The following is a 115,343-nucleotide window of genomic DNA, read 5'->3' as shown; positions in this document are numbered from 1 at the left end:
TACTCCATCCAAATTCTTTATAATTTCATCATTTGCCTTACTTTCATCCTTTAGTACAAATCTTAAACGTGTCATACAATGCGTTAAATTCTTAACATTACCACTACCGCCGATGTTTTTTAGTATTTCATCAGCCAGTCTTAGATCATTTGCCATTTCTATCACTCCCGCCTTATTTAGAACAAAAAAAACGAGACCTAAACCACAAATAGATACACTTATCCCAAGATAAATTCATCTATTAATGGTTTAGGTCTCGCCTGCCGAACAGTCACAATCCTAAACAATTAATTGTTTATTTTGTTTTATTAACACTAAATATAGCACATAATTATTAATTGTCAACGCTTTCATTTCTAGAAATTAATCTTTGTATATGGATAGTTAAGTACAAGACTTCGTCTTTTGTCATTTCATATTGATATTTTTTCATTAAAAATACTTCGATTTTCTTCACACACTTAAACGCATCTTTATACTTCTCTTTTACAATATCGTAAAGCTCAATTTCACTCGTATTAAGTGGATTCTTCGACAGAATACGTTGTGCAAGAAACTTTAAATGTGTTACAAATCTGAAGTAAGTTAAGCTTTCTTCATCAAAATCTAATCTAAAGTGATACTTCACTAAACTTAAAATGTTCTGTACCATTTCAGTTACTTGGTTATAATCTGCTAAGTTATTATGCTCTGCATTTAACAAATGAATTGCGATAAAACCCGCTTCATCAGCTGGTAATTTAACACCTGCAATTTCTTCAATCCATTCCAAGCCTCGCATCCCAACTTCATACTCAGTTGGATAGAACTTTTTTATTTCCCATAATAAGCCTTTTTTTATTGCCATACCTTCTTGTTGACGCTCAATCGCAAAGTTAATATGATCAGTGAGTGCAACATAAATCGTATCACTTAACTCTTTATGATATTCAATTTTTGCAACTTCAATAATCTTCTCAACTGCTTGCACAACCTCAATTGGCACTTCAATTAATAACGTTTTAAAACGGTCTGATATTTCTTGGTTATTTAAATCAAAAATTTTATCAATCTTTGATTCTTCGACAATGTCCCCTTCTTCCTTCTGAAACCCAATCCCTTTACCCATCACAACACGTTCCTGGTTGTTTTGAGTGACACTGATAACATTATTATTTATGATTTTATTTATTTTCATATGACACCCCTTATTGTAGTATATTGTGCCATATCGGTAGAATGAATATCAACTCTGTAAACGCTATGAGCACTGCGTCGTTATCATGTTGCTAAATTAATATATTTATTAAACGGCCGAATTAGATGTTCAGTCATAATTTCCTGGGAAGTCATATTCATTGACCTAAAGTATACTTTAAGGTTTATTATGAACAATGAAGAATATCAATAGAAATATTCTGATGTACGAATATTGGAGGAATTAATATTATGTTAAATGTTAAAGCTAGAGCTGTGAACAGTCCAGATTCTGATTTTTATGCTACAGAAATTAAAAGACGTGATCTTGATACACACGATATTTTAATAGAAATTAAATATGCAGGCATATGCCATTCTGATATTCATACTGCACATGGAGAATGGGGACCCGTTAATTACCCATTAGTGCCAGGTCATGAAATCGCAGGAATTGTTAAAGAAGTCGGTTCTGAAGTTAGTAAATATCAAATAGATGACCGTGTCGGCGTGGGTTGCATGGTAGACTCTTGTGGAGAATGTGTACATTGTCAAAATGGCGAAGAACAATATTGTTTAAAAGGAAACGTCGGTACATATGCAGGTACAGACAGATATGGTGAACCAACTCAAGGTGGATACTCAACACATATCGTAGTACATGAAGATTTTGTATTACGTATTCCTGATAATATTGGTTTAGATGCTGCTGCACCTTTACTTTGTGCTGGCATTACGACTTATTCACCTTTACATCATTGGAATGCAAATGAAGATAAAAAAGTAGCGATTATAGGTATGGGTGGACTTGGACATATGGCTATTCAAATTGCACATGCTATGGGTGCTGAAGTAACTGTATTATCAAGAACATTAAATAAAGAAGAAGATGGTTTGAAATTAGGTGCTTCACATTATTATGCAACAAGTGATGAAGCAACGTTTGAAACACTTGCAAGCTCATTTGATTTAATTATTAATACAGTGAGTGCGAATCTGAAATTAGATGATTACCTTAACTTATTAACACTTGATGGTACAATCGTTAATGTTGGGGCACCCGCAGAGCCTATATCATTACATGTAGCAAATTTAATTGGTCATCGTAGATCATTTGCTGGTTCAGCTATTGGTGGTATAAAAGAGACCCAAGAAATGTTAGATTTCTGTTCACAACACAACATTGAACCTCAAATCGAAATAATTTCAGCGGATCAAATTGATGATGCATATAAGAGAGTCTTAGCTTCAGATATTAAATATCGTTTTGTAATTGATACAAGTACTATGTAATATTTTTGAAAGAATAATATTCATTTGTAATTACTAAGGAGGCTATTAGATGGTTAGTGAATCTGATATTACTTATTTAGAGAGATGTGTCGAATTAGCAGAACAGGCACTGAATAAAGGAGACGAACCGTTTGGATCTATATTAGTGAGCTCTAATGGCAACGTTTTATTTGAAGATCACAACCATGTTAGTGATGGTGATCACACTAGACACCCTGAGTTTGAAATAGCGAAATGGGCTGCTAATCATTTAACACCAGAAGAGCGCAAGACAGCAACGGTTTACACTTCTGGAGAACACTGCCCAATGTGTGCCGCCGCGCATGCTTGGGTAGGTCTTGGAAGAATCGTTTATGCCAGTTCTACTGAACAATTAAATACGTGGCTAAATGAGATAGGCGCACCACCATCACCAGTAAAAAGTTTACCTATCCATCAAGTTATTGAAAATGCTGATGTCGATGGTCCAGTTCAAGCATTGGCAGAAAAAGTACACGCTTTACATTTAAAGTTACACACAAAATAGTTGGATTTCTCGCTGAAAATTTTTACAGCGCCTAAAATTGGATGAAAATAGTTCTCCTCAATATTTGATGAATATTGAGGAGTTTTATCTCTAAATTAGTTGCTGTTGATATTACCTGATTCAGAAAGATGAAACTTTACTTAACTACTTTTGATGCTAATCCATTAGATTTTACTTTTTTAATAATTCAAATCACCTAGGATAACTTTCTGCTTATCGATTTATGATGCGGTTTTTGGTTAATAAATAGCCGGTTTCAATATGAAACCAGCTAAACAAATTTTATGATTTTTATATATTGGGATAGTAACTACAATAATCTTTTAGCAATATGAACAGTAATTTTAGTATGAATGAATTAACTGATAGCAATCTACATGTATAATACAAATATGTAGAGGTTGGTTTCTTATAATAAATGACTCAATGTTCTTACTAATATGATTACGATTAATAAACGTTAAATTTTCATTTTTCAAACATCTAAGTTACAGCGGATACTTTAATTTAGTGAAATTAACTTACTCTAGTAGTACTTTTTTAAAAATGCCTTTTCAAAATTCATGAGCTGATACATAAATTTTTCAAAATCTTCTCTAACAAAACAACTTAACAAAAGTAACTTTATTTCTTTTGTTAAGTTTATTTTCATTTCTTTTAATAAGCGTTCTCCATTATGCGTCAAACTCACTAATTTAGTACGTTTATCATTCGAATAAACTCGTTGCACATAACCTTTGCTTTCTAACTTCTTAACACGTTTTGATGCAGCTGTCTTATAAGTACGTTGCTTATTTGCTAAGTCGTTAATCGATACTTTTTCATTATGCTGAATAAAATACATTGTTTCTATTTGTTCATAAGATAAGTAACGACCTGGTTCCAATTCTTTAACCATGTTAGTAATTGCTTTATTAATATTCGCTGTAGCATCATAGAATTGGTTAATTATTATTTCTAAGTTTCCCTCTTTATGCTCCATATTAACCTTCCTTACTAAACTATCGTTTTTCAACCATCATTGATTTTTTAAAAATTAAATATTACTTATTATAAGCATAATAACTTTATTCCATTACATCACTTTCTTCAGCTTTTTCAGTTGCTTTTCTCATCAGTGGATCAGTAATTGGTTTAAAGATAACACCAATTAATAAAAATCCTATACCAAATAATGAAAGTATCACTAATTTTTTAGTTAAAATTTCAGGTACAGGTCCTCCAACTGCTTCTCTTAAAGCATCTATTGAATAAGAGAAAGGTAAATAAGGGTGAATGACTTGGAAGAACTCTGGTGTAACTTGGATAGGGAAGGTTCCTCCACCACCTGCTATTTGTAGTACAAGGAAGATGATTGCAATTGCTTTCCCTGGATTTCCTAACAATGACACTAAAGTATATACAATTGAAATAAATACAAGTGATGAGAATACTGATATAGCAATAAACCATACAACAGATTCAACTTGCGCTTTCAGTATCACTATATCTCCAATTGATACGATGAGTGCTTGGATAATACCCAACGTGTAGAACAACCCACTCTTTCCTAGATAAATTTCTCTTGTCGTTAGATGTGGCTCTAATGATTTATGTTTATTATCTGTCGTTAATAAACTTACCAGTAATAAAGCTCCTACCCATATTGCTAATGCTGTGTAAAATGGTGTGCTTGCTGAACCGTAGTCTTTCACAGGAAATATGTCTTTTTGATCTATATTAATTGGATTTGCGATTACATTAGCTTGTTTTTTCAAATCATTTTTCAATAGGTCTACCATTTTATCCACTGCATCGTCGTCTTCAATCTCATCAAATAGTTTGTTCGCTTTAGCCAGATCTTTTTCAACATCTGGTAATTGATTACGTGCAAAACCTGCCAAATTGTGCAAGCTTTCTTTTGCACGTGGTTGATTTGTATCTAAAATATCTACCAAATTATCATACCGATTAAACAGTGTAGGTATTGTATTGTTCACAGTTGCTGTTGTATCAGATAACTGTTGTTCTAAACCTGGCAAGTCATTTTCAATAAATGATGCTGCGTTAGAAACACTTTGTTTAAATTGTGGATAATAATTTTGAGCAATAGACATTGCATCCATATATCTTTGCTCAATGACTGGTAGTGCACTTTGAATCGTCTCAATTCTATCCTTACCAGTAGTTAAAATACTTTCTCCTGAATTTATAACTTGATCAATTGTGTTTAATTTCGATTGAACAGTTGATAGTTTTATATCGCCGTCATCTAATAATGACATCACATCATTAGATACATCTAATAATTTTTGGTTTAGTTCTGACTTAATATAGTTTCTTAAATCATCTAAGCTACTATTCACGCCTGGAATTTCTTTAAGTAATTCTACTGCTTCTTCTTTACCAGAACTTCCATTCGAAAGTGCTTCACTAAGTTGATTTTGTGTCTTAATTAAATTATTAATTCTATTATTTGCTGATTCTAACTCCTTAATCTCATCAGAAAGATCTACCTTTTCTCTATCTTCAAGCTCTGATAATATATCTATAAATTTTTGATTGGACTTACTTGTTACTTCAAGTCTAGATTTAATATTATCTAAAGTTTCTTTGAAATCTTTTGGCTTATCTGTAGATATAATACCGTAAGTGACATTTTTTAGCGCATTAATATCTTCTTGACTACTTTCCGCTTGTTTGTCGGTATAATTGGATAAAGATAATAATGATTTTGATAGTGAAGATTCCATTGCGCTTACATCTTCACTACTTATTGCTGTTCCATTTTGATTATTCCCAGCATTGTCGCTATTACCATTACTTATTTGCGAAGTTTTAATATTTGAATAACTGTCTGACCCTTTAGAACTTTGCTGCTCAGTTTCAACATTTTCTTGTAATCGATTATTAGCATTTTGATTTGCTTCTTGTGCATTATCAACGACTTCTTGATAGCCTTCGACACGCTGTTGCACTGCAGGTAAATATCCTTGCGCTTCATTCAGGTCTTGTAACCCTGCGTCAACCCCTGCGCTTGCAAGGTCGACACCACGATTAATTTTTGGAAAAGCTTCTGGTACATCATTAGATGCAACATTCAAGGCATTTTCAATATTTGGCATGTAGTCATTTAATGCCAATATCAATTTAGCTCGCTCATTTAATGTCGGAATGGCCGCATTAACTTGGTTTAATTTATCTGCAGCATCTATAACCTCATCTTTATGATTTCCTAACGCTCTAAATTCATCAGCATAATTGTCAATTTCATCCTGATTTTCATCTAAATATATTATTTTATCAGCGAAATCATTAATTTTGGGTATAGAATCATTAGCTTTAGATACTGCATCTTCAATTTTATTTATGGTTGGAATTTCTTCCTCAAGTTTCACGCCAAGTCGATTTGCTTCATCTAATAATGCTTTTGTTACTGTCTCATTAAATTGTTCATTTGCTTTTTGAACAATGGCACTCGTCCCTGCATTTGTCATTTTAGGCGCAATCGCATTAAGTTTTTGATTCACTTTGTATTCTACGTCTGCTTGCTGTGGGTTTTTTCGAAGTGTGCCGGTAATTTGGTGTGTAAACTTCTCTGGTATGTAAATGGCCGCGTAATAATCGCCCATCTTCAAATCATGATCGGCTTTTTTTCGACTTACAAATTGCCAATCAAAGTTATCATCTTTCTTTAGTTTATTGGTAATTTTATTGCCCACGTTCACATTTTTATCTTTAACTGTATCTCCCTTATCCTCATTTACAACAGCCACTTTAATATTTTTAGTATTACCGTATGGATCCCATGTCGCTTCTAAGTTAAACCAAGCATAAAAAGAAGGAAGAAGTGCTAAACCTCCTAAAATCACTAAAACAGCAGGCGTCTTAGCAATCTTTTTCAAATCCATTATAAATAATTTTATTGCGTTCTTCATTTATACACCTCTAAAACTGTATCTATTGATTTTTCTTACATAAATTTAAAATTACTATTTGTTAATTTCATATAAGTTGATATACTGAATGCATTAACAAAGTCTATTCGTTTTATAGTTGATACATATCAACTAAACCTAAGTCTGTTTACAGTGTACCAAGACAAACCATAGTTTGTACATAGCAAAATTATATATTTTAGAAAAGAGGTATTTTCATGAAGCAACAAAAATTATTAGTCTGTTTGCTTTCAACTTCTTTACTTATTCCATCATTTTCTATCAACGATGTTAGTGCCGAATCTTTAGAAAAAAGTGCCACAACTTCTGAATCAAATGACGTGTATAAGGAAAAAGATGAGGAGCACGCTAAGCAATCACATTCATCAAAAGATGGAAATGATGAAAAGAATAAAGCTAGTGATGAAAAGGAAATTAGTGAACGCAAGAGTAAGTTAAATAGTACAAAAGATGAAAGGTCTACAGAAGATATTAATAATAAAAGACATAAAACTTCTGATAATGAATCATCCAACGAAAAAATACCAAGTTCATTTGAAAATTCATTTAATGATTCATCGTCTTATGATAGTTTGAATGTTTTCAAGCCAGAACCTTTTAAGAGTGACAAGCATGGGCTATCTGAATTATTAAATCAACTGTTCTCTAATAATAAAATGAAACAAACTTCTACTATTGAGAATAACGATGTACAAAACGAGAAGAACGACAGTCACAATGATGATACATCTATAGATCAAATAAATCCAAATACGACATATTCGGATGATAGTGACGAATCAAATACTAACAATTTAGAAAAAAATAGTGATAAGGGGTCACTACAAGATGACATTGATGATGTACAGTCGTCTGAGAAGTCAGAGAACGATGATATAGATAATAAGTCTGAATCAAACAAACTTCCAGTTGATAAAAATCAAAAAAAAGATGATGGTGAGTCAAAACAATCCTCCCAACAAGATCAATCTTATGAAGAAGCAAATAATGATGCTGATGATCTAGACAACAAAGATAATGACACACCTGCTACTGAAAACGATAATGCCAACAGTGATAACGAAAATGCTGATAAATCAGATACAAAATCTAACGATAAAGTATTAGATGCAATTTTAGACGATTATAGTGAAGATGCTAAAAATAATAAAAAACAATATGATGCTCAAAAAGATGATTTATCAAATGGAAATAGTAAAAGTAAGGAAAATAATTCTGAGAAACAGGCATCGAATACAAATGCTAACCCTCAATTACCTTCTGAATCACAATTAGCTAAAAAGGAAAAGCCAGCTCAATCATTTGAAAACGACATAAACCAATCAAACATCAGATCTACTGCAACTTTCCAACAATTGCCAAATTTATCGGATGATAATAACAATTCTAACGATATAACAATTACTGAAAGTAAAAATACACGAGATTTTATTAAAACAGTTGCACAAGACGCTCACGACATAGGTCAAGATGAAGATATTTATGCATCTGTTATGATTGCCCAAGCCATATTAGAATCTGACTCAGGCACTAGCGATCTTGCTAGTTCACCACATTTCAATTTATTTGGAATAAAAGGAGCTTATGAAGGTCAGTCGGCTACATTTAATACACTCGAAGATAATGGCAAACTTACGTTCCAAATTTCAGCAAACTTCCGTAGCTATCCAAGCAAAAAAGAATCATTGGAAGATTATGCCAATTTAATCAAACACGGCATCGATGGTAATCAGGACATTTATAAACCAACATGGAAAAGTGAAGCTTATAGTTACCGTTCAGCAACAATGCATTTGGCTACCACATACGCGACTGATTCACAATACGCGGACAAATTAAATAGTATTATCAACCACTATGACTTAACACAGTTTGATAATAAAAAAATGCCTGATTTAGATAACTACAAAGCGAACAACGATGATTATGATGCAGCTTTCAAACCATTTTCAGAAACAACAAATGACTCTCCTTATCCTCATGGGCAATGTACATGGTATGTTTATAATCGCATGGCACAGTTCGACAAATATGTGAGTGGTGATTTAGGCGACGCACGAAACTGGAATAATCGAGCAGAAAGAAAAGATTATGCTGTTTCTTCAACACCAAAATCTCACACTGCCGTTGTATTTGAGGCAGGTCAACAAGGAGCAGACCAGATCTACGGTCATGTAGCTTTTGTAGAAAAAGTTAACGATGATGGTTCTATCGTTATATCAGAATCAAACATTAAAGGACTTGGTATCGTTTCTTATAGAACAATTGATGCAGATGCTGCAACTGAATTGAGTTACATTACAGGTAATAACTAGTAAATTTAAATATTCCCTTTATTTTATTTATTAAGGTGTTTAATTTAACTTTTAATCATTCAAAATACAAATGCTCCATTCAAAGTTCCACTTACTAGTGTTCACTTTGAATGGAGCATTTTAAATATACTATATGAATTAACTCGTACTAAATACGTTATAATTTAATATTTACAATTTTTCGATTTATTTCGTTTGGTGAACCATATTAATCCACCACCTATAATGAAAAGTAGAATTCCTAATGGAATCGTTGATTTTTTTACTACTGTTCCTGTATCAGGTAAAGAAAAATCACCATTATTGTCAAATAAACCACTTAAAAAGCTACCCGAGGAATCACCTAGAGATAAAGCACGACCAGGCGAAGGATTAGATATATCCTTAATTCCATCTAATATACTATTTCTATTGAATAAATCGTCAAATAGACTTGGTGTACCAAGTAATTTTGAATTTCCACTTAATTTTCGCATCTGTTCATCTCTGTCTAACAAAATCCCATCAAATTTATTTGATAAACTTGGCGTATATTTTAATGGTTCAAACAAACCATGCATATCATCTTTAAATTTACTTATATCTTTATCAGCCTTTAATAAATCATTCAACTCATTATTAATTCCCGATTTCATTAGATTTAATAAGTTATGCTTAGAATCTTCTTTTTTGGCAATAACGTCAGCAAGCGCTTTAGCTTTAGCATCATTTAATTTCGTAGCTAGCATTGTTTCTAAAGCTTTACGTTTATCATGAGATTGGTCCAATATATTTTCTAAAATATCATCGCTTGTAACATTGTCCCCAAAATGATGTTTGATTAAAGCTACAATTTGTTCGTTACTCGGATTTTTACGCATTATTTCACCAACGATTTTTGATGTATCTATATGATCAAATTTAGTTAATAGTATCGTTTTAATAAGTTCTTGCTTATTAGATGTTTTATCAAACATAGATTTTAAAATATCATCACTCGTAGTAGTAGATAAGTTATCTAACTCACTAACAACTTGACTCGCGATTTGTTGATCTGTTTTACCTTTTGTATCTATACGTTCTAAAATAGATTGTGCATTCTTTTCATCAAAAGTACCACTAACAATATCTTTTACAGCTTGTTCTTTATTATTTACAGATTGTAAATGATTTAATACAACGTCATTTTGTTTCTTTAGACTTTGTTGCGTTTTTTCTATTTCTTTTTTCAATTTTTCTTTGTTTTTAGCAGATATTGAGTCTCGTTCAGAAAGCTTTGAATCCAATATCTTTAAATTATTTTCTTTATTTTCGACATAATAATCTAAATTATCTTTTACTTTTGAATGGTTTGTCGTAACTTTATCGATGCCTTTTTTAATTTCGTCTGATTGTTGCATTTGATTACTCTCAGTATTAGATGTATCTTTAAATGCTAAACCGTCTTGGTTGTTTTCTTTAACAGCGCTTTTGTCATTTTCTGAAGTCGTATTTTTATTTTCTTCACTATCATTCATATCTGCTATATCTTTAATTTCTTCATTGAGTTTACCCCTATCAACTAAACTGGGAAAATTAACACTATCATCAAACAAATGAGCTGTATCTTGCTTTGTATCTCTTTGATTTAAATTAGCATCAAACGTATTATCTTGCAGACCTTCTTGATCGAACAATTCATTACTATCTTGTTCTTCAATATGGTTAGACTTTTCTTTAACAGAAGAAGCTATATTTTTTTGACCATCTAACTCACTTTTTACATTTTCCTTATCTTCAGATACTTCCTTTTTGTCGTTTTCAATTAAATGACTCTGTACTTTATTCTGTTCAATGATTTTATTATCAACCTTTTTTGCTTTCTTCCATATTGCTTCAACTTCTTCTGTACTTTTAGCTTTTATAATTTCTTTAATAGAAGCATCTTTCTGACTATCTTTAATGTTTTTTAGTTTATCAATTTTCTCTTTACCTTCTTGAATGCGTTTTTCTAGCGTATTTTCACTATTCGAATGTGTCTCAATATTTAAATCAGCCTTATCTTTTGCTTCTACTGATGGTGTTGAAGTCACACTATATCCCATTAAAGAAGTGCTAATAATGAGGGCCACACCAGAAAATTTAAATTGATGATTTAATCTGATTTTATTATTTAAATTATTATACCTTAACTTTTTCATTAAATTCACCTTTCTTCTAATTATTCATCCTCATTATATAGGTTATATAAATTTATTCAAATAGCAATATTGAAATACTATCTCATTTAAAATAATAAATATTGTACAACTCAACTTTTAGCTTTATTTATTATATGGTTCTGCTTATCAGTTGGTGATGCGGTTTATAAAAAAGAGGAAATACTGTTAGAAAAGACTAACAATATTTCCTCTTTTATATATGATTATTAATTGATTTATGCATCAATCCTAATATATTTTATATTTCATAACACGCTATTCAAAAATTTTCTCAGAAGACATTATGCGATTATACTCTAATACAATATCTTCATCTAAAATACGTTCAACAGTTTTTCTGTGTTCTAACTCCAGACGCACATTTTGATAACTCCTAAACCCTAAATCTATTAATCCAGGTTTATTTACTGTCATTATAAAAGTTGCTATTCCTTGAGGTTGAACTCCACCTTTTTTACCAGATTTTATCAACCCATGCGTCACATCGATTGAAGAAAAAGTTGATCCTCCTATTAACAATAATCTTGCTAACTCCCTATTGTTAGCAATTGGAAAACTATCTTTTAAACTTTTTCCGTAATATAGATGTTGCTTATAAATCCAATAAAGCCTTATAAGTGTTTCATAAATTAAAACTGGTATTAATTCTGCCGTAAAAGCTCTGACATCATATCCATTCTTAAACATCCATTCAGATACTTCTGCAAATGTGTAAGTATCTTTTTTATTAGTTTTTAATTTAATATTTCCAAACTGTAATTTTTGTAAAGAAGACCAACCTGGAACTGGTAATCCACTTCCTCTTCCTTTAGATCCACTACTTCCAGATATATCACTCATAATATGACCAAACCAATTATCAGTTGCTTGTATGATTTGTTCAAATATATTTCCTGTTAATTCTTTATTTTTATTCTGTGAGGCTATATTTATAATTTTACCCTCTTTAGTCATAAAAGTTGAAGTACCTGTAAGTTGATCCCTTATTCCAACAATTAAACCTAATAAGCTAGGTTCATGAGCTATTGATAGTAAATGATGGTTATCAGGTGACATCTTACCAACCATACCAACAATATTTATCGAGTCTGCTGTATCATAGCCTACACTATGATTCTTTTCTAAATATCTAATACTAGATTTTATGTCAATATTTGCTTTGTTTTCTTTTAAATTTTTTATTTTACTATTGATTTTATTTATTGCATCTTGTGAATTAGCTTTCTTCTTTTGTTTATTTAACTTTGCTATTTTTTCATGTAACGCATATTTTTTCACTAATTCTTCTGTACCCTTATCCACCATTTTTTGTAAACCTTTGGCATCTTTACCTTTTCCTATAGTACCTACAAAAATAGTATCTACAAATCCAGCTATTAAACCTGCTGAAGTTGCAAACAAGTAATCATCACTGTCTAGCTTAAGTAAATCAAATTTTTGAATCATTTGTTCCGCAACTTTTACTTGTTCATTCTTACTATATAGATTTAAAAATGGACTATCTAAATTAATATTTTCTTTTTCAGCAAATTCTTTATTATATTCAACCGAATCAAAATCATCTCTATCAATATCGATTGTATTAATATTATTGATTTCTATTAAATCCATATTTTTAGACGTATATGATTGTGCATTTTTTAATTTATCTCTTAAGTCTTTATTAATATAATCGCTTTTTATACTTGAAGATTTATTATTACTAGTTCTTTTTTCCTTCAAATTATTTAGTAAGTCTTTTTTCATTTTGATTTGTTGATCAACGTTTTCTTCCATTTTTTGTATATTATAACTTGCTTTATCTAAATTATCCTTAGATCTATTTCGAAGTTCATAATCAACCAATAAATTTTCCGCTGCATTTTTTAATTCACGTTTTTCCTGGTTTTGTTTTCTAGTCATTCTTATCACCATTTAGTAATGATTTTTTCAGACCTGACAAACCTTTTTTAGCCATCGATTTACCCTGAGCGATACTAGAAGATTTTGTATCAAAATAACCTATTTGTTCCAATACTTGATAAGCTTGTTTTAATTCATCTAATGACATATCTTCTCTCAAAGTAGGTTCAGCTTCCTCAACTTTATTATCAAGATCGCCCTCAATTATATAAACCTCTTTAATAACTTCATCAAAATATACTTTATTTATATTCTTAGATAATAGCTCATTATATTTTCCAACATTTAATGATTCAGGAATATGGGTAATATACAACTCATATTCAGAATAATTTTCTTCATCTTCAATTAAACTACCTGCATCTGCTAGAGACTGATTTTGTGAAATTATATGATCTAGCTCTTTGTATAATTCTTCACTTAGTTCGTTTGACTCTTTTAATTTTTTGGCAAATGTTACAGATTTATTACTTAACCAATTGATGTCTTCAATTATATAAGAGTTTGCAATTCTTAGTTGGTTAATTCTTTCATTTAAAGTTTGGATTCTTATACCATATTTTTCTAATTGACCTGTTCCTGAAAAATACTTAATTCCTCTGTATACACCAAATCCTGCAGAAGCAAGTAGTAACACTCCTCCTAAACCAACTGAGCCAATAACAGCAAATGTTCCGATAGAAATGCCGGCACCACTTCCTAAAGCCATTAATTCTTTTGCGACATCCTTAATTTGACTATCTGTCATCTTATTCTCAATTATTTCTTTTTCTACCATGTATGAAGTGATAGATAAAGAAAGTGACAATTAATAATACAGCCATTACTATATACATATTGCCTAACCCGATCTGATTAGTAAACAAACCTAGTATATAGGGCCCAAATCCTAAGCCTAAATCTAAACCGATAAAGAATGTTGAGGTTGCTCGCGCAATTTTTTCTTTTGGTACGACTTTGACAGATACCGATTGAGACGTAGACGTGATATTACCATAACCTAATCCTAATAAAGCACCACCAATTAATAACATCCATGCTGAATGTGAAAATGCAATAACTAAGAAATAGATAGCTTGAAATATAATACTAGTGTATATAACTATATTTTCATTTTTTGCATCCATTAATCTACCACAAACTGGTTTTGAAAAAATTGAGACGATTGCATAGATAACGAAAAAATAACTTGAAGCTGTAATTAAGTCTCTCTCTTGCGCAAAAACTTTAATATAATTAAGAATAGAAGAATAAGAAAGACCAGCTATAAACACGATAATGGCAATTGGAATGGCTTCTTTCGCGATAAAATCTGAAACCTTAAACCCTTTATCCTCTGCTGTTCTAGCAATTGTTTCAAAAGGTACTTTCATAAATATTGCCAAAATCAATGAAATAAAACTCAATACAAGATTAAGTCCAAAGATGACTTCTATTGAATATTGTTGCATTAACAATAACCTAAAAATGGGCCAATGGCTGCACCAAGCACCATACTCAAACTAAAAAAGCTGATACCTTCACCTTTTTTAGTTTCCGGTGTTATATACCCTGCTATTGATCCAGTTGAAGTTGTACAAATCCCAAATGAAAATCCATTAATGATTCTAACAATAATTAAAAATAATAATGAAGATTCTACAAAATAAAAAACACTCGTAATTGTAAATAATACAATTCCAATTAAGAGTACCTTTCTAGGTCCTAAACTATTGATATATTTCCCCATAACAAATCTACCCATCAGTGATCCGACTATAAATAAACCTGCTACCAGCCCAGCCGAACTATCTGAGGCATTAAATTGAGACTGCGCATAGCCTGCAATTAAAACAATCAGTAAATACATATTCAAATTAACCAAAAAGTTAACTACAAAATTCATCGTGAAATTTTTTGTCCAAATTCATTCCATATCCATTGTACTATTTTCCATAAAAAATTGACTTCCTTTCTAGTTACAGTGCCTTCCCCTTAAGAATTAAACGCAACATATATATTGTCTGTTCATATTGACTAAATGTAAAATAGTTTTTAGTATATATAACATATAAGTAATTACTTATGTCATTAAGTAGGGAGCCTTATTAACCGTAACTATAAATATATTGAAACGATCATCAATGAAGGAACAATAACCAAGGCAGCCAATAAACTCTATGTTTCCCAGCCCTATCTCAGTAGTTTTATCAAAAATATTGAAACTGAGTGGAACATCATTATTTTTAATCGTAAAAAACATCCCATTACCTTTACGCCCGAAGGTCAACTTTATTATAAATATCTACAAGAACAAGAGCGACTTTATCATGATGTAACGCGAAAAATCACTAATATTTCAAACTTGAATTCCGGTTTTTTAAACATAGGTGTTACACCTACATTAGCGTTCCATATACTACATAAAATTCTGCCTAAATTTATGAATCTTTTTCCTAATATTAAAATTAACTTAATCGAAGGTAATTCCCAAGACATTGAAAAACAAGTACTAGAGGGTAAAGTCGATTTATGTCTAAATACACTACCATTATGGAATAAAAATATTCAATACACTCAAATCTATACGGAACCGATATATTTAGTTGTGCCACCTCAGCACCATTTATATAAAAGAATCCAACAAAATGAATTAAATTCCAATGAAATCATGTCACTCATATCTCACGATCACTTTATCATTCTAAAAGATAGATACGGACTTAAACAGATCATCAATAAAGTTCTAGAAACATACAACATTTACCCTAATATTATTTTAGAAACTTCAAACGTAGACAATGCCGATCGCCTTGCAATTTCTACAGGCGTCCTCACATTTATACCAAGTAGTTCTACTGAACATAATAGTGACGCCATTTACGTTTAATTAAATCAATCATTTACAAACACAGTAGTGATTGGTTATAACAAATTAGAAAATTTAACAAAAGCAAGTGATCAATTCATTGACTTAACACTTAAACAATTTAACTAAACCACTGCTAGCCACACCTATATTTAATTTTAAAAAGCGATAACTAACACAATTTTTATAGTTAGAGTTGGTGTATCGCAGTTAGCATTTTTGTCCAAATAAAATTGAAAATGTGTATAGAATTGATTGGGGTACCTTTAGCATAAATAATACTTTATATACAGCAAAACTTTGAGGAACACAAAAAACACTAAAGTCGTATGACAAAACGCCATCGACTTTAGTGTTTTTTAATTGGTTTTATAATAAATATTTTCCAGGAAATAATCTATGCGGTATTTCCACTAACTTTTTAACTTATCATACATGCTCATATAGCTAAGTAGCGAGCATGATATGCTTTAATTTCAGTCTTTTCAAATTCATTTTATGAAATAAATAAACTACAAATAAATGTCCAAATACAAACGAGAATTAACAATCCGATACTGAAACGCATTGCCATTTTCATCAGTTCTGATTCTTTACCTACTTTATTAACTGCTGCTGTAGCGATAGCTATAGATTGTGGTGATACAATCTTAGCAGTTACACCACCAGCGACATTAGCTGCAACAAGTAATGAACCTTTTGTACCAATTTGTTCAGCAACAGAGGCTTGAATTGGCGCAAACAATGAATTATTGTTTACGACGGATCCCGTCATAAATACACCAATCCAACCAAGTAGTGGTGACAATAATGGGAAGGCAGTGCCTGTTTTAGATATACCTTGTCCCATAGCATTACTTAATCCACCATATGTTGTAATTTTAGATACTGCTAAAATGAAACAAATGGTTAACACTGAAATCCATAATTCTTTAACTGTGAGACCCAGTAAATGACCAGCCGTTTTAAAGCTCATATTTTTCGCAATAATAATTGTAATGATCGCTGTAATTAAAATCGCTGTACCTGTTTGAGCAAAGAAATTGAATGTCAGTTCATTCGGTTTATTAGTCACAGCATTCATCGTACCCGGCACATTAAAGTTCACAACAAGTGCACTTAGGGCGCCACCTTTTTCAAATAAACCTTTAAATGCTGGTAAGCTCCAGATCATCACAACAATCGTTAAAATGATAAACGGGCTCCATGCATAAGTGATGTGTCCAATAGAATGTTTAGGCACGGCATCTGCTTTTTCATCTTTATTAATTCTGAAAATATTTTTAGGTTGCCATTTTCTTGAGAACAATGCTAATGCAATCATTGCTACAAGGCCAGGGATAATATCAGCCAACTCTGGTCCAGCAAAAGCTGCAATAAGCACTTGTAAAACTGTGAAAGTAACTGCCACAACTAAAGTGGCTGGGAAAGTTTCTTTCACACCTTTAAAACCATCCATAATATACATTAATAAAAATGGCACAACGAAACTAATAAAACCTAACGTTAAATTACCAATTAACGCTACTTGAGATGTTGTTACACCACCTGGCAAATTCAAAGTATCCACAATAGCAATCGGTATACCTACCGCACCATAAGCACCTGCTGCTGCATTACCTACTAAACAATACATCGCAGCTTGCAAAGGTTTAAAACCTAATTGTGTTAATAGTACCGCACAAATGGCAATAGGTACGCCAAAGCCTGCAGCACCTTCTAAAAATCCATTAAATACAAAGCCAATCAATAATAATTGAACACGTTGGTCTCGTGAGACACTCGCGATACTATCTTGAACAATAGCAAATTGGCCGCTTTTTGTAGCAATTTTATATAACCAAACTGCCATGATTACAATAAAGCCTATTGGGATAATCCCTTGATAAAAGCCCTCTAAAGTAGCGCCGCCTGCAATACTTCCTGGTAATTTAAAGAAAGCCATAGCAACAATAATTGTAACGATTAACGTTGTAATTGCTGCATAAACACCTTTCATTTTAAATACAGTCAAACATAATAAAAATAATATAATTGGTATTGCGGCTACAATACTTGAAAGTAGCAAATTATTAAAAGGGTTAAAACTTTCAACTAACATATTTGCTCGCTACTCCTTTATTCTGCTTGTCTTATTTCTTTTGCAATATCTTTGTAGTCAATATCCGTATTTGTAAATGCTTCATCATCGACTGCAAAATGTTGTTCAAATGTTTCAAAGTTTTGAATTTCTACCGTAACATCTGAAACTTCAAAATCCAATACGTGTCCGCCAAAATTACGGTCATCATTAGCGAAATGAACATGGAAACCTGCTGAACCAATACCATGGAATAATTCTGGTGTAAAGAAGCCTACAATAGAACCTTTGATATTTTCTTCAATTTGTTCAGGTTGTCTATTCGCTGAGTTAATCAATCTTGTATATGGTGGTTCTTGTCCTGGCATCATACGTACATGCATTTTTTTAAATGTTCCTGAAATTTTAACAGCAGAGAATAAATTTTCACTTAACATTTTTTCTTTAACTTCATCATAAACTTCTGCTGAAGATTTATTGCTCGTGCTATACGTTTTATCAGGTGTAAATCTTGATACGGTTGCATATGGTGATAATTCGTCACCTTTCAATTCTACAAATTCTTTATGTTCATTGGCATGATAAGCTTTACCATCAACGATAATCACTTCACCATCTGAACCTGTTAAAGTCGCAATACCAATGTCTCCATGTTTTAATAAATCATTGATTGAAGCAGTACCTTGTAAAAGGCCTGCCATCAATGTACCTAGTGTGCCGTGTTGATATAGTACGTTAGTCATAACTTTATTCACTCCTATTTTGATAAATAATTAATCATTTTCGCCGTTTGATTCGATATTAGTTAAAAGCGTCAGGTAACATATTTGTTGAAAGTTTGACATTATCTTTGTAATTCACTGGGATATCAATTAATACTGGTCCTTCAGTTTCGTATCCCTCTTTAATTGCCGCTTCTAATTCTTCTTGATTTGTTACACGTAAGCCTTTAGCACCAAATGATTCAGCATATTTAACGAAGTCTACTGAACCAAAGTCTACACCTGAACTACGTTCATATTTCATTTCTTCTTGGAATTCAACCATGTTATATTTACCGTCATTCCAAATTAATTGAATGATATTAAGATTTTTACGTACAGCAGTTTCTAAGTCTTGTGCTGAGAATAAGAAACCACCATCACCAGCAACGGATACAACTTGTGTATTAGGACGTACTAAAGCAGCTGAAATAGCCCATGGTAACGCAACACCTAACGTTTGCATACCATTACTGAATAGCAAGTGTCTTGGATTGTAACTTCTAAATTTACGTGCCATCCAAATATAGTGACTACCTACGTCTACAGTTACTGTTGTATCATCTGATAATACTTTTTGCATTGACTTAATGACTTCAACTGGGTGTAACACGCCATCTTCATGTGTTGGTTTGATACCAGTTGATTCAAGTATATGCGCTCTTAAAGTTTCTAATTCGTCTAAATGTTTTTGACTGATAAAAGGTTCATCGACTTTGTCAGAAATAAGTTCGATTGTGCCAGCAATATTACCAACCAATTCTTTTGCTGGTTGCATATGATTTGTAATTTCCGCTTGAATTTCATCTATATTAATAATTTTAGTATCTAATTCTTTATTCCAATTGCTCGCTTCATATTCAATTGGATCATAACCAATCGTAACAACGAGGTCACTTTTTCTTAATAATTCGTCACCGACTTGGTTACGGAATAAACCAACACGACCAAAGAAATGGGATTCTAGTTCACGACTAATCACACCCGCACCTTGGAATGTTTCTACAACTGGTAAATTTGTTTTTTCAACTAATTTACGGATTGCATTCGTTTCGTCTGAACTTGAACTTCTCATACCTGCTAATAATACAGGGAATTTCGCGTTTTTAATCGCTTCAATTACTTCATTAACATTTTGTTCACTTGGCACACCTAAGCTAGGTTTTTGGCAAAGTGCAATCGCTTGTGATTCAACCGGTGCAGAAATAACATCTTGCGGTATGCTTATGAAACTTGCGCCATTTTTACCTGAAGTTGCAGTTCTCATCGCATTTGTCATAACTTCTGATAATGACTCTGGATCTTGAACTTCTTCACTATATTTTGTTGAAGATTTTAATAATGCTGCATTATCAATACTTTGGTGTGTTAGACGTAATAAATCGTTACGTTTAACTTGGCCACCTAATGCTAATACAGGGTCTCCTTCTGATGTCGCTGTTAAAAGTCCAGTCGTTAAATTACTTACCCCTGGGCCACTTGTTACTAAGGTAACACCTGGTTTACCTGTTAAGCGTCCAATACCTTGTGCCATCATTGCCGCGTTTTGCTCATGACGCGTTACAATAAGTTCTGGGCCATCATCTTCAAGTGCATTGAATAAATAATCGATTTTAGCACCTGGGATACCGAATACATATTCCACACCATTATTTTTCAAAGTATTTATTACCATATTTGCTGCTGTATAATTTTTGTCAGCCATTTTACATTCATTTCCTTTCAACATTTAATGCAAAAAATCATTAATCATTGCAAGCAATTTAAATTATTCACTTAACAATGTATTAAAAATTTAATCTCATTACATTATTATGAAAAATTCATATTTAATACTCTAAATTAGCGCCGTTCACATTTAGTCCTATACCATGGCATGTCATAACGAATGATTTGCGCTGTAAATTGATTACATACTTATTATAAAACGCTGCAACATATATATCAAATACATATTATCTATCTAACCCATAGAAAAAAGTAAGGGTTAGAACATGTGAAAGTTGGATAATTTGCGTGTATATGGATAACTATTATATAGGAAGTTTTTAAAATAGCTGTTATCTTTCCAGTTGCTCAATGTTGATATTAGAAAATTAAACTTTCCTACTTTAATATGTACGCACGTGTACATACGCACGTGCGTGAATAAATAAATGTACAAATATTTTGATAGTCGTGTTTGTTGAAGATTGATCGGGGTAAAATTACATAGAACTATAATTTTTCTATATTTAATTAGCAATGCTATATTATGGAATGTTTGTAAATTTTCTGTTTAAATGAAGTTATACATCAATCGAATAACAAAAAAGATATTTAAAAAATTTATTTCTCTCTATGTTTTAATAGTAGAAATAAAAAAGATTCCATATTAGAATGGCACCTATAAAAAATATGTATTTTAATGATAGGTGATTTAGTATTATACTATAGTTGCAAGTTGAGATAAGGAAAGGTGATTAGATAATGGCTACTAACAAAGAGTCAAAAAGCGTTGTAATAATTGGCGCTGGGGTATTAAGTACTACATTCGGTACAATGATTAAAGAATTAGCACCAGAATGGGATATTAAATTATACGAGCGTTTAGATCGTCCAGGTGATGAAAGTTCTCACGAGCGTCATAACGCTGGTACAGGACACGCTGCTTTATGTGAATTGAATTATACAGTTAGACAACCAGATGGTTCAATTAACATTGAGCAAGCGAAAGAGATTAATGAACAATTTGAATTATCAAAACAATTTTGGAGTCATTTAGTTCAAAACAAAACAATCAGTAACCCTGAAGAATTTATTCGTCCGCTACCACACATTAGCTTTGTAAGAGGTAAAAATAACGTTCAATTTTTAAAAGATCGTTATGAAGCTATGAAAGAATTCCCAATGTTCGACAATATTGAATATACAGAAGATATTGAACAAATGAGAAAATGGATTCCATTAATGATGCAAGGTCATAGTGCAGGTGACATTATGGCAGCTAGTAAAATTGATGAAGGTTCTGACGTAAACTTTGGTGAACTTACTCGTAAAATGGCCAAAAACTTAGAAAAACAACCTAATGTAGATGTTCAATACAACCACGAAGTAATGGACTTTAACCAACGTAAAGACGGTAAATGGGAAGTTAAAGTACGTCAACGTAACAGTGGTAGTGTAGAAACACAACTAGCTGATTATGTATTTATTGGTGCAGGTGGTGGCGCAATTCCACTATTACAAAAAACAGGTATTCCTGAAAGTAAACACTTAGGTGGATTCCCAATCACTGGTCAATTCTTAATCTGTACAAATCCAGATGTTATACAAGCACATGATGCTAAAGTATACGGTAAAGAACCTCAAGGTACACCACCAATGACTGTACCTCACTTAGATACACGTTATATTGATGGTGAACGTACATTACTATTTGGACCATTCGCTAGTATTGGACCTAAATTCCTTAAACAAGGTTCTAATTTAGATTTATTTAAATCTGTTAAACCATATAACATCACAACTTTATTAGCATCAGCAGTTAAAAACTTACCATTAATTAAATATTCAATTGATCAAATCTTGATGACTAAAGAAGGTACTATGAACCATCTTCGTACATTCTACCCAGAAGCACGTGACGAAGACTGGCAATTATACAATGCTGGTAAACGTGTTCAAGTAATCAAAGATACACCTGAAAACGGTAAAGGCTTTATCCAATTCGGTACAGAAGTGGTTAATTCTGAAGATCATACTGTAATTGCATTATTAGGTGAATCTCCAGGGGCTTCTACTTCAGTATCAGTTGCATTAGAAGTATTAGAGAAAAACTTCCCTGAATATAAATCAGAATGGACACCAAAAATCAAAAAAATGATTCCATCTTATGGTCAATCATTAATTGAAGATCCTGATTTAATGAGACGTACACGTCAACAAACTTCTAAAAGCTTAAACCTAAACTATTATAGTAAATAGTAGTTTAATGCATAATAATTTTAAAGGATTGTGAAAAAAATGAAAAAACTATTAGTAGTTTCAGTAATCGTCGCTATCGGTTTTTGCGCTTTAAAACGTTATCAAAAACACGTGAATAAAGCACCGAATATCGAATATTAAAAACAACTAACAATTGTAGGGCTTCAATTGAGAGTTTAGAACGACCCCCACTCTTAATTGTAAAAAGACTAATTCGCTTGAGCGAATTAGTCTTTTTTTATATTTCCAATCTTCTTAATCATGCTTCGAATTTCATTACACTTCTCTCAAACCAATTCAAAATACTCAAATTAATAAAATTCATATTTCCCAAAATTCATTCCAACTATATTCCAAATATAATTTTATATAGTATTATTTTTATATATTAATCATTTCATAAAAATTAGGAAGCTCATATGACAGAATATCTATTGTTATTAGGTGCAGATCAGTTTTTAAGAGAACATGCTTACGCTGGTGGCAAAGCAATCGGTGATTTTCAAATATGGACAGCAATTCAAAATGCAAAATATAAGTACAATGCGTATTTTGATTTTTGCATTGATGCCAATCCTTTAAGCTATGAAGAGATAAAGAAAGAGATAGCATATTATCAAATTCAGGGGTACGAACCAAAAAGCATCGTCCCCTTAAATGATTGGACATTAGAAGTAGCTAATCAATTAAATCGAGACTACGGTTTGCCTTACCTTGAACCAAAGGTTATTAAAGCTTGCAGAAACAAGCACATCATGAAATCCTTATTTGAAAAAGCAAACATTCCTACAGCAAAGTCGATACAATTTAATGATGCAACAGAATTGAAAGAATGTATCAAAGAATTTACTTTCCCAGTAATTATAAAACCAATGGATTTTGGAGGCAGTGATGGGGTTTACTTAGCAAATAACGAAAAAGAATGCATGGATGCCTATAGAAAATCGAAACAAATTATGGAGACTTATGCTGATACCTTTCATGTATCTAAAAATAAATTTCTGATTGAAACATTTATTGATAGTGATGACGAAGTTTCAGTTGAAGTGTTGTGTGGTCATCATTTTTATGAGGTCATTACAGTTACCGAAAAATATTTATCTCCCAGACCATGGTTTACTGAAATGGGTCATTTAGTCCCAAGTCACAGATATAAAAATGAAGATATTAAAAACCTTGCAATCCGCACGTGTCAGACTTTAGGTATTACGCGAGGCGTTGCTCATGTGGAAATAAAAATCAAAGGCGACCAACTCTATGTCATAGAAGCTGCTGCTAGACCTGGTGGTGACGCTATAATGGACTTAGTTGAAAATGCTTATGATATGAACCCTTATCAACTCCATATTTCTATGTACATTAATAATAAAGTTAAATCAGCAGATATATTCACACCAAAACGTACGTCTGCTATCGCTTTTATGAAAGCTAAAAAAGGTAAGATACAAAATATTAACTATCCTGATATAGCCAATGATTCTGAAATAAAAAAAAGTAAATTTATTAAAGGGTATTGGAGACAATGTAACCGATCCTGAAAATTGGAGCAGTCGTGAAGGACTTGTGTAGTTTAGCTGGCCTGAATTATCGACTACAAAAACTTTCAAACATATTCATAAAGCCAATGAACTGGCATCTAAAATTTTTGATTGTAGTGATGCGCATCATGACTAATTATTTAATAATCACTGCATTATACCGTTTTATCTGTTTAGCCTACCTAATTCTTTGCTTAGCAATTAGAAGTAGAAATAAGATGATGCATCTTACCTCTATAAACGAATCATCTCCACCCAAGTCATCTGTAAAATTAATACATTATTTTATGAGCATGCTATTGATTTTATTTTGAGTGCAGCAGTAAATCAATGCAATCTTTACATGGCAAAATCAGAGGATAATGAAAAGGCATTACGTGAAATATTATATGTCATTGATGATCAGTACACTATTTTAAAGACTTTGTTTAAAAGGTCGGATCTTAATATAGTTAAACAAACATTATCAAAGAAAATGCGCGACAACATGAATCAAGAAAATAATGAAATTACAATCCAATTTTTATCATCAGCTGTAGTAGGCATTATTGTATGGTGGATTGAAGCATCAAAACCATGTGATATTGATACTTTAACAACAGAGCTGTCCGTTTTATTGGAACCCCATTCAAAGCACTTATAATGCTAAAATTGATTGGAGCATAAAGTTTATATTAAATCGTGTTATAAATTGGGAGTCTGGGACATAAATAAATGTCTCAGTCTCTTTATGTACAATAAAAAAGAATATCTAAATCATTAACTAGTCATTTTTCAATGTCTATCCCTATGTCACTCAACAAAAATTAAAAGTTATAGAATTTATACATAAAATCGATTTAAATCCAAAATAATTTCAACTCTAGTTTAAACTGCGCCTGTTTTATAATTATAAACACTATCTTCATCATCCCCATTAAAAACATTAGAAATTTGTTTGAGAATGTCCTCAGTTATCATAATTAGATCCCCTTTCACTAATTATAGCCTCACAAATAAAGAAATTGATCTTTACTATTTCTATCTCAGTCGTTAAAATCGTTCCCTTTTATGTTCAAACTTTTTCTACATTAAACTGATTTTAAAAATTAATTATTTTAATTATAACAATTTAAGAACTTCTGTTCCCTATAAATATTTATATGTCTTTAGAGTATAATTAAAACAAAATGAAGAAATGAGTGATTTGATGAACAGCGATTGGGGACATGAGTTGCAATCAATAATTGGGAAGATAGATCCAAAAGATGTAAAGAAAGTACTTAATGATTCAAACAAATCATATGAAGAAATAAACAATGCTAGTAAAACTCGTAATAAAAATGAATATTCAATGAATCTTAACGAGATTATTAAATTAGAGGTAGAATTCATTTATTACAATAATGTTAAAAGCTCTACAGATATTAGTGAGGCACTTGAAAACAAACCAGATAAATGGGAAGATGATGATTTATTTATACCAACCAAAACGAACTTTTCAGCAAACTTCAAAAAGTTTTGTCATTACCTTGGTATCAATCCAGATAACTTTAAAAATGGAAAATCCTTTGCATTTAAACCTAAAAGTAAATATGTAATACATGATATTTTATCAAACAACTCTGATTACCTTCATTTTTTAAAGTATGGTGCTAATGAAAAAGACTTAAATCATATGAATAAAATCAATGAAAACCTTTTTTATTTTATTAAAAATGAAATAACAGATTCCACTGATTATGAGACAGCTCTGACAAATTATTACTTATATTTTTTAGTGAATTCAAATGTCGAAGTAGGTATTAAATCTAAAATCGTAGATATTATAACCGTACCTGACCTTAATAATAATCAAAAATTAAATGTTCTAGAATACTACTTAAGCGAACTAGCAGAGTTGAATGACGAGATAAACTCAAAATTAGCTGAATATCAATCGTATGATTATAACAAGTATTTAAAACATGAAACGCGTGTTCCAATAGATATTAATTTAGCTAAATATATTACTAATAAAGAAACACAATCTTCTGCACCTAAAGATTTAATACTCAAACTGTTAACTAATAGTGAATTAGTCGGCCAACCGAAATTTACTAAGGAACATAGAAATAAACTCATTTCTGAATTAAAAAAAGCATTAAATTATCATTTAAATAAAAGTGATAATTATTCAGAATTTTTTTATATTACAACTAAATAGTTATATACCAATGAAGTATCGACTAATGTCGGTACTCTTTTTTTGTCAATATAATTTTCAATTATTATTGTATGGAAATTACTCCCCTATTTTCCGAACTTACACCTGTCGTTTTTCATTATATATTTATACATGTATTCGGCCGATACATAAATTAAAATAGTCGGAGGTAAATTATTATGAAGTACAAAGGTGAAGATTTTAACGAATTTAAAAGAAGAATTTTAGGTGCTGCTTTCAGTCTATCTGAAGATATTACATTTACATTTAGTGATTTAAACTTAAAATCTGGATTTACCTGTTCAACTGAAGTTCAACAAGATGTTGGTCGCTGGTTTGCATACTTTGTAAAGAACACGCCAAGTGTTCCATTTGTCATTATTGGTAAGAATAGCAACGGGAACTTAGTGTATCGTAAAACAGGACCAAATCCAATGCGTCACAAAAGTAACTGGAAAGGCGGTAACAACTAATGACTAACAACATATTCAAGCAATATCCATATTTTTTAAATTCAAATGGCTTTTATGAAGTGATTCCACCTAAAAGTAACAATGATGTAGAAAAAATCATCCAATTGTCTAGTCCCATCATTATTGAAAATAAATTTCTCGACCCGTCTACAGGGGTTGAGAAATTGGTTATTACAGACGGAAAAAATATTGAACGTATTGAAGCATCAGATATCTTAACATCTTTCAAGCTACCTGGATTGATTAAGTACGGCTTCAACATCAACGAACGGTACATTAAATCATTAAGCTATGCGTTACAATCGATGCGCCAGTCACTTCCATTATCTAAATTATATACCGGCGTAGGTGTATTACAATCTGATGATGAAGGTATGGTCATTTCATTGGATAAACCATACTTTTCAAAAGAAATAGAGCGGTCTCAAGCTAATGAAATCATTTGTGAAACACACTATGATTTACAACCAAAGGGTACTTTCAAAGGCTGGTGGGAGATGTACTTAAAACAAGTTAAAGGGAACTTACTACTAGAACTTGCAGTAGTATTTGCTGCTTCTTCATTAGTTACTGCGTTCCTAAAAACAAGACATGAGGTCGAGTTTGCGGGAACCATCTTCTCATTTATGGGAAATTCAAGCACAGGTAAATCGACTGCAGCCGCTTTAGCTGTTTCAATAGCCGGAAACCCTACTAAAGGTAGTAATACGCTGTTTAGGTCGTGGAATGGTACTAGAAACGCGCTTGAAGGATATTTAAGTAGCAATTATGGTTTGCCTATCGTATTGGACGAACTATCGGCTGCAACCTTCAAAGACACTACTGGGTTGTTGTACAGTCTGGCAGAAGGACAAGGCCGACAACGATCTAATATAGATGGTAATGTCAAAGCACTCAAAAATTGGGGGACCTCAGTGATAAGTACGGCAGAACACAGTGTTTTAAATAATAGTGCACGTAATGATGGTTTGAACGTTCGTACGATTGAAATATCTGAAGCCTTTACAACAAGCGCTGACAATGCAGATGCAATTAAAAAGGCTACATCCGTCAATTATGGCCATGTCATGCCATTAGTAGCTGAATATCTTTTAAAGCGTGAAGGTGAAGTAATTAAATGGTTTCACGCGGAACATGATTGGTTCAAAAACCAATTAAAAAATGAAACGAGTAATACTGGTATTCGTATGTTCAAACGCTATGCAGCGATTACGACATCTGCTCGTATATTCGAACGTGTTATTGCTATACCTATCGATATGGATGCAGTAAGAGAATACTTGGTTAGTTATCATTTGGAGTCAGTTTCAGAACGCTCACTAGCAGAGAAAGCTATCGAAATCATTGTTCAGTTTGTAGCTCAAAATCGTGGCAAATTCTCTGAAGATAGCAAACTCTCAACAATGATAGAAAATTATGGACTTATTGAACTTAAAAAAGACCATATTCAAGTTAAAATGCTTACCAATGTATTCAAAAATATGTTGGACGAAAATCATTTTCAAGATGTAAACACAGTTATAGATGCTTTACGCGATAAAGATTATATCCAATCTGACCGCAACCGTAAAACAACAAAACGTAGTGTCCCAGATTCTAATGGCAAAAAGAAGACTATTGTCTTTTACCATCTTAAGCTAGATATGACTTATGCTTCAATGTTTGGTTTGAGTTCTAAAACAGAGCCTAGTATACCACCACCATTCGTTGATAATACAAATAAAAATTTGCTAGAAGATTTTGTAACGAAAGCTAAACAATCCGAAGCAAATGACGATTTAGGATTATAAAATATCGCTATAACACCCTAAAGGCTGTTGTAGCTTACTTAATCAAATACTTGGAGGAAATTAAAATGAATACTAAATTCAAATTAACACAATACACATTATGCTCTTTGGTCGAATTAGAGAATCAACAATTAGTCGTAAATTATATTGATCATGACTATGATATAGAATCCTATACGTTAACTGAGACACAACGTAAACTCTTGATACTTTATAAATTGCACCCTGAATTTATGAATGAGGTAGCTCTCACTAATTTCTTTGTGAAAAGTACAAGAGACGACAGAATGACTGTTTATCATATTATCAAATCCTTAAATATTTTATAGAATCGGAGGTCTTTTCATTGGACGAATTAATCACATTACTCGCTGATTTAGTGATTGAAGAAATCAATCACTCTGATGACTAATAATAACGCCCAACACCTCACTGGTGTTGGGCTTATATATAAATTCGTTCATAAATATATATTATCAATTTGGAAGGAGGAAACAGGATGAAACAAGCAATAGGTTATCTACGTCAAAGTACACTCAAACAACAATCACTCTCAGCCCAGAAACAAACCATCAAGGCATTAGCCGAAAAGCATAATATTCAACACATTACCTTTTATAGCGATAAGCAATCAGGACGCACTGATAAGCGGAATGGTTACCAACAAATTACTGAACTGATTCAACAGGGACAATGTGACGTATTATGTTGTTATCGTCTGAATCGACTTCATCGTAATTTGAAAAATGCGCTAAAATTAATTAAATTATGCCAGCAGTACAATGTAGATATCTTGAGTGTTAACGATGGCTATTTTGACTTAAACAAATCATTTGATCGTCTAAAACTCAATATCTTCATTTCATTAGCTGAACTTGAGTCAAATAATATTGGTGAACAAGTAAGCAACGGGATAAAAGAAAAAGCACGTCAAGGTAAACTGATTACCACACATGCACCTTTTGGATATCATTATTATAAAGGCACATTTGTAATCAACCCAGTAGAAGCACAAACGGTGACTGCAGTATTCAAATACTATCTTCAAGGGTATGGTTACAAAAAGATTGCACAATATTTGGAAAAAGATAATAAGTTAATCAACCGAAAACCATATCAAGTACGTAACATTATTATGAACCCTAATTACTGTGGACGTGTGAATAACAAATACGGCACTTTTGATAATATGTTCCCATCTATTATCAGTAAAGCAATGTATAAAAATGCTCAAGCAATACGAGTAAATAAACAAGTTCAGCGCACGCCTTCTGCTAATTTACTCAAACAAAAGATCAAATGCCCTTGTTGTGACTCAACGCTGACAAATATGACGATAAGAAAAAAAGAACATACATTGCGATATTATGTTTGTCCTAAAAATATGAATGAATCTCGCTTTGTCTGTTCATTCAAAGGGATAAATGCACAAGAATTAGAAGTTCAAGTCTTAGCAACATGTCAGAACTTCTTTCAAAACCAACAGCTCTATTCAAAAATTAATAATGCGATTCATCAACGCCTCAAAAAACAAAGAGTGATAGAAGCTAAAAGTATGCTAACTCAAGAACAACTGATAGATAAACTTGCCAAAGGTATGATTGATGCAGAAACGTTCAGAGAACAAACGCAATCATTATGTCAACAATCCAAACCTATATCATCAATCCATACGCATCAAATTCGAAAGGCTTTACAAAATGTCATTCAACAACGTTTCACGTTAAACATGTTGTACCCTTACATCGATGAAATTCATATTACCGAAAGTAAAACGCTTACAGGTATCTATTTCAAAAATGAGCCCTTAAACATCGTCAATCAAACAGCACAATCATCGATTGCTTAATCAGAAAGGATGAAAAAATCATGCAACAACTCAAACAAAAACGTGTCGGTATCTATGTCCGCGTATCAACAGAAATGCAAAGTGCAGAGGGTTATAGTATCGACGGTCAAATCAATCAAATCAAAGAATATTGTAACTTCCATCATTTCGAAGTCAAAGATATATACGCTGATCGTGGTATTTCAGGAAAGTCTATGAACCGCCCTGCACTTCAACGTATGTTACATGATGCGAATAAAGGTCATATTGATTGTGTTATGGTGTATAAAACAAATCGACTCGCACGTAATACATCAGACTTACTCAAAATTGTCGAAGATTTGCATAAACAAAATGTCGAATTTTTCAGTTTGTCTGAGCGTATGGAAGTCAACACTTCTTCTGGTAAACTCATGTTACAAATACTTGCAAGTTTTTCCGAATTTGAAAGAAATACCATTTTAGAGAATATTTACACCGGACAACATCAAAGAGCCTTAGAAGGCTATTACCAAGGTAATCTTCCTTTAGGATATAATAACATACCAGATAATAAAAAAGATTTGATGATTAATCAGCATGAAGCTAATATTGTGAAATATATTTTTGAATCTTACGCCAAAGGTCATGGTTATCGTAAAATTGCCAACGCACTCAATCATAAAGGTTATGTCACTAAGAAAGGTAATCCTTTTAGTATTTCAGCTGTTACTTATATTCTCTCAAACCCATTCTATATTGGTAAAATTCAATTCGCGAAATACAAAGATTGGAATGATAAACGTCGTAAAGGCTTGAATGATAAACCAGTAATCGCCGAAGGCAAACACACCCCTATTATTAGCCAATCATTATGGGATAAAGTCCAAGCACGTAAAAAACAAGTAAGTGAAAAACCACAAGTTCATGGTAAAGGAACCAATATTTTAACTGGATTAATTTCGTGTCCCCAATGTTCTGCTTCAATGTCTGCGAGCACAACAGTTAATACACTTAAAGATGGTACTAAAAAACGCATTCGCTACTATTCGTGTAGTAACTTTCGTAATAAAGGGTCAAAAGTATGTTCTGCGAATAGTGTCAGAGCCGATGTAATTGAAAAATATGTTATGGATCAAATACTCGAAATTGTTAAAAGCGACAAGGTTATCAAGCAAGTCGTTGAGCGTATCAATCAAGAGAATCAAGTCGATGTAGCTGCACTCAATCATGATATCGCATATAAGCAACAACAATATGATGAGGTCCAAATCAAATTAGATAACTTGATAAAAACGCTTGAAGATAATCCAGACTTAACATCTGTGCTTAAAAATACGATTCATCAGTATGAAAAACAACTCAATGACATCACAACTCAAATCAATCAACTTAAGCAACAACAAAATCAAGAGAAACCATCTTATGATACGAAACAAATCGCTGCGCTATTACAACGAATATTTCAAAATATAGAATCAATGGATAAAGCACAACTCAAAGCATTATATCTTACAGTCATTGACCGTATTGATATTCGTAAAGACGGTAATCATAAAAAACAGTTCTACGTTACACTAAAACTCAATAATGAAATTATTAAACAACTTTTCAATAATACCCCTCTCGACGAAGTGCTCCTCAGCACTTCGTCTTTATTTTTGCCTCAAACGCTCTTTCTTCAAATCTAATATCTATGTACTGTCCTTTCGTCATTCAATAACACCTATCTAACAAATATCTTCAACACGCTAACAAATCATGGCTCAATGTGAAGCTTATATTGATATGACGAAAGAACATCCCAAAACAAAATATAAGTGGGATAGTAACGGGATTGGCTAACTTCATGTAGGAGAAGGATTACGCAAGCGTAATCCCAAAATCCCATTATTATTTATAAATAAATAATATAAAAAGAAAAAAGTAAATCATAACCACACCTATTAATCCAAATGATATATAAATATATAGCTATATTTCCCGACAAATGAACGGGATAACGGGATTTCCTTGTCATATCAACAATTGTGACGACTTTCGATTGGGATCTTTTCTGTATTTCAGTGGGATTTCCAGGCGAAACAAACGGTATTTCAAACTTATATTATCAAAATGATGTATCACATGCATACATCAATTAAATATATTAGGAGGTCATAACAATGACATTAGAAGAACAACTCAAGCACTATATAACTAACTTATTCAATCTGCCAATGGAAGAAAAATGGGAATGTGAATCTATCGAGGAAATCGCTGATGATATCCTTCCTGACAAATATGTAAGGCTTGGGCCACTTAGTAATAAAATACTTCAAACCTATACCTACTACTCTGACACACTTCACGAAAGCAATCTCTATCCGTTCATTCTCTATTATCAGAAACAGCTCATAGCCATCGGCTACATCGACGAAAATCATGATATGGATTTCTTATATCTACACAACACCATCATGCCCCTTTTGGATCAACGACACTTACTAATAGGAGGACAATAATATGCATAAATATATCAAAATTACACAATTAGTCATCACAATACTAAGTGAAATCATTACATGGATGAAAGAATCAGAACGAAAGGAGATCTCTTATGAATAGATATATCACTCGTGGTATTGCCAATAGCTTACCTATCATCTTACAAAAACAATTATGGCAACTCGTAGCACGACGAGAACAAACACAATCAAAAGGCAAGGAATCATTGGATTATTTTCATATATTCCAATTCAATATGCACAATAACCAACTATATATCAAACACAAACAAGAACGGCCTGAGTATGTCAAAACGCATAAGGCAAATGTCAAACAGTCTATCGATATCAATAAGGTCTACATTATCCGAGAAGATGATGTAGACCTTTCTTATTACGTCATGTTATTACCAGAAGAATACTAGAGGAGTGAATATTACATGAAAACAATAAAAAATACATTAGAAACTGAAGCCATATTCAGTGATGACCAACAACATCGCTATCTACTTAAGAAAACATGGGACAGTGAAAAACAAACGATCACAATCATTACAATGTACCCGCATTATGATGGTATTCTCAATATAGATCTAACAACTCAACTCATTATGAATAAAGTTACAGAAATGGAAGCATTTGGTTCAATCAATTTTGTGAATCTATATTCTAATATTACAACACCTTTTAATCTTAAACATTCAAAAAATGCTTATGATAATCATACAAATATTCAAATTATGAAAGCAGTGAAAGAATCGGATGAAGTGATATTAGCATGGGGTGCTTACGCTAAAAAACCGATTGTTGAAGTGCGTGTCAATGAAATATTAGAGATGTTGAAACCACATAAAAAGAAAGTGAAACAACTCATCAACCCAGAAACGAATGAAATTATGCATCCACTCAACCCTAAGGCACGTCAAAAATGGATTTTGAAATCATAGCAAATACATGGAGGTCAATATGGAAACAAAACAAATCAACATCGTTTCACTGCAAATGATTAAAATAGATACTTTGAGTTATCTTAAAAGACGAATTACAAGTCCCCACCAAATTGTAAAGTATTTAAATAGAGTTTTTTTAATAATGCATAGATGATACATTTATTTTACTTTAATTATAATTAGCTGGAAAATTATATACAAGAAAGGTTCAGTCACTAACTCATTTATAGTGTATGATGATGGAAAATTAATTAAGAATAAAACGTTGACCAATATTGACCTTTAGTTTAGAATAAGCTTAATCATATGGCGAAGGGTGATAAAATGATTGTTGGTAATTACCATTACAATGAGGTTTATGATGAATATACTAGTTTGAAAGTTTGGAGGTACATGGAAAGCGAGGATGTTGATTTAGAAACAGCATTAAATCATCTAGGACTAGATTATATAGATGCATTACCAGATGAAGAAGATATTCCTGAACTTGAGAAAGAAAAACAAAAATTAATTGAACGAGGATACTAATAAATGCGGTTAGAGAAATGTTTCTCTAACCGCATTATGATTTATTTTTTTATTGCTGACTTGCCATTAATTCGGCTTGCTCTACAACTTGTTCCACAGCCATTTTTTGAAGATCTGGTGGATAGCCATATTTCTTTAATAGGCGTCTAACTTGAACTCTCATTTTAGCTTTAGCACTGTCTCGTTTAGACCAATCAACACTCATGTTATCTTTAACTGTTTTAGTTAACTCATGTGCAATGGCTCTTAACTCTTTATCGCCCAAAGCTTCTTTAGCTGTTTCATGTGAAGCTAATGCATCATAAAAAGCAATTTCTTCTGTACTCAAGCCTAAATTTTTACCTCGTTGCTGCTCTTGATTAATTTCTTTTGCCATTTGAATCAGTTCTTCAATGACCTTGGAAGCTTCGATAGAACGGTTATTGTATTTTTGAATAGATTTACCTAGCATCTCAGAAAATTGTTTAGATACGGTTGCGTTCGTTTTCATTAATGACTTAACTTGACCTTTAAGTAATTTATTCAATAATTCAACTGCTACATTTTTCTGTTGTAATCCTTCTACATCTTTTAAGAAATCGTCAGATAAAATAGAGATATCTGGGTTTTCTAAACCGAGTGTTTGATATATATCTACAACTTCTTCAGTTACAACGGATTTTGATATCAACTGATTAATTTCAGCTTCAACTTCAGCGGAAGATTTATAAGGACCACCACCATCAGTTGAAGGAGCTAAAAGTTTAACGATGCCTGCTTTAACGGCTTTTAAGAACGCAATTTCACTATTTAATTCTTGAGCTGCTTCTTCTGTTGCACATAACGCGAATGCTTTACCAAGTTCAGTGACTGTATTCACAAATCTTTGTCTTTCTTCTTCACCTAAGCCAATTACATAATCCATCGTACTTGAGATGACATTATATCGATCAGATTTTTTATCTGATTCGAAGTCAGAATAATCATGATTATATAACATATCTTGAATAACATCGTATTTCATTAACATAATTTCTAATGCTTTATCTGTATCAACACCGGTTTGTTCTTTATCAGAATCTGTATACTCTTTTAAAGCTTCTTTAAGACTTTCAGCGATACCTACATAGTCCACAATTAAGCCACCAGGTTTGTCTTTAAACACTCTATTCACACGTGCAATTGCTTGCATTAGATTATGGCCATGCATTGGTTTATCAATATACATGGTATGCATAGAAGGTACATCAAAACCTGTTAACCACATATCTCTCACAATAACGAGTTGTAATTCATCTTCAACATCTTTCATACGACTCTCTAATAGGTTCCTTCTTTTTTTAGGACCAATGTGTCTCTGGAAGTTTTTAGGGTCGCTTGAGGAACCTGTCATCACAACTTTGATAACACCTTGGTTATCATCATCTGAATGCCATTCGGGTTTTAATCTTACAATTTCATCATATAAATCAACCGCTATACGGCGACTCATTGTGACAATCATGCCTTTACCTTTCATCGCCTTTTGTCTTGTTTCAAAGTGATTAATAATATCAGTTGCTAAAGCATGAATGCGCTGTTCTGATCCTGATAATGCTTCTATTCGAGACCATTTAGATTTTAATCGTGTTTTGACATCGTCTTCCTGTCCAGAAGTAATATCATCATAAGCTGCATCAATATCTAAATCTGTTGGTAAATTTAATGGTATGATTCGACTCTCATAATAAATCTTAACCGTACTACCATCTTCAACAGCTTGTGTCATATCATACACATCAATGTAATTTCCAAATACCATCTGTGTATTTTTATCTGTAGACGATACTGGTGTTCCTGTGAATCCAACAAATGAAGCATTAGGTAAAGCATCTCTTAAATATTTTGCATATCCATATTTAACGCCTTCACCTTTTTCATCGTAAGTTGCACTAAACCCATATTGTGTACGATGTGCTTCATCAGCCATAACAATGACATTTTTACGTTCAGTTAAAGCATCCATAGTAACTTTGCCTTCTTCTGGTTCGAATTTTTGCATCGTTGTAAATACAATCCCTCCAGATTCAACTGATAATAGTTCTTTCAACTCTTTACGAGAATCTGCTTGTTTAGGGGTCTGTCTTAATAACCCCTTACCAGAACGGCCCTTAGATTTTACAAAGGTACTATGTAGTTGATTATCTAGGTCATTACGGTCAGTTACCACAACTAAAGTAGGGTTATTTAACTTTTGAATTAATTTGCCCGAAAAGAAAACCATCGTCAAACGGCACTGAACCCTTAAAATGGGAACTTAATAAAAACACTATTTTCTAGGATGCTAATTTCCTGAACTCTATAGGAGATAAGTAGCCTAGTTTTTGTTGAATTCTAACTTTATTATAGTTTTCAATGTAATTTTCGACAATATCTATTACAATGTTATTAGAGCTCTTGAGCTCTTTGTTTAAGTAGAATGTTTCACACTTTAGCGAGGAATGGAAACATTCAATTGGGGCATTATCAGCTGGCGTTCCCTTACGGGACATGCTTCTGGTAATGCTTTTTTCTTCGCATAATTTATAATATTCATACGATGTGTAAACACTTCCTTGATCGCTATGAAGTATACAACTATCTGGAATTTCTAATTGGTTCAAAGTCTCGTTTACTAAATTTTGATTCTGATGATTATCTATAGTATAAGCAACTATTTCCCCGTTATAGACATCCATAATTGACGATAGATACAACATTGTATTACCGAAAGGTAAATAAGTAATATCTGTTACAAGTACTTCTAATGGACGATTTGCATTAAAATTCCTCTGTAACAAATTGCCTGTTTTATAAAATGGATTACCTGGTTTTTTAGATTTTTTAGGTTTAACCCTACAATTCAATTCGTTTTCTTGCATAAGCCTTTGCACTTTCTTGTGATTAATTTTTTCCTTACTAAATTTATTTAATTCAGCAGTCACTTTCCTATAACCATAGGTATATTTGTGCTTATGACAAATCGATTTAATTGCTTCTAATTCCGAATTTGTTTCATGTTTTTTACATTTCCAGCGATAATAGGTAGATTTGGGTATGTTAAATACCTCTAATATCATTTTAACTGTATATTTTGATTCTAATGCTTCAACCACTTGTATTATTATTTTGGGCGACATTCCCTTTCCAATTCCTTGTACTTTTTTAAAATTTCTAATTCTGCGTTTTTTCTTTTATTTTCTATTTTTAATTGTTCAATTTCTGAAAGTTCTTCTAATCCCTTTCCGTAGGAATATTGTTTTCCAACTTGTTGATGAAATCTATAATGTTCACCATTTTGGTACCATTTCCACCAAGTTTTCACTTGTGATCTATTTCTAATATTTAATGTATTCATAATTTCTTTTGCACTATATCCCTCAATTTTCATTTCAATAGCTTTATTTTTGGTTTCTAGTGAATAAGTAACTCTTTTCATAGAAAAACACCTCCGTATAAATTCATTTTAGTATGAATTCAACGAAAGTGTTTTTATTTTATTCCCACAATTTGGGGTCAGTTCAAAACTTTTACCTGAGCCCTGAGTATGCCAAATAACGCCACCTTTACCATTTCCTTGGTCAGAAGTGGCTTCTATTGCGCGACCAACGGCTTTATTAACTGCATAATATTGATGATAAGCAGCTAAAATTTTAACAATATTCCCTTTACCATCATCTTGAAATAAAGTGAAGTGTCGAATTAAATCTAATAATACTTCTTTATTTAACATGCCATGGATTAATACATCTAAACTTGCCATTGTAGACGAAGCCTCAGTTTTACCATCTTTTGTACGCCACGTCATGAAACGATCATAATCTGCAGTCATAGAGCCCGCTTTTGTATTAATACCATCACTTGTCACCAATACCGCATTGTGATTAAATAATTGAGGGATTTTCATTTTATAAGTTTCTAATTGATGATAACCATCTTCTACACCCACAGATTCATTAGTCGAACTCTTAAGTTCAATCACAACAACAGGTAAACCATTAATAAACAACACAACGTCTGGTCGTTTATTGTCATCACCATTCACAACAATCAATTGATTAACAGCCAGAAAGTCATTATTCTCTGGATTATTAAAATCAAATACATAAACTAAATCATTGATTGTTTCCCCATCTTCATTATAATGTTCTACTTCAATTCCATTCGTTATCATTTCATGAAATATACGATTGTTTTCAATTGAATTTGGTGATTTTTCTATGGAAATTTCATGTATTGCTTGTTGAATAGCATTATTGTGTAAATCTGGATTAATACGTCTTAAAGCACGTTCTAAACGATTATCAAGCACAACGTCCTTATCGCTTTCTCGTTCAGGCGTAATACCTGTTTCACTAATTTCACGACCTTTTTTAACTGTATAACCAAGTTCTTCAAACCATTCAAGTGCAACTTGTTCTAAATCGTCCTCACTAAATTGAAAGCTCATCTTCATTCACCTCGATATGGTCAGGTATCTCTATTTCACCTGACATTAATTTTGGTAGTAACGTGTCACGAAGTTGTGTAAGTTTTTCAATCTCTACATTCAAATCACTAATTTTTTTTCCAAAATTTTCTAAGTATTTATTTATACTTTCATATAAATATGAATCTAGTTTGGGTAATAATAAATTAAAATTTTCAAAAGTTTTTTTTGTATAAAATTCTCTGGCTGAACCAGAGGTCTGGTTATATACTAATGAATTCACATATAATATTAATTGATAAATTAATGTGTTACTGATGTTGGATTTAATAGATCTAAATCGCCACATATTTTGATTTTGTAGCGATGGGAGGTTATTTTCTGTTACTAAACCTAAATTCCCAATAGATCCGCCCACAGTAACTAATAAAGTATCGAATAATTCTAAATTATACTTTTGATACTTATCCATATATAAATATTGATAAGGTACAAATTTAATATCGTTCATTGTAACTAATAAATTACTTTTAGAAATATTTAATGTACGTAAAACAGGTAATTGAATCTGTTCAATATATTCTGTAGACTTAAAAGCATAACCTGTACGTATATTAGCTATAGAACCTAATTTTACTAGATTCCAATTTATTGGTATTTCACCTAACTCACTGTCAACCATTTCTCCACCACTTGATTTATATGGATTACCATTTTCATCAGGGAATTCAAAATCAACGAACCAACGTTTGAATAGTGTTTGTGAAAGTTCTTCAAGGTTTGCTATTATATTTTGATTGATTTCAATTTTATTATCTAAGGTTTTCAAAATATTAACTACTTGCTTTTGGTAGCTAATATTAGGAAGATATATATATAAATTCTCAAAAGTCTTTCGATTAATAGTATCAAAAACTGAACCATGAGTATTACTTTTTATATAATTTGTTTTGTACTTAAACCAATAGTAGATATATTCGTTGGTAGTATACTTACTTATTGCCTCTAACCCAAAACATGATTGGTTGAAAGTCATGCTTTTAGCAACCTGGCATAACTCGCCAACTGTACCTCTAGCTGAAATAACAACGGTACCTTTACTTACTAATGTAGCTGCACTATTATTCAAACCAGCCTCGGTTATTTGTTCTTCGGTTTCATGTACTAGTCGATTTTTATTATTGAAGTCCTTTACTGATAACCAAGGGATTTCTCCATTCCAATACTCACTATTTTTTCTTTTAGGGGTGCCCCCGCTAATTATCTTAACAACTTCTGAAACCTTATACTCCATAACCTAACCCCTCCAATGATTTACGGATTTGGTCCTCGAGTTCTTTGGATTTAGCAAATTGTTCACTTAAATCTGCTGTAATTCGATCCATTTTTTGTTCAAATGGTTCTGAATCTTCTTCAACATCTGCTAAACCAACGTAACGACCAGGTGTTAAGATATATTCGTTATCTTTGATTTCTTCAGTTTTTGCAACTTTACAAAAGCCTGCTTTATCTTCATATTGGTTATCATTTGTACCGCGCCACGAATGATAGACACTTGATATATCTTTGATTTCATCATCTGAGAATTCTTTCAAGGTTCTAGATACCATGCTTCCAACATTTCTAGCATCGATAAAGAGGACTTCTCCTTTACGTTCATTTTTCCCATTCTTTTCTTTATCTTTTGAAATAAACCATAAACAAACTGGTATTTGTGTTGAGTAGAATAATTGACCTGGTAAGGTTACAATACACTCTACTAAATCTTGTTCGATTAAGTTTTTACGAATTTCTAATTCATCTTTACCGCTTGTAGACATTGAACCATTTGCTAACACAAATCCTGCTGTACCACTTGGTGCTAGCTTAGAAATCATGTGTTCAATCCACGCATAGTTGGCATTTCCTTTGGGTGGGATACCAAATTTCCAACGATGGTCATCTAATAATTTTTCTTGTCCCCAATCACTCGCATTAAAAGGTGGATTAGCAAGGATAAAATCTGCTTTTAGCCCCTTGTGTAAATCGTTATGGAACGTGTCAGCATGATGGTCACCTAAATCACTATCTATACCTCTAATAGCCAAATTCATTTTTGCTAATTTCCAAGTTGTTGGATTTGATTCTTGACCATAAACAGCAATATTATCTAAGCGTCCTTGGTGACGTTCTACAAAACGTTCACTTTGTACAAACATACCACCAGAACCACAACATGGGTCATAGATTCTACCTTCATAAGGTTCAACCATTTCAACAAGTAATTTAACAATTGATGCAGGTGTATAGAATTCTCCCGCATTTTTACCTTCAGCACTTGCAAACTTCGCGATAAAGTATTCATAAACACGTCCTAAGACATCTTGCTTCTTACTTTCAGAATCTCCGACTTTGAAAGTAAATAGGTCGATAATATCTCCTAATTTCTCTTTATCTAATGCAGGTCTTGCGTAATCTTTAGGTAACACACCTTTTAATGATTCATTTTCTTTTTCAATTGCTATCATCGCTTTATCAATAATTTGACCAATTTCTGGTTTCTTAGAATTATCATTAATATATTGCCAACGTGCTTCTTTAGGAACCCAGAAAATATTTTCTGCTAAATACTCATCTTTATCTTCTTCGTCTGCATATTCATCATTTAACAGTTCTTCATACTTCTCTTCAAATGAATCTGACACATATTTCAAAAATATAATACCTAATGCTACATTTTTATATTCTGCCGCATCCATACTCCCACGTAATTTATCTGCAGCTTGCCATAATTTTTCTTCAAATCCTATAGTTGCCATAATCATTCTCTCCTTTTTATTAATAGTGATCTATATTTATCCAATAATCTTCAACGTTAAAACCATATTCTTTTAAATTTTTAATATCTTTATCATTTAATTGAAATGTACAATTTGCACACTTAACTTTGGATATATATTCATAACAGTCTATAGATTCTTCAATTCGACGATTAGCATTTTCATCTTCATATTCAACTTCTTCTATATCTGTAATTTCTGTATGAGTATAAGTTACAAGTGAATTTGCAGTACAACATGGACATTTTAAAATTGTATTAGTAGATAAACTGTTTTCAAATTCAGCTTGTGCTAGTTGATTAGCACTTTGATTTCTTGAATCTAAAATGCTACCAAAACCTTTACCATAATGGCTATAATAGGATGCTCTACCCAGTTCTTTTAAGACAGCAATTTTATCAATCGCCGGAGATCCATTTTTAAATTCTTCAATTATATCTTCAAAAGGATTAATTTCTAAACTGTTTTTATTAAATCTCCAAATTTTATGGCTTCTATATTTTTCCTTATATTCCGAAACTTCTAAGCATTCTTTTACTAAGGGTAAAATATATTGTCCTATTAAAAAGTCAAACGCTTCATATTTAAGCATTACTTTTCCTTGATGCCATATTTTATTTCTTAAGTAGTTTAAATAATCAAATTCTGATCTATGCTTTGCTAAGAATTTGAATTTTACTTCTGGTTTTAATTTAATTACTTCACAGGCCCTATTAAGTGATTGGCTAAAACTTAAGCTTTTTAAATTTTTAAATTCATTGTCAGATAGTGGTATTTTTTGAATGAATTCTTTGCGTTTTTTCTCAGATAATGGCATTTTTTGAATGAGTCTTGTTATTAATTCTGAATCATCTGATATAAATAAGGGCAATAATTCTTCCTCATCTCTCAATAGCTCCTTTAAGATTAATTCAAAAAAGTGATGAAAATGTAAAATAGTTTCTGAAAAATTCTCATAGTAATCCTGTTTATGACTATAACTATACGTTCGTTTGTCAAAATTTTCTCTTATACTTTTATAACTACTAAAATACGATTTTAATCCTATATTTAAAGAGTTTAAAATCACATCATTATTGTCATTATCAATTTTAAATTCATTGTTTTTGATGTTCTTAAGTTTCATTTATTTTCTCCTGATAATTATCTTTCTTCTAATATATCAAAAATACATTAGATAATGTTTTTTTAGATATTATAATTAGATTTTTAGCAAAACTATTGATAATCGGAAGCATATCAAAAACCGCATCATTTATGATATGCTTCTGCTTATCGTGTAGTGATGCGGTTTTATTTTTCACCTTTTAAAATTTCTTTTAGTTGATTTAAAAATAACTGTGTTGATATAGTTAAAGGCTTCTCTTTTTTCCAAACTACACTTAAACTTGATTTGATACTTTGCTGAAGCGGTATAAATTTTAGTGTTGTATTATAAGTATTTTCAATACCCCCAATCCAAAATAATCTACACCATAGTTAATCCTTTTGTACGAATCGCTTCATTGGCATGCTCTGGTATCCCGCATAGCCCAAAACCCCGGTGAACACTGTCATGCCATTTTCTAAATTCTCAAATGTTGTATGTATGTCTTGAATGACTTTAGATATGTTATAGCCTCACTTTTTTAAAAAATTAATACCTAGTGTTAAAAACAATTATACTTGAAATTTTTGCGAAGTCTTTTATTTCATGTTGCCGTTTTCATAAATAAATATACAAAAATCGAACTGAAATATATCAGTCCGATTCGAATCATTTTTCATTATTTTTGAGTATATTGATTAATGATATAGGGTCTTTTCCCAGATTTAAGTGTTTCTATTTTGTCTACTAAATTAATATTAATTAACGCATCTTCACCCAGAAGATTTTTATATTGCTTTTTTAATTCATTTAATTTTGATTCATCAAAACTTTTCTTTGGTAAAATCTTAAGGTCATATTCTTTTCTGCCTTTTTATATAAATTGAAATTGATAAATATTTTCAATTTTACTCATCATTATATTAAAAATTGTTTTTCTCAGATTCATTTTAATACTCAATTCATACTATATTTATTCAAAATAAATAGTTTCTAAAAATCATTTTAAATTCAAATTATCTTTATAATCTTTAACTATTTGGTCATTATTACTTGGGTAAAAATAGTATAATCCATCATCACCCAATGTATTTTCACCATTTAAGGTATGGCGATTCACATTTTTTTGTGCACTCTTATAATCAGATCGAATACCATTTAAATCAGTTAAACTCAAATCAGTTTTGACGTTATCCTCTACCGCGTTAAATATTGAATTGATTTTCGGTATTGAACTTGGATTCATGGATTTCTTAGCTACTGCTTCGATAACAAGTTGTTGTCGCGCTTGTCTTCCTTCATCTCCACCAGCACCTGCTTCTTTCCTACTCCGCATAAACGCCAATGCTTCTTTACCATCCATGTGATATTTCTTACCTTTTTCAAATGTATAGTCTCTAACATTGAAAGTTGCATTACTAACAACATCTACACCATTAACTTCATCTATAAGTGTAGAAACACCATCCATATTTATGGCTGCATAATGATCAATAGGTACATCCATAAGCTTTTCTACAGATTTCACTGCCATATCTGGACCACCATAGGCATAGGCGTGATTAATTTTTTCTTCTGTATCTTTACCAACAATTTCAGCATGTGTATCACGCGGCACACTAATCATTTCTGTTTTTTTATCTTTTGGATTAATTGACAGAAGTACGATTGAATCTGATCTTTGCCCACCGTGTTCTGAATTCCTAACTTCATCAGAGTCTATACCAAAAAGCGCTATTGAAATTGGCCCTCCTTTTTTTATTGGCCCATCTCTAAGTTCAGAATGTTTTCTATCAAGTGGATCATTAATTGAACTATTCAATGACGTAAGTTTATAGAATATAAATGCTGCAGCTATAATAATTAGCAGTGCTAAAATGATTAATACAGTGAGAAGAACCTTTTTTACCGTGGATTTTTTCTTTTTTCTTCTTTCCATGTATCCACCTTCTTTTTATTTAATTTATAATTTTTTTATTATTTGAATAATTTTTTCTTGAACCTTTGTATCCATATCCGAACCTGAAGGTAAACAAATCCCATGTTCAAACAAGTATTTAGCATTATCTACACCATCATAAATAAATTCATATTGGTCATATAATGGTTGTAAATGCATAGGTTTCCATACAGGGCGTGCTTCTATATTTTCTTTGCTAAGTGCACTAATCACATCATTTGCCGAAAATCCAGCCTTTTTCTCATCAATTGTTAATGCAGTTAGCCATCTGTTTGACTTGGAGTTAGGTAATTCCGGTTGAAATTCAATACCTTCAATATCTGACAACTCTTGATAATACTTATCAAAAATTGCTCTTCTTTTTTGAACACGTTGCTCTAATACTTCCATTTGTCCTCGGCCAATACCAGCTGAGATATTACTTAATCTGTAATTATAACCTAATTCACTATGTTGATAATGTATTGCTTTATCTCTTGCTTGTGTGGCTAAAAAAAATGCGTGTTCTTTGGCTTCTTCGTTATTTGTTACTAGCATGCCGCCGCCACTTGTTGTAATAATTTTATTACCATTGAATGAAAAGATACCAAAATCACCAAAACTACCGCTCATTTCACCTTGGAATTCAGCGCCCAATGATTCAGCTGCATCTTCTATTAAAGTTACATTATATGTATCACAAATTGATTTAATTTCATTTAATTTTGCAGATTGTCCATACAAGTTAACTGCTATAACAGCTTTTGGTTTAATTGATTTTTTTTCAAATTCTTTAAACGCTTTTTCCAACGCGACTGGCGACATATTCCAAGAATCTAATTCAGAATCAATGAATACAGGGATAGCATTTTGATATAAAATCGGATTAGAAGTCGCGCAGAAAGTTAAAGATGTACAAAATACATAATCATTTTCTGTTACACCACTCTCTATAAGTGCTAAGTGTATTGCTGCAGTACCACTACTAACAGCCAATGCTTCATCTATATTGATATAAGATTTTATACTATTTTCAAATTCTGTAACATTCTCTCCTAATGGTGCTATCCAATTTTGTTCGAATGCTTTCGATATATAAGATTGTTCATTCCCACCCATATGTGGTCTAGATAAATATACTCGTTCATTTGTCAATTGCTCTCACTCCTTGGGTTTTGCTGGTGTACCAAATACTATCATATTATTTGATATATTACTAATTACGGTTGATCCTGCACCTACTAATGTTGAATCTCCTATTATTACTTTTGGCGTTACCGTCGATCCTGCACCTATTTGAGTGTAGCTCCCTACTTGCACACCACCTGTTAACGTAGAATTAGGCGATATATGAGCAAAGTCTTTAATTAATACGTCATGCCCAATACTTGCCATTGTATTTAAAATACAGTGATTACCTACATAAGTATCAGCATTTACTACCACATTTGCCATAACTACTGTTCCATATCCTATTTCAACATCCGATCCAATAACTGCTGAAGGATGTATAAACTTGGGGAATTTACAGAGTGGAAGTTCTAACTTTTCAAAAATTTGTTTTCTTATTTTATTATTGCCAATTGTAATAATAAAATAATTGTCCTTATAGTTTCTATATGAGTTTAAATTGTCATAAATAATACCATCACTGACTGATTTTTCATGAAATTTATCATCTAAATATCCTATTACTTCAAATTCATTATTTAATTCTATAATGTCTTTAACTACTTTTGCATGTCCACCCATACCAATTAAAAATATTTTTTTCATGATTCCGTGCCTTTAAACCTTTCCATAGAAATAGAACTATTGGCATTTATATCTTTTTTCCTCAAAACATTTGTAAACGTTTTATAAAGAATAAACATATCTAGCTTAAATGACTGATTTTCTACATACCAAACATCCAATTCGAATTTTTTTTCCCATGATATAGCATTTCTACCATTTATTTGTGCCCAGCCAGTTATTCCAGGTTTCACATTCATCCTTTTTCTCTGAAAATCATTGTAAAGGGGTAAGTAATCAATTAATAGTGGTCTCGGACCTACTAAACTAATATCTCCTCTGATTACATTAATAAGTTGTGGTAATTCGTCGATACTTGTCTTTCTTAATAATGAACCAAATTTAGTTTTTCTTAATTCATTTGATAATAATTGTCCATTTTCATCTGTTTCATTTGTCATTGTGCGAAATTTATATATAGAAAATGGAATCCCATTTTTCCCTGGTCTAATTTGTTTAAATAAGACTGGTTTCCCTAATTTTTTAGAAATAACTACAGCTGTACATAACATAATTGGTGACGTAATTATTAAGCCTATTCCACTGACTGTAAAATCAAACATACGTTTTAACATTTTGAAATCACACCTTTATTTAACTAATTTACGAAAAACTTTCCATTGTTTTTTTATTACTTCTTCCTCATTGTAAATTTGCAGTGCACGGAAATACCCTGCTTCTTTAAAGTTATTAAGTATTTCAACATTTCCGACCAAATTATCTATTTTACTAGCAATATATTTACTTGATTTTAAAGGAATCAAGTAGCCTGTTTCATTTTCAACAACTTCTTCCCTCGATCCTCTAATTTTTGTAGCAATAATAGCATTTTTCATAGCCATTGCTTCAATTATTGAACGTGGCATCCCCTCTCTATATGAAGGCAAGCAATATATGTCGCTTAAAGTTAAATATTCATTTATGTTTGATATTTGACCAGTAAAAATGACATCGGTATTTTTTTTGTATTTTTCAATTATTTTTATGGTATCTTTATCTCTTTCGCTATCCGACAAGCTACCTATAATAATAAATTTAACATTTTTAGATTCTAATTTACTATAAGCTTCTAATAAGTCTAAAATACCTTTTTCCTTCACTAATCTACCTATGAAAGTAACTATAATATCTCCTTTTTTTATATTATGCTTTAATTTTATATCTTTTATTTTTTTCTCACTTATATTATTTATATTAAATTCATTATTTAAGTCGATGCCATTACTAATGTGAAAATAGTTGTTTTGTTTCTTCTTTCTTAGAAAATTATTTTTTTTAGCTGTTATATAATCTTCTCTACTTTGCGTAAAAATATAGTCAGTACAAATTTTTCCAATAATTTTTTCAATATGGAAGTATATAAAATATGTTTTTTTAGACATACCATCATGAAAATAAAATCCATGGGCTGTATAGATAATATTAGGGACTTTAGCTAATTTAGCTGCAATTCTTCCTAAAACAGATGCTACAGGTGTATGCGTGTGCACAATGTCTGGTTTTAATTTTTTGAATAATTTTAACATTCTATATATTGATTTTATATTTCCTAACAGGCTAATTTTACGGTCGATTTTAATGTCGTGAACTATAACGCCTTGCTTTTGAAGTTCTTTCTTTTTATTTCCAGTGGTACAAACACAATGAACTTCTGCCCCTTTTTTAACACTTTCTTCATTCAAAGCTTTTAAAAGTTTGATATGCGTACTTTCTATCGCAGCAATCTGTACTATTTTCATATCTATAGCCTCCAAAGTCTCTGATTTATTAATAAATCTTCACTTCTTATAAAACCTTTAACATCAAACACTACTCCATTTTCATTTAATAATTTCAAATATTCATGTTTATTAATTAAGTAGTCTTCATGTGGAACTGCAAATATTAAAGCATCTACTTTACTTAACTCTTGTTTTTTAATCAATTTCAAATCGTATAATTTTTTAGCCTCTTCGGAATTGGCTTCTATATCATTTACGTAAATTTTTAATCCGTATTCTTTAAGTTCTTCAATAATATGAATAATCTTTGTATTTCTTAAATCTGGACAATTTTCTTTAAATGTAATACCTAATACATTCACTGATGCACCTTGAACTTCTAATCCTTGCTTTAATAATTCTTTAATTACATTAGAAGCAATATGTTTAGCCATATTATCATTTATTCTTCTACCTGCTAGGATAACTTCAGGATGGTGACCAACTTCCTGTGCTTTATGTGTTAAATAATATGGGTCAACACCAATACAATGTCCACCTACTAACCCTGGTTTAAAATTCAAGAAGTTCCATTTTGTTCCTGAAGCTTTAAGTACTTCATTAGTATCTATGTTTAATTTATCAAAAATGATTGCGAGTTCATTCATTAATGCAATGTTCACATCACGTTGAGTATTTTCAATTACTTTTGCCGCTTCTGCTACTTTAATTGAAGATGCTTTATGAACTCCTGCTGTGACTACTGAGCTGTACACGTCTGCAACTATTTCTAACACTTCAGGTGTTTGACCTGATACAACTTTTGTAATCGTTTCAAAAGTATGCACTTTATCACCTGGGTTTATTCTTTCTGGTGAATAGCCAACGAAAAAGTCTTTACCACAAACTAGTCCTGACTGTTTTTCTAATACAGGTACACAGTCTTCTTCTGTTGCACCAGGATATACCGTTGACTCATAAACTACTATTGTGTCAGGCGTAATCACTTTTCCAACTGTTTCACTGGCTTTTAATAATGGTAATAAATCTGGTTTGTTATGTTTATCGATCGGTGTTGGTACAGCTACAATAATAAAATCAGCTTTTTTCAAATCCACTGCATTTGAAGTGTACTCTATATTAGTTTGCTTTAATTTATCTTCTGTAACTTCATTTGTTCTATCATAATTATTTTTTAGCTCTTGAATCCTTGACTCATTAATATCAAATCCAATCACTTTATATTTATTTCCAAAAGTGACAGCTACTGGTAAACCAACATACCCCAGTCCCACAACTGCAATATTTCTATTCATTATATTAACTCCCTTGATTAATATTATTTATTGTAAATCTTGTTTTGCCGCCTTTCGTTTTAAACAATTTATCAACAAAATGAAAATTCATTTTAGTATTTGTCCCAAACCGAACCTTTAATTCTGACTCTAATTTTTTAATAAGATTTTTTTTATTTGCAGTACTACTCACTACTAAATATATATCTACTAAATCTAATTGTTCTTGTATAAATTGAGATTCTATAACATCTGATCCTAATGTTCTGATAGCTGTTGACAAATTGATGTTGGTAATTATACCCTTTTCTTTTGATTGAAGGAAATCGTTGTTTCTTCCGATAATTTTTTTAATTTTCACATCTTTCTGTTTATAATTCTCCGGAAGAGGTTCCTCTAATTCAACTGAATCTCCTATTTTATATCTTAACAACGGAGTTGAGGTAGTATAAAATCCAGTTACAATTAATTCATATATATTACCCTGTATTTTTTTGAATTCAAATACACCAGTTTCAGCATTTATTTCGAACTTTCCTTCTTTATTTTCAGTAATAAATGGTGCTCCTTCTGAAGAAGCATACTGATTTCGCACTGGACATCGGAAAGCTTTCTCTATATCTTCTCTCATTTCATCAGTTAATGCTTCAGCAGTTGGAAAAATTGCAATTGGTGTGAATTCTAATTTAATATCATTTTCTAATATATATTTTGCTATACGATGGAGAACAGTTGTAAAGCCATCTAATGTTTCAGGCTTAAATTCATTAAACTTTTGAATATAATACTTTAAATTTTCACCATCTGCATGATAAGAAGAGATCATTAATTGGTTTAGAGGTTTATTAAATCTCCAAAATATTTTTTTCTTTTGATTATTTGGAATTATTTTTTTACCTCCAACACTTACTCTTCTCATCCCCTTATATACACCATGCTGTTCTTTAAAATAATCTAAGTATGATTTATCATACGGACTTGTATAATAAATCATACTTTTACCAGTAGACCCACCTGTACCTTTTTTCATTAATTTATTTTTAGGAGCAGTAATTATTTTATCTACATTTTTTCTAATATCTTCTTTGGTTATTAAAGGGAGTTTTTGTAAATTGTAAATTGTAATATTTTTAGGATAGTTTTTTAGTTCTTCTCTATAATAATCACTATTCTCACTTATAAAATGATAAAACTCTTTAAATCGCATTTCTTGCATTTTGAAAACGTCTTCACACTTTCTTAATTCTTCCATTTCCTGATAATAAAATCGAGTATATCGTTGTTTCATAAATATTTTACCTTGCACTGATACCATTAAATTCTGAACAAAGATAGGTGAATGGTTGTATATAAATTCAAGCATTAAATCATCCCTTTTTATGTAATACTATGATTTCTGATCGTAATATTCTAAGTACCAATCAATAAACTTATTAACGCCTTCTTGTATTGTAGTTTCTGGTTTAAAATCGATATCTCTAAACAAGTCATCTACATTTGCATAAGTTTCAGGTACATCACCTGGTTGTAAATCCATGTAATTTTTCTTAGCTTCTTTACCTAATTTATTTTCTATAGCCTCTACAAATTCCATTAATCTAACTGGGCTATTGTTTCCAATGTTGTAGACTTTATATGGTGCATAGGATGATCCAGGATCTGGATTAGCACCTGACCAATCTTTATTAGGTGATGCAGGTTTCTTAACCAGTCTACTAATTGCTTCAACAATATCATCTACATAAGTAAAGTCTCTCATCATATTTCCATGATTATAAACATCTATAACTTCATCATTTACAATTGCTTTTGTAAATTTAAATAATGCCATATCTGGTCTACCCCATGGACCATACACAGTAAAGAATCTTAGTCCTGTCGTAGGCAGGTTGTATAAATGACTGTACGTATGTGCCATTAACTCATTTGATTTTTTAGTTGACGCATATAAACTTAGCGGATGATCTATGTTATCCGAAGTGCTGAATGGTTTAGATGTGTTTGCACCATACACTGAACTAGACGAAGCATAAATTAGATTTTTAATACTAAAATGTCTACTACATTCTAATATGTTCATAAATCCAACTATATTAGAATCAATATATGCTCTTGGATTTTCAATACTGTATCTAACACCAGCTTGAGCCGCTAAATTAACAACCACTTCTGGTTTTTCATCTTTAAATATTTTCACTAAATCGTCGTGATTTTCTAATTTTAATTTATAAAAAGTAAACTTCTCTTTTCCTATGGATTCTAGTCTATCTTCTTTCAAAGCAACTGAATAATAATCATTTATACTATCTATGCCTATAACATGATGTCCTTGTTTAATTAACTTTTTCGCAAGATGCGATCCAATAAATCCTGCAGTACCTGTGATTAAAATTTTCATTTATACATAAATCTCCTTTTTATAGCTTGTAAAATTAATGGAAGTAAAAATATCAATAAAATCCAATTATAAATTGCATATCTTTCTGAAAATGCTTGAAAAGCAAACATTAAATAGTAACTTGAGCTAAATAAAGAATACTTCAACCATAAAGTTGAAATTAGTTTTAACTTATACAAAGCAAGAGATACTAGTACAATAAAAATTGTAAAAATTAAGAAATCGAGTCTGTTTGGCTGTCCACCATAGTTTTCAAACGTTTGTTGAGAGGTATAATCCGATAATATTGGCAATGATCCAAATATTCTAGAATTTAAATTGGTTACAAATAAAAATAAACAAAAAACACCAAAACTAACGAAGTATTTAACTTTGATATATTTTTGAAAATAAATAAATATAATGAAAACAATACTTGAAAAATGTATTGTTGGAAAAATTAAACTAATCCACCTTTTTTCTTTATTTAACGTTAAAACTAACATAATTATGCTAATAACAAGCATTTCCCTTAAAATATTGGTGCTCATACTAAAAAACAGAGGCGAATAGGTATAAATTAATAGTGAAAAATTGCTTAGAATTTTATCATCAAAAAACCTATATATACTGATAGATAAAATTACGTTTATTAAAATTACAAAAATTATAAAAGTTGAATTCGGAAAGAAATACATAAATAGCCATGACATAACTCTAAATAAAATTTCAAAAATATCAGTTTTCATCATATTATAAAAATCTAGATTTATGATATTATTAAACGCGGAAATATAAGTTAAAAAATCTGTGGATTCAGTTAAATTTTTATTCAAAAGTTTTATAATTAAATTTAAAAAAAACAGACTGAATACAATTATTGATATAGATTGGCTTAGTTTATAATTTGAAAAATACAATAAAATAAGAAGTATTAGTGCCAAAGTAATAATAATTATCATTTGTTTTTAACCTTTAATTTAATGATACGATAAATGAATTTAAAGGTTTGATAGACAGTCAATATATATAAACTTGCTCTGTTTATTTTTTTTTCAGAAAACAAAATTTTATATGCATCAATGTCACCTAAGTACATCTTACTCAAATTAGAAGTTAATCCACTATCACCAAAATCATCCTTAAATGAATTTGCTAATACTTCATCTATTATTATTGCTTTTTCTTTATTTAAAATTATTTGTGTCCACAATAAAAAGTCTTCTGCATATCTTTTATTATTTTCAAATCTATAATTTTCAGAATTCTTTAGCATAACTGATCTAGTAGGAAATCTATTTTTTATAAATTGATTTAACGGTTTTATTTCTCTTATTTTAAAACTTTCTTCAACTAGTTGATTATAAATTCCAGACCTATGACCGCTTATAAAAGCATCAGTTTCAATCATAATCTTATATTGTTTTTGGATTTTATTTTCAGTCCAAATATCATCACTATCTAAAAATGCTATATATTTACTGTTAGCTAAGTCCAGACCAATATTTCTAGCTGTTCCTGGACCAGCGTTTATTTTTTGTCGAACTGTTTTCACTGATTCATATTTACTTGTAATATCACTTAATACTTTTTCATCAATTTCTCTATTACTAAAATCATCAACTATGATTATTTCTTTTACTTGTTGTTTTTGATTAATAATTGATTTAATAGCTCTTTCAATCGTATCATCATCTCTATAATAAGGAACAATAGCTGTTACATCTGCTTTTTCCATAAAATCCCCACCCTATTAATAATTATTTTGATTGCAAATAAAAGTATAGCTATAATTATAATTACTTTTATAATCATATTAAATTCAACAAACATTACTAGCAAACATGGAACCAGTAACAAGTATAATAATTTGTTAATTTTTATATCAAAATCTTTGTTAACAGTTCTTTCAAATAAAATTGCAATAATTATTTCTGTAACTACCACACTAATTATTGCCCCGTTAACTTCCAAAAATGGTATTAAGCTAAAATTAACAATGATATTTAAAATTGTTACCAAAATTTCAATATTCAACCTACTTTTAATATATTTATCATTAGATAGAATCGTACCAATACTTATAGTCACTAACCGAAATGGAATAATAACCACCAACATCTCTAATATTTTTATACTTTCTTCATATTCAGTACCAAAAAATAATACAATTATCCATTCAGCTAGAAAATAAATACATAACATTGCTAAACCGGAAAGAACAATTAATAATTCTTGTATGGTTTTATAATACAATTTAAATAGATATATATCATTGTATAAAAAATATATCATTTTGTGTGCTAATATTTTTTGATATATAGCTGTCGGAAAAATAAAAATTGTATTCAAAAACAAATAACTTATCCCAAAAAAAGCAGCTTGTTCAGCACTTGCTAACAATCCTAAATAAAAAGTATTTCCTTGAGTATAAAATATAAAAAATATATTCAACAAAGCATATGGTGTTAAAGTCTTTATTGTAGTATTAATCTCACCTATAGGTTGGGGTATAATTTCTTTAATATTTTTAAAATATTTTAATATAAATAAAATCAATACTATAATAGTAAATATTAAAATGTAAACTGCGTAACTAGTAAGATGGCTACCAATAAAGATAACACCTATTATTAAACCACTCACTTTTAAAAAAGGGACAATTAAATGTAATAAAGATATACTTATAATTTTATCATTTATTTGGATTACACTAGAGATAATGGCTATAACATTTGTTAGAATCATTAAAACCATACAAGATAATATAAACAATATATAATCAGGGAATCGAATAATTCCAATTGAAAATAAAATCATTCCACAAATAAAATTTAATAATATATAAATAATCATTAAATTTTTCAATAAATGACTATCAATTTTAATGCCAGAGGATTTAATATATATATAATATTTGTTTATTCCAAACAGACCTATTACACTCATTATATTCATCAGCGATATAAGTGAAAAATATGTTCCGGTTTCTTCAATACCATAATACTTAGCTAAAACTATTTGTACAAAAAAATTAAACAATAATGATAGCATCTGACTAATGACTAATGTACCTATATTATAAATCTTAATTTTTTATAACCTTGGCAATTTTTTCTAATTTTTTTAAAGCGATATTTCTAAAATACAATGGCTTTTTTCTAAATTTACTCATTTCAATAACATCATTAATGTTCAAATTAGTATTCATAGCTAAGTTTCCAAATGTAAACTGTACTTCAATCGTTTTTAAAAAGTCAGTGCATTTAGCATGATATTCATTCAATATAAATGGTACATCGTAAGAATAAGCTATAATTGCAGAGTGTAATCTATTACCTAACAACAAATCAGAGTTTGCTATTTTGTTTATAATTACATCAGTTTCACTTGTATAGTTTATAAAGTTAACTTCTTTTATTTCATCACATAATTCATTATATATATCACGAGAGCATTGATCATCATCATTATTAAAAACAAGTATATTCAATTCTTCAATAAAATTTTTGTTTTCAATCAAAAATTTTTTATAAATATTTGTATACTCTTTGAAATTATTAGCATGCGAAACATTTAAGGAAACAGTATATTGATTATTAACCACATTTTCTTTAAATTGAATTTCCGGAAAAACCAATGGAGTTATTATAGCTAAATCAAAAGTGAATTCTACATTCGGAGAATATGCAGTTGAAGCTATATCTCTTACACCTACAAATTTCATTTTATCAATAAAACCTAAAACATCATCTTTACTTTCTTGAGTAGCAAATGGACCAATAGATACTCCCATTGTTAATACTTTTTTATTAAAAAATACTATTTTATTTAAAAAATACTTCAAATCTTTTTTTGATGAAATTTGTTCAAATGTAGAGCCCCCCCAATATATTATTTGGTTTCCTTTAATACTATAAAATAGATCGAAAATTAATTTAGAGTATTTATTTTTAACATTTTTCCCATTTATACCTTTTGGTAAATTATATCCATGTATTAAATACTTGAAATTATTTTTTTTACAGAACCAATCAATTGTGTGAACAAAAACGTCATCGCCGATATTATTAAATCCATAATATCCCTTGAAAAATATATTCATTCTTTTCTCCTTAAAGGTACCCATATTTTTTTCCATAATAGATATTTGCATTCAAGTAACCAGTGATATCACATACATCATGTCTGATCCCATGAAAATTTAATGCATCTACATTACCTTTTTTATTTAATTTTTTCAATTGCATCTGTAAGTTGAATTTCATTCCCTTGTCCTCTCTCTTGATTCTCTAAAATACTCATGATTTGAGGAACTAATATGTATCTCCCCATAATTGCATAATTTGAAGGTGGATTTTCTTTTGGTTTTTCAACAAATTTTTTTCACTTTCATTAAATTTTGATACTTATAGCCTATTTCAATTATTCCATAATCTTTTATTTTTTTCATTTATTTACCTCTTTCATTAGCAAATTTTATTAATTTTTTTATAGATACTTCTTTATGAAGTACTCTTTCAATTAAATCGCTTATTATTGAGTATTCTATAGTATTAACTTTTCCTATATATATTTTTTCATAGACTTGTTCAGGATGAACTTCATTTTCATTTAAAAGTTCTTCAAATAATTTTTCACCTGGTCTAATACCAGTAAATTCAATACCTATATCTTCTTCTTTTTTACCACTTAAATATATTAAATTCTTAGCCAAATCAACAATTTTTACTGGTTCACCCATATCTAATACAAATACTTCTCCACCTTGTGCTAAAGCACCGGCTTGCAATACTAATCTAGAAGCTTCTGGTATAGTCATAAAATACCTTGTCATTTCCGGATGAGTAACAGTTACCGGACCTCCTGCTTCAATTTGCTTATTAAATAATGGTATGACTGAGCCTCGAGAACCTAACACATTACCAAAACGCACAGCTACAAAACTTGTTTGGCACTTTTTATCGTTCATACTTTGAATCACCATTTCTGCTACACGTTTAGTCGCTCCCATAACATTCGGTGGGTTTACTGCTTTATCCGTTGAGATCATCACAAATTTATTAACTTCTGCTTCTTTTGCTGATTCAGCAGTGTTTTTTGTCCCTAAGATATTATTTCGAACTGCTTCAATTGGGTTGTATTCCATTAATGGCACATGCTTATGTGCTGCTGCATGATACACAGCATATGGTTTATATTTTTTCATAATTTCTAACATGCGTTCTTTATTTTGCACATCTGCAATTACTGGAATAAAATCAATACTTTCATCATAGTATTGATTCAACTCTTGATGAATTAAATAAATACTGTTTTCTCCATGTCCTAATAAAACAATACGTTCAGGTCTAAATTTACAAACTTGTCTACATATCTCTGAACCAATAGAGCCCCCAGCACCTGTGACTAAAACTGTTTTATGCGTTAATTCCTTAGCTATAGATGCCATATCTAGTTCTACTGGGGCCCTACCTAGTAAATCTTCAACATCAACTCTTTTAAGTTGATTGACTTCTATTTCACCTGATAATACATTTTCAATATTAGGCATTTTAAATAGTTCTACACCTTCAATATTGCAAATTTCATTAATTTCATTCAGCCTTTTTTTACTTAAAGTTGGTATTGCTATAATAATTTTTTTTATATTATATATTTTTACTAGTTCAGGAATATCTTTAATATACCCTTGAACTTTTACTCTTTCAGTTATCGTCATCTTTTGCTTTTCTTTATCATCATCTACTGCTAGTACAGGTTGCATGCGCATATCATGGCTACGTAACATTTGGCGTATCAGCATTGATCCGCCTTGCCCTGCACCTACAACCAAAGTTGATTTTTTTTCAATTGAATTTCCTATATAATACTTTCTATAAACTCTCCAAAATAGTCTAGATCCACCAATCAATAATAAATGCATCATCCACGTAATAAAATATAAACGTAGAAATGGACTATCACTTGTTATTAAAGCAACTAATATGATGGTAAGAATTATAGAACTTGTGACCGCTTTTAAAATTGACATTAATTCACTTACACTCGCGTACTCCCATGCACGATGATATAAATTAAACACATATGCAAAGATATGATGTGAAACTAACAAGATAATTGATGATAATACCAATAAATTAATTGAATAGCCTCTAAAATACGGTTCTAATATGGAATATCCTAAAAATATTGAAAATGTAACAATTAGTGAATCTATAATGATTAATATTAAAAATCGCAATTTCGCAGAAATCTTTGTCACTCTTAATCCCCTCATTCATTTTTTTCTAGAAAAGGCCAAACCATTTTTTCTGCTTATACTCTTGCGTTGGTATTTGTTTGGAAATCCTTTCATTATTTATAACTAACTTCCCGTTTTCTAAATAGTTTTGAAATTCTTCATAATAAGCTTTTAATTTTCTTTCTTTAAATAACTGTTTCATTACAAATGGTCTTGTTGTCGCACTATGTGCATCTGATGCAATAAAATGTGCCAAGTTATTATCGATTATTTTTAAAGATGTACGTTTTACATTACTTCCAAATTCCCCCAACAATGATGAAGTCGTAAGCTGGCTTAATGCACCGCCATTAATGAGTTCATATAATAAATCTAAATTTTGAACAATCGCCTTATTACGTTCTGGATGTGCGATAATTAGAATATAACCCATGGTTTGTAGTTCATAAAATAACTGTTTGCTGTAATGCGGCACTTCATTGCTAGGAAATTCTAATAGTAAGTAGTTTGAATTATTGATACCTTCAATATTCCCATTATTAATGTCATCAATAACTCTATCTGTCACTCTAATTTCTTGCCCAGCGTAAAAGTTGATATTTAACTTTCGAACATCTTCAATTGCATTTAATTCTGTTATCTTGTCTCTAACATGTTGAATATTATTATTATATTTGGGATGCAGATGATGTGGTGTTACGACAATATTATTTACCCCTTCACTTTTTGCTTGATTCAGTAAATCAATCATTGCAGTTACACTTTGTGGGCCATCATCGATACCCATCAATATATGATTGTGTATATCAATCATTTTCAGTCATCTCCATAGTAGTAATAATAACTAGAAGATTTATCAATATCAGTTTTGTTCAGTATAGCTCCTAGCAATTTTCCGCCAGCTTTATTAATTAAATCTTTCGCTTTTTTCACTTCATTTTTATTATTCTTTTCTGCATCAATTACTAGTACACAATTTTGAATAGTTTTAGCATAAATTTGTGCATCCGTAACTGTATTTACGGGTGGCGTATCAACAACAATAAAATCATATTTATTTAATAATTCATTGTATATTTCATTAAATTGAGCAGAAGCTATTAATTCAGATGGGTTCGGGGGTGTAGGCCCGGCAGTTAATATTGATAAATTCTCCACTTTGGTTTCTTTTATCGATTTTGCATACGTAGCTTTATTTACAATTAAATTTGAAAGTCCACTGTTATTAGGTAAGTCAAAGATATAATGTTGCGTTGGTTTTCTCAAATCGCCATCAATAATCAGTGTTTTATAACCTGCTTGTGCATAAGTCACTGCAATATTCGCTGAAACTGTGCTTTTACCTGACTTTGTTTTTTCTGAAGTGATTAGTAGACTTTGTATTTCTTTTTCTGCACTAGAAAACATTATATTTGAACGTACCCCTCTAAATTTTTCACTGACTGTAGACTTCGGTTTGTCATGAACGTACAAAGGTGATATAACATTTTTTTTCTTTGCCATAATTACAATAACTCCTTAGTTAAATTTTTGTATGGAACCCAATACTGGTATTTCCAATTCATTTTCAACATCTGTTTCTGACTTAATACGCTTATCAAATATTTCTTTAATAAAAATTATTATTAATGCTATTATCAATCCAATAACTATGCCCATAACTAAATTTATCATTGTTTTTGGTGCCACTTGTTTTGTAGTATCATCCGCAGTAGAGAGAATAGATGCATTATCCACATTCATGATATCAGGTACTTCATCACTAAATACTTCTGCTAATTTATTTGCAATTTTTTCTGAGTCTTTACCGCTTTTACTTACCACATCAATATTTAATAATTGTGATTTAGCTTGATTCGTAACCGTTAACATGCTCGATAATTCTGAAGCAGAATATTTCCGATTTAATTCTTTTGATACTTTATCCAATATACGAGGACTCTTAACAATTTCTGAATATGTATTGACAAGTTGAATATTGCTTTGCACTTCTTGTGCCATCATTTGTGAATCACTTTCTTTTTGATTCACTAATACTTGTGTCGATGCTTGATATTCTTCATCTAAGAAAAACAAAGTAACGATTGCACTTATTAGTAAACAAACAAGTGGTAAAATAATTAGTAGTTTTAAATTATTTTTTAATATTCTTAAAATTTTTGTTAAATCCAATGTACTTTCCATATAAGCCTCCATTTTTCATTTTAACTTATTGTATAGCACTTTTACTATGCTTTTCAATACCTTTTCAAAATTATTCTTAAAAGTATACGCTTTATTGTTAAAATTAACCTTCTTTTACAATTAATTTAATAAATTTTGATATTAATTAATTTTTTTAATATTTCTACATTAAAATGAAATATTAACAAAGCCATTTATTAAAAAGTTAATGCAAGGTGTTAAATAATGCTTGTTTTTTTTAAATGAACTGTAGATTTTAGTTTCCCTGGTCTTACTTTCTATTTCTTCATATTTATTTTGATGTCTTAGAAATATACATATATCGTACAACTTTAGTTAAAAAAGGAGAAATATAACTTCTAACTTAAAATAAAACACGCTTGTATAATTTATTTAATCACAATAAATATCAATTAACAAGACGTAGTCACCTTATATATAAACCTTAACTAATCTCACACAACTCTATAACCTACGCATGAAAATGAATACAAAGTTAAAAATACATATTAAAAGAAGTTAGGAAGCTCATTCAGTTAAAAGTGAAAACATACCTAAATAACAACGCAAACCAAACTAAATAAATATTCATATCTGTAACTGAAATATTTGGCAAGTAACAAAACCGGATGAAATCATAGAGACTTTCATCCGGTTTCTTTATATATAAAAGCAACTTGGTTAATCTTCATAATTAATAATTGTGCTTAGAGATATTATACCCTTTTAAGTCACTAACATATATTGCTCAAAATCTATTTTTTATTTTTTATTTTTTTGTTGTAAGGCTCACAACAACATAACAGCAATTCTCATAAACCTCATATGTTCTGATACGTTCAAAATCCCTTTATGAAGCGGCTGAAAAAACCGCATCACTTATGGTACGCTTCACAAAAACATAACAGCAATTCTCATAAACCTCATACGTTCCGATACGTTCAAAATCCCTTTATGAAGCGGCTGAAAAAACCGCATCATTTATGATATGCTTCTGCGTATCGGTTAATGATGCGATTTTTTATACTTATATGAATTTTAATAGTTCTCATACTTTTTCTATATGAACTTATTGTATCACCAACTAATCGCCTCATGGAAAAATAACATCATGATCATTAACTATTGCGGAGGCTGGGACATAAAGTTCCAGGATAAGTAAAAAAAAGACAATTTCTACTGAAACAATATAGAAATTGTCTTTTTTGATTATTTTTAGCTCGTTGAGCTGTTACTTTTCTTATATTAAGTGCCATTAGCACAAATCCTAGCTCTCTTTTGGCTTTGTTTATCCCTCGAACGGACATTCGAGTGAAACCCAAAATAGCCTTCATAAATTCAAAACAGGCTCCACATCAATTTTTCTTTGATTGTAGATAGTTTTTGATTCTGAAAGCTTTTTATTAATTTAGGCTTTAAAATATTCCCAATTATAATTCTTCATTACTTTTTTATTTGTTTATGAATTGAATTTCATGCATTGGTGTTTCAGAGGACATTCTGAACAATCATTGCATTCATATAATTTGAAGTCTCTCTTAAATCCATATTTATCATGACGATAGGCATATCTTTTAAAACCCAATCGCTTATTGTTTGGAGAAATGTAGTCGTCGTTAATTTCATCATAATCCCAATTTTGAGTATTAAAGATGTCACTTTTATATTTTTTAGTTTTATCTTTTATAAACATACCGTAGGTTATAAGCGGTATTCGATTAAAATCATCTATAATTGCCATATAATTGGGTTCGCTACCATAACCCGCGTCAGCTACAATATATTCAGGTAAATGACCGTAGGTCTTTTGAATTGAATTTAAAAATGGTATCATTATTCTTGTATCAGTCGGATTTTGATACACATTATAAGATAAAACAAATTGAGAATTTGTCGCTATGTGTAAATTATACCCTGGCTTGAGTTGTCCATTTTTCATATAATTATATACTTATTACATATATAATTATTACTTATACACTATAAAATGAAATGAGTTGATTAATAATGATTTATACAATTACCTCCACATTGCCTGAAGTTCATGCAGGAAGAACTAATGCCTTATTACGTAGAATTGCTTTATATAATAATGAGTTAAACATAAAGCAAACTATATTAACTACTAATTATAATCCCAATTATGATTATGTTTATTCTACATTTATTGATTAAAAAATTTTAAATAATGATACTCATATAGTAAATATATATGATTGGTTATCTAATTTTAAATTACATAATTTTAATAATGTTGAAACTGATAATTCAAATCATCAATTGATTAGGATTAAAAATTATTATGCAATTCCTGATTACAGTAAAAATTGTGTGAGATATTATGATAATGACACGGATAAATATGTTTTATATCGTCAATATTATCTAAACACTAATATTGTAAAATTCGAAGATTATTTCGCTTTAGGTGTCAAACACAAGACTGAAAGATGGGAATACAATTTAAATGGAAAACTTCATAAAATAACTAATTATAGTCCTAATGTAAACAAAAAATTAGCTGAATACTTCTACGACTTGGAAGGTACTGTTTACTGTAGAAAATTTTATGAAGATAATGAAAATAATAAATTAAAGTATATTTACATATATAAAGATGGTGTTCTTCATAATATTTATAAAAATGAAAAAGCGCTATCCAAATATTTTTTCGAATGTCTATTTAGAAAAGGAGATATTGTATTTAATGATGCACGACTTTTAGATCAACCTCTCTTAGATTGTAAAGTGGACATAAAATCTATATTAGCCTTTCATAACGCTCATAAAGTAGATGGAGAAGTGAAAAATTCGTATAAGTATGCACTTAATAATTCAGATAAAGTAGCAAAATATTATTTACTTACTAATTCTCAAAAGAGAGATATACAAGAAGAATTTAATATAGAAGAGGAAAAATTCACAATAATACCTCACTTTATTGAAAAATCTCATAAAGTTGCTGAAAAGAAAGATCAATTTGTCTATCTAGGTAGATTTAATGAACAAAAACAAGTTCCTCATATTATTAAAAGTTTTAAAAAGTTCAATGAATACGGTTTTGATACTAAGCTCGTTTTATATGGTGGAACAGATGCTAAGGAAAAAAACGAAATAAAATTGTTAGTCAAAGAATATAATTTAGAAAATTACGTAGAAATCCATGACTTTACCAATAATCCAGGATTAGCATTTAGAGAATCATTAGCGTCTTTATTAACAAGTAAATTTGAAGGTTTTGCTTTAACAGTTATGGAAAGTATTAGTGAAAATTGTCCAACCATTTCATATGATATTAACTATGGGCCAAGTGAAATTATTGTTAATGGGGAAAATGGGTACTTAATTAAAGCAAATGATATTGATGCATTTGCTAAAGCAATGATAAAAATTAAGAAACATCCTTTATATAATGTCGAAAATAAAAAAGAACTAAGTTATGAAAGTGCGGTTAATAACTTAGATAATTTATTAAAAGAAGTTAAAAAATTAATATTTAAAACAATAAATACGCTAGCTAGGAGAGAAAAAATATGCAAATAAAGAAAGCAATAATCCCAGCAGCAGGTTTAGGTACAAGATTTTTACCTGCTACAAAAGCAATGCCTAAAGAAATGTTACCGATATTAGATAAACCAACAATTCAATATATTGTGGAAGAAGCGGCACGTGCTGGCATCGAAGATATTATTATTGTGACCGGTAAACATAAACGTGCGATTGAAGACCATTTCGATAGTCAAAAAGAACTTGAGAGTACCTTATATGAAAAAGGTAAACTTGAATTACTAGATAGAGTTCAATATTCAACAGATCTAGCAAATATCTTCTATATAAGACAAAAAGAGCAAAAAGGATTAGGAGACGCAATTTATACCGCTAAGCAATTTATTGGCAATGAACCTTTTGCTGTACTTTTGGGAGATGACATTGTTGAATCTGAAAATCCTGCAATTAAGCAATTAATGGAACAATATGAAACAACAGGAAAGTCAGTTATTGGTGTTCAAACAGTTCCCGATTCAGAAACACACCGTTACGGTATTATTGCACCAAAATCACAAAGTGGTTCATTATATGAAGTTAATCGTTTTGTCGAAAAGCCTGAAAAAGGTACAGCCCCATCAAACTTAGCAATTATGGGAAGATATATATTATCTCCGAAAATTTTTGACTATCTTGAAACACAAACTGAAGGAAGTAGCGGAGAAATACAATTAACAGATGCTATTGAACGATTAAATAAGAATGATAAAGTCTATGCTTTTGATTTTGAAGGTCAAAGATATGATGTCGGTGAAAAAACAGGTTTTGTAAAAACTACTATAGAATATGCATTAAAAGATGAAGAAATGCGTAATGAAATTATACATTATTTAAAATCATTAGATATTTAGACAAAGGAGTTAATACTTTGAGAGCAAAATGGGAACAAAACATATCTGAAAGTTTAGTCGAACAGTTTTATAATAAACAAACAGAAGAAGAAATTGATGCAGGATTTAATGAAACATTATCTTTTGGAACAGCAGGAATACGAAATACATTTGGTATTGGTCCAGGAAGATTAAATAAATTCACAATTCAAAAATTTGCATTAGGATTAGCTAAGTACTTAAAAAACTTATCTATTAACCCTAGAGTAATTATTCACTTTGATACACGACACTTATCTAAAGAATTTGCAATAGAAATTGCTAAAGTACTTGGGACTCAAAACATCCCAGTAACTTTACCAAATACTTATAAATCAACTCCCGAATTATCATTTGCAGTTAGACATCTTAATATGACAGCTGGAATTATGATTACAGCTAGTCATAATCCTAAAAACTATAACGGGATTAAAGTATATGGCTCAGATGGTGGGCAACTTTTAACAAAAGCCTCTCTAAAATTAAGCAGTTATATAGATACAGTTAAATATCCATTAAATATACAAACAGAAGCTTTTGAAGTATTGAAAAGTAAAAAATTAATTTTACCTTTCAAAGAAGAAACTACTCAATCATATAAATCATCTATAAAAAATCTCGTGGGTTATTTTACAAATGCTCAATCAAAAACAATTCTTACAAGTTTGCATGGAACTAGCTTACCTTTACTGTCACAAATTCTTAAAGACTTATCTTATTCAAACTATGTTATTGAAGAATTACAATCAAAACCGGATGGTGATTTTCCAACTCTTAATGTAGCAAACCCAGAAATGGAAGATACGTTTGATTTAGGTAAACAACTCGCAGAAAAAGAAGATGCGCAACTTATAATAGCAACGGATCCTGATGCTGATAGATTAGGTATCGTTGAAAGATATGAAGATGGTTCAACAAGATATTTTAATGGTAATGAAATTGGACTATTACTTATAAAATTAAGAAATCTACAACTTTCAGATACTCAACATAAATATATTATAAAATCTGTTGTTACAGGTGCCTTGAGTGAAAAATTAGCAAAATCATTAAATATCAAAGTGATAAACGTATTGACTGGTTTTAAATATATCTCAGAACAATTAAAACATTTTAAAAATAATACATCACAACTAGTCTTGGCTTTTGAAGAAAGTCATGGGTATTTAATCGAAAATTTTTCTAGAGACAAAGATGCAATACAAACCGCTACACTACTAATTAAATATAAAGAGCAACTAACACAAGCTAATAAGACATTTAAAGATGTATTAAATGAAATCTACCAAGAATTTGGGTATTTTAAAGATAAAACCCTATCACCTACATTCGATGGAACAGAAGGTAGAAATAAAATTAAAGAAATCATGAATACTTTAAAAAATGTCGAAACAATAGAATTAAATAATCTAACGCCATTATCTATAGAAAACTATATATCTAAACAATCTCGCAACATAAAAACTGGTGATATACAAGCTATTCAACTTCCGAAAACAGATCTTATTAAATTTATATTTGAAGAAGGATTTATAGCAGTTCGACCATCTGGAACTGAACCCAAAATGAAACTCTATTTTTCATTAAATGTAGACAACTTAAACGAAGTCATTGAAGAATTTAAAATGAAATTTAATTTGAATTAAAAATTACACTTTAATATAACATTTCAATTGAATATACTGTGATTTTTATATACGCAATTGTTAATGGTAATTTTGACAAATCATTCTCTTTGTTACAAGCATTACTTGATTATGAAGTTAAAGATAGTATTATGCTATAAAAAGACAAAATAATATAAAACAAAACACCTTCTTAATATCACATATAATATGTGTTTAAGAAGGTATTTTTATTTTCGTGTTAAGCAACCAACCATCTTGCATATGAAAAACTTTGTCCCAGAATTTAGTTAATCATTCATTATGCATTACAATAATGCATATTTTACGACATTCTTTAGACTGTTCTTTTAATATCTTTATGACTGCCATTGCATTTTCAGTATCTAATGATGCGGTAGATTCATCTACTAAAATAATAAAAGGTTGTGTATAGAAGGCTTTAGCAATTGCTACACGTTGCTTTTGTCCTCCAAACACTTCAGATAATAATCGATTTTCAATCTTTCTCAATACTTAAGACATCTTTTCTTACAACTTTTTAATAAATGAAATTGTTATTAGTGGTACAAGTTTTGTGGATTGTAAAAATAAAATGAATTTCATTCAATTGTATTTTAGCTAATTACTTTTGATTCAGTTTAGCCTTTTTAATTATTTCTCCTAAAGGACATCTAGGATCACTATTATTCTTCACCAACAACTGTGAAACATTCATTAATATGCGCTTTATTTTCAACTTCATATACTATAGCAATAGCAAAATCTGCATAACTGATATAACTATTACCTTTACTATTAAATAATAATTGATCTTTTCCTAACGTATATGTGCCTGTATGTTTTCCTTCAAAGTCAAATTCCACTGATGGGCTAATAAAAGTCCAAGTAATTCCTTCAGCATTTTGTAAGTCTTGTAAGTTACGACTTGATCCTTTAGCTGTTGGTTTCACTATTTCTGGGAAATCTGGTGTATCAATAACACGTATAGTATGCGCATCATCTGTAAATAGACTACCAGCACCACCTACAATAATGGTTCTTGTATCTACATCTTTTAATATGTTAATCAATACGCGTCCCACTTCAACGTGCTGATGGTAAAAAAGATCAACGTACTCAACAAATTGCAGATATCTTAAATCAAGCCCATTTAAATGCCACTATCAGTAATGATGTATTTAAAGCGATATGGTCTAAAGCCACGCTTAACAGTGTTTTAAACCCACTGTGCAAGATATTAGATAAAACAATCGGTGAATTGGGCGCTTATGATCATTCTAGAGCAATGATACGCCCAATCATTGAAAAAATTGTCGACGTAGCAAATGCTAAAAATGTAGGCATTAATATTAACGACTTAATCTCGAAAATTGAAGCAGCTTATCCTGATCATGCGCAAGGTTTACACTATCCTTCAATGCATCAAGATGATAATCATGGTCGTTTAACTGAAATAGATTACTTAAATGATCAAATTGTGGAATATGGTAAATCATTAGGTATCGCAACTCCTAATAATGAACTGATTATTCCTATCATTCATCAATTAGAAATGAAGTTAAATATAAATGAATATTAAGTAATATGAAAATGAACTATATAACTTTGGTAAATTATTGAAAAATTGTTTTTGATACATTTTTATTATTGTATAACCCCCTAAATTTATTATAGCTTAGGGGGGTTGTTACTTAATCATATAAGTGAATTGAAAGCACATGGTAAAACTAAACCTGTACTTCCAATTGCAAATACTTTCTATTGATTACCAACTATATTATGTGAAAGTATGCTTACTGCAATCATTTATTGGCCAACAATAACTATTTTAATAGTCCCACTCATCGCCATCCCATTCTGAGGTACTACCATCACTTTTTTCTACTATGATTGCACGATGGGCTCTGTCTTCATTTTCTCTACCATAATTAACTCTATAACTGAATTCGCCTTCATCGACTGAGTGTATCCAATCACTACTATCTAACACATCATTCGCAATGGCTCTTGCTTCACTTGTACTTGATACTTCATCACTATCATCTGAAGCATTGCTTGGTAATTGATCGACATTTTCTATAGCTAATACCATGCCATCTCTAATTGTTACTAAGACACTAAAATCATTATCTTTGTAAGTATCATAAATGAGTGTATTACCTTCTCTATAGTCAGGTTCATTGTAATGTTCAATATAGTCGTCTTCAGTTATATTACTTGGTGCTGTAATAACTTGGCTCACATCATTATATTCATCGTAAAACACAGCTAAATCACCGTATTTTCATATGTATACCATATAAATAAATCGTTCCATTAGATTGACCGTATTTCGTTTCAACCCCAGAGCGACTCATACCATTGTAAATTTATGCATAGCCATCTTTAGAAGAAGATTTGGTATATGCTTGGTCAAATGTATCACTAAAAATATCGATTTGAGCACCGTGAGCATTACGATCTGAAGTATCTGAATTTTGACTTTGTGTCGTATTATTAGAACTATTATGACCTGTAAATTGATGATAAACAAAATAAAAACCATATACGAGTATACCTAAAATAACAACTACAAGTATTGCTAACAACACCTTTCCCAAACCAAAATGCTCAAGTTGACTTTGGTAACTGTGCTTATATTGCTATGCAAGAAGGCATGAAAGACACCGAGTAATATAATAAAAATATCCTCAACTTAAATGGATGAACACCATTGAATCTAGAGTGATGATTGATTCACACTTTTCAATATTGTTGATACCACAAGTTGAGGATTTTATATTAATGTTTCTTCATTTAGATTCTTTTTAAAATATAATAATCTACCCTTAGACAAACCGCAGACTTACCCTTACCTTATCCTTCTGCATTCACTTTACCGACTGTTACAGTTGATACATAGCCCTTTTTAACTACAAATTGTAACCTTGTAGCATCACCTTGATAAACATAAATACCATCATCAGGATATTGTGCATCATTACTTGTATGGGGAATATGTTTTAACTTTGATGAATCATATACGTCCTTCATCTGTTGTAATGACACACTTGGATTTGCTACTGAAAATCTCACACTCGATGCTGAATGGGAATCAATAACTGTGATATCTTGATCAAACACTTGCTTGTTATACGTTGATTTTCCATCATCATTTGATACAACTTGGTAACCATTAAATGAAACAGTTCCTTTATCTAGTGATTTTAGAAACGATTCATCAAGTAAAAATTGTGCGTGATTACCGACATTTCCAGATTTTTCAAACTGAATATCATGGATATCAGTATGTACTGATGACATATTTGTTTGATTAGTTTGCGCATGTGCTGAACCATTCATCGGTATCACAGTTAAAGTACAAATTAATACGAGACCTGACCATCGAATTAACTTCATATTCATTCTCCTTTACACTAAGTATATTGATACATTTAATGTAACAATAACTTGATAATCGGAGACCTATCTTCCCCAGTTGATGGTTAGCAATGACTGTATGTCTATATGAATTATTTAAAGACTTCTTCAAATTCCTTAATAGACGATTGTCTAAATGGTTCGAAATTAAATGATTTAATTTCATATTGATTATATCTATGTTTATATAAACCGTTATAGATTCCTTTCGCATTATTATCTACAATAATGGCTTTATCTTCTTCTAAGTATTGAATTGTTTCTGGAAGATCTACAGTGATTACATCTGTTTCTAGCGCTAATGCTTCGTATACAACCAATCCTAATCCCTCGTAATTTGATGATAACACAAATGCATCACATTTCGATAATAGTGGGTATGGATTATTCATTCCACCTAAAAGGACGATACTTTCCCTAGCCGATGAATTTCTAACCCTATTAATCGTTTTACTTTTTAGTGGACCATGCGGACAAACTAAAACTAAGAATATATTTTGATTGATTTCATATAAATCTTCGAATGCCTCAATTAATTTATCGTGTCCTTTTTGATAATCATATCGTCCTATATTAATGTAAACCTTAATATTTTCATCATATATAGTATTTAAAAGTTTCACTTTAGAAATTCTAAAGTGATTGTAAAAATCAAATATTGGTTTTTTAGATAACTGATTTTCATTATCTAAAACTGAGTGATTCATATAGTTAGACACTTTTTCAAACTGTTTACCAAATAAATGATCATATTTAGCTGATAAATCTTTTTCTTTTTTTAAAGTTTGATAACTATCTAAAATTAATTTTTCAACTTTTGGAGATAGTTGTTGTCGAGGTTGATTAATTGCATCATTACTCAAATCTTCATTTTCATCGATTTCACTATCTCTATATTGTTCTATTCGATCGTTTAACTCAGGAAAATCAAAGTGCAGTTCGTCTTCTTTATCTTTTAATGTAGGAAGTATAGCTGATACAAAATCTTCAAATGCTAGTTCATATACCAAATCTTCATTATCATTAAATATACCTTGAAGTCTGTGTATAGACTCATTAATCATTTCAATCTCTTTATTAACGACATGAGTTAAATAGTCACTAAGCTTGTATGTTGAGCTGATTTCAATAATTTTATCTATGACTAACTTATAGTTTATATTTTTCTTATTTTTAATTTCATTTAATAGAGTTTGAATTTCATCTTTAAAGTTCTCTAGATGAATTTGGTTCTTAGATTTATATGCATTGTCATTAAAAGAATAATCGACCTTAACACCCTCTAATGATTCAAACAAATCTTCATTACCAAGATTTCGAGTTCTATTTTCTCCTAAGAAATTATTCACAGTTGTCATTTTATGACTAATACCTTTGATATTGTTCACTAGATTCTCTCTTAAATTATTATGTACCAAAACAATCTTATCCACATCTTTATATGCGCCAAATACAATCTTTTTACTAAAATTACGTTTTGCTTTATATTCTTCAAACATATCAGTATGCACCCATATAGCTGTTTTAGCATCTATATGTCTCATCATCTCGGCTTCTTTTCGTTCAAAACCAGTATAATGAATCATCCAATCTATTTTTACATCTCCGAATAATCGTTTGAATTCTTCACTATAGAGTCGTTTTAATTGGTTTTTCCTAGCTTTTGCAGAATAATTTTCATCCCATAAATACTTTTTAACTAACATCCGATCATATAAATTACCATTTAATTCCCCGGTTGTAGGATAAAAAAGTACATTTTCTGGAAGATTTAGCAATCTATAATAGTGGTCTGGTTTCACCTTAGATTTTTCAAAAAAGCATATATAGTTTCGTTGAGAGGTGTCAACATGTTCCAAAGTATTGATAAGTGCCGTCGTTACACCATTATTCCAAAAGCCCCCGCTAAGAATGGCTACAGTTTCTTTTCCGTTGTGTATATCATATTCTATGATTGAATCATCCGTATAATCATTCAATATATTATTAGTTATTTTATAGGCGCCTGCTTGGCTATCGTATTTAGTGAATCTATTTTTCATTTCAGTGTAATCAGTGGTTGGTTCAATTTTATTAATAACCTTTTCTAATTCTTCTAAGGTATCTGTATTAATAAATGGATAATCTGTTAAATCCTCATACATTCCTCTTGTATTGGCGTATTCATCTAAGTCATATGTATATAGAATGACAGGTTTATCCATGTTCAAATAATCGTACATCACTGATGAATAGTCTGTTATTAAAGCGTCTGTAGCAGTTAAGAATTCATATGTTTCAAAGTTTTCTGGGAAGAATCGTATATTTCTATACGTATTTTTTATACTATTTTTTTCGAAATCATGAAGTTTAACAAATAATATAGTATTGTCATCTAAAAATTTATCTAAGTAGTTGAGCATTTTTTCGACTTCTGTTGATTTTTTTACCTTACCTACTGTTCCTCTCCATGTCGGCATGTAACTTATCACTTTTTTATTCTCTAGACCTAAGTTTTTTCTAATAACTTCTCGTAATTCCTGATTATAAAACACGCTATTTCTAGGTGATGGTCCGACAACTACTTTACCTGGATAGATATTTTTTAAATTATGTGAATCTACTAAAACGTCTTTAGTATGTTCATTACTTACAATGATTTTGTCAGCCATGTAGAAGTTTCGTTGGACATTAGCAACATCTACGACTACTTCCATATCTTTCCCCATATTTTTTAATGGTGTACCATGCCAAATAATATAATATTTTTGTCCTTCTCTTTTACTGAAGAATGGATAAAATGTTGTATCATTGATTAAATACTCAGAAACCGCCATCAATTCATAATATTCTTCTGATAAATGTTTCACCATATGAATGTTAGAAATCCCTTTTTCATCAAGCAATTTTTTATGCTTGTCTGGTTGTTTAGAAACGATGAAAATTTTACTTTTTTCAACTTGCTTTTGGATTTCGTCAATAAGATAAAAAATATGTCCACCTACCGAATCACCATGAGTGGATTCTAATACAAAATAGTTTTTTTGTATCTTTTTCTTTCTTCGATTCTTTATATAACAAAATTTACCTTTATTCTTTTTGTAATTATCAATCTTTTTTTTATATCTACTTTTTTCAATTTTTTTCTCCTAATATTAAAAATTCAATTCTCTAATATATTTTTTCACATCGTCTTTCATATCTTCGTTTTTTAATGCATATTCAATCGTTGTTTTAACGAAGCCTAGTTTTTCACCGACATCGTAACGATCACCTTCGAAATCGTATGCGTATACTTGGCTTTCGGCGTTCATACGTTCAATTGCATCTGTTAATTGAATTTCGTTACCTGCACCTTCTTCTTGTGTTTCAAGATAATCAAAGATTTCAGGTGTTAGTACATAGCGTCCCATAATCGCTAAATTAGATGGTGCTGTACCTTGTTTTGGTTTTTCTACGAATTTATTAACTTCATAACGTAAACCCGATTTTTCTAATGGATCGATAATACCGTAACGGTGTGTGTCTTCTTCAGCTACTTCTTGAACACCAATTACGGATTTACCTGTTTCATCGTAAACATCCATCAATTGTTTAATTGCTGGTGTGTCTGATTCCACAATGTCATCACCTAATAATACAGCGAATGGTTCATTTCCAATGAATTGACGTGCTGTATGAATGGCATGGCCTAAACCTTTTTGCTCTTTTTGACGAACATAGAAGATGTTAGCTAAATCTGTTGAGTATTGAACCTTTTCTAATAGGTCATTTTTCCCTTTTTCCTGTAATACCATTTCTAATTCTTTTTGGTTATCGAAATGATCTTCAATCGCACGTTTATGCTTACCTGTAACTATAATAATATCTTCAATTCCCGCTGCTACTGCTTCTTCTACTATATATTGGATAGTAGGCTTATCTAAAATAGGTAACATTTCTTTAGGCATCGCCTTAGTTGCTGGTAAAAATCTTGTACCTAGCCCCGCCGCTGGTATTATTGCCTTTTTAATTTTCATAATTTATTTCCTCCCTTTATCATTTAAAATCACTTATAAAAAGCCCAAATTTTTATCAATAGATCTTATACTTAATAATCAATAAAAACTTTCTTAAATATTATACTTGAATAAAAAGACATCTTTTTTAGTATAACAAAATTTAATAGAAAACATAAAGTGACATTTAATACATTTTGAATTTCTTTTAATAATAAAAATGAACTCTATTTACATGAATCTTTGTATTGAGATTACATCTTTAAAATATCCAAATTAAGATTTCTCTGTTTATAACTTATTTAACAGATTAGAGAAAAATTGAATGATAGATTGAATAATTTCCACAATACCGTCCCATATGCGTTGAAGAAGATTTCTATTTTCTTCTGTACTCAAATCTTTGGCTTTATCCTTCCCTTTATTCAATAAATCATCTGAGTTTTTTCAATATTTTTTAATACATCTTTAGCATTTTGTTTAAATGCTTTAGGATCGGAAGTTAAGGCATTAGAGTTTGCCACATTAATCATATTATTATTAATCATTTGAATTTGATTATCTGATAATATCTCTGATAACCCACGCTCATCGAGGACTTTATTAACAGTGTCTTCAACTTGTTGTTGCGTGATTTGTTTATCTTGATTTTGTTTAATATCGGCAAGTTGTTCTTTAATATCTGCTATAGAAGCATTCAAAGCTTCATCTGAATACCCATCTTTACCTTTATTTTCTTCCGAAATTGTACCTAAATCATTCATTTCTTGATTTGAATTTTGAATATCTTCAGTGTTTAGGTCGTTACCTTTTTTTCATAAGCTTTATAAATACCTGCTAAAGCACCTTCACCCGTTACTGGTTCTACAGAAGCTATATGTATTTCTGCATTTTTAATTCCTGCCGTAATTGCATCATTTTGATATTGTTCAGATGTCACTTTTGTAATGTTATCTGGTGTATCAATTTTCACATCAACACCTTTACCCCATTTTTTATGTTCAATTATTGCACTTGAATAAATATAACTTAGATTACTGCTGTTTGGGATATAATTACTCACATCATTGACGTTAACATTATAAGTTTCATATTTATCATCAACGCCTAGATCATTCTCAGTTTGTTGTAAATCTTGCCCTTCTAAGTCAGCGCCTTTAATAAAAACAGGTTCATCCCAATCCTCTTTATTATCAGCTGCTTTAACAACTCCTGTTGCTGATAACAATAATGTAGCTACTGCTAAACTAGTTAATGTTTTTTTCATTTTCAATAAACTATCCCTTAAAATATTTCATATATTTATATTAATCGTATCCAATAACATGTTTTTGGATTGTTTCAATCATTTCTGAATCAGCCTGTGTCATATCATATTTATAAATTTGGTTGAATCTTGGATTATAAATACCAATGTAACGTATATTCTCAAAGGTAGGCTTTTGAGATGCCTTACCCATTAAATAATATATCACTAATTGAAGCGTACTGTTTTTCTGTGGTAGTTGTTTTGAAACTTTAAAATCCCACAAAGTATCTTCAGTTAGAAAGTCTCCATCTCCAGTATCAATAATGCTTGTATAACCACCCTCAAATGTGAAACCATCCATTTTAACTTCACCAATTTGATTAAAAAATGAAAGACTTCTGTTTATAAGTGATTTTATATTATTAATTGTGTCTTGATCTGGAATTTTAAATTCTTTAGGCATGCTTCCTGCTCTATATACCATATCGTAATTTACCAATTGACATGCTTTAATAATAGATAGATCATCATTATCATTAATATCTTTTAACAATGATTCGGCTGTTTGTAATTCCCCAGCTAATTTTGCGCCAGTTAACGATATGGCAAATGATTTTTCTTTGTCTTGATTTATAACCATACGAGTAAGGTAGTCTACGACTAAACCAATTGTTTGAGGTGCTATATTTTCATATTTTGTATCTATAAGTGTTTCTGGTTCTAGTTGCTTAACTTCAAATGATTTTATGTTTAAATACCCACCACGGGGTTGTTTAATTTGTGAAATTCTTTGTGTAACACTAACCAATTAAAGACTCCTTTTGATAATAATATTTTTATATTTATGAAGCGTTTGAAGTTTCTTTGTCATTTTCTGAGCTTTTTGATTCTACATCTTGAGATTGTTCATTTTCATAGTTGTTACCATCAGTATTTTCATCATTGTTTTCGTTATTATTTTCTTGTGCTGCATCTGGGTTTTGCTTATCTTCGCTAGATGGTTGTTCTATTTGTTGATTTGGATCCTCACGTTCCTCATTTTGCGAAGCTTCCTCGTTACTATTTTCTTGCTGTTCTTCATTATTTTGTTTTTGATTGGATTCATCATTATTTGTTTCAATGTTCTCTCGGTTTTGGTCAACTTTTGCATCTTTTTTCGTTGATTGTTTACTATCATCACTTGTTTGATTATTCTCTTTTTCATTTTGAGACTGGTTGTTATTTGATGTTGATTGATTTGACTCATTGTCATATCCTTGTTCTTTTTGCCAATAATTACCTACGATGTTTGAAAGTTCTTTATATTTTTGTTCTGGAACATCAGAAGTAGCAGTTTCAAACTCAGGCATTCCTTTTTTGTATACGTAAGTATTGTAAAAATCAGTAGTTGAATTATAGATATCTTTGTCTATATAACCATTTTCAGCTTTTATAGGTCCATCTGGAGAGGTAATAGCACCACCCGTTTTGATAATTTTCCCTGTATTTTTATCTATAATTGCGTGGTGCTTGACGGATTCGTTTATCCCACCAAAAGGTGTTTCAATAAAAATTTCATCATTATTACTTTTATCTTTATTGTAAATCAGTTCATCTTTATTTTGAGTGAAATTGAGTATGTCTTCGGAGTTAAAAGCGATAGATTTTGCTTCATCAATTGTTATAGTTCTGCTATTTTGGCTATTTGCTTCATTTGTTGCTTCTGCAGCATTAGACTCACCTTGAGATTGATTCTTTGTATTTTGATTGTTTTCTGCTACTTCATCATTTGATTGATTTTCAGTTGCATCTGATTTTTTATCCCTTTCCTGTGTTTGACCATTGTCTTTTTTATGACTATCGTCTGTATTTTGACCACAAGCACTTAAAATAATAAAAGAAGACAAACCTAACATCTCTAATTTTCTAAATTTCATTATTACATCTCCCTTATGTAAGCTTCACTTTCAATGCTACCAAAAAACAAGGTGTTGTAAAATACAATAAAATAAAAATATACTATACTTAATAATATCAATATAAAAACACTGCAATAACAAATGATTAATTTGTTTGTCTGTATTTCCATAACAATTTAAATGTTATAATTATTAATGAATAAATCATTCAAGCCATGTACCTCATTTGGATTGAACAACCAAGCAAGCATATTACTATGTCTAATTTCTGTATTGATTGTGCCTAATATTTCAAACACATTAAAATTATCTACATTTGCTTCAATTTCATTTAATATATCTACATCTTTTAAAAACTCAACTAATAATTTTTCATCATTATCCACCTGAAGTCCACCCTCTAACACAATAATAATTAATTTTGTCTATTATTAAATCTAAATATTTATATGTCTATATTAATCGTTCAAAGTATACCTTATTTGGCTAATGTTTCTTAATATTTAATAAGCGTTGTTTATAACTCATATCATCGCAAATCTTTTTATAATATTTTGTCATACGATTTCTTTCTAGTACTTTGCTTTTAGAATTTTTTAAGTATCATCATTTTTTATTAGAAAAACTTCTATTAGTAATTTCTGAATAAAGATTATCCTCATAACGTAATTCTCTTGTAAAATCTTCAAAAATGATTCTACAGTAGCCTAGATCTTAAAAGAACACCCATTTTCTTATAACTAATTGAAATTTTACTTTATAATATAATTAAAGTAAACATAACCAGTAAAGACGGTTTGAAAGGACTATCATTTTGAATTTTGAAAATTATAAATATTTTACAGGAAAAGATTTAATGAAAGAATGTAACTTAAGTGAAAAAATGTTTAAGAATAGTATGGATAAACTTGAACGAGTTTATAAGTTAGATATAAATAGGTACAAATCAAATCCATCAGCAACCAATAGCGGCTACAGTTTTAACTTATTTGAATTAGAGTTATTTAAAATTTTGCTAAACACTATTGAGGACTTTCCTGTTCCTACATCTGCTAAAAAATTTGATGACATAGATTTAAGAGAGGAGGCATTAAAGAAAAATAATAGTCAATTTATTAGCTATATTACTAATATCAGCGATTCAATTGATAATATTAAAAATGATGCATTAAAAGCGCAAATTTATGCATCTGAAAACTATTCTTTTACTTTAGAATGGCTTAGTGCTCAGTCAAAGTGTAATGATGCATTGTCTTCATTTTTTAATTATACAAATTCTCTAGATTTAGATAAGAGTTCAAAATTATATAGAAAATTAGCACATAGAATTGACGAGTTACTGTTTGAAACATTAATGGAAGATAATATTACATTTGATAATGACTTCAATTTCAAGCAATTATATAAAGCTCATCAATATAATAAAGAAAACAATCCCGAAAATTTTATTATATACAACCAAGTAGAACCTGATGATTCCAAGTATTCAAATGTAAATCATGAAGTAGCTAGATATATATCAAATGAGCCAACTATAGATGAGTATAGTGAACGTACTGATAACAAATTATTAGATTTTTTCATTATTGATATATTAAACAAACTCTACCTTCCAAGTTTGAATAAAAGAATCAATCATAAAATTGTGACTGATGATATACAAAATGATGAATCGAAAATCCGTGAAAAATTAAGAAAAAAAGAAATTGTAAAATACCCATTAAACGTTAATGGATACTTTCTCAGTATTGAAAACGACTTATTTTCTAACTATCAAAGAATTATTAATACTATAAATCAATATAAAAACAGTACTTTTGATTTACAAAATTTTGAATCACGTCTAGACAATATAATAAATAGCTCCAAGCCATTAATATCAAACGATAAGTTTCTCAATATTTATAAAGAATTTTATTTGTCATTATCTAAATTTTCTAACCTATTTTATACTAATCGCCAATCTTATATTGATGATGGTATGAGTCCAAATCAAGTAGAGAGCTTCTTAAATGACTTGTATCGAATTCATCTTTTATTAGATAAATATTCATTTAATGAAGATATTGAGCCACTTTCAAAAATAAACATTACCGAATTAACGAACGCTTTCCACTTATTTGAAGAAATAAAATCTACTCAAATTAAAGACGAAATCGTCAGTAAACAAGTCAATGATTTATCTAGTTGGTCTATCGCAAAAACTCTAAGTGAAACCTTAGACAATTTAAAATTTGAATAGCACTACCAAAGGAGGTCGTCCATTTTTTTTGTTTATGGACGACCTCCTTATTTGCGTTTAATTCTCCTTTAATATGTATTTAGCAACACAAATTTAATGCTTATATAGCAAAGGAGAGATTTATTATGACTAACAACATATTCAAGCAATATCCATATTTTTTAAATTCAAATGGCTTTTATGAAGTGATTCCACCTAAAAGTAACAATGATGTAGAAAAAATCATTCAATTGTCTAGTCCCATCATTATTGAAAATAAATTTCTCGACCCGTCTACAGGGATTGAGAAGTTGATTATTACAGATGGAAAAAATATTGAACGTATTGAAGCATCAGATATCTTAACATCTTTCAAGCTACCTGGATTGATTAAGTACGGCTTCAACATCAATGAACGGTACATTAAATCATTAAGCTATGCGTTACAATCGATGCGCCAGTCACTTCCATTATCTAAATTATATACCGGCGTAGGTGTATTACAGTCTGATGATGAAGGTATGGTCATTTCATTGGATAAACCATACTTTTCAAAAGAAATAGAGCAATCTCAAGCTAATGAAATCATTTGTGAAACACACTATGATTTACAACCAAAAGGTACTTTCAAAGGCTGGTGGGAGATGTACTTAAAACAAGTTAAAGGGAACTTACTCCTAGAACTTGCAGTAGTATTTGCTGCTTCTTCATTAGTTACGGCTTTCCTAAAAACAAGACATGAGGTCGAGTTTGCGGGAACCATCTTCTCATTTATGGGAAATTCAAGCACAGGTAAATCGACTGCAGCCGCTTTAGCTGTTTCAATAGCCGGCAATCCTACTAAAGGTAGCAATACACTTTTTAGGTCTTGGAATGGTACTAGAAACGCGCTTGAAGGATATTTAAGTAGCAATTATGGTTTGCCTATCGTATTGGACGAATTATCGGCTGCAACCTTCAAAGACACTACTGGGTTGTTGTACAGTCTGGCAGAAGGACAAGGCCGACAACGATCTAATATAGATGGTAATGTCAAAGCACTCAAAAATTGGGGGACCTCAGTGATAAGTACGGCAGAACACAGTGTTTTAAATAATAGTGCACGTAATGATGGATTAAATGTTCGTACCATTGAAATATCAGAAGCTTTTACGACGAGTGCTGACAATGCAGATGCAATTAAAAGGGCTACATCGGTCAATTATGGCCATATCATGCCATTAGTAGCTGAATATCTTTTAAAACGTGAAGACGAAGTAATTAAATGGTTTCATACGGAACATGATTGGTTCAAAAAACAACTAAAAAATGAAACGAGTAATACTGGTATTCGTATGTTTAAACGCTATGCAGTGATTGCGACATCTGCTCGGATATTCGAACGTGTTATTGCAGTGCCTATTGATATAGATGCAGTAAGAGAATACTTGGTTAGTTATCACTTGGAGTCAGTTTCAGAACGCTCACTAGCAGAGAAATCTATCGAGGTCATTGTTCAGTTTGTAGCGCAAAACCGGGGGAAATTCTCTGAGGATGCCAAGCTATCAACAATGATTGAGAATTATGGACTTATTGAACTTAAAGAAGACCACATTCAAGTTAAAATCCTGAAAAATGTATTTAAAAATATGTTGAATGAAAATCAATTCCAAGATGTAAATATTGTAATTGATGCTTTACGAGACAAAGGTTATATCCATTCTGATCGGAACCGTAAAACAACAAAACGTAGCGTTCCAGATTCTAATGGCAAAAAGAAGACTATTGTCTTTTACCATCTTAAGCTAGATATGACTTATGCTTCAATGTTTGGTTTGAGTTCTAAAACAGAACCTAGTATACCACCACCATTCGTTGATAATACAAATAAAAATTTGCTAGAAGATTTTGTAACGAAAGCTAAACAATTCGAAGCAAATGACGATTTAGGATTATAAAATATCGCTATAACACCCTAAAGGCTGTTGTAGCTTACTTAATCAAATACTTGGAGGAAATTAAAATGAATACTAAATTCAAATTAACACAATACACATTATGCTCTTTGGTCGAATTAGAGAATCAACAATTAGTCGTAAACTATATTGATCATGACTATGATATAGAATCCTATACGTTAACTGAGACACAACGTAAACTCTTGATACTTTATAAATTGTACCCTGAATTTATGAATGAGGTAGCTCTCACTAATTTCTTTGTGAAAAGTACAAGAGACGACAGAATGACTGTTTATCATATTATCAAATCCTTAAATATTTTATAGAATCGGAGGTCTTTTCATTGGACGAATTAATCACATTACTCACTGATTTAGTGATTGAAGAAATCAATCACGCTGATGACTAATAATAACGCCCAACACCTGACTGGTGTTGGGCTTAACTATAAATTCGTTCATAAATATATATTATCAATGTGGAAGGAGGAAATACGATGAAACAAGCAATAGGTTACTTACGACAGAGCACTACAAAGCAACAATCCCTAGCAGCACAGAAACAAACCATCAAGGCATTAGCCAAAAAGCATAATATTCCACACATCACCTTTTATAGCGATAAACAATCAGGACGTACTGATAAGCGCAATGGTTACCAACAAATTACTGAACTGATTCAACAAGGACAATGTGACGTATTATGTTGCTATCGTCTGAATCGACTTCATCGTAATCTAAAAAATGCATTAAAACTCATGAAATTATGTCAAAAATACCATGTTCATATTCTAAGTGTTCATGATGGCTATTTTGATATGGATAAAGCGTTTGATCGCCTAAAGCTCAATATATTCATAAGCCTCGCAGAATTAGAGTCCGATAATATTGGTGAACAAGTCAAAAATGGTCTTAAAGAAAAAGCTAGACAAGGTAAACTCATCACGACACATGCACCATTTGGCTATACCTATCACAATGGCACATTCACAATTAATCAAGATGAAGCACCAACGGTGAAGGCAATATTCCATTACTACCTACAAGGCTATGGTTATAAAAAAATTGCGCAATACCTAGAAACAGATGATCAATATATCAAGCGTAAACCCTACCAAGTACGCGCTATTATCATGAATCCTAATTACTGTAGTCGCGTTATCAATCAATATGGACAATATGACAACATGTTTCCACCTATTATTTCTATCAGTAGCTATGAACAAGCGCAGATTTTACGGTCTGAAAAACATGTCAAACGAACACCTTCAGCTAATCAACTGAAACAAAAAATCAAATGTCCATGCTGTGGCGCCACACTTACAAATATGACAATTAGAAGAAAGCAACATAATACATTACGTTATTATGTCTGTCCTCGAAATATGAATGAATCTCGTTTTGTCTGTGACTTTAAAGGGATTAACGCTAAAGATATAGAAACAAGTGTTTTAAAAACATGTCAACACTTCTTTCAAGACCAACAGGTCTATTCCAAAATAAATGATGCCATTCAACAACACATCCAAAAACAAAACACACTGGAAACTAAGCGCACGTATACCCAAGCACAACTCATCAATAAGTTAGCCAAAGGAACGATAGATGCTGAATCATTCAGAAAACAGACTCATTCGATGAATCAAAAGCACAAAACCATATCCTCCATAAGTGATAATCAGTTACAAACATCACTACAAAATGTGATACAGCATAGTTTCACGTTAAACATGATGTATCCCTATATTGATGAAATTCATATTACTAAAAACAAAGCCCTTGTTGGTATCTATTTCAAAAATGAGCCACTAAACATTGTTAATCAAACCAGGCAATCATCAATTGCCTAAATAAGAAAGGATGAAAAAATATGCAACAACTTAAACAAAAACGTGTCGGTATCTATGTCCGTGTATCAACAGAAATGCAAAGTACTGAAGGATATAGTATCGATGGACAAATCAATCAAATTCGAGAATATTGTGATTTCAATAACTTTGTTGTTGTAGATGTATACGCGGACAGAGGTATCTCTGGAAAATCTATGAACCGACCAGAACTACAACGTTTGTTAAAAGATGCGAACGAAGGTCAGATCGATTCTGTTATGGTCTACAAAACAAACCGACTAGCACGTAACACTTCTGACTTACTCAAAATTGTTGAAGACCTTCATCGTCAAAATGTCGAATTCTTCAGCTTATCTGAGCGTATGGAAGTCAATACGAGTAGTGGTAAACTGATGCTACAAATTCTAGCAAGCTTTTCTGAATTTGAAAGAAACAATATTGTCGAGAACGTATTCATGGGACAAACCCGACGTGCTCAAGAAGGCTATTATCAAGGCAATTTGCCATTAGGCTATGGTAAGATACCAGATAATAAACATGAACTCATGATTAATCAACATGAAGCCAATATCGTTAAATACATCTTTGAATCATATGCGAAAGGACATGGATATCGTAAAATTGCTAATGCTCTCAACCATAAAGGTTATGTCACTAAAAAAGGTAAACCATTCAGTATTGGTTCAGTGACCTATATCTTATCCAATCCGTTCTATATTGGTAAAATTCAATTTGCCAAATACAAAGATTGGAATGAAAAACGTCGTAAGGGATTAAATGATAATCCAGTAATTGCTAATGGAAAGCACTCCCCTATCATTAGTCAAGAGCTGTGGGATAAAGTACAAGCTCGTAAGAAGCAAGTCAGCAAAAAACCACAAGTTCATGGTAAAGGGACAAATATTTTAACTGGGTTAATTTCGTGTCCAAAATGTTCTGCTTCTATGTCTGCGAGCACGACAACCAATACACTTAAAGATGGTACAAAAAAGCGAATACGCTATTATTCCTGTAGTAATTTTCGCAACAAAGGATCGAAAGTGTGTTCTGCAAATAGTGTAAGGGCAGATGTCATAGAAAAATATGTCATGGATCAAATACTCGAAATTGTCAAAAGTGATAAGGTCATCAACCAAGTCGTAGAACGTGTCAATAAAGGGAAACAAGTCGATATAGCTGCACTTAACCATGATATCGCTTATAAGCAACAACAATTTGATGAAATTAACACTAAACTTAAAAATCTAATTCAAACCATCGAAGACAATCCAGACTTAACATCTGCACTCAAACCAACCATTCATCAATATGAAACACAACTGAATGATATTACAAACCAAATTAATCAACTCAAGCAGCAACAAAATCAAGAGAAACTATCTTATGATACGAAACAAATCGCTGCGCTATTACAACGAATATTTCAAAACATAGAATCCATGGATAAATCACAACTCAAAGCATTATACCTTACGGTCATTGATCGTATCGATATTCGTAAAGATGGTAGTCATAAAAAGCAGTTCTATGTCACACTCAAGCTCAATAATGAGATTATTAAACAACTTTTCAATAATACTCAGCTCGACGAAGTGCTTCTCAGCACTTCGTCTTTGTTTTTGCCTCAAACTCTTTACCTTAAAATCTAATAAAAAAAGCAAGATGCATTTATGCACCTTGCCTATCACTTATCTTCATCATATTCAAATGGAAACCTGTATGGATCGTCCATCAGACGCTGTCTTTTTTCGTCTAGTTTTGAGATATCCTCCTCATCTGCAATAGATTCATCATAATTCAAACCTAATGCATTGAGAGCATCTTCAAAATCCATATCTTTTTCCTGCATGTAAAACCAAACTCTATCAGTAATGTATATTCCATCATATAAATGATAACCATCAATGGAACCATTCATATCATACTTCAAGTCATCATCTGAATAATGACCATATTTACTAAAACTTACCACTAGCTTCAACTCCTTTGACTTTCACTTTATATTACACCGAAAGTCAAAGTTAGTCAAAGTTAAATTATATGTATTTCAACTTATTTTCTCAGTGTCCTTTCGTCATTCAATAACACCTATCTAACAAATATCTTCAACACGCTAACTACTCATGACTCAATGTGAAGCTTATATTGATATGACGAAAGAACATCCCAAAATAAAATACAAGCGGGATAGTAACGGGATTGGATAACTTCATGTATAAGAAGGATTACGCAAGCGTAATCCCAAAATCCCGTTATTATTTATAAATAAATAATATAAAAAGAAAAAGTAAATCATAACCACACCTACAAATCCAAACTATATATAAATATATAGCTATATTTCCTAAGAAATGATCGGGATAACGGGATTTCCTTGTCATACCAACGTTTGTAGCGGGTTTTTATATGGAATTTTCTCTTATTCTTACCGGGATTCGTAATAAACGACAAATCAAATATATATTATCCCAATGATGTATATCAACTACATCACTATCACACTATCTAGGAGGCAATGATATGAAAACAACCACTCAAGAACTCAAACAATATATAACTCGTCTATTCCAACTATCTAACAACGAAACATGGGAATGTGAAGCGTTAGAAGAAGCAGCAGAAAATATACTTCCTACTCGCTTTGTAGACCATACCCCACTTGCGCATCTTACACTTGACACTTATACCTACTATAACGATGAACTACATGAGCTAAGTATCTATCCATTTCTAATGTACGCCAACAACCAACTCATCAGCATTGGTTATCTGGATCATTTTGATATGGACTTTCTATACCTTACAGATACTAAAAATACAATTATTGATGAACGTCATTTACTAAGAGAAGGAGGGACTCACCATGAATAACTGGATCAAAGTGGCACAAATATCTGTTATAGTCATTAACGAAGTGATTGACATCATGAAAGAAAAGCAAAATGGAGGAAAATAGTATGCAAATCAATCGATATATCACAAGAGGCATTAGTGAACACTTATCTCTAGACCTTCAAATCTTACTTTGGAACATGGTAAAAGAACGGGACAATCAACCTCATACAGATTACCTACACATTTTTAAACTGCAAGAAGATGAGAATATACTCTCAATCACACATGAACAAGAACAACCTGCATACAAATTGGAATATCACTATACAAACTATGTAAAAAATCAAAATGCATTACCTAAGAAAGTCTACGTCATTCGTGAAGATGGCGTAGACGCTTTTTATTATGTGATGCTTTTACCAGAAGAATACTAAAGGAAGTGATTATATATATGAATACAATCAAAAATACGATATACACAGAAGCTATATTTAGCAAGGATGAAAAACACCGCTATTTACTCAAGAAAACATGGGATGAAAAGAAACCCGCTTGTACAGTGATAACGATGTACCCTCATTTAGATGGTGTATTATCACTCGATCTCACAACTGTTCTTATCCTCAATCAATTAGCGAATTCAGAACGATACGGTGCTGTATATCTTGTAAATCTATTCTCTAATATTAAAACACCAGAGAACCTTAAACATATTAAAGAACCTTATGATAAACACACAGACATCCACTTGATGAAAGCAATTAGCGGAAGTGACACAGTGATTCTAGCTTATGGTGCTTATGCGAAGCGGCCAGTTGTTGTAGAACGTGTCGAACAAGTGATGGAAATGTTGAAGCCTCATAAAAAGAAAGTCAAAAAGCTCATTAATCCAGCCACAAATGAAATCATGCACCCACTCAACCCTAAAGCACGTCAAAAATGGACTTTGAAATAAAGGAGGATTATCTATGAACCATGAAACCACTCACTCAGACTGGCGAACAGTTGGTAACTTCTTAGCAAAGCATAATTATGTATCAATAGTAAAAGGGCTAGTATATCATTTCACAGCTATCGAAGATGAAGAAATTCTTAATAAGATTTATAACGATTTTATGAATGATGACTCTATCACAACGGTACTTAACAATGATTTTCAAGATATTATTGATCACTATTTAATAAAATGAAATGTACATTAAAATTAAAGCATCCTTCACTTTTGTGGTGAGGGATGCTCTTATCTTTATTTTTTTGATTAATATTTAATTTAGGAAATATTACTTTTAAATTTAAAAATATTGTACAATTAAATTATTAGTTTTCACGTGAAGAAATATTTAGTAAATTCACTATTAACTAGTATTATATTATCAAGCAATTGTACTATTAAAAGGTAGAGATCGATTAATGAAACAATATGTATATCAAAATAATATTAATTTAATAAATTTGTTATACGAGAGCGATTTTTGGAAAATAATAAAAGAAGACGCAGAATATTATCGTAAAAATAATAAATTAAAGAGAGATAATGCTTTACGTAAACTTAAATCTCTAATTGAATCTATATATGTAGATCCTGATGGCTTTGATAAAGCTCTTGCAGCTGAAATGCAAGATTTCTATAACGAAATGCAAGAATCACAATACATCAAAGAGTCTTATTATCTTAGTATTAATCATCAAAAATGTAGCCTAGATGCTCTTATCGGATGGAAACCACTTTTCCAATATAGAAAAGGTGATAAAAAATGGTTAGATGACTTAGAACTTATTAGAGGAAATAGAATGGGTCATTTGGCTTTTCCAGTACAAAAAAACTCTCTTAATCAACTAAGAGGAACTTTATTAAAAGATAGAATTGATTATACTCTATTTGATATTAAATTATTTTATGAAAATGTAGATCATTTAAAATTACAGAAAGCTTATGAACAAGAACCAACACGAAATTGGCTAATGTCATTTGGTACTTTTAATCAATTTATAGAGCTTATGCAATTAAATTACTTCGTCTATAAAGATCCTATCACATTAAAATATGATGTTATTGACTTATCATTGCCATATAATAATGATAAGTCACATTGCTTAAAAGAAATTCCAAAAAAAATTAAGCTTGAAGATGCTTATATTACGAATATACTTGACTATATAAAAAAATGTGGTAAAGAATTATCTACTATCCATGTTGACTTGATGAATGATTATTATGTATAAAATAAAAGAGCAACCCTTCATCGTAAAGTGAAGGGTGCTCTTTAGATTCTTTCATTATTTCTTTACACTATTTACTTATAATACGCTTCTAATGTTTCTAATGTAATATCTAAACCAACAGTCCTTAACGCCTCTTTTCTGTCATTAAATAGGTTTTCAAGAATAGGTTTTTTATCTTTGAATTTACCATAATGAAGTAAATTATGACAATGACTACAAAGTGAAACGATGTTCTCCATTGTATCTAAACTACAATTTTTATAATCAAAATCTTTATATTTACTAATCGGTATTAAATGATGTGGCTCTGTATAACCCTTACCAGATTTTCTTTTGAAAATTCTATCGTTTATATTATATTCACACTTGTAATCAGCACGAGCTAGAGCATCGGCTGCAATTTTAGAGTTTCGCTTAGGTCTTTCTTTTTGTAGAGAAGATACTGTCATCATCTCTTGAGGCTTTTGATGACCACTCCACGTAGGTTTTGATTCTTCTTGATTTTCAATTAAATCATCAATCATTTCTTTTTCCGATGAATCATAATCACCAACTTTTTCCTCTTCAATCTCTCCCAATGTATCTTTTAGGATTTGGATTGTAGATGTATTTTGATTAGACTCAATTGCTGCTTTCAATAAATAAATAGCATGGTTAGTGTCAATTGAACACATGTATTGTTGTTTTCCCGTTCCCTTTATTGTAAAAGCACTATCAGACTTATTATTTAAAGCTAACCAAGATTTATGTTGAGGTTTTGTAATTTCAAGCGGCTCTTCTAATTCGTAATAATCAGTATTCACTCTATAACCCTCATCATTCCATGCAGCACCTTTATTACGTTGATATGATGGCTTTTTAGCTTCGAAACAATCCGTCTGTGCAATGCTTATAGCCATCATTTTTCCATCAAAATTATGAAGAATAAAATCGCCTTTTTTTATGAAAGTCATCGTTGTATATCCATTGTTTCTACGTCCACTTTCATTCAATTTCGGAGACCATACAAATCCTCCATCTCGCTCATCATAATAAGTGTCTCCTTGAAACACATAAAATATTCCCATCTTTTTTACTCCTTTCAATCCTTATGTTTTTAATGATTGAAGTTTAATATTTTCACTTACATGCACTGCTTGTTATACATTACTAATTTGCTCTATAGTTAACTTTAAACAAATTTATCAGCACCTTTCATCATTAAATGAAAGATGCTTAATAATCTACTTTTTATTATTGAATATAAACAGGTATAAACCTTAAATAATCTTGTGTACTATCTGTAGTTGTATTAATGTAACCATAATTATTAAGTGTTAACGTAAATGAATCAGAAATACTATACTCTTTTTCATTTAATCTTGTAGCAATCACAAAAACATCATGATTTCTAATTCGTTCTATCAAAGTTTCTCTATCTTCATAAAATGGTTCACTTGTAAAAGTATAAGTACTTCCTTTTCGATGTGTTTCATATATTTTCACTTTAGTTATTTTGTTATCATTTTCATTTTTCTTGATAAAGTATTCAATAGCAAAAACTCTTTCCATTATACTTCTCTCCTTTGTTACTTTACATAATAGGTCATTATCAGAACTACACAAACATCTTCTGTAAAAAGCCTTGTTTTCTTTTCTTTAGTATTTCGATTTTTTTCACTTTATTCTCAATAATATGATCCAATTTAATTAAGAAAGAACCTATTTTTATCTGCTCATTTTTATCTATTGGCACTAATATTGTTTCCTTTGAATAATCTTTAAAATATAAGTGAGGAATTGTACTTCCAATAACATATTTACTAAAATTCATTGTTTTCAAATAATAAAACAGAAAATTAATATCGATATTTTGAGGCAATATATATCCCATTGTTCCAATTACAGATGACTTACCAGGTCTAAGGTTTAAACGACCAACTCCTGCACCATCTTTTAATATAGATATATATGATTTTTCAACATCGAAATTTATATCTCTACTAATTTCTCGAATCGCGTCATAAACTGGATATTCTCCATTAATAATATTTTCTGAATAATGGTTAGAACTATGTTTAGAACTAAGGTATTTTACAACATCATATAATTTTTTTTCTTTCCACTCTGGATAATCATTACCATTTTCATCTTTAAAGCGAAGTTGTTGTGAGAAAATATCCTGCATATAGCCCTTTTTCTGTTCTTCTAACTTCTCTAATTTTTGTTCTTCCAATTCGATTTGTCGGTCGAGTTTGCTGAAAAATTCACCGATTTTTTCTTGTTCATATTGTATTGGAAGATTTATATTTATATTAAAAAAATCATTAACCGGAATATTCAGAAGACCATGATTTCTAGCTCCTTCAACTGCTATATTTGCTACTTCTCTATACCACTTAGTACTTTCAAAATAATTTTTCATAAAACTTTTATCAATATTTTCATCAAAAGAAAAACATATATATAAAGATGACAAGATACCTAAGTCATATCTTTCTAATTTTTTTATAGCACCTAAAGGATAACCATTTGAATAACTTTTATTATAAGCAAATTCTCCTTTTTTAATTAATGTATAGCCAGTTAAATTTTTTGAGGAAACTGATTTATTAAAATACTCAATTTGATCAATTAAGCCTAATTGTCCAGAGATAGTTAAAGGTCTTTGAGATTCTAAGTTTTTATTTTTTCTAGTTACTCTTTCACTTATGTCATTTAACTTATAAGAAAACCATGAATTTTCATAATTTGGAAATCTTAGTTCGGGAGTATTTGCTATTTCAGTCATGTTTCAACACTCCTAGTTCTTTGAGATAGTCGTTAATTTCTGCTTCAACTTCTGCAATATCTTTATCAATATCCTTTAAATCTTGCTGAACTTGATTCAAGTCAATAGGTTCTTCTTCTTCAAATGTATCGACGTATCTTGGTATATTTAAGTTATAGTCATTGTCTTTGATTTCATCTAAAGAGGCTACATAGCTAAATTTATCAATGGTTTCTCTATTACGATATGTTGTAACGATTTTATCAACATCTTCATCTGTCAGTAGATTTTGATTTTTACCTTTTTCGAATGATTGTGAAGCGTCAATGAATAATACATTATCACTATCTTCACGGCATTTTTTGAATACTAATATACTGGTTGGAATACTTGTTCCAAAGAATAGGTTTGCTGGTAATCCAATCACCGCATCTAAATAATTCTTTTCTTCTATTAAATATTTACGAATCGTTCCTTCAGCTGCACCACGGAATAGTACGCCATGAGGTAAAACCACAGCCATTGTGCCATTATCATCTAAATAATGAATCATATGTTGAATGAAGGCAAAATCTGCTTTCGATTTAGGAGCTAACTTACCATAACCGCTAAAGCGTTCATCATCTAAGAATGATGGATCGGCACTCCATTTCGCACTATAAGGTGGATTGGCAACCACGGCATCAAATTTTTCTCCTCTAAAAGCAGGATTTTCTAAGGTATCATCATTATCAATTTTAAAACGCGTATAGTTCACATCATGAAGCAACATATTCATTCGTGCTAAGTTAAATGTAGTATTGTTATATTCTTGGCCATAATAGAAACGAACATCGGCTTCACGTCCAACACGTAACAATAATGAACCTGAACCACATGTTGGGTCATAAACATTTTTTAAGTTCGGTTTATTCGTTGTGACAATCTTAGCTAAGATTTTAGACACTTGTTGTGGCGTATAAAATTCTCCCGCTTTTTTACCTGCATTAGCTGCAAATTGACCAATTAAATATTCATAAGCATCTCCTAACATATCGATCTCAATATCGCTATGCACAAACGGAAGGGTCGCTAGATTAACCATAACTTTTGAAATGAGTTTTGTTCGTGCGGCATTAGTATTACCTAAACGTGTCGAGTTTAAATCCATATCAGCGAATAAATGGTCAAAGTCTTCTTCACTCTCTTCACCACGTGTTGATTCTTCGATTTTATTAATCGCTTTATGCAAATCTTCGATTTCGAATGTTTGAGTTTCAATTTTCTGAATTAAGTGACTAAATAAATCTTGAGGCTCAATCACAAAACCAATTAAATTAATTAATTCTTGTTGTAACGCTTCACGATATTCTTCGTCTTTCCAAGCTTCTGCATATGAAATATTGTCTTCTTTTAATAACTCAGCCACTTCTTCTTCTGTTTTTTCTGATAAGAAGCGGTAAAAGATGAGTCCTAAAATATAATTTCTAAACTCGCTTGCATCCATGTTTCCACGTAAGTCATTCGCAATACTCCATAATTTCTTTTGTAATTCAGCTTGTTGTTGTCTTTGTTTTTCCGTTGTTGACATCTAAATGTCCTCCTTAAATAAATATTCTGATAAAAATTGATCCATCAAGTAGGTTCGTTTCGCTTGTAAGTACTTTAAGTGTCTACGTCGTTCATCAAGTTTTCCTATACGTTGTTGTTGTTCTAATGGAGGTAGCGTCATCTTAAGTTGTTTAAGTTGATTCAATGTTAATTTTTTAACTAATGAACCCCCTTGTTTAAATTGATTTAACTGACTCTTCGCTTGAGATGAAGCATTCATCCAATAAACAAAATAATTAGCATCAATGTGTGTAGTATCAATCTCAATATGCGTATAATTATAAGGTAGAATACTTTCATGATGTTGTTGACTCACAATGACACACTCACTCGTCATCATATTAATCACGATATCGCCCGTATGAACCATCTTGGCTTGATGTGTTGTGCTTAATGTTACCTGCTTAGGTTGATATGTTGTCGGTTGAAACACTCCATCATCGAACTCCATCATACGTTGATCGTAGATAGGTAATGTTATGCCTTGAGAAGCTTCTACGGTCTCAAGTCGATTGATTAAAGAACCATTATGAAACGTAAATAATTGAGATATTTGACCCACCTTCTTTTTTGTATTTTTTTATTACTACAAATTGAGTATATAACAAAAAATCCTTGTAGTAAAGAAAAAATACAAGGATTTTATAAAAATTATTCAATCATACCATATTTTTCAACAGTATCTTCAATAAATTGTATAATTTGATCTGTTTTTCGCTTACGTTTCATAAAAGGCTCTGAAATATTTTGACCGATAGATTTACGATCGATATTACCACTATATTCATATTCATTAACAGCTTCGTTAAGTAACATAGCAGAAAAGGCTTTTTGTTCTGCAAATGCATCAATTTCTTTGGTTTTTTCTTTGTCTTCAAATTCATAATAAGCTTCATTAATGTCAGAATCTTCTTTTAGTGATGGCACAACTTTATCTAAGAAGCTACGGATCAGATCAGCTTTCAAACGTAATTGTTGATCATCGGCTTTATCTAATAACTTATGAATTTGATGACGTTTTTCATCGCGTGCTTTTTCATCAGATAGATTAATTTGACCAATGAGATCCATAATATACTTCACATTAATCAGATCATTACGCATTAATTCAACTTGGAAATCAATATCATCTAAAACGGAAACAGCTTCTTCATTATCCACTTTTTTACCACGCATGACTTCTTCATAAATATTTAAGTATTTTCCTTTATAATCTTCATACGTTTGTTCTGCAATACCTAGCTCGTTTTTCGTAAATTGAAATTCATCAAAGGTTTTTAATTTAATTAAAGTATTCGATAAATCACGGAACGAAATGACAAATTCTTTTTTTAAATCCTCAGCCTCTAATTTATCAACATCTAAAGGTGTTGGTGCTAATTGAAAAACGTCTTGTAAGATATCTTTGAAATTTTCTAAATATTCTTCGTAAGATAAGCTTAACACTGTATCTGTGTTGTCAGTTTGTGAGAAAATTTCAATGGCTTCATCCGTTTGTTTTTTCAAATCACGATAACATACAATATTACCGTAAGGTTTACGTTCTTTTTCAACACGATTGGTTCTTGAATAGGCTTGAATTAAATCATGATGTTTCAAGTTCTTATCGACGTAAAGGGTATTCAGTTTCTTACTGTCAAAACCAGTCAAAAACATATTAACGACAATGAGAATATCAATTTTGTCATCACGAACCACTTCTTTCATACGCTTAGATACGTCAGAAAAGTAGCCTTCGAAATTATCCGTATTATAGTTCGTTTTAAATGTTTGATTATAATCATTCATAATACGGTCGAGCACTTCTCTTGAATGAACATGATTATCATCTTCTTGTGCGTCTTCATTGGCTTGATACGTAAAAATGGTTGCAACATTTAAATCATGAACACCTTCGGTTTTTAGTCTTTGGAGTGTGTCATAATATTTAATCGCCATTGGAATACTTTGAACCGCAAACATAGACGTGTAATTTCCGTTATCTGTTTTCTTATGATAATTTGAAATCAAATGTCGACTAACAGCTTCAATACGTTCATCTGTCATCCAAATTTCCGACGTATTAATTTTAGAAACATACTCTTCATCTAGACCATCATGTGAATTAAATGTTTGATTATATTCCACGGAAAATCCAAGCACATTATGGTCTCTAATAGCATCTTTAATGAGATAGTGATGTAAACATGTATCAAAAATGTCCGCTGTAGCACGCCCATCTTGACTCTTATTTTCTTCAAAACGTGGTGTCCCCGTAAATCCGAAATACTGTGCATTTTCAAAATGTTGCTTAATCAAACGATGCATGTCTCCGAATTGCGTACGATGACACTCATCAATAATAAAAATCACTTTATCTTGTTTATATGATTCCATTACTGAATGATTGGACTTCACTGCATTCGCCATTTTTTGAATCGTTGTCACAATTAAAGGTAAAGTTGGATCGGCTAACTGTCTCAATAATTTACGCGTATTATCCGTAAAATCAACCGAGTCTTCTTGGAATTTATTAAATTCAGCTAACGTTTGATTATCTAAGTCCTTACGGTCGACCAAGAAAATCACTTTTTTAATATTTTCTTCTTGCGATAATAATTGACTCGCTTTAAATGAGGTCAGTGTTTTACCACTACCTGTGGTATGCCAAATGTAACCATTGTTATTTGTTTCTAACGCACGATTTAAAATGGCCTCAACCGCATAGACTTGATAAGGACGTAAGGCCATTAGAATTTTATCTGTTTCATTGACGATCATATAACGACTAATCATCTTAGCAATATGACATGGTTCTAAGAAATCTTCAATAAAGTCTTTAAGGTAGTTAATACGCTCATTTTGTTCATTACTCCAATAAAACATTTGTCCCTTAAAGATTTCACGATCACTATTCGCATAGTAGCGTGTTTCCATTTTGTTACTAACGACAAATAATTGTATGTATCGGAATAAACCCGTATAGTTTTGACGACGATAACGCTCAATTTGATTAAATGCTTCGGTAATTGCTACACCACTACGCTTCAATTCTATTTGAACTAATGGTAGACCATTAATCAAAATTGTTACATCATAACGACTTTTATATTTATCTTTCACACTGATTTGATTGGTTACTTGGAATTTATTCTGACACCATTGTTTTAAATTCATGAAATTCAGGTATAAATCAGTATCATCATCACGTTTAAGAACATAACTATCGCGTAATTGCATCGCACTATCAAATACAGATTTACCGTTAATCCCCGTCATTAAACGTTCAAATTCACGGTCTGTTAGGGGTTTCCCATTTAATTTATCCTTATGACGTTCATTAATTATATTACGAAAATTATCATGTAATTGTTCAACGTTATGTATGTTCACTCTTTCGTATCCTAAACTCTCAAGTTGTTGAAGTACCTCATTTTCTAATGCATATTCACTCTGATAAGCCATTCATTCATCCACCCTAAACTTAATCTTTCTTTAAATATATCAAAATTTGATAATAATTAATATTGCATACTGTATTTTTAGTCAATAAATTAATAAAAAACCGCATCACTTATGATATGCTTCTCCCCTCATGATCTTAAACGCACGGTAGACTTGCTCGATTAAGATGACGCGCATCATTTGGTGTGGAAAAGTCATTTTACTGAATGACAGGGCGTAGTTGCTGCGGTCTAAAACCTCTTTGTGTAGACCGTTTGATCCACCAATAATAAACGTAAAGTCGCTTTGACCACGTGTCATGCGGCTTTCTATTTCTTTTGCTAAGCCTTCTGATGTGAGCATGTTACCTTTAATCTCTAAAGTAATCACTGTGGATTGTGGTTTTACTTTTGCTAGCAGGCGCTGACCTTCTTTCTCTTTAACTTGCTCTATCTCTTTGTCACTCATATTTTCGGGTGCTTTTTCATCAGGCACTTCAATGATTTCTATTTTAGAATAAGCTCCTAATCTTTTTTCATATTCTGCTATAGCTTGTTTCCAGTATTTCTCTTTTAGTTTACCTACTGTGAGTATCGTAATCTTCATAGTTATCCTCCAAAAAATTGTGTAGTAGTTGATAGTTATTATACTTATCCACAAGTTATACACTTATGCACACTATTCCCTCTTATTATAACAGGAATGCATACTGTTTTTTAATAATGTTTACGTTTTCTACACAAAAACAAGTGAATAACCTGTTTATTTGTGGATAACTCTGTGTACAATGTGGGTACTTCCCTGTGAATTGTGCACATCTCTGGATAACTATGTATAATTCCGTGGATAAGTACGAGGTTGTCTTACATACTTATTCACAGGATTTACATTTTCTTCATACTATCTTTGCTGAATCCTTACTACATACCCATTCCACCAATTGTTATAATTATCCGTCAATTGCATATAGCTATTTTCACTTAAGACATAGGGTTGTATGACCATATATTCCTTCTTTTATCGAGTAAATTTTCCTATATAAATCCTCCCATTAAATGTTTTTCATCTAACATGTATGCTAGAAAAATGTAAAAAAACCGATACCTCCTATTGAGATATCGGCTAATTCGCTTTAATATTGATCATGGATTACAGTAGCTTCCACTACTACATTAAGATAATCTGAATTTCAAAGAAGTTAAGATTATCTATAATGTATATATTGGTGTTGCTTTGGCTTTATCGGTATCGCATAGCAATACTTCTTTTTCTGTGTCGATGTCATGATCATTGAGCACTTGTCCAACGCTCATGCGTGCCAAGTCTTTCATGTTGTTGTCTTGTGATAAGTGAGACAGGTAAATGCGTTTTGTGCTGCCTGTGATGACGTCTGTCATTGCTAAGCCTGCATCTTCATTTGAAACATGTCCCATATCACTAAGTATACGTTGTTTCGTCTTCCAAGGGTAACCGCACATGCGTAACATATCCACATCGTGATTACTTTCGAAGATAAAGGCATCACTACCTTGAATCATGCCTTTCATACGGTCTGAAACATAACCTGTATCTGTTAAAATCGTGAATTTCTTATAATTATTATGGAAAATGTAGAATTGTGGATCTATGGCATCATGTGAAACATTAAACGATTCGATATCAAATCCAGCAATTGATTTTGTTTCATATGGATTAAAAATGAATTTCTGATCCATTGGAATCTTACTGTCTTTCTTTTCAATAGCTGTCCATGTCTTTTCGTTCGCATAAATCGGCAAACCGTATTTACGTGCTAACACACCTAGACCTTTAATATGGTCAGTATGTTCATGTGTAACTAAGATGCCGTTTAAATCTTTAATTTGTTTATCTATTTGTCCAAATAGCTCTTCCATTTTTTTCCCTGTCAAACCCGCGTCGACAAGAATACTACCTTTATCACTTTCCACATAAGTGGCGTTCCCTGTACTGCCACTCGCCAATGCGCTCATACGTATCAAGCGATTCACCCTTTCTAATCTATTGCTTCTATTACTTATGGGGCAGTCTCCGGTTTATGTGCCATCAACATGCCCTCTGTCTAATTATTTATTATAATATAGTAATTTATCTAAAGTTTTGAGAATATGAAACGAGCTCTTTTTCAAAAATTGGCTTAAGCTATCTTCAAAATTATAAGTATATGATACTCTAATGAACTGTTTCATACTTCTTTAATAACTCTCATTAACAGTATTTAATTTTAACATACTTTTAGCTTTCAGCATGTCCAAATTGTTTATTTAGATACTAATCTATCTTTTAAATTCCATTAATCACATTCTAAAAAGTTATTTAATGATTATGCGTAACTTGTAAAAATTTTTGACGAGACACCTGATGAAACAACACGAGTCGAAGACTACAGACTAAGGCAGTGCCCGCGGAAAGCGTGCATAAAAAAACTGTTGACAAAGTCGGAGACTTTGTCAACAGTCTGAGCACACTTTACTCAAAAGGGTGTGCGTTTTAATTTCATTCTCATCTTATCCACAGTTATCCACAAGATTATTCTTCAATAATTTTCGGACTGTCTGCTACGGCTTCGACATAATATGTTTTAATCTTGTCACCGTGTTTTACTTTGATTTCCCAGTTGGCTTCAAGCACTTGAACGTTCGGCTCTTTAACAACAGTATAATAGCCCAGTCTTGCATTGGTTACTTCGTCGTTGCGTTTGAGATAACGATTATAGTAAAGATCTTCGATGGCACTTCGCGCTGTGTTCACTTGCTTTTTATCGTTATTCGTACCTTCTGAGGGCTCGATAGATTTCATAGCAGTTTGTTCATAACTTGAAGCTTTGCCATCTTCAACGTTAAATTCCAATTTTGCTCTACTATTATTCATAATTGGATAATCATTATATGTTTGTTCAAATGTAACTTTTTCATCATCAATATGGCTCATTTCGTAGTCTTCACCTTTATAGACGCTGCCTTTGACATACGATTTGAGGTCGGTGAATTGATCATTACTGATGTTAATTGGGTCACTAATATCACCTTTGGCTACTGCGCCTGAATGCTCGCTTGTAATACTTGGACGTGTCTTCGCATAAGATGAGAAGTCATTCGATCTTGCTGTCAGTAATTGCATTTTCAAACCATTCACACTTGGGAGGTTTTCTGGAATTTTAATTTCTTCTTGTTTAAAATTCACTGCATTTTCGTCTTCACTATCGCTGATTTGTGATTTATTCACTTTATCCACGTAGATAATAATCAGGCTAATGTTGACTAGAATAAATACGATAATAAATAATGTTTTTGCGCGTTTCCAGTTCATTTATTCTAGCCCCCCATCGTTGTATGCATGCCATTCGCCTTTATACTCTACATACCATTGTGGTTTGAATTCACTATTACGTTGAATTTCGATGTCGCCACCGTCATCTTTGTGATCCGTGTTGTAACCAATCGTCATGTTTGTTACTTCTTCAAAGTCGATTTCAGGATTATTTGCCAGTTCTGAACGGACTGTTTCAGCACCTGGTAAATCTATTTCGTCTTCACCGCTGTCTATCGTGACATTTGATTTTAACAATGCACGTGCATAGCTGAAGACGCCTTTGTCGCTCCATGAGACTTTAATATTATTCAAGCCGTCATCATTGAAGGTTGGACGGCCATTTAAGAACATTTGATATGTCAGTTCGCCGCCTTTATTATCTGTGCTGAACAGTCTGTAATCGTCTGTAAAGCCACCATGATTGTTGATGTAATCATAAGTACTTGGAATACTGTCTTGCATGTTTGTTGAACGATCCTCATCTTCTGAGAGATTCGTGTAACGATATTTTTCATTATCTTCACTGTAGTTGGCGACGCCGGTGTTGTTATTGTATGTCGCTGTACCGCTTTTCGTGCTACGTACGACTACAGAGTCATTGAAGAGTATAGAATTCATCGTATCGACACTAATGCGATTGTAAATCGTGTGGTATGATTTTAAACCTTTAGGTGCCTTCGGTGCAAAGATATGCGTAGCCTTATCGATAGTATCTTTATTCGTAATAATCTCTGTATATGGCTTCATACTTTTCTGTTGTTCTTTCATTTGTTTAGCAAATGAACTGATCTTCGCCGTCGTCGTCATACGAACGACGTTATGACGATCTTTACTAACAGCATAGAGTTTAACTTTGCCATCTTGATTGTCATCAATTAATAAACGGTCGAATTTAAAGTTATTTGGTACTTTGGCATCGATGTTTAATACTTGGCCTAAATAGGTTGCTAGTGGCATGTCATAACTGAAATCCAGTACTAAAAATTCATCGCTTAAGTCTGGAATAATCAAATTATGATTACTATGCATTTGTTCGGCATGTAATACACGTTGGTTTTTCAAGGGACTAATCGTCTGTTCGACGTTACTACGTGTCGCTTCCATACCTTCTGTATCTTCACCATTAGAGTGAATGATTTGATACGGTGCAACAACTTTACTCATGCCTTGCTCGAGCGGTTTACCTATCGTATTCGCTTTCGCATCTTTATTACTACTATCTTGTTGATCTACACTCGTTAAGTCTGGTGAAAAGTTCCACGTCATGTATGTCAGCACAACACTCATTAACACTAAAAGGTATAGGATGATGGATTTGATTAACTCTTTACTCCGCATCCCAATCACCATCTTCTAGTACTTCACATGGCAGTGTAATGAAGATTGATGTGCCTTGTCCTTCTACACTGTTTGCCCAAATGCGACCATTATGTGCTTCAACAATTTCTTTGGAAATGGCTAAGCCTAAGCCTGTACCACCCATTTTACGTGTACGTGCTTTATCCACACGGTAGAAACGGTCAAAGATTTTATCTACTTTATTAATCGGAATACCAATACCATTATCTTTCACACGTATTGTCATACGATTGTATAACGCGTTCTGTTTCACGTGAAACTCTACACGTTTATCGCCACGAGAATACTTCATCGCATTGGTAATGACATTATCAAATACTTGTGTCATCTTATCTGGATCGATTTCTGTAAAAATCGTATTATTAGGAATTTCACGAACAAATGTCGTTTCTTTATCGGACATTTCGTGACGGTTAATAATTTTGTTGATAAACATATTAAAGTCTATGATTTCTTTCGTAATTTGATCGGATTCGTTATCCATTTTAGATAATTGTAAGAGGTCATTTACGAGACGTATCATACGTTCTGTTTCTTCACGTGTTACGGATAGGAATTGTGGTGCAAGTTCTTTATCTTCCCAAGCACCGCTTTCTAACGCTTCGATATAACTGTTCATAGATGTCAGTGGTGTACGTAATTCATGTGAAACATTTGCTACGAACTCACGACGTTCACGTTCTACTTGTTGTTGTTCTGTAACGTCATGTAGTACGGCAATGTAACCTGTCACAAATCCTGTTTCTTGAACGATTGTACTAAAGTTCACACGTGCAATAATGCCTTCGTTTTCATTAATATCTAATAAGAAACTATCATTATTCTCTTGAATTTCATCTAAAGAGAATTCTTCCTCTAATTTAAGGACGTTTAACATGTAGTCTCCGATAATATCTTCTTTTAGTGAGCCCATCATCGTCAATGCCATATCGTTAACAATACGCACACGACCACGGCGATCGGTCGCAATAATACCATCACTCATATGGGTGATAACTGAGTCTAAACGACGTTTCTCACTTTCGGTATTCGCTTGTGCTTCTTGTACACGTTTCGATAGATTATTAAAGGCAAGTGCCAGTTCACCAATCTCATCGTTACCGTATATTTTTACGCGTTGCGTATAGTTACCTTTAGACATCTCTGCGGCTTGGTTACGCATATCTGTAATAGGTTTCGTAATTGTACGCGCAATGAAGAAACCAAGGATGACAGTAATTAATAAGGAAATCCCTGTACCAACAATAAAGATTTGGTTGATGCTGCTAAGTTGTTTAAATACATCGTTAATATCCGCTTCGATATAGACGTTGCCTATTGTTCCGTCATTCGATGTTTTAACTGGTAAGTTATATACCCACACACGTTGTTTGCCGTTACCGTAATCTTTTAACACGGTATGGCTATTAATTTCGCCTAAAGATAAGGCTTTTTGGATAGAGTTATCGTTCGCTTTTTGATTTATTAGACTACGCGTAGACTGCTTTGAAGTGGCCATAATAATCTGATCTTTATCAATAAAGCGGATTTCTTCTATTTCTTGTCTATTCGCATACTCATTTAATAAGTTTTGAACTTCTTTTTGAGCATTAACCGAATTGTCTTCGTCATAGACTTTTTCTATATTAATTTCGATTTGTTTCGCGTATTGCGAAATATTATTTTTAAATGTTTGTGTTAATTCTTTTTCTAGACTATTGGTAAAATATAAACCGATAATTTGCATACCGATTACAATGAGCAACACATAGACAATAACAAGTTTCGTGTGTAAAGACTGAAAATATTTAAGCCATTTCATTTATAAGCGTCCCTAGTCATGTTGTTGGATGAAATATCCAACGCCACGACGAGTTACTATATATTCTGGATGAGATGGATCATCTTCGATTTTTTCACGTAAGCGTCGAATTGTTACGTCTACTGTACGCACGTCACCAAAATAGTCATAACCCCAAACAGTTTGCAATAAATGTTCACGTGTCATTACTTGACCCATATGTTTAGATAAGTAATGGAATAATTCGAATTCACGGTGTGTTAAGTCAATTTCCCCACCACATTTTTTGATAGAGTATGCATCTGGATAAATAACAATGTCTTTAATAGAAATTTCATTGGATGCATTATCTACTTCTTGTGCTGGTTGTGAATAATGACGACGTAAGTTTGCTTTCACACGTGCAATTAATTCGCGTGTACTAAACGGTTTTGTTACATAATCATCTGCACCAAGCTCAAGACCTAATACTTTATCAATTTCTGAGTCTTTTGCTGTAAGCATAATAATCGGCATTTCGAATTTTTTACGTACTTCACGACATACTTCCATGCCGTCACGTCCTGGTAACATAATGTCTAATAACACGATGTCGGGTTCTTCTTCATATATTAAATCAACTGCATCGTCACCGTCGTAGGCACAAAATACTTCATAACCTTCTTTTTTTAGGTTAAATTCTAAAATATCAGCAATTGGTTTTTCATCATCGACTACAACAACTTTTCTAGCCATATTTATAAACCTCATTTCTAAATTGTAGTACGTTCATTTTTAAAAATTCTACGTCTTTCTCTCTAGTATAATTTACCATTTATAACCTATTAATTCTATTTTTCTAAATAGAAAATTATATTTGTATATTGTAAAATTATAACATTGTTCGTATTAAATGGGTACTTATCGATAAATCATAGATGCATCAAGTGTAAACAATATCAGCGTATCAATCGAACTTCTTGCCTATAACCCATATACAGCCTACATTTAACCTTCATTTTAAGAAGCATGTAATACGCATACATCATCCATACCAAAATCAAAAAAAGTGATACATATATGAAGTAACGGTCATGTATTCAGGTTACAGCGGATAATGATTCATTCGCTCTAATTTCTACATGTATGCGTCGCTCATTTATATGTATCACTTATTATTTTTTAGATTGTTTTCGTTTTTTTAACAAATAGAGACAGTATAAATCCAATTATTGTTAAACCTACTATAAAGAAGAAGGTATATTGGACACCGTGTGCTAGTACAACTTCTTGTGCAGCATTTGGGTTAGTTGAACCGAATGACTTCATTGCCGTTGTATAAATTGTAATGGCAATCGCTGTACCAGCAGAACCGCCTACTTGAATTAATGTCGTAATCGTTGCTGAACCATCTGCATAAAGTTGATGTGGCAACTGATTTAAAGCATTGGTTTGTGCTGGCATCATAACCATGGATATACCAAAGAATAGCACCATGAATGCGAGAATGATTGCCCATACAGGTGTAGACGCTGAAATCATGAACGCAAATGAAATTGCTGAGATAAACATAAGTACAAAACCTATAATACCAAAATATCTCGCGCCGAAGCGATCAAATAGTGATCCTATAACTGGCGACAATACTAAGTTCACTGCGTTACCTGGTAATAAGATTAAACCAGCGACAACAGAACTAAATAATAGCGCACCTTTTAAATAGAGTGGTAATAAAATACCTGTAGATAATATACATAAAATCGTTATGAACACCATTGCCGAACCTAATATAAACATTGGGTACTTAAATACACTTAGGTTAAGCATCGGTGAATCGATTTTAAACTGACGCACGATGAAGATTGCTAATCCAATGAGACCAATCAATAATGGTAACCAAACGATTACATCTGTAAACGCCGCTTCTGCCATTGAACTTAGTGAGAATACAAGACCTGCGAAACCAATCGTCGATAAGAAAATCGATAAAATATCAATTCTAGGTTTCGTAATTTCACCAACATTTTCAACATGTGAAAATGCCATCAATAATACGACAATATATAAAATTGCGCTAATCCAGAAGATGAAGTGCCAACTTGATGCTGAAATAATAATACCTGATAACGTCGGCCCAAGTGCTGGACCTGCTGTGATAACAATTCCCATAATACCCATCACTGCACCACGTTTTTCAATTGGGAAGATTAACATCAGTACGGTCATCATAATCGGTAACAAAATACCTGTACCTAATGCTTGTATAATACGTCCTAACAATAACAAACCAAAGTTAGGTGCAAGCGCGCCTACGATGACGCCTAATAAAGATAATAATATGCCTGTAATGACTAGAGACTTTGTATTAAACCATTTGATTAAATACGAAGATGCAGGAACTAAACAAGCCATGACGAGTAAATAACCTGTTGTTAACCATTGTACAGTTGCTGCTGAAACTTGAAAATCAGCCATGATATCTGTTAAAGCCATATTTAATGCTGTTTCACTAAACAGACCCATAAATCCACCAATCATTAATACGAGTGCGTACATTTTTGGATTTTTCACTATTACTTGTATTGCCATTTTATATACTCCTTTTTATGGTAAACGAAGTATAAGTATAATTAAGAGATAATAAAGTGAGTGTTGCCTTGAAGTACATATTCAAGTGTATAGCAATCGTGCTTGGTCGCTCATTTTTATTAAATTCATCTCCACGCTTTACTACTTATTACTATATTTCCATTTCATTTTAATCTATATAAATTGAACATCGGTTTAGTATCACCCAGGAAATAATTTAAATCATGATGATAGCAAACAGCGTCCGCTCGATATGAACTTACTTACTGTACCAAATTTTTTAAAATAATGTCAACCTAGTTGACGAATTTATTATCAAAAAAATTAAGCATCAAACAATTGCTTCTATTGCCTGATACTTAAGTATCTATTTAGTATTTATTTCAATATCTTCTAAATGCCAATCTTGCTGTAGTACTTGTTTAAGTTGCTCTAACTGTGTACTACCAATCATTGTTTCTATATGCGAGACGAGTTGTAATTTATGTTCTACATACTGTTCAAAACACTGCAGACCTAATGTAGTTAAGTTTACGCATTTTTCTTTTTTATTGTTGGGCACAGCTTCAACTTGAACGACACCTTTGTGCTCTAATTGTTTGATTGCTTTATGAATAGCTTGGCGTGTAAGATGAATTTTTCTAGTAAGTTCGGCAAAAGTTGGTTTCTCATAGTTAATTTTATCAATCAGATACCATTCTGAGCTGCTAAAGTGAACATCTTGTATTTGCTCTGAAGTTGTGGATTCCAAGGTTTGTCTAAGCGCACTGTGGCGTTCACTAATTAAATCTATGAGATCCAATCCCTCTATACTTTTATCATTTGCCATACTTACACTCCTCACATTAATTTCATATGATGCTATGCCAATAAATGCTCATCGTCACTGGGACATCTCGTTATGTTTATGCTGAATATTGATATTGGTCTACCATATACTCATTTATCATAAGCAATTTTTTTATCAAATTCAAATTAAGCTCATTTTATAGCTTCTATATGTAATAACACTAGTATAATCAAATGATAATTAAAAAAGCTGAGACATATATACATGTCTCAATCTCAATCATTATATTGGCAGTGGCTGACTGTATTAAAAATGCACTTATACCAAGTTATTTTCAACTCTAGTCAGCTTTGCCAGGGTGGGACGACGAAATCTTGTTAAAAACATTAGATTTCTGTCCCACTCCCAAAAAAATGCCCATCCTATTGGATGGGCATTATACGGTCTCGACGGGAATCGAACCCGCGATCTCCTGCGTGACAGGCAGGCGTGTTAACCGCTACACTACAAGACCTAAAACATGGTGACTCCTACGGGACTCGAACCCGTGTTACCGCCGTGAAAGGGCGGTGTCTTAACCGCTTGACCAAGGAGCCTGTCTTAAGCACAAGTTAAATTATACCAAGTCTCTAGAAGGAAGACAAGCTCTTTTTTAATTTTATTAGTATAATTTTCTATATTAATTGTATAAAGTTAGTATTTTAAGATTTATTTTGAAAAAACTGCTATAAAGCCATTAATGAAAATGCAAAAAACTTCAAATTGATTCAATGCCATGTAAATAATTTATATTTTAAAACAAAACTATTCAACTTAAAATCTTTTTTGTTTTCAAAACTTTTTGCTAAACTTGTGTAATAAAATATATTAGGAGGCTTACCCTTGGCAAACGCATTATTTATCAACTCAGGATCACCCGGACATTTTAATCCAACTATTGCAGTATGTAAAGAACTCGTTGAACGCGGTGAAAACGTCGTTTATTATATATGCGATAAATATAAAGAGAAATTAGCTGGTACAGGTGTAGAAGTACGCACGTTACCTACTGATGCTATACTCGATCGTTTTAGATCTTATGGTCAACATCATTTATATAACGTAATGAACGGTTTATTGAAAACTGCGGATATCATTGTGCCTCAAATTTTAGAAGAAACGAAAGATGAGCATTATGATTATATGATTCACGATTCTATGTTTAGTTGTGGTCATATCATTGCCCAAAAATTAAATATCCCTTCAATATCTTCTATTACATCATTTGCACATAGTAAACAAAGTTTTAATGCATTTACAGAAAAATTAACAACAATGGTTGATGCCAATGAAATTAAACAAGCAGATGAAACATTTAATGAATTGAAACAACATCTTGAATCTACATATAACGTTGAGGTGCCTTCACGCTTTGAAGTGATGAATAATCCTGGAGATTTTAACTTATGTTATGTAATGAAAGGTTTCCAAATGAATTATGACCTGTTTGATGCGCAACGTTATGTCTTTACTGGTCCTTCAGTCATTCAACCGCAACCCTCTGGATTTATGGATGACATTGATCAAACACGACCAATCATTTACATTTCTTTAGGAACTATTTTTAATCAAAATATCGCTTTTTTCAATAAATGTTTTAAAGCATTAGCAGACATCAATGCATCAGTCGTCGTTTCTATCGGTGAAACAAATCATCTCAACGATTTCGATGAGGTACCGGATAATTTTATAATTAAAAACTATGTACCACAAACTGAGTTATTACAGCATACAGCGTTATTCTTAACACATGCGGGCATGAATAGTACGAACGAGGCAATGATGATGAATGTGCCAATGCTAGCCTTCCCAAAGAGCGCAGACCAACCTATGGTAGCTAAACAGATTGCAGACTTAAATTTAGGTCATCACATTGATGCTGAGACCATTACGCCTGAACAATTAAGCTGTGCTGTATCAGAAATGTTAGAAAATCAAATGTATTATCAAAGACATATCGAAAAAGTAAAAAACGTGCAATCTGTCGATGAAACGGGTTATGCATATGCAGTAGATCAAATACTCGCTTTTCGCAATAAAGTTTGCCAATTCAATTAAATAACAATTATTTATAAATAAAAATACCTTGTAGACGCATCCTTAATGGTGAACGCTACAAGGTATTTTTTCATCATTAGACTAGCAGCCTAACTTGGTATTACTTTCCTACCATAAAGATTTTAATAAGTTTGTTTGATTACGGTCTGGACCTACTGAGAAGATTGAAATCTTCACATCACATAGCTCAGAAATACGTTCTAAATATCTACGTGCATTTGAAGGTAATTCTTCTAATGAACGACAACCTGTAATATCTTCAGCCCAACCTGGTAGTGCTTCAAAGATTGGTTTACAACGATTTAAGTCTTTCAAGTTTGCTGGGTATTCAGTAATTTCTACGCCGTCTAATTCATAAGCTGTACAAATTTTCACTTCTTTAAGACCAGTCAATACATCAATAGAGTTGATTGATAAGTCTGTGATACCACTTGCACGACGAGAATGACGTAATACGACTGAGTCAAACCAACCGATGCGGCGTGGACGACCAGTTGTTGTACCGTATTCACGGCCAACTTCACGGATATGGTGACCATCTTCATCGAATAGTTCTGTTGGGAAAGGACCATCACCTACACGAGATGTATATGCTTTACATACACCGATAACTTTAGATACGAATGTTGGACCAACACCGCCACCTACAGTAACGTTACCTGCTACTGGGTTACTTGAAGTTACATATGGGTATGTACCGTGATCAAGGTCTAACATAACGCCTTGAGCACCTTCAAATAATACTTTTTCTTCTGCTACAAAGGCATCATCTAATACTTTAGCAGTGTCTACTACGAAAGGTGCGATACGTTGCCCTGCAGCGTAATATGTTTCAAAGATTTCATCAAAAGTTGGGCATGCTTTACCAAACATACCTTTGAAGTAATCATTTTTATATTCAATGTTATTTTTTAATAATTGTGCAAATGTTTCTTTGTCCAATAAATCTGCCACACGGATACCGATACGTTGCGCTTTATCTACATAAGCTGGGCCGATACCTTTTTTCGTTGTGCCAATTTTATTGTCTCCACGGCGTTCTTCTTCATATTCATCTTGTTTTAAGTGATAAGGTAAAATAACTTGTGCACGATTAGAAATACGTAAATTATCTGTTGAAATACCTCGTTCATTTAAAGCATCTAATTCTTTTAATAGTGCAACTGGATCTACGACTACACCATTACCAATCACTGATAATTTTTCTTTATAAAAAATACCAGATGGTACTAAGTGCAATTTATAAGTTTCTCCACCAAATATAATTGTGTGGCCCGCATTATTACCGCCTGAAAAACGTGCAATAACATCTGCTTGTTCTGCTAGAAAATCCGTAATTTTACCTTTACCTTCGTCTCCCCATTGTGTCCCAACGACTACTATTGATGACATATGAGCACCTCCAAGTTTTTCTCAATTAACCAATGAGTATTCTACCAATACCACAACGATATTGCAAACAAAAATCGAACATTGATTTTTCGTCATTTTTCTAATTCTCATCAATATTCAAACGCTACAATAAATGCAATAAACATAGTAACACCAATGTTTTCATTGTATTTTACATTAAAAAAAGATACATACTTACATTAAGATTCAAGAATAAAATACAAACAAAAACCGTACAATAAAACAAAAGTTTGTATTATTGTACGGAAAAATTAATTTTATCTTTTTTCTAACCCATCATATCTGCATGGGCATAATCTATATCTGTAAACTTATTATATTGTTTCATAAAGTGAAGCTTCACAGTTCCTGTAGGACCGTTACGTTGTTTGGCAATAATAATTTCGATATCACCATTATCATCATTCGTTTGTGGTTCATAGTTCGTGTCATCATCGTCTTCTTCATCTTCGCCTTGATTGTAATAATCATCACGATAAAGGAAGGCAACGATATCGGCATCTTGCTCAATCGAACCAGATTCACGTATATCACTCATCATTGGTCGTTTGTCCTGACGTTGTTCAACGCCACGTGATAGCTGACTTAGTGCGATTACGGGACACTCAAGTTCTCTGGCAATTGCTTTTAATGTACGAGAAATCTCAGAAACTTCTTGTTGTCTGTTGTCTGAAAAACGTGAACCACTACCTGAAATTAATTGTAGATAGTCGATCACTATCATGTCTAGGCCGTGTTCTTGTTTCAAGCGTCGACATTTTGAACGAATATCTGTAATACGGATACCTGGTGTATCATCAATAAATATCTTCGTACGCGATAACTTACCTACTGCAATTGTAAAACGATTCCAGTCTTCTTCAGTCATTGCACCTGTTCTTAATCGGTTGGAATCGACGTTGCCCGAACTACAAATCATACGTGTCGCTAATTGGTCAGCACCCATCTCAAGTGAGAAGATACCAACTGAATAATTACGTTCATTTGTAGCTACTTTCTGCGCAATATTAAGCGCGAAGGCAGTCTTACCTACAGAAGGACGGGCAGCTAAAATAATCAAATCATTACGGTTAAACCCTGCTGTCATCTGGTCTAAATCACGATAACCTGAAGGAATACCTGGTGTCTGACCACTGTTTTGATCTAATAATTCTGCCGTCTCGTATACTTCACCAAGTACGTCTCTAATGTCTTTGAATCCATCACTTTCACGTGTGGATGATAATTCCAATATGCGACGTTCCGCGTCGTTTAGTATTACATCTAGTTCCAGTTCATCATTGTAACCATCATTCGCAATACTATCAGCTGTTTGTATTAATTTACGCTTGGTTGCGTGTTTAAATACGATTTCTGTATAGTACTGAATATTACGTGTGGTTGGCACATTACTAGATAGTTCAGCTAGATATTGTGGACCGCCCGCTTCATTCAATCGTCCTTCTTGCGACAATTGATCCATGATTGTTACCACGTCAATATCTTTGTTATCTTCGTTGAGGTTCATCATGGCTCTAAAGATGTGTTGATGTGCACCTCTATAAAAGGACTCGGGAAGTAATACTTCCTGAGTTGTGTTGATCAATTCTGGATCTATGATAATGGCACCTAAGACAGACTGCTCAGCCTCATTACTGTGTGGCATTTGATTTTGTTCATACATTCCATCCATTACGATTACACCTCATATCTCAATCCGTTATTATTGTTCAACTGTGTGTACACGAATAGTACCTTCGACTTCTTTGTCTAATTTAACTGGCACGTTTGTGTAACCCAATGCATGGATACCATTTGGTAAGTCCATTTTACGTTTATCAATCTTGATGTCGTGTTGTTTTTGTAATGCTTGCGTGATTTGTTTTGTACTTACTGAACCAAATAATTTGCCGCCTTCACCTGTTTTAGCAGATACTTCGACTTCAATATTACTTAATTGTTCTTTCAATTGTTTAGCGTCTTCAATTTGTTGTTGACGCTCAGCTTCAACTGCTTTATTTTTTTGTTCTAATTGTTTTAAGTTACCTGGTGTTGCTTCCACCGCATAATTTTTCTTTATTAAGAAGTTATTTGCATAACCTACTGGTACGTCTTTAACTTCGCCTTTTTTACCTTTACCTTTTACATCTTGTGTGAATATTACTTTCATGAATTTTCACTCCTACTCATTTGTTCTGTTATAGCTTGTTGTAATTTTTTAATTGCTTCATCGACAGTCACATCTTTCATTTGTGTAGCTGCATTTGTTAAATGACCGCCACCGCCAAGTGCTTCCATTGTTAATTGCACATTAACTGCACCAAGTGAGCGGGCAGACATACCTATGAGATTATCTTCTCGTCTCGCTATTACATATGAAGCCTCTACACCATCTAAACTTAACAGTTCATCGGCAGCTTGTGCAACTGTAACAGGATGATAGATTTTGTCGTTAGAGCCATGGGCAATTGCTACCCCATTCTCTTGCAGTTTCACCGTTTGAATCAACTCAGTACGATTGATATACGTATCAAGATCATCTTTCAAGAAATGCTGAGTCAATATCGTATCGGCACCATGTGCACGTAAATAACTTGCGGCATCAAATGTTCTAGACCCTGTGCGCAATGTAAAGTTACGTGTATCTACGATGATACCAGCAAACATAACTGTTGATTCTAAACGTGTCAGACGTTGTTCTGTCGGTTGATACTCTAGTAATTCTGTAACAAGTTCAGCTGTCGAACTTGCATAAGGTTCCATATATATAAGCAATGGACTAGAGATAAAGCTTTCACCACGTCTATGATGATCAATCACGACTTTACGGTTTGCTTTATTTAAAATATTTTCATCAATGACCATTTCAGGTTTATGCGTATCTACGATGACTAATGTAGTCTTAGATGTCATAATATCCCATGCTTCATCTGAAGTAATGAAACGATCTTTTAGTTCTGGCTTTTCATTTACTGCATCCATGACACGACGTAACGTTGGATCGATATCTGATTCATTTAATACAATGTAGGCATCTAAATTATTCATCATTGCAAAACGGGATACACCAATTGCTGCACCAATCGCATCTAAATCAGGACGTGTATGTCCCATAATGATTACTTTGTCGCCTTCCATCAAGATATCTTTTAAAGCATGTGAAATCACTCGTGCTCTTACACGTGTGCGTTTCTCCATTGGGTCAGTCTTACCGCCATAGAAGCGTACATTACCATTCATGCTCTTAATCGCTACTTGGTCGCCACCACGACCGAGCGCTAAATCTAAGCCTGACTGAGAAAGTTCACCCAGGTCGACGAGATTTTCAGAACCTTCGCCGACACCAACACTTAATGTAAGTTGGGCACGGTAACCAACACTTTTTTCACGGAGCTGACTTAAAATACTAAAATTAGATTCTTCGATATCTTTTAAAATACGTTGATTTAAGTACGCCACAAATTGATCAGAACTATAACGTTTGAAATAAATGTTATATTCTGTCGCCCATCTACTGATTACACGTGTAACCATAGAGTTGATTTCGGACCTTTGTGTATCGTTCATATTTTGAGTGATTTCATCGTAGTTATCTAAGAATAGTGTCATGATAATCGGTTTAGATTCTTCATATAATTCTTGCGTTTGAATTTCTTCTGTAATATCAAAGAAGTATAAAACATGTTCTTTTTCAGAATAGCGAACGCGATAATGGTATTCATTTTCTTTAATTTCAATTTCTTGTGTTTTTTCTAATTGCTTTAAGATATTAGGATATACTTTGTTTACTGGGTCGGAAATGACATTACGATCTAATCGTTCCGACATAAAATGGTTCATCCACTCTATGTTTTCATTTTCGTCTAAGATAATCATCCCAATAGGTAAATTCTTAATTGCGATGTTGCTACCTTCAGAAATATGACCACTCAGATCATCTACATAGCTATCTAGTTTTTGTAAAGCTTGTCTTACCAAAAATACTGTCCCTATAATTATAACCACTAAGACAATCGCAGCGATGCCTGCCATAATTTGGTTGAAAACGAACCATATTACAACAAGCACAATTGCTGTGAGCGCCATTATGATAAATGGCAAGAGCAAGGCTTTTTTAGTGGATTGACGATTCATTTTTCCACCTCAAATCATTTTTTAATGATACGTTTTAAGTTAATACATAAATCTATAACACCCAGGAGGCTTACAATATGTGTAAGTGGCATTAGAATTGTCCCTATTGCCATTAAAATCACAGTAAGTGTGAGCGGCATTGATTTTGCCTTTCCGAAAAAGTGAATCACACTTAACCCCTGAATATACATACATAATGATAACACAATTTCGAAGTTTAATACGATACTTTGGAACGCACTCGGTTCGGCAGTAAACATAACACAAAGTAGGACAATCATATACATCCATAGCAATGAACGCTTCATTTGCCACGCATATAATGGTTTGAATATTGGTGTAGCAATTTTGAATTTACGTAAAATTGGAAAAGTAACTAGTAAATTGATTAATATAAGTATAAATACTGCAATGATTACAAAACTTGGTAACTGAACTGATAATTGACGGAATGTTTCTTCAAACATTTGTTTATAGTCTGCACCAACACCTACATTAGAAATAAAATAATGTATTTGATCTTTCACAGGTTTCATTAATGTTGTTGATGTTGGTATTTTATCAAATGTTTGTAATGCCATAAATGCAATTAACGAGATCATACTCACGTATGTAGTTGTAATATAAAGTATACGCTCTTTAGATGTACGTTCTTTTAATAATTGGCCAACAACGAAACTCACTAAGAGTACAAGGACCATGATACTTAATACGAATATATTACCTAATAAAGTTGTTAATACAACTGTTACGACTGCTGTTAAACCAAATGATTCTACAGACTTATGCCATAAAATAATGCCTGGAATTGTCGCAAACAAACTCAATACAAGCCCAAGCGGTGGTAATATATGTAAAGCTAAAGCTACTACGACTAGCGTGATTATACTAAGTATAGTTGCCTTAGGATATATTTTTGAAAACAAATTCGCCACTCCCATACTATTTTTGATTATAACTTTTATTTTAACCTCTTTAAAACTTTTATACAATTATTGCCAACTCATTTCTATAGAAGTTAAACATACGCTACACATTCAACTATTCGAAGATAAACTAATATTCATCCTTTCAGTTGATATTAAGACAGCTAAATCCCCTATTACTTCACAAGATCACAGCTATTTCCATGTGTTTTCCTAGAAAAAATAGGACCTACAAAGCAGTCAGTATACTTTGTAGGTCCTATTGGTTATTCTGATTCTGCTGTGTCGTCCTAAATTAACATTCTATAGTACAGTCACGCTCATTTACGCTTGATTTTATAAACCTTTAAGAAATGGTATAAATTAGGTGCCCAATCATTAAAATTAACTAAAAATCCATCATGCCCTACATTGTCAGGTACAAAGAAATGTTTATGGTATTTGAAGCGTTGGCCAACTGCATAAACAAGATCATCAGGATAAAGTAAGTCATCCGCAAAGCCCATCGTCATCATCTTAGTATCCAGTCTGCTGAACACTTCGTCCACGTCATCACGCCCTCTATCCACATCGTGGCTGTCTAAGACGTCAAGCAGTGTTAAATAACATGCATAACTAAAGTGTTTCATAAACTTATCGCCTTGGTGCCTTTGATATGCAACCACTTGATCTGGCGAGAAGCGTTGTTCATAACTTTTAGACGAACGGTATGTTAAGAAGCCGAGTTGTCTTGCGATACTCATACCTTGTTCATGGTCTAAATGAATCGCTTGTCTCGCAATTTCATTAAATGCACGACTATATGAAGATGTTCTCTGTGTAGCAGCAAGTATAACTGCTTTATCAACCTCAAATTTACGGTTATATAATAACTCTACTGCTTGCATGCCACCTAAAGAGCCACCTATAAGTATATTAATACGTTCAAAACCTAAATGCTCAA

General features: G+C 31.6%; 94 protein-coding genes, 2 tRNA genes and 9 pseudogenes (2 of these 105 running past the window's edge). 34 read left to right on the top strand and 71 right to left on the bottom strand.

Annotation, left to right across the window (positions count from 1 at the left end; genetic code table 11):
* A protein-coding gene (gene ascF, locus ACP3TL_RS11980; protein ID WP_069832374.1) for a PTS cellobiose/arbutin/salicin transporter subunit IIBC crosses the window boundary here: on the bottom strand, window positions 1-156 show its beginning. Its footprint begins 1,719 nt before the window's first position; 156 of the gene's 1,875 nt are visible here — the first part of the coding sequence; the start codon lies at window positions 154-156; the stop codon falls past the left edge of the window.
* A gap of 178 nt (window positions 157-334) precedes the next feature.
* Window positions 335-1,177 carry a BglG family transcription antiterminator LicT gene (gene licT, locus ACP3TL_RS11975; protein WP_069832373.1) on the bottom strand — a complete coding sequence of 281 codons (843 nt, stop codon included), beginning with the start codon at window positions 1,175-1,177 and terminating at the stop codon, window positions 335-337.
* A 251-nt stretch (window positions 1,178-1,428) separates the two neighbouring features.
* On the opposite strand from licT, the gene ACP3TL_RS11970 reads away from it, so the two are divergent.
* The gene (locus ACP3TL_RS11970; RefSeq protein WP_069832372.1) at window positions 1,429-2,469 is read left to right on the top strand and encodes an NAD(P)-dependent alcohol dehydrogenase; all 1,041 of its coding nucleotides are present in this window, start codon (window positions 1,429-1,431) and stop codon (window positions 2,467-2,469) included.
* A 49-nt stretch (window positions 2,470-2,518) separates the two neighbouring features.
* The gene (locus ACP3TL_RS11965; protein WP_277575710.1) at window positions 2,519-2,995 is read left to right on the top strand and encodes a nucleoside deaminase; all 477 of its coding nucleotides are present in this window, start codon (window positions 2,519-2,521) and stop codon (window positions 2,993-2,995) included.
* Between the two features lie 526 nt (window positions 2,996-3,521).
* Here the strand turns inward: ACP3TL_RS11965 and ACP3TL_RS11960 are convergent.
* A complete protein-coding gene (locus tag ACP3TL_RS11960) occupies window positions 3,522-3,977 on the bottom strand; it encodes a MarR family winged helix-turn-helix transcriptional regulator (protein WP_069832370.1) in 456 nt (151 codons plus the stop codon).
* A gap of 85 nt (window positions 3,978-4,062) precedes the next feature.
* The gene (locus ACP3TL_RS11955) at window positions 4,063-6,912 is read right to left on the bottom strand and encodes a YhgE/Pip domain-containing protein (RefSeq protein ID WP_277575711.1); all 2,850 of its coding nucleotides are present in this window, start codon (window positions 6,910-6,912) and stop codon (window positions 4,063-4,065) included.
* A 218-nt stretch (window positions 6,913-7,130) separates the two neighbouring features.
* Here ACP3TL_RS11955 and ACP3TL_RS11950 point away from each other — a divergent pair, with 218 nt between their 5' ends.
* Entirely contained in the window at window positions 7,131-9,248 is a 2,118-nt protein-coding gene (locus ACP3TL_RS11950) for an amidase domain-containing protein (RefSeq protein ID WP_069832368.1), read from the top strand.
* Window positions 9,249-9,412: 164 nt separating this feature from the next.
* On the opposite strand, the gene ACP3TL_RS11945 is transcribed toward ACP3TL_RS11950, so the two are convergent.
* The 4 genes and pseudogenes from ACP3TL_RS11945 to ACP3TL_RS11930 form a co-directional block, all read right to left on the bottom strand.
* Window positions 9,413-11,407, bottom strand: coding sequence for a ring-infected erythrocyte surface antigen domain-containing protein (locus ACP3TL_RS11945; protein ID WP_069832367.1), 1,995 nt, complete (start codon window positions 11,405-11,407; stop codon window positions 9,413-9,415).
* 276 nt (window positions 11,408-11,683) lie between these two features.
* Window positions 11,684-13,330: a hypothetical protein gene (locus ACP3TL_RS11940; RefSeq protein WP_040030086.1), complete on the bottom strand. Its 1,647-nt coding sequence runs from the start codon at window positions 13,328-13,330 to the stop codon at window positions 11,684-11,686.
* Window positions 13,323-14,138 (bottom strand): hypothetical protein, encoded by an 816-nt coding sequence (locus ACP3TL_RS11935; protein ID WP_176721488.1) that lies wholly within the window; start codon window positions 14,136-14,138, stop codon window positions 13,323-13,325. Before ACP3TL_RS11935 ends, ACP3TL_RS11940 begins: the two co-directional genes overlap by 8 nt.
* A pseudogene (locus ACP3TL_RS11930) lies at window positions 14,086-15,215 on the bottom strand (MFS transporter). The gene ACP3TL_RS11935 and the pseudogene ACP3TL_RS11930 overlap by 53 nt, the downstream one beginning before the upstream one ends.
* Window positions 15,216-15,416: 201 nt before the next feature.
* Between ACP3TL_RS11930 and ACP3TL_RS11925 the strand changes: the two are divergent.
* Entirely contained in the window at window positions 15,417-16,199 is a 783-nt protein-coding gene (locus ACP3TL_RS11925; protein ID WP_369076461.1) for a LysR family transcriptional regulator, read from the top strand.
* Window positions 16,200-16,674: 475 nt separating this feature from the next.
* Here the strand turns inward: ACP3TL_RS11925 and ACP3TL_RS11920 are convergent, their stop codons facing one another.
* Genes ACP3TL_RS11920 through alsS form a run of 3 tightly spaced genes read right to left on the bottom strand, consistent with a single transcriptional unit; the run spans window position 16,675 to window position 20,724 of the window.
* Window positions 16,675-18,279 (bottom strand): L-lactate permease, encoded by a 1,605-nt coding sequence (locus ACP3TL_RS11920; protein ID WP_019468547.1) that lies wholly within the window; start codon window positions 18,277-18,279, stop codon window positions 16,675-16,677.
* A gap of 17 nt (window positions 18,280-18,296) precedes the next feature.
* Window positions 18,297-19,001 carry an acetolactate decarboxylase gene (gene budA / locus ACP3TL_RS11915; protein ID WP_002511818.1) on the bottom strand — a complete coding sequence of 235 codons (705 nt, stop codon included), beginning with the start codon at window positions 18,999-19,001 and terminating at the stop codon, window positions 18,297-18,299.
* A 58-nt stretch (window positions 19,002-19,059) separates the two neighbouring features.
* Entirely contained in the window at window positions 19,060-20,724 is a 1,665-nt protein-coding gene (alsS, locus tag ACP3TL_RS11910) for an acetolactate synthase AlsS (protein WP_002511819.1), read from the bottom strand.
* A gap of 764 nt (window positions 20,725-21,488) precedes the next feature.
* Between alsS and lqo the strand changes: the two genes are divergently transcribed.
* The 15 genes and pseudogenes from lqo to ACP3TL_RS11835 all read left to right on the top strand — a co-directional run bounded on the left by lqo (window position 21,489) and on the right by ACP3TL_RS11835 (window position 34,742).
* Window positions 21,489-22,985 carry an L-lactate dehydrogenase (quinone) gene (lqo, locus tag ACP3TL_RS11905; protein WP_019468546.1) on the top strand — a complete coding sequence of 499 codons (1,497 nt, stop codon included), beginning with the start codon at window positions 21,489-21,491 and terminating at the stop codon, window positions 22,983-22,985.
* Between the two features lie 39 nt (window positions 22,986-23,024).
* Window positions 23,025-23,126 (top strand): SE2200 family small protein, encoded by a 102-nt coding sequence (locus ACP3TL_RS11900; protein ID WP_285325969.1) that lies wholly within the window; start codon window positions 23,025-23,027, stop codon window positions 23,124-23,126.
* A gap of 278 nt (window positions 23,127-23,404) precedes the next feature.
* A complete protein-coding gene (locus ACP3TL_RS11895) occupies window positions 23,405-24,523 on the top strand; it encodes an ATP-grasp domain-containing protein (RefSeq protein WP_225486677.1) in 1,119 nt (372 codons plus the stop codon).
* 343 nt (window positions 24,524-24,866) lie between these two features.
* Window positions 24,867-25,166 (top strand): TetR-like C-terminal domain-containing protein, encoded by a 300-nt coding sequence (locus ACP3TL_RS11890; RefSeq protein WP_225486676.1) that lies wholly within the window; start codon window positions 24,867-24,869, stop codon window positions 25,164-25,166.
* Between the two features lie 546 nt (window positions 25,167-25,712).
* Window positions 25,713-26,708: a hypothetical protein gene (locus ACP3TL_RS11885; RefSeq protein ID WP_002511822.1), complete on the top strand. Its 996-nt coding sequence runs from the start codon at window positions 25,713-25,715 to the stop codon at window positions 26,706-26,708.
* Window positions 26,709-26,887: 179 nt separating this feature from the next.
* Window positions 26,888-27,181, top strand: coding sequence for a cassette chromosome ssDNA-binding protein (gene ssb / locus ACP3TL_RS11880; protein WP_040030083.1), 294 nt, complete (start codon window positions 26,888-26,890; stop codon window positions 27,179-27,181).
* Window positions 27,181-28,971, top strand: a complete 1,791-nt coding sequence (gene cch1 / locus ACP3TL_RS11875) for a cassette chromosome replicative helicase (RefSeq protein ID WP_285336804.1) — start codon at window positions 27,181-27,183, stop codon at window positions 28,969-28,971. The genes ssb and cch1 (ACP3TL_RS11875) overlap by 1 nt, the downstream gene beginning before the upstream one ends.
* A gap of 65 nt (window positions 28,972-29,036) precedes the next feature.
* A complete protein-coding gene (locus ACP3TL_RS11870; protein WP_047505043.1) occupies window positions 29,037-29,300 on the top strand; it encodes a hypothetical protein in 264 nt (87 codons plus the stop codon).
* A gap of 170 nt (window positions 29,301-29,470) precedes the next feature.
* Window positions 29,471-30,820: a cassette chromosome recombinase CcrA gene (gene ccrA / locus ACP3TL_RS11865; RefSeq protein ID WP_285336803.1), complete on the top strand. Its 1,350-nt coding sequence runs from the start codon at window positions 29,471-29,473 to the stop codon at window positions 30,818-30,820.
* A gap of 20 nt (window positions 30,821-30,840) precedes the next feature.
* A complete protein-coding gene (ccrB, locus tag ACP3TL_RS11860) occupies window positions 30,841-32,469 on the top strand; it encodes a cassette chromosome recombinase CcrB (protein WP_285336802.1) in 1,629 nt (542 codons plus the stop codon).
* A gap of 474 nt (window positions 32,470-32,943) precedes the next feature.
* Window positions 32,944-33,282, top strand: coding sequence for an SAUGI family uracil-DNA glycosylase inhibitor (locus ACP3TL_RS11855; protein WP_069854622.1), 339 nt, complete (start codon window positions 32,944-32,946; stop codon window positions 33,280-33,282).
* Between the two features lie 95 nt (window positions 33,283-33,377).
* On the top strand, window positions 33,378-33,689 hold the full coding sequence (locus ACP3TL_RS11850; protein ID WP_031912426.1) for a DUF960 family protein: 312 nt from the start codon (window positions 33,378-33,380) through the stop codon (window positions 33,687-33,689).
* A 15-nt stretch (window positions 33,690-33,704) separates the two neighbouring features.
* Window positions 33,705-34,211, top strand: a complete 507-nt coding sequence (locus ACP3TL_RS11845; RefSeq protein ID WP_069854621.1) for a DUF1643 domain-containing protein — start codon at window positions 33,705-33,707, stop codon at window positions 34,209-34,211.
* Between the two features lie 19 nt (window positions 34,212-34,230).
* Window positions 34,231-34,338 (top strand): annotated as a pseudogene (locus tag ACP3TL_RS11840) (JAB domain-containing protein); the annotation flags it as partial.
* Window positions 34,339-34,520: 182 nt separating this feature from the next.
* Window positions 34,521-34,742, top strand: a complete 222-nt coding sequence (locus tag ACP3TL_RS11835; RefSeq protein ID WP_226956100.1) for a hypothetical protein — start codon at window positions 34,521-34,523, stop codon at window positions 34,740-34,742.
* Between the two features lie 49 nt (window positions 34,743-34,791).
* On the opposite strand, the pseudogene ACP3TL_RS11830 reads toward ACP3TL_RS11835, so the two are convergent.
* From ACP3TL_RS11830 to ACP3TL_RS11710, 26 genes and pseudogenes are all read right to left on the bottom strand, one after another.
* Window positions 34,792-36,990 (bottom strand): annotated as a pseudogene (locus tag ACP3TL_RS11830) (type I restriction endonuclease subunit R); the annotation flags it as partial.
* Between the two features lie 46 nt (window positions 36,991-37,036).
* Window positions 37,037-38,178 (bottom strand): IS3 family transposase gene (locus ACP3TL_RS11825; RefSeq protein ID WP_141714439.1). Its coding sequence is split into 2 segments (ribosomal slippage): window positions 37,037-37,908 and window positions 37,908-38,178, totalling 1,143 coding nucleotides; the frame shifts between segments, so codons are not numbered across the junction.
* 42 nt (window positions 38,179-38,220) lie between these two features.
* A pseudogene (locus tag ACP3TL_RS11820) lies at window positions 38,221-39,189 on the bottom strand (type I restriction endonuclease); the annotation flags it as partial.
* Window positions 39,173-40,462 (bottom strand): restriction endonuclease subunit S, encoded by a 1,290-nt coding sequence (locus tag ACP3TL_RS11815; protein WP_285336790.1) that lies wholly within the window; start codon window positions 40,460-40,462, stop codon window positions 39,173-39,175. The pseudogene ACP3TL_RS11820 and the gene ACP3TL_RS11815, both read right to left, overlap by 17 nt.
* Window positions 40,452-41,966, bottom strand: coding sequence for a class I SAM-dependent DNA methyltransferase (locus ACP3TL_RS11810; RefSeq protein ID WP_204180725.1), 1,515 nt, complete (start codon window positions 41,964-41,966; stop codon window positions 40,452-40,454). Before ACP3TL_RS11810 ends, ACP3TL_RS11815 begins: the two co-directional genes overlap by 11 nt.
* A 19-nt stretch (window positions 41,967-41,985) precedes the next feature.
* Complete coding sequence (locus ACP3TL_RS11805) at window positions 41,986-43,113, bottom strand: hypothetical protein (RefSeq protein ID WP_069854608.1); 1,128 nt, start codon at window positions 43,111-43,113, stop codon at window positions 41,986-41,988.
* A gap of 640 nt (window positions 43,114-43,753) precedes the next feature.
* Window positions 43,754-43,921, bottom strand: coding sequence for a hypothetical protein (locus tag ACP3TL_RS15005; protein WP_489686583.1), 168 nt, complete (start codon window positions 43,919-43,921; stop codon window positions 43,754-43,756).
* A 153-nt stretch (window positions 43,922-44,074) separates the two neighbouring features.
* Entirely contained in the window at window positions 44,075-45,013 is a 939-nt protein-coding gene (locus ACP3TL_RS11800; RefSeq protein ID WP_069813105.1) for an LCP family protein, read from the bottom strand.
* 24 nt (window positions 45,014-45,037) lie between these two features.
* On the bottom strand, window positions 45,038-46,168 hold the full coding sequence (locus tag ACP3TL_RS11795; RefSeq protein ID WP_285336789.1) for a DegT/DnrJ/EryC1/StrS family aminotransferase: 1,131 nt from the start codon (window positions 46,166-46,168) through the stop codon (window positions 45,038-45,040).
* Window positions 46,169-46,174: 6 nt separating this feature from the next.
* A complete protein-coding gene (locus ACP3TL_RS11790; protein ID WP_285336788.1) occupies window positions 46,175-46,789 on the bottom strand; it encodes an acetyltransferase in 615 nt (204 codons plus the stop codon).
* Complete coding sequence (locus ACP3TL_RS11785; protein ID WP_069973629.1) at window positions 46,786-47,382, bottom strand: sugar transferase; 597 nt, start codon at window positions 47,380-47,382, stop codon at window positions 46,786-46,788. The genes ACP3TL_RS11790 and ACP3TL_RS11785 overlap by 4 nt, the downstream gene beginning before the upstream one ends.
* Window positions 47,383-47,397: 15 nt before the next feature.
* Window positions 47,398-48,546 carry a glycosyltransferase family 4 protein gene (locus ACP3TL_RS11780; protein WP_069973628.1) on the bottom strand — a complete coding sequence of 383 codons (1,149 nt, stop codon included), beginning with the start codon at window positions 48,544-48,546 and terminating at the stop codon, window positions 47,398-47,400.
* Window positions 48,547-48,548: 2 nt separating this feature from the next.
* Window positions 48,549-49,823, bottom strand: a complete 1,275-nt coding sequence (locus ACP3TL_RS11775; protein WP_285336787.1) for a nucleotide sugar dehydrogenase — start codon at window positions 49,821-49,823, stop codon at window positions 48,549-48,551.
* 4 nt (window positions 49,824-49,827) lie between these two features.
* A complete protein-coding gene (locus ACP3TL_RS11770) occupies window positions 49,828-51,165 on the bottom strand; it encodes a phenylacetate--CoA ligase family protein (protein WP_285336786.1) in 1,338 nt (445 codons plus the stop codon).
* A gap of 24 nt (window positions 51,166-51,189) precedes the next feature.
* Window positions 51,190-52,200: an NAD-dependent epimerase gene (locus tag ACP3TL_RS11765; protein WP_285336785.1), complete on the bottom strand. Its 1,011-nt coding sequence runs from the start codon at window positions 52,198-52,200 to the stop codon at window positions 51,190-51,192.
* Window positions 52,197-53,141, bottom strand: a complete 945-nt coding sequence (locus ACP3TL_RS11760; protein WP_410529832.1) for an EpsG family protein — start codon at window positions 53,139-53,141, stop codon at window positions 52,197-52,199. The genes ACP3TL_RS11765 and ACP3TL_RS11760 overlap by 4 nt, the downstream gene beginning before the upstream one ends.
* Window positions 53,138-53,917: a glycosyltransferase family 2 protein gene (locus tag ACP3TL_RS11755; RefSeq protein WP_285336784.1), complete on the bottom strand. Its 780-nt coding sequence runs from the start codon at window positions 53,915-53,917 to the stop codon at window positions 53,138-53,140. Before ACP3TL_RS11755 ends, ACP3TL_RS11760 begins: the two co-directional genes overlap by 4 nt.
* Entirely contained in the window at window positions 53,899-55,221 is a 1,323-nt protein-coding gene (locus ACP3TL_RS11750; protein ID WP_285336783.1) for an MATE family efflux transporter, read from the bottom strand. The genes ACP3TL_RS11755 and ACP3TL_RS11750 overlap by 19 nt, the downstream gene beginning before the upstream one ends.
* A 46-nt stretch (window positions 55,222-55,267) precedes the next feature.
* A complete protein-coding gene (locus tag ACP3TL_RS11745; RefSeq protein ID WP_285336782.1) occupies window positions 55,268-56,284 on the bottom strand; it encodes a polysaccharide pyruvyl transferase family protein in 1,017 nt (338 codons plus the stop codon).
* 10 nt (window positions 56,285-56,294) lie between these two features.
* Window positions 56,295-56,447: a hypothetical protein gene (locus ACP3TL_RS11740; protein WP_285336794.1), complete on the bottom strand. Its 153-nt coding sequence runs from the start codon at window positions 56,445-56,447 to the stop codon at window positions 56,295-56,297.
* Window positions 56,407-56,514 (bottom strand): hypothetical protein, encoded by a 108-nt coding sequence (locus tag ACP3TL_RS11735; RefSeq protein ID WP_285336781.1) that lies wholly within the window; start codon window positions 56,512-56,514, stop codon window positions 56,407-56,409. Before ACP3TL_RS11735 ends, ACP3TL_RS11740 begins: the two co-directional genes overlap by 41 nt.
* A gap of 118 nt (window positions 56,515-56,632) precedes the next feature.
* Entirely contained in the window at window positions 56,633-58,444 is a 1,812-nt protein-coding gene (locus ACP3TL_RS11730) for a polysaccharide biosynthesis protein (protein WP_285336780.1), read from the bottom strand.
* A gap of 25 nt (window positions 58,445-58,469) precedes the next feature.
* Window positions 58,470-59,237 carry a tyrosine-protein phosphatase gene (locus ACP3TL_RS11725; RefSeq protein ID WP_285336779.1) on the bottom strand — a complete coding sequence of 256 codons (768 nt, stop codon included), beginning with the start codon at window positions 59,235-59,237 and terminating at the stop codon, window positions 58,470-58,472.
* Window positions 59,238-59,239: 2 nt separating this feature from the next.
* A complete protein-coding gene (locus tag ACP3TL_RS11720; protein WP_285336778.1) occupies window positions 59,240-59,926 on the bottom strand; it encodes a polysaccharide biosynthesis tyrosine autokinase in 687 nt (228 codons plus the stop codon).
* Between the two features lie 15 nt (window positions 59,927-59,941).
* On the bottom strand, window positions 59,942-60,607 hold the full coding sequence (locus ACP3TL_RS11715) for a YveK family protein (protein WP_285336777.1): 666 nt from the start codon (window positions 60,605-60,607) through the stop codon (window positions 59,942-59,944).
* 1,122 nt (window positions 60,608-61,729) lie between these two features.
* Window positions 61,730-62,552, bottom strand: a pseudogene (locus ACP3TL_RS11710) (transposase); the annotation flags it as partial.
* A 386-nt stretch (window positions 62,553-62,938) separates the two neighbouring features.
* Here ACP3TL_RS11710 and ACP3TL_RS11705 point away from each other — a divergent pair.
* Genes ACP3TL_RS11705 through ACP3TL_RS11695 form a run of 3 tightly spaced genes read left to right on the top strand, consistent with a single transcriptional unit; the run spans window position 62,939 to window position 66,668 of the window.
* Window positions 62,939-64,150 carry a glycosyltransferase gene (locus ACP3TL_RS11705; RefSeq protein ID WP_285336776.1) on the top strand — a complete coding sequence of 404 codons (1,212 nt, stop codon included), beginning with the start codon at window positions 62,939-62,941 and terminating at the stop codon, window positions 64,148-64,150.
* Complete coding sequence (gene galU / locus ACP3TL_RS11700; protein WP_285336775.1) at window positions 64,141-65,004, top strand: UTP--glucose-1-phosphate uridylyltransferase GalU; 864 nt, start codon at window positions 64,141-64,143, stop codon at window positions 65,002-65,004. The genes ACP3TL_RS11705 and galU (ACP3TL_RS11700) overlap by 10 nt, the downstream gene beginning before the upstream one ends.
* A 17-nt stretch (window positions 65,005-65,021) precedes the next feature.
* Window positions 65,022-66,668 (top strand): phospho-sugar mutase, encoded by a 1,647-nt coding sequence (locus ACP3TL_RS11695; RefSeq protein WP_285326497.1) that lies wholly within the window; start codon window positions 65,022-65,024, stop codon window positions 66,666-66,668.
* Window positions 66,669-66,863: 195 nt separating this feature from the next.
* On the opposite strand, the pseudogene ACP3TL_RS11690 reads toward ACP3TL_RS11695, so the two are convergent.
* Together ACP3TL_RS11690 and ACP3TL_RS11685 are read right to left on the bottom strand one after the other, a co-directional pair.
* Window positions 66,864-67,160: pseudogene (locus tag ACP3TL_RS11690) on the bottom strand (ATP-binding cassette domain-containing protein); the annotation flags it as partial.
* A 173-nt stretch (window positions 67,161-67,333) separates the two neighbouring features.
* A pseudogene (locus ACP3TL_RS11685) lies at window positions 67,334-67,741 on the bottom strand (NAD(P)-dependent oxidoreductase); the annotation flags it as partial.
* On the opposite strand from ACP3TL_RS11685, the pseudogene ACP3TL_RS11680 reads away from it, so the two are divergent.
* A pseudogene (locus ACP3TL_RS11680) lies at window positions 67,726-68,229 on the top strand (ketopantoate reductase family protein); the annotation flags it as partial. The pseudogenes ACP3TL_RS11685 and ACP3TL_RS11680 overlap by 16 nt on opposite strands.
* 249 nt (window positions 68,230-68,478) lie before the next feature.
* Here ACP3TL_RS11680 and ACP3TL_RS11675 read toward each other — a convergent pair.
* The 9 genes and pseudogenes from ACP3TL_RS11675 to ACP3TL_RS11635 form a co-directional block, all read right to left on the bottom strand.
* Entirely contained in the window at window positions 68,479-68,916 is a 438-nt protein-coding gene (locus ACP3TL_RS11675; RefSeq protein WP_225489362.1) for a hypothetical protein, read from the bottom strand.
* Between the two features lie 103 nt (window positions 68,917-69,019).
* A complete protein-coding gene (locus tag ACP3TL_RS11670; protein ID WP_285336774.1) occupies window positions 69,020-69,250 on the bottom strand; it encodes a hypothetical protein in 231 nt (76 codons plus the stop codon).
* A gap of 256 nt (window positions 69,251-69,506) precedes the next feature.
* Window positions 69,507-70,049, bottom strand: coding sequence for an immunodominant staphylococcal antigen IsaB family protein (gene isaB / locus ACP3TL_RS11665; protein ID WP_285336773.1), 543 nt, complete (start codon window positions 70,047-70,049; stop codon window positions 69,507-69,509).
* 113 nt (window positions 70,050-70,162) lie between these two features.
* Entirely contained in the window at window positions 70,163-73,162 is a 3,000-nt protein-coding gene (locus tag ACP3TL_RS11660; protein ID WP_285336793.1) for a CDP-glycerol glycerophosphotransferase family protein, read from the bottom strand.
* A 42-nt stretch (window positions 73,163-73,204) separates the two neighbouring features.
* Complete coding sequence (gene galU, locus ACP3TL_RS11655) at window positions 73,205-74,071, bottom strand: UTP--glucose-1-phosphate uridylyltransferase GalU (RefSeq protein WP_047505028.1); 867 nt, start codon at window positions 74,069-74,071, stop codon at window positions 73,205-73,207.
* A 267-nt stretch (window positions 74,072-74,338) separates the two neighbouring features.
* Window positions 74,339-75,314 (bottom strand): annotated as a pseudogene (locus ACP3TL_RS11650) (DUF1002 domain-containing protein).
* Between the two features lie 40 nt (window positions 75,315-75,354).
* Window positions 75,355-76,104, bottom strand: a complete 750-nt coding sequence (locus ACP3TL_RS11645) for a hypothetical protein (protein WP_174543757.1) — start codon at window positions 76,102-76,104, stop codon at window positions 75,355-75,357.
* Between the two features lie 34 nt (window positions 76,105-76,138).
* Window positions 76,139-77,212: a hypothetical protein gene (locus tag ACP3TL_RS11640; protein ID WP_285336772.1), complete on the bottom strand. Its 1,074-nt coding sequence runs from the start codon at window positions 77,210-77,212 to the stop codon at window positions 76,139-76,141.
* A gap of 158 nt (window positions 77,213-77,370) precedes the next feature.
* Window positions 77,371-77,580: a PD-(D/E)XK nuclease family protein gene (locus ACP3TL_RS11635; protein WP_047505035.1), complete on the bottom strand. Its 210-nt coding sequence runs from the start codon at window positions 77,578-77,580 to the stop codon at window positions 77,371-77,373.
* 428 nt (window positions 77,581-78,008) lie between these two features.
* Here ACP3TL_RS11635 and ACP3TL_RS11630 point away from each other — a divergent pair, with 428 nt between their 5' ends.
* From ACP3TL_RS11630 to ccrB (ACP3TL_RS11610), 5 genes are all read left to right on the top strand, one after another.
* Window positions 78,009-79,436 (top strand): DUF6038 family protein, encoded by a 1,428-nt coding sequence (locus ACP3TL_RS11630; RefSeq protein ID WP_285336771.1) that lies wholly within the window; start codon window positions 78,009-78,011, stop codon window positions 79,434-79,436.
* A gap of 125 nt (window positions 79,437-79,561) precedes the next feature.
* Window positions 79,562-81,352 (top strand): cassette chromosome replicative helicase, encoded by a 1,791-nt coding sequence (gene cch1, locus ACP3TL_RS11625; protein ID WP_285336770.1) that lies wholly within the window; start codon window positions 79,562-79,564, stop codon window positions 81,350-81,352.
* Between the two features lie 65 nt (window positions 81,353-81,417).
* The gene (locus tag ACP3TL_RS11620) at window positions 81,418-81,681 is read left to right on the top strand and encodes a hypothetical protein (protein ID WP_107387205.1); all 264 of its coding nucleotides are present in this window, start codon (window positions 81,418-81,420) and stop codon (window positions 81,679-81,681) included.
* Between the two features lie 170 nt (window positions 81,682-81,851).
* On the top strand, window positions 81,852-83,204 hold the full coding sequence (ccrA, locus tag ACP3TL_RS11615; protein WP_285336769.1) for a cassette chromosome recombinase CcrA: 1,353 nt from the start codon (window positions 81,852-81,854) through the stop codon (window positions 83,202-83,204).
* A gap of 20 nt (window positions 83,205-83,224) precedes the next feature.
* Window positions 83,225-84,853: a cassette chromosome recombinase CcrB gene (gene ccrB / locus ACP3TL_RS11610; RefSeq protein ID WP_285336768.1), complete on the top strand. Its 1,629-nt coding sequence runs from the start codon at window positions 83,225-83,227 to the stop codon at window positions 84,851-84,853.
* A 35-nt stretch (window positions 84,854-84,888) separates the two neighbouring features.
* Here the strand turns inward: ccrB (ACP3TL_RS11610) and ACP3TL_RS11605 are convergent, their stop codons facing one another.
* Complete coding sequence (locus ACP3TL_RS11605) at window positions 84,889-85,176, bottom strand: hypothetical protein (protein ID WP_285336767.1); 288 nt, start codon at window positions 85,174-85,176, stop codon at window positions 84,889-84,891.
* Between the two features lie 548 nt (window positions 85,177-85,724).
* Here ACP3TL_RS11605 and ACP3TL_RS11600 point away from each other — a divergent pair.
* The 5 genes from ACP3TL_RS11600 (at window position 85,725) to ACP3TL_RS11580 (ending at window position 88,262) form a co-directional block, all read left to right on the top strand.
* Window positions 85,725-86,075, top strand: a complete 351-nt coding sequence (locus ACP3TL_RS11600; protein ID WP_142836984.1) for an SAUGI family uracil-DNA glycosylase inhibitor — start codon at window positions 85,725-85,727, stop codon at window positions 86,073-86,075.
* Between the two features lie 86 nt (window positions 86,076-86,161).
* On the top strand, window positions 86,162-86,473 hold the full coding sequence (locus tag ACP3TL_RS11595; RefSeq protein ID WP_069824492.1) for a DUF960 family protein: 312 nt from the start codon (window positions 86,162-86,164) through the stop codon (window positions 86,471-86,473).
* Between the two features lie 17 nt (window positions 86,474-86,490).
* A complete protein-coding gene (locus tag ACP3TL_RS11590) occupies window positions 86,491-86,994 on the top strand; it encodes a DUF1643 domain-containing protein (RefSeq protein ID WP_142836983.1) in 504 nt (167 codons plus the stop codon).
* A 13-nt stretch (window positions 86,995-87,007) separates the two neighbouring features.
* Entirely contained in the window at window positions 87,008-87,229 is a 222-nt protein-coding gene (locus ACP3TL_RS11585; protein ID WP_285336766.1) for a hypothetical protein, read from the top strand.
* Window positions 87,230-87,449: 220 nt separating this feature from the next.
* A complete protein-coding gene (locus tag ACP3TL_RS11580) occupies window positions 87,450-88,262 on the top strand; it encodes a DUF6994 family protein (RefSeq protein WP_285336765.1) in 813 nt (270 codons plus the stop codon).
* A gap of 71 nt (window positions 88,263-88,333) precedes the next feature.
* On the opposite strand, the gene ACP3TL_RS11575 is transcribed toward ACP3TL_RS11580, so the two are convergent.
* The 16 genes from ACP3TL_RS11575 to ACP3TL_RS11500 form a co-directional block, all read right to left on the bottom strand.
* Window positions 88,334-89,329: an HNH endonuclease gene (locus tag ACP3TL_RS11575; RefSeq protein WP_285336764.1), complete on the bottom strand. Its 996-nt coding sequence runs from the start codon at window positions 89,327-89,329 to the stop codon at window positions 88,334-88,336.
* Window positions 89,330-89,495: 166 nt separating this feature from the next.
* Window positions 89,496-89,813 carry a hypothetical protein gene (locus ACP3TL_RS11570; protein WP_285336763.1) on the bottom strand — a complete coding sequence of 106 codons (318 nt, stop codon included), beginning with the start codon at window positions 89,811-89,813 and terminating at the stop codon, window positions 89,496-89,498.
* Between the two features lie 46 nt (window positions 89,814-89,859).
* Window positions 89,860-91,032, bottom strand: a complete 1,173-nt coding sequence (locus ACP3TL_RS11565; protein WP_285336762.1) for a restriction endonuclease subunit S — start codon at window positions 91,030-91,032, stop codon at window positions 89,860-89,862.
* The gene (locus ACP3TL_RS11560) at window positions 91,025-92,581 is read right to left on the bottom strand and encodes a type I restriction-modification system subunit M (RefSeq protein WP_285336761.1); all 1,557 of its coding nucleotides are present in this window, start codon (window positions 92,579-92,581) and stop codon (window positions 91,025-91,027) included. The genes ACP3TL_RS11565 and ACP3TL_RS11560 overlap by 8 nt, the downstream gene beginning before the upstream one ends.
* Window positions 92,582-93,163, bottom strand: coding sequence for a restriction endonuclease subunit S (locus ACP3TL_RS11555; RefSeq protein ID WP_285336760.1), 582 nt, complete (start codon window positions 93,161-93,163; stop codon window positions 92,582-92,584).
* Between the two features lie 89 nt (window positions 93,164-93,252).
* Window positions 93,253-96,045 carry a type I restriction endonuclease subunit R gene (locus ACP3TL_RS11550; protein ID WP_285336759.1) on the bottom strand — a complete coding sequence of 931 codons (2,793 nt, stop codon included), beginning with the start codon at window positions 96,043-96,045 and terminating at the stop codon, window positions 93,253-93,255.
* 105 nt (window positions 96,046-96,150) lie between these two features.
* A complete protein-coding gene (gene rlmH / locus ACP3TL_RS11545; RefSeq protein WP_021339332.1) occupies window positions 96,151-96,630 on the bottom strand; it encodes a 23S rRNA (pseudouridine(1915)-N(3))-methyltransferase RlmH in 480 nt (159 codons plus the stop codon).
* Window positions 96,631-97,232: 602 nt separating this feature from the next.
* Complete coding sequence (locus ACP3TL_RS11540) at window positions 97,233-98,033, bottom strand: MBL fold metallo-hydrolase (protein ID WP_141714420.1); 801 nt, start codon at window positions 98,031-98,033, stop codon at window positions 97,233-97,235.
* Window positions 98,034-98,571: 538 nt separating this feature from the next.
* Window positions 98,572-99,351: a two-component system regulatory protein YycI gene (locus ACP3TL_RS11535; protein ID WP_021339330.1), complete on the bottom strand. Its 780-nt coding sequence runs from the start codon at window positions 99,349-99,351 to the stop codon at window positions 98,572-98,574.
* The gene (locus ACP3TL_RS11530) at window positions 99,352-100,692 is read right to left on the bottom strand and encodes a YycH family regulatory protein (protein ID WP_285326551.1); all 1,341 of its coding nucleotides are present in this window, start codon (window positions 100,690-100,692) and stop codon (window positions 99,352-99,354) included.
* Complete coding sequence (walK, locus tag ACP3TL_RS11525) at window positions 100,682-102,514, bottom strand: cell wall metabolism sensor histidine kinase WalK (protein ID WP_069817302.1); 1,833 nt, start codon at window positions 102,512-102,514, stop codon at window positions 100,682-100,684. Before walK ends, ACP3TL_RS11530 begins: the two co-directional genes overlap by 11 nt.
* A gap of 12 nt (window positions 102,515-102,526) precedes the next feature.
* Window positions 102,527-103,228: a response regulator YycF gene (gene yycF, locus ACP3TL_RS11520; protein ID WP_069832340.1), complete on the bottom strand. Its 702-nt coding sequence runs from the start codon at window positions 103,226-103,228 to the stop codon at window positions 102,527-102,529.
* A 426-nt stretch (window positions 103,229-103,654) separates the two neighbouring features.
* On the bottom strand, window positions 103,655-105,061 hold the full coding sequence (locus ACP3TL_RS11515; RefSeq protein ID WP_069832339.1) for a DHA2 family efflux MFS transporter permease subunit: 1,407 nt from the start codon (window positions 105,059-105,061) through the stop codon (window positions 103,655-103,657).
* A gap of 367 nt (window positions 105,062-105,428) precedes the next feature.
* The gene (locus ACP3TL_RS11510) at window positions 105,429-105,890 is read right to left on the bottom strand and encodes a MarR family winged helix-turn-helix transcriptional regulator (RefSeq protein ID WP_069817306.1); all 462 of its coding nucleotides are present in this window, start codon (window positions 105,888-105,890) and stop codon (window positions 105,429-105,431) included.
* A gap of 402 nt (window positions 105,891-106,292) precedes the next feature.
* Window positions 106,293-106,365: transfer RNA gene (locus tag ACP3TL_RS11505), tRNA-Asp, on the bottom strand.
* Window positions 106,366-106,372: 7 nt separating this feature from the next.
* Window positions 106,373-106,447 (bottom strand) — tRNA-Glu (locus tag ACP3TL_RS11500).
* A 286-nt stretch (window positions 106,448-106,733) separates the two neighbouring features.
* Here ACP3TL_RS11500 and ACP3TL_RS11495 point away from each other — a divergent pair.
* On the top strand, window positions 106,734-107,948 hold the full coding sequence (locus ACP3TL_RS11495) for a macrolide family glycosyltransferase (protein WP_069832338.1): 1,215 nt from the start codon (window positions 106,734-106,736) through the stop codon (window positions 107,946-107,948).
* Between the two features lie 108 nt (window positions 107,949-108,056).
* Here ACP3TL_RS11495 and ACP3TL_RS11490 read toward each other — a convergent pair whose 3' ends face one another.
* The 6 genes from ACP3TL_RS11490 to metX form a co-directional block, all read right to left on the bottom strand.
* Complete coding sequence (locus tag ACP3TL_RS11490; RefSeq protein WP_069832337.1) at window positions 108,057-109,340, bottom strand: adenylosuccinate synthase; 1,284 nt, start codon at window positions 109,338-109,340, stop codon at window positions 108,057-108,059.
* A gap of 289 nt (window positions 109,341-109,629) precedes the next feature.
* Window positions 109,630-111,033, bottom strand: a complete 1,404-nt coding sequence (dnaB, locus tag ACP3TL_RS11485; RefSeq protein ID WP_069817312.1) for a replicative DNA helicase — start codon at window positions 111,031-111,033, stop codon at window positions 109,630-109,632.
* Between the two features lie 30 nt (window positions 111,034-111,063).
* On the bottom strand, window positions 111,064-111,510 hold the full coding sequence (gene rplI, locus ACP3TL_RS11480; RefSeq protein ID WP_057511524.1) for a 50S ribosomal protein L9: 447 nt from the start codon (window positions 111,508-111,510) through the stop codon (window positions 111,064-111,066).
* The gene (locus tag ACP3TL_RS11475; protein WP_285326559.1) at window positions 111,507-113,474 is read right to left on the bottom strand and encodes a DHH family phosphoesterase; all 1,968 of its coding nucleotides are present in this window, start codon (window positions 113,472-113,474) and stop codon (window positions 111,507-111,509) included. The genes rplI and ACP3TL_RS11475 overlap by 4 nt, the downstream gene beginning before the upstream one ends.
* A gap of 14 nt (window positions 113,475-113,488) precedes the next feature.
* Window positions 113,489-114,415, bottom strand: coding sequence for a DUF2232 domain-containing protein (locus tag ACP3TL_RS11470; RefSeq protein ID WP_176722982.1), 927 nt, complete (start codon window positions 114,413-114,415; stop codon window positions 113,489-113,491).
* A gap of 305 nt (window positions 114,416-114,720) precedes the next feature.
* Window positions 114,721-115,343, bottom strand: partial view of a homoserine O-acetyltransferase MetX gene (metX, locus tag ACP3TL_RS11465; RefSeq protein WP_069817318.1) — the 3' portion only. The gene runs 346 nt beyond the window's last position; 623 of the gene's 969 nt are visible here — the last part of the coding sequence; the start codon falls outside the window, past its right edge; the stop codon is at window positions 114,721-114,723.

The sequence above is a fragment of the Staphylococcus caseorum genome, assembly GCF_049943195.1.
GTDB lineage: Bacteria > Bacillota > Bacilli > Staphylococcales > Staphylococcaceae > Staphylococcus > Staphylococcus equorum_A.
This window is presented reverse-complemented; position numbering and strand designations above follow the sequence as displayed.

What these genes read in the sequence shown, in the direction of transcription:
- ACP3TL_RS11835 (WP_226956100.1), top strand. Translation starts at nt 34,521, where the DNA reads ATGGCGAAGGGTGATAAAATGATTGTTGGTAATTACCATTACAATGAG.
- ccrB (WP_285336802.1), top strand. Translation starts at nt 30,841, where the DNA reads ATGCAACAACTCAAACAAAAACGTGTCGGTATCTATGTCCGCGTATCA.
- budA (WP_002511818.1), bottom strand. Translation starts at nt 19,001, where the DNA reads ATGACTAACGTACTATATCAACACGGCACACTAGGTACATTGATGGCA.
- galU (WP_285336775.1), top strand. Translation starts at nt 64,141, where the DNA reads ATGCAAATAAAGAAAGCAATAATCCCAGCAGCAGGTTTAGGTACAAGA.
- ACP3TL_RS11870 (WP_047505043.1), top strand. Translation starts at nt 29,037, where the DNA reads ATGAATACTAAATTCAAATTAACACAATACACATTATGCTCTTTGGTC.
- ACP3TL_RS11945 (WP_069832367.1), bottom strand. Translation starts at nt 11,407, where the DNA reads ATGAAAAAGTTAAGGTATAATAATTTAAATAATAAAATCAGATTAAAT.
- ACP3TL_RS11805 (WP_069854608.1), bottom strand. Translation starts at nt 43,113, where the DNA reads ATGAAACTTAAGAACATCAAAAACAATGAATTTAAAATTGATAATGAC.
- ACP3TL_RS11850 (WP_031912426.1), top strand. Translation starts at nt 33,378, where the DNA reads ATGAATAGATATATCACTCGTGGTATTGCCAATAGCTTACCTATCATC.
- walK (WP_069817302.1), bottom strand. Translation starts at nt 102,514, where the DNA reads ATGAAATGGCTTAAATATTTTCAGTCTTTACACACGAAACTTGTTATT.
- ACP3TL_RS11585 (WP_285336766.1), top strand. Translation starts at nt 87,008, where the DNA reads ATGAACCATGAAACCACTCACTCAGACTGGCGAACAGTTGGTAACTTC.
- ACP3TL_RS11815 (WP_285336790.1), bottom strand. Translation starts at nt 40,462, where the DNA reads ATGGAGTATAAGGTTTCAGAAGTTGTTAAGATAATTAGCGGGGGCACC.
- ACP3TL_RS11895 (WP_225486677.1), top strand. Translation starts at nt 23,405, where the DNA reads ATGACAGAATATCTATTGTTATTAGGTGCAGATCAGTTTTTAAGAGAA.
- ACP3TL_RS11950 (WP_069832368.1), top strand. Translation starts at nt 7,131, where the DNA reads ATGAAGCAACAAAAATTATTAGTCTGTTTGCTTTCAACTTCTTTACTT.
- ACP3TL_RS11965 (WP_277575710.1), top strand. Translation starts at nt 2,519, where the DNA reads ATGGTTAGTGAATCTGATATTACTTATTTAGAGAGATGTGTCGAATTA.
- alsS (WP_002511819.1), bottom strand. Translation starts at nt 20,724, where the DNA reads ATGGCTGACAAAAATTATACAGCAGCAAATATGGTAATAAATACTTTG.
- yycF (WP_069832340.1), bottom strand. Translation starts at nt 103,228, where the DNA reads ATGGCTAGAAAAGTTGTTGTAGTCGATGATGAAAAACCAATTGCTGAT.
- ACP3TL_RS11770 (WP_285336786.1), bottom strand. Translation starts at nt 51,165, where the DNA reads ATGCTTGAATTTATATACAACCATTCACCTATCTTTGTTCAGAATTTA.
- ACP3TL_RS11745 (WP_285336782.1), bottom strand. Translation starts at nt 56,284, where the DNA reads ATGAATATATTTTTCAAGGGATATTATGGATTTAATAATATCGGCGAT.
- ACP3TL_RS11940 (WP_040030086.1), bottom strand. Translation starts at nt 13,330, where the DNA reads ATGACTAGAAAACAAAACCAGGAAAAACGTGAATTAAAAAATGCAGCG.
- cch1 (WP_285336804.1), top strand. Translation starts at nt 27,181, where the DNA reads ATGACTAACAACATATTCAAGCAATATCCATATTTTTTAAATTCAAAT.
- ACP3TL_RS11565 (WP_285336762.1), bottom strand. Translation starts at nt 91,032, where the DNA reads ATGACTGAAATAGCAAATACTCCCGAACTAAGATTTCCAAATTATGAA.
- ACP3TL_RS11595 (WP_069824492.1), top strand. Translation starts at nt 86,162, where the DNA reads ATGCAAATCAATCGATATATCACAAGAGGCATTAGTGAACACTTATCT.
- ACP3TL_RS11970 (WP_069832372.1), top strand. Translation starts at nt 1,429, where the DNA reads ATGTTAAATGTTAAAGCTAGAGCTGTGAACAGTCCAGATTCTGATTTT.
- ACP3TL_RS11620 (WP_107387205.1), top strand. Translation starts at nt 81,418, where the DNA reads ATGAATACTAAATTCAAATTAACACAATACACATTATGCTCTTTGGTC.
- ACP3TL_RS11735 (WP_285336781.1), bottom strand. Translation starts at nt 56,514, where the DNA reads ATGGGGAGATACATATTAGTTCCTCAAATCATGAGTATTTTAGAGAAT.
- ACP3TL_RS11855 (WP_069854622.1), top strand. Translation starts at nt 32,944, where the DNA reads ATGACATTAGAAGAACAACTCAAGCACTATATAACTAACTTATTCAAT.
- ACP3TL_RS11800 (WP_069813105.1), bottom strand. Translation starts at nt 45,013, where the DNA reads ATGGAAAGAAGAAAAAAGAAAAAATCCACGGTAAAAAAGGTTCTTCTC.
- ACP3TL_RS11515 (WP_069832339.1), bottom strand. Translation starts at nt 105,061, where the DNA reads ATGGCAATACAAGTAATAGTGAAAAATCCAAAAATGTACGCACTCGTA.
- ACP3TL_RS11470 (WP_176722982.1), bottom strand. Translation starts at nt 114,415, where the DNA reads ATGGGAGTGGCGAATTTGTTTTCAAAAATATATCCTAAGGCAACTATA.
- ACP3TL_RS11720 (WP_285336778.1), bottom strand. Translation starts at nt 59,926, where the DNA reads ATGGCAAAGAAAAAAAATGTTATATCACCTTTGTACGTTCATGACAAA.
- cch1 (WP_285336770.1), top strand. Translation starts at nt 79,562, where the DNA reads ATGACTAACAACATATTCAAGCAATATCCATATTTTTTAAATTCAAAT.
- ccrA (WP_285336769.1), top strand. Translation starts at nt 81,852, where the DNA reads ATGAAACAAGCAATAGGTTACTTACGACAGAGCACTACAAAGCAACAA.
- ACP3TL_RS11530 (WP_285326551.1), bottom strand. Translation starts at nt 100,692, where the DNA reads ATGCGGAGTAAAGAGTTAATCAAATCCATCATCCTATACCTTTTAGTG.
- ACP3TL_RS11510 (WP_069817306.1), bottom strand. Translation starts at nt 105,890, where the DNA reads ATGGCAAATGATAAAAGTATAGAGGGATTGGATCTCATAGATTTAATT.
- ccrA (WP_285336803.1), top strand. Translation starts at nt 29,471, where the DNA reads ATGAAACAAGCAATAGGTTATCTACGTCAAAGTACACTCAAACAACAA.
- rlmH (WP_021339332.1), bottom strand. Translation starts at nt 96,630, where the DNA reads ATGAAGATTACGATACTCACAGTAGGTAAACTAAAAGAGAAATACTGG.
- ccrB (WP_285336768.1), top strand. Translation starts at nt 83,225, where the DNA reads ATGCAACAACTTAAACAAAAACGTGTCGGTATCTATGTCCGTGTATCA.
- dnaB (WP_069817312.1), bottom strand. Translation starts at nt 111,033, where the DNA reads ATGGATGGAATGTATGAACAAAATCAAATGCCACACAGTAATGAGGCT.
- ACP3TL_RS11785 (WP_069973629.1), bottom strand. Translation starts at nt 47,382, where the DNA reads ATGTTAAAACGTATGTTTGATTTTACAGTCAGTGGAATAGGCTTAATA.
- ACP3TL_RS11810 (WP_204180725.1), bottom strand. Translation starts at nt 41,966, where the DNA reads ATGGCAACTATAGGATTTGAAGAAAAATTATGGCAAGCTGCAGATAAA.
- licT (WP_069832373.1), bottom strand. Translation starts at nt 1,177, where the DNA reads ATGAAAATAAATAAAATCATAAATAATAATGTTATCAGTGTCACTCAA.
- ACP3TL_RS11900 (WP_285325969.1), top strand. Translation starts at nt 23,025, where the DNA reads ATGAAAAAACTATTAGTAGTTTCAGTAATCGTCGCTATCGGTTTTTGC.
- ACP3TL_RS11550 (WP_285336759.1), bottom strand. Translation starts at nt 96,045, where the DNA reads ATGGCTTATCAGAGTGAATATGCATTAGAAAATGAGGTACTTCAACAA.
- ACP3TL_RS11475 (WP_285326559.1), bottom strand. Translation starts at nt 113,474, where the DNA reads ATGAATCGTCAATCCACTAAAAAAGCCTTGCTCTTGCCATTTATCATA.
- ACP3TL_RS11580 (WP_285336765.1), top strand. Translation starts at nt 87,450, where the DNA reads ATGAAACAATATGTATATCAAAATAATATTAATTTAATAAATTTGTTA.
- ACP3TL_RS11740 (WP_285336794.1), bottom strand. Translation starts at nt 56,447, where the DNA reads ATGAAATTCAACTTACAGATGCAATTGAAAAAATTAAATAAAAAAGGT.
- rplI (WP_057511524.1), bottom strand. Translation starts at nt 111,510, where the DNA reads ATGAAAGTAATATTCACACAAGATGTAAAAGGTAAAGGTAAAAAAGGC.
- ACP3TL_RS11560 (WP_285336761.1), bottom strand. Translation starts at nt 92,581, where the DNA reads ATGTCAACAACGGAAAAACAAAGACAACAACAAGCTGAATTACAAAAG.
- ACP3TL_RS11760 (WP_410529832.1), bottom strand. Translation starts at nt 53,141, where the DNA reads ATGATAATTATTATTACTTTGGCACTAATACTTCTTATTTTATTGTAT.
- ACP3TL_RS11535 (WP_021339330.1), bottom strand. Translation starts at nt 99,351, where the DNA reads ATGAACTGGAAACGCGCAAAAACATTATTTATTATCGTATTTATTCTA.
- ACP3TL_RS11715 (WP_285336777.1), bottom strand. Translation starts at nt 60,607, where the DNA reads ATGGAAAGTACATTGGATTTAACAAAAATTTTAAGAATATTAAAAAAT.
- ACP3TL_RS11575 (WP_285336764.1), bottom strand. Translation starts at nt 89,329, where the DNA reads ATGGGAATATTTTATGTGTTTCAAGGAGACACTTATTATGATGAGCGA.
- ACP3TL_RS11600 (WP_142836984.1), top strand. Translation starts at nt 85,725, where the DNA reads ATGAAAACAACCACTCAAGAACTCAAACAATATATAACTCGTCTATTC.
- ACP3TL_RS11890 (WP_225486676.1), top strand. Translation starts at nt 24,867, where the DNA reads ATGGCAAAATCAGAGGATAATGAAAAGGCATTACGTGAAATATTATAT.
- ACP3TL_RS11960 (WP_069832370.1), bottom strand. Translation starts at nt 3,977, where the DNA reads ATGGAGCATAAAGAGGGAAACTTAGAAATAATAATTAACCAATTCTAT.
- ACP3TL_RS11570 (WP_285336763.1), bottom strand. Translation starts at nt 89,813, where the DNA reads ATGGAAAGAGTTTTTGCTATTGAATACTTTATCAAGAAAAATGAAAAT.
- ACP3TL_RS11775 (WP_285336787.1), bottom strand. Translation starts at nt 49,823, where the DNA reads ATGAATAGAAATATTGCAGTTGTGGGACTGGGGTATGTTGGTTTACCA.
- ACP3TL_RS11490 (WP_069832337.1), bottom strand. Translation starts at nt 109,340, where the DNA reads ATGTCATCAATAGTAGTCGTTGGGACACAATGGGGAGACGAAGGTAAA.
- ACP3TL_RS11790 (WP_285336788.1), bottom strand. Translation starts at nt 46,789, where the DNA reads ATGAAAAAAATATTTTTAATTGGTATGGGTGGACATGCAAAAGTAGTT.
- ACP3TL_RS11920 (WP_019468547.1), bottom strand. Translation starts at nt 18,279, where the DNA reads ATGTTAGTTGAAAGTTTTAACCCTTTTAATAATTTGCTACTTTCAAGT.
- ACP3TL_RS11780 (WP_069973628.1), bottom strand. Translation starts at nt 48,546, where the DNA reads ATGAAAATAGTACAGATTGCTGCGATAGAAAGTACGCATATCAAACTT.
- ssb (WP_040030083.1), top strand. Translation starts at nt 26,888, where the DNA reads ATGAAGTACAAAGGTGAAGATTTTAACGAATTTAAAAGAAGAATTTTA.
- ACP3TL_RS11755 (WP_285336784.1), bottom strand. Translation starts at nt 53,917, where the DNA reads ATGGAAAAAGCAGATGTAACAGCTATTGTTCCTTATTATAGAGATGAT.
- ACP3TL_RS11885 (WP_002511822.1), top strand. Translation starts at nt 25,713, where the DNA reads ATGAACAGCGATTGGGGACATGAGTTGCAATCAATAATTGGGAAGATA.
- ACP3TL_RS11955 (WP_277575711.1), bottom strand. Translation starts at nt 6,912, where the DNA reads ATGAAGAACGCAATAAAATTATTTATAATGGATTTGAAAAAGATTGCT.
- ACP3TL_RS11640 (WP_285336772.1), bottom strand. Translation starts at nt 77,212, where the DNA reads ATGAAATTTAGAAAATTAGAGATGTTAGGTTTGTCTTCTTTTATTATT.
- isaB (WP_285336773.1), bottom strand. Translation starts at nt 70,049, where the DNA reads ATGAAGTTAATTCGATGGTCAGGTCTCGTATTAATTTGTACTTTAACT.
- ACP3TL_RS11845 (WP_069854621.1), top strand. Translation starts at nt 33,705, where the DNA reads ATGAAAACAATAAAAAATACATTAGAAACTGAAGCCATATTCAGTGAT.
- ACP3TL_RS11765 (WP_285336785.1), bottom strand. Translation starts at nt 52,200, where the DNA reads ATGAAAATTTTAATCACAGGTACTGCAGGATTTATTGGATCGCATCTT.
- lqo (WP_019468546.1), top strand. Translation starts at nt 21,489, where the DNA reads ATGGCTACTAACAAAGAGTCAAAAAGCGTTGTAATAATTGGCGCTGGG.
- ACP3TL_RS11590 (WP_142836983.1), top strand. Translation starts at nt 86,491, where the DNA reads ATGAATACAATCAAAAATACGATATACACAGAAGCTATATTTAGCAAG.
- ACP3TL_RS11725 (WP_285336779.1), bottom strand. Translation starts at nt 59,237, where the DNA reads ATGATTGATATACACAATCATATATTGATGGGTATCGATGATGGCCCA.